General features: G+C 70.1%; 83 protein-coding genes, 2 tRNA genes, 2 rRNA genes and 1 pseudogene (2 of these 88 cut by a window edge). 23 read left to right on the top strand and 65 right to left on the bottom strand.

The genetic code is table 11. The features are described from left to right. The 18 genes from Pla133_RS19345 to Pla133_RS19430 form a co-directional block, all read right to left on the bottom strand. Positions 1-2,417 (bottom strand): 23S ribosomal RNA (locus Pla133_RS19345) (it extends 556 nt beyond the left edge of the window). A gap of 176 nt (positions 2,418-2,593) precedes the next feature. Beyond that, positions 2,594-2,669, bottom strand: a tRNA-Ala gene (locus Pla133_RS19350). A 78-nt stretch (positions 2,670-2,747) separates the two neighbouring features. After that, positions 2,748-2,824: transfer RNA gene (locus tag Pla133_RS19355), tRNA-Ile, on the bottom strand. A 169-nt stretch (positions 2,825-2,993) separates the two neighbouring features. Further along, a 16S ribosomal RNA gene (locus tag Pla133_RS19360) occupies positions 2,994-4,529 on the bottom strand. Together the 16S and 23S rRNA genes with 2 tRNA genes alongside form the textbook arrangement of a ribosomal RNA operon. Before the next feature lie 711 nt (positions 4,530-5,240). Beyond that, complete coding sequence (locus Pla133_RS19365; protein ID WP_419191739.1) at positions 5,241-6,374, bottom strand: L,D-transpeptidase family protein; 1,134 nt, start codon at positions 6,372-6,374, stop codon at positions 5,241-5,243. A gap of 644 nt (positions 6,375-7,018) precedes the next feature. Then, positions 7,019-8,050, bottom strand: a complete 1,032-nt coding sequence (locus tag Pla133_RS19370) for a Gfo/Idh/MocA family protein (protein ID WP_145068276.1) — start codon at positions 8,048-8,050, stop codon at positions 7,019-7,021. Continuing rightward, positions 8,047-8,961: an acyl-ACP--UDP-N-acetylglucosamine O-acyltransferase gene (gene lpxA, locus Pla133_RS19375; protein WP_145068278.1), complete on the bottom strand. Its 915-nt coding sequence runs from the start codon at positions 8,959-8,961 to the stop codon at positions 8,047-8,049. The genes Pla133_RS19370 and lpxA overlap by 4 nt, the downstream gene beginning before the upstream one ends. Positions 8,962-8,973: 12 nt before the next feature. Further along, positions 8,974-10,263, bottom strand: a complete 1,290-nt coding sequence (gene lpxC / locus Pla133_RS19380; protein WP_145068281.1) for a UDP-3-O-acyl-N-acetylglucosamine deacetylase — start codon at positions 10,261-10,263, stop codon at positions 8,974-8,976. Next, positions 10,260-11,297, bottom strand: coding sequence for a UDP-3-O-(3-hydroxymyristoyl)glucosamine N-acyltransferase (gene lpxD, locus Pla133_RS19385; RefSeq protein ID WP_145068283.1), 1,038 nt, complete (start codon positions 11,295-11,297; stop codon positions 10,260-10,262). The genes lpxC and lpxD overlap by 4 nt, the downstream gene beginning before the upstream one ends. A 197-nt stretch (positions 11,298-11,494) precedes the next feature. Then, positions 11,495-14,074: a BamA/OMP85 family outer membrane protein gene (locus Pla133_RS19390; protein ID WP_145068285.1), complete on the bottom strand. Its 2,580-nt coding sequence runs from the start codon at positions 14,072-14,074 to the stop codon at positions 11,495-11,497. A 117-nt stretch (positions 14,075-14,191) separates the two neighbouring features. Next, positions 14,192-15,565 (bottom strand): replicative DNA helicase, encoded by a 1,374-nt coding sequence (gene dnaB / locus Pla133_RS19395; protein ID WP_419195405.1) that lies wholly within the window; start codon positions 15,563-15,565, stop codon positions 14,192-14,194. A gap of 357 nt (positions 15,566-15,922) precedes the next feature. After that, the gene (gene rplI, locus Pla133_RS19400; RefSeq protein ID WP_145068289.1) at positions 15,923-16,384 is read right to left on the bottom strand and encodes a 50S ribosomal protein L9; all 462 of its coding nucleotides are present in this window, start codon (positions 16,382-16,384) and stop codon (positions 15,923-15,925) included. A gap of 15 nt (positions 16,385-16,399) precedes the next feature. After that, a complete protein-coding gene (gene rpsR, locus Pla133_RS19405; protein ID WP_145068291.1) occupies positions 16,400-16,609 on the bottom strand; it encodes a 30S ribosomal protein S18 in 210 nt (69 codons plus the stop codon). Continuing rightward, on the bottom strand, positions 16,606-17,235 hold the full coding sequence (gene rpsF / locus Pla133_RS19410) for a 30S ribosomal protein S6 (RefSeq protein ID WP_145068293.1): 630 nt from the start codon (positions 17,233-17,235) through the stop codon (positions 16,606-16,608). The genes rpsR and rpsF overlap by 4 nt, the downstream gene beginning before the upstream one ends. A 32-nt stretch (positions 17,236-17,267) precedes the next feature. After that, positions 17,268-17,909 carry an aminoacyl-tRNA hydrolase gene (gene pth / locus Pla133_RS19415; RefSeq protein WP_145068295.1) on the bottom strand — a complete coding sequence of 214 codons (642 nt, stop codon included), beginning with the start codon at positions 17,907-17,909 and terminating at the stop codon, positions 17,268-17,270. A gap of 247 nt (positions 17,910-18,156) precedes the next feature. Then, positions 18,157-18,780: a 50S ribosomal protein L25 gene (locus tag Pla133_RS19420; RefSeq protein ID WP_145068297.1), complete on the bottom strand. Its 624-nt coding sequence runs from the start codon at positions 18,778-18,780 to the stop codon at positions 18,157-18,159. A 116-nt stretch (positions 18,781-18,896) separates the two neighbouring features. Further along, on the bottom strand, positions 18,897-19,865 hold the full coding sequence (locus Pla133_RS19425; protein WP_145068299.1) for a ribose-phosphate diphosphokinase: 969 nt from the start codon (positions 19,863-19,865) through the stop codon (positions 18,897-18,899). A 459-nt stretch (positions 19,866-20,324) separates the two neighbouring features. Next, the gene (locus Pla133_RS19430) at positions 20,325-21,626 is read right to left on the bottom strand and encodes an NTP transferase domain-containing protein (protein ID WP_145068301.1); all 1,302 of its coding nucleotides are present in this window, start codon (positions 21,624-21,626) and stop codon (positions 20,325-20,327) included. A 532-nt stretch (positions 21,627-22,158) separates the two neighbouring features. Between Pla133_RS19430 and Pla133_RS19435 the strand changes: the two genes are divergently transcribed. Beyond that, positions 22,159-23,658, top strand: coding sequence for a hypothetical protein (locus Pla133_RS19435; RefSeq protein WP_145068303.1), 1,500 nt, complete (start codon positions 22,159-22,161; stop codon positions 23,656-23,658). A gap of 303 nt (positions 23,659-23,961) precedes the next feature. Here the strand turns inward: Pla133_RS19435 and Pla133_RS19440 are convergent, their stop codons facing one another. Further along, a complete protein-coding gene (locus tag Pla133_RS19440) occupies positions 23,962-24,408 on the bottom strand; it encodes an ACT domain-containing protein (protein WP_145068305.1) in 447 nt (148 codons plus the stop codon). 66 nt (positions 24,409-24,474) lie between these two features. Between Pla133_RS19440 and Pla133_RS26570 the strand changes: the two genes are divergently transcribed. Together Pla133_RS26570 and asd are read left to right on the top strand one after the other, a co-directional pair. Beyond that, on the top strand, positions 24,475-25,257 hold the full coding sequence (locus Pla133_RS26570) for a hypothetical protein (RefSeq protein WP_419191740.1): 783 nt from the start codon (positions 24,475-24,477) through the stop codon (positions 25,255-25,257). Positions 25,258-25,358: 101 nt separating this feature from the next. After that, entirely contained in the window at positions 25,359-26,174 is an 816-nt protein-coding gene (gene asd, locus Pla133_RS19450) for an archaetidylserine decarboxylase (protein WP_145068307.1), read from the top strand. Between the two features lie 96 nt (positions 26,175-26,270). On the opposite strand, the gene Pla133_RS19455 is transcribed toward asd, so the two are convergent. Continuing rightward, entirely contained in the window at positions 26,271-28,178 is a 1,908-nt protein-coding gene (locus tag Pla133_RS19455) for a hypothetical protein (protein ID WP_145068309.1), read from the bottom strand. A 402-nt stretch (positions 28,179-28,580) separates the two neighbouring features. On the opposite strand from Pla133_RS19455, the gene Pla133_RS19460 reads away from it, so the two are divergent. Further along, positions 28,581-29,195 carry a carboxymuconolactone decarboxylase family protein gene (locus Pla133_RS19460; protein WP_419191741.1) on the top strand — a complete coding sequence of 205 codons (615 nt, stop codon included), beginning with the start codon at positions 28,581-28,583 and terminating at the stop codon, positions 29,193-29,195. Between the two features lie 56 nt (positions 29,196-29,251). On the opposite strand, the gene Pla133_RS19465 is transcribed toward Pla133_RS19460, so the two are convergent. Both Pla133_RS19465 and Pla133_RS19470 read right to left on the bottom strand, forming a co-directional pair. Continuing rightward, the gene (locus Pla133_RS19465) at positions 29,252-32,566 is read right to left on the bottom strand and encodes a serine/threonine-protein kinase (protein ID WP_145068313.1); all 3,315 of its coding nucleotides are present in this window, start codon (positions 32,564-32,566) and stop codon (positions 29,252-29,254) included. 166 nt (positions 32,567-32,732) lie between these two features. Then, positions 32,733-34,745, bottom strand: a complete 2,013-nt coding sequence (locus Pla133_RS19470; RefSeq protein ID WP_145068315.1) for a sigma 54-interacting transcriptional regulator — start codon at positions 34,743-34,745, stop codon at positions 32,733-32,735. Positions 34,746-34,889: 144 nt separating this feature from the next. On the opposite strand from Pla133_RS19470, the gene amrB reads away from it, so the two are divergent. From amrB to Pla133_RS19490, 4 genes are all read left to right on the top strand, one after another. Beyond that, the gene (gene amrB / locus Pla133_RS19475) at positions 34,890-36,134 is read left to right on the top strand and encodes an AmmeMemoRadiSam system protein B (RefSeq protein WP_419191742.1); all 1,245 of its coding nucleotides are present in this window, start codon (positions 34,890-34,892) and stop codon (positions 36,132-36,134) included. Between the two features lie 58 nt (positions 36,135-36,192). Further along, on the top strand, positions 36,193-36,576 hold the full coding sequence (locus Pla133_RS19480; RefSeq protein ID WP_145068319.1) for a DUF1565 domain-containing protein: 384 nt from the start codon (positions 36,193-36,195) through the stop codon (positions 36,574-36,576). A 106-nt stretch (positions 36,577-36,682) separates the two neighbouring features. Beyond that, positions 36,683-37,942 (top strand): hypothetical protein, encoded by a 1,260-nt coding sequence (locus Pla133_RS19485; RefSeq protein WP_145068321.1) that lies wholly within the window; start codon positions 36,683-36,685, stop codon positions 37,940-37,942. Between the two features lie 43 nt (positions 37,943-37,985). Continuing rightward, the gene (locus Pla133_RS19490; RefSeq protein WP_145068323.1) at positions 37,986-38,744 is read left to right on the top strand and encodes a hypothetical protein; all 759 of its coding nucleotides are present in this window, start codon (positions 37,986-37,988) and stop codon (positions 38,742-38,744) included. 23 nt (positions 38,745-38,767) lie between these two features. Here the strand turns inward: Pla133_RS19490 and Pla133_RS19495 are convergent, their stop codons facing one another. Beyond that, a complete protein-coding gene (locus Pla133_RS19495; protein WP_145068325.1) occupies positions 38,768-39,589 on the bottom strand; it encodes an enoyl-CoA hydratase-related protein in 822 nt (273 codons plus the stop codon). 206 nt (positions 39,590-39,795) lie between these two features. Continuing rightward, entirely contained in the window at positions 39,796-41,400 is a 1,605-nt protein-coding gene (locus tag Pla133_RS19500) for a sigma-54 interaction domain-containing protein (RefSeq protein ID WP_145068327.1), read from the bottom strand. A 147-nt stretch (positions 41,401-41,547) separates the two neighbouring features. Between Pla133_RS19500 and Pla133_RS19505 the strand changes: the two genes are divergently transcribed. Then, on the top strand, positions 41,548-42,657 hold the full coding sequence (locus Pla133_RS19505) for a lactonase family protein (RefSeq protein WP_419191743.1): 1,110 nt from the start codon (positions 41,548-41,550) through the stop codon (positions 42,655-42,657). A gap of 55 nt (positions 42,658-42,712) precedes the next feature. On the opposite strand, the gene Pla133_RS19510 is transcribed toward Pla133_RS19505, so the two are convergent. From Pla133_RS19510 to Pla133_RS19520, 3 genes are read right to left on the bottom strand one after another with little or no spacing between them, the layout of a single operon-like run. Continuing rightward, entirely contained in the window at positions 42,713-43,807 is a 1,095-nt protein-coding gene (locus Pla133_RS19510) for a glycosyltransferase family 9 protein (RefSeq protein WP_419191744.1), read from the bottom strand. Further along, positions 43,804-44,826, bottom strand: coding sequence for a glycosyltransferase family 9 protein (locus Pla133_RS19515; protein WP_145068334.1), 1,023 nt, complete (start codon positions 44,824-44,826; stop codon positions 43,804-43,806). Before Pla133_RS19515 ends, Pla133_RS19510 begins: the two co-directional genes overlap by 4 nt. Next, on the bottom strand, positions 44,823-45,668 hold the full coding sequence (locus Pla133_RS19520) for a lipopolysaccharide kinase InaA family protein (protein ID WP_145068336.1): 846 nt from the start codon (positions 45,666-45,668) through the stop codon (positions 44,823-44,825). Before Pla133_RS19520 ends, Pla133_RS19515 begins: the two co-directional genes overlap by 4 nt. 382 nt (positions 45,669-46,050) lie before the next feature. Between Pla133_RS19520 and Pla133_RS19525 the strand changes: the two genes are divergently transcribed. Both Pla133_RS19525 and Pla133_RS19530 read left to right on the top strand, forming a co-directional pair. Further along, on the top strand, positions 46,051-47,337 hold the full coding sequence (locus tag Pla133_RS19525) for a Glu/Leu/Phe/Val family dehydrogenase (protein ID WP_145068338.1): 1,287 nt from the start codon (positions 46,051-46,053) through the stop codon (positions 47,335-47,337). 8 nt (positions 47,338-47,345) lie between these two features. After that, the gene (locus Pla133_RS19530; RefSeq protein WP_145068340.1) at positions 47,346-48,659 is read left to right on the top strand and encodes a Glu/Leu/Phe/Val family dehydrogenase; all 1,314 of its coding nucleotides are present in this window, start codon (positions 47,346-47,348) and stop codon (positions 48,657-48,659) included. A 218-nt stretch (positions 48,660-48,877) separates the two neighbouring features. Here Pla133_RS19530 and Pla133_RS19535 read toward each other — a convergent pair whose 3' ends face one another. The 24 genes and pseudogenes from Pla133_RS19535 to Pla133_RS19640 all read right to left on the bottom strand — a co-directional run bounded on the left by Pla133_RS19535 (position 48,878) and on the right by Pla133_RS19640 (position 79,285). After that, on the bottom strand, positions 48,878-50,326 hold the full coding sequence (locus Pla133_RS19535; protein WP_419195406.1) for an alpha/beta fold hydrolase: 1,449 nt from the start codon (positions 50,324-50,326) through the stop codon (positions 48,878-48,880). Between the two features lie 385 nt (positions 50,327-50,711). Continuing rightward, positions 50,712-53,426: an FG-GAP repeat domain-containing protein gene (locus Pla133_RS19540; RefSeq protein WP_419191745.1), complete on the bottom strand. Its 2,715-nt coding sequence runs from the start codon at positions 53,424-53,426 to the stop codon at positions 50,712-50,714. Positions 53,427-53,639: 213 nt separating this feature from the next. Continuing rightward, complete coding sequence (locus tag Pla133_RS19545) at positions 53,640-54,479, bottom strand: sulfite exporter TauE/SafE family protein (RefSeq protein WP_145068347.1); 840 nt, start codon at positions 54,477-54,479, stop codon at positions 53,640-53,642. After that, complete coding sequence (locus Pla133_RS19550) at positions 54,476-54,991, bottom strand: adenylyltransferase/cytidyltransferase family protein (protein ID WP_145068349.1); 516 nt, start codon at positions 54,989-54,991, stop codon at positions 54,476-54,478. Before Pla133_RS19550 ends, Pla133_RS19545 begins: the two co-directional genes overlap by 4 nt. Next, a complete protein-coding gene (locus Pla133_RS19555) occupies positions 54,988-56,013 on the bottom strand; it encodes a bifunctional heptose 7-phosphate kinase/heptose 1-phosphate adenyltransferase (RefSeq protein ID WP_145068351.1) in 1,026 nt (341 codons plus the stop codon). The genes Pla133_RS19550 and Pla133_RS19555 overlap by 4 nt, the downstream gene beginning before the upstream one ends. A 185-nt stretch (positions 56,014-56,198) precedes the next feature. Beyond that, on the bottom strand, positions 56,199-57,863 hold the full coding sequence (locus Pla133_RS19560) for a B12-binding domain-containing radical SAM protein (RefSeq protein WP_145068353.1): 1,665 nt from the start codon (positions 57,861-57,863) through the stop codon (positions 56,199-56,201). A gap of 258 nt (positions 57,864-58,121) precedes the next feature. Next, a complete protein-coding gene (locus tag Pla133_RS26575; RefSeq protein ID WP_419192483.1) occupies positions 58,122-58,772 on the bottom strand; it encodes a hypothetical protein in 651 nt (216 codons plus the stop codon). Between the two features lie 390 nt (positions 58,773-59,162). After that, positions 59,163-59,687: pseudogene (locus Pla133_RS26580) on the bottom strand (eCIS core domain-containing protein); the annotation flags it as partial. Between the two features lie 108 nt (positions 59,688-59,795). After that, complete coding sequence (locus Pla133_RS26585) at positions 59,796-60,215, bottom strand: hypothetical protein (protein ID WP_419191746.1); 420 nt, start codon at positions 60,213-60,215, stop codon at positions 59,796-59,798. Between the two features lie 311 nt (positions 60,216-60,526). After that, positions 60,527-60,799 (bottom strand): PAAR domain-containing protein, encoded by a 273-nt coding sequence (locus tag Pla133_RS19575; RefSeq protein WP_419192457.1) that lies wholly within the window; start codon positions 60,797-60,799, stop codon positions 60,527-60,529. A gap of 142 nt (positions 60,800-60,941) precedes the next feature. Next, entirely contained in the window at positions 60,942-64,301 is a 3,360-nt protein-coding gene (locus Pla133_RS19580; protein ID WP_145068359.1) for a hypothetical protein, read from the bottom strand. A gap of 9 nt (positions 64,302-64,310) precedes the next feature. Next, positions 64,311-65,978: a hypothetical protein gene (locus tag Pla133_RS19585; RefSeq protein ID WP_145068361.1), complete on the bottom strand. Its 1,668-nt coding sequence runs from the start codon at positions 65,976-65,978 to the stop codon at positions 64,311-64,313. After that, complete coding sequence (locus Pla133_RS19590) at positions 65,975-66,892, bottom strand: hypothetical protein (protein WP_145068363.1); 918 nt, start codon at positions 66,890-66,892, stop codon at positions 65,975-65,977. Before Pla133_RS19590 ends, Pla133_RS19585 begins: the two co-directional genes overlap by 4 nt. Beyond that, complete coding sequence (locus Pla133_RS19595) at positions 66,885-68,594, bottom strand: hypothetical protein (protein WP_145068365.1); 1,710 nt, start codon at positions 68,592-68,594, stop codon at positions 66,885-66,887. Before Pla133_RS19595 ends, Pla133_RS19590 begins: the two co-directional genes overlap by 8 nt. Next, positions 68,591-71,473: a baseplate J/gp47 family protein gene (locus Pla133_RS19600; protein ID WP_145068367.1), complete on the bottom strand. Its 2,883-nt coding sequence runs from the start codon at positions 71,471-71,473 to the stop codon at positions 68,591-68,593. The genes Pla133_RS19595 and Pla133_RS19600 overlap by 4 nt, the downstream gene beginning before the upstream one ends. Next, on the bottom strand, positions 71,473-71,934 hold the full coding sequence (locus tag Pla133_RS19605; protein ID WP_145068369.1) for a GPW/gp25 family protein: 462 nt from the start codon (positions 71,932-71,934) through the stop codon (positions 71,473-71,475). The genes Pla133_RS19600 and Pla133_RS19605 overlap by 1 nt, the downstream gene beginning before the upstream one ends. A gap of 12 nt (positions 71,935-71,946) precedes the next feature. Further along, positions 71,947-73,749 (bottom strand): phage baseplate assembly protein V, encoded by a 1,803-nt coding sequence (locus tag Pla133_RS19610; protein ID WP_145068371.1) that lies wholly within the window; start codon positions 73,747-73,749, stop codon positions 71,947-71,949. Then, entirely contained in the window at positions 73,746-74,414 is a 669-nt protein-coding gene (locus tag Pla133_RS19615) for a CIS tube protein (RefSeq protein WP_145068373.1), read from the bottom strand. The genes Pla133_RS19610 and Pla133_RS19615 overlap by 4 nt, the downstream gene beginning before the upstream one ends. 3 nt (positions 74,415-74,417) lie before the next feature. Then, complete coding sequence (locus Pla133_RS26590; RefSeq protein WP_419191747.1) at positions 74,418-74,591, bottom strand: hypothetical protein; 174 nt, start codon at positions 74,589-74,591, stop codon at positions 74,418-74,420. A 29-nt stretch (positions 74,592-74,620) separates the two neighbouring features. Continuing rightward, complete coding sequence (locus Pla133_RS19620; RefSeq protein ID WP_419191748.1) at positions 74,621-75,094, bottom strand: phage tail protein; 474 nt, start codon at positions 75,092-75,094, stop codon at positions 74,621-74,623. 55 nt (positions 75,095-75,149) lie between these two features. Then, a complete protein-coding gene (locus Pla133_RS19625) occupies positions 75,150-75,593 on the bottom strand; it encodes a phage tail protein (protein ID WP_145068377.1) in 444 nt (147 codons plus the stop codon). 39 nt (positions 75,594-75,632) lie between these two features. Next, a complete protein-coding gene (locus Pla133_RS19630) occupies positions 75,633-77,885 on the bottom strand; it encodes a phage tail sheath family protein (RefSeq protein ID WP_145068379.1) in 2,253 nt (750 codons plus the stop codon). Between the two features lie 3 nt (positions 77,886-77,888). Continuing rightward, positions 77,889-78,683, bottom strand: a complete 795-nt coding sequence (locus Pla133_RS19635; protein WP_145068381.1) for a hypothetical protein — start codon at positions 78,681-78,683, stop codon at positions 77,889-77,891. Next, entirely contained in the window at positions 78,680-79,285 is a 606-nt protein-coding gene (locus Pla133_RS19640) for a Pvc16 family protein (RefSeq protein ID WP_145068383.1), read from the bottom strand. The genes Pla133_RS19635 and Pla133_RS19640 overlap by 4 nt, the downstream gene beginning before the upstream one ends. 547 nt (positions 79,286-79,832) lie before the next feature. Here Pla133_RS19640 and Pla133_RS19645 point away from each other — a divergent pair. The 4 genes from Pla133_RS19645 (at position 79,833) to Pla133_RS19665 (ending at position 84,741) form a co-directional block, all read left to right on the top strand. Beyond that, positions 79,833-80,519: a hypothetical protein gene (locus Pla133_RS19645; RefSeq protein WP_145068385.1), complete on the top strand. Its 687-nt coding sequence runs from the start codon at positions 79,833-79,835 to the stop codon at positions 80,517-80,519. Between the two features lie 132 nt (positions 80,520-80,651). After that, a complete protein-coding gene (locus Pla133_RS19655; protein ID WP_419191749.1) occupies positions 80,652-82,625 on the top strand; it encodes an ATP-binding protein in 1,974 nt (657 codons plus the stop codon). Positions 82,626-82,764: 139 nt separating this feature from the next. Then, positions 82,765-83,340, top strand: coding sequence for a hypothetical protein (locus Pla133_RS19660; protein WP_145068391.1), 576 nt, complete (start codon positions 82,765-82,767; stop codon positions 83,338-83,340). Between the two features lie 117 nt (positions 83,341-83,457). Then, positions 83,458-84,741: a hypothetical protein gene (locus Pla133_RS19665; RefSeq protein WP_145068394.1), complete on the top strand. Its 1,284-nt coding sequence runs from the start codon at positions 83,458-83,460 to the stop codon at positions 84,739-84,741. Between the two features lie 75 nt (positions 84,742-84,816). Here Pla133_RS19665 and Pla133_RS19670 read toward each other — a convergent pair whose 3' ends face one another. From Pla133_RS19670 to Pla133_RS19705, 8 genes are all read right to left on the bottom strand, one after another. After that, a complete protein-coding gene (locus Pla133_RS19670; protein WP_145068396.1) occupies positions 84,817-85,464 on the bottom strand; it encodes a hypothetical protein in 648 nt (215 codons plus the stop codon). 68 nt (positions 85,465-85,532) lie between these two features. Further along, complete coding sequence (gene rfaE1, locus Pla133_RS19675) at positions 85,533-87,017, bottom strand: D-glycero-beta-D-manno-heptose-7-phosphate kinase (protein ID WP_145068398.1); 1,485 nt, start codon at positions 87,015-87,017, stop codon at positions 85,533-85,535. A 13-nt stretch (positions 87,018-87,030) separates the two neighbouring features. After that, positions 87,031-88,005 carry a lysophospholipid acyltransferase family protein gene (locus Pla133_RS19680; RefSeq protein WP_145068400.1) on the bottom strand — a complete coding sequence of 325 codons (975 nt, stop codon included), beginning with the start codon at positions 88,003-88,005 and terminating at the stop codon, positions 87,031-87,033. Then, complete coding sequence (gene lpxK, locus Pla133_RS19685) at positions 87,998-89,155, bottom strand: tetraacyldisaccharide 4'-kinase (protein WP_145068402.1); 1,158 nt, start codon at positions 89,153-89,155, stop codon at positions 87,998-88,000. Before lpxK ends, Pla133_RS19680 begins: the two co-directional genes overlap by 8 nt. Next, positions 89,152-90,573, bottom strand: coding sequence for a sulfatase (locus Pla133_RS19690; RefSeq protein WP_145068404.1), 1,422 nt, complete (start codon positions 90,571-90,573; stop codon positions 89,152-89,154). The genes lpxK and Pla133_RS19690 overlap by 4 nt, the downstream gene beginning before the upstream one ends. 126 nt (positions 90,574-90,699) lie before the next feature. Beyond that, positions 90,700-90,927, bottom strand: a complete 228-nt coding sequence (locus tag Pla133_RS19695; RefSeq protein WP_145068406.1) for a DNA-directed RNA polymerase subunit omega — start codon at positions 90,925-90,927, stop codon at positions 90,700-90,702. Between the two features lie 118 nt (positions 90,928-91,045). Then, positions 91,046-92,038, bottom strand: a complete 993-nt coding sequence (locus Pla133_RS19700) for an HAD family hydrolase (protein WP_145068408.1) — start codon at positions 92,036-92,038, stop codon at positions 91,046-91,048. 192 nt (positions 92,039-92,230) lie between these two features. After that, a complete protein-coding gene (locus Pla133_RS19705) occupies positions 92,231-92,752 on the bottom strand; it encodes a hypothetical protein (protein ID WP_145068410.1) in 522 nt (173 codons plus the stop codon). A 301-nt stretch (positions 92,753-93,053) separates the two neighbouring features. Here Pla133_RS19705 and Pla133_RS19710 point away from each other — a divergent pair, with 301 nt between their 5' ends. Further along, positions 93,054-95,039 carry a peptidylprolyl isomerase gene (locus Pla133_RS19710; protein WP_419191750.1) on the top strand — a complete coding sequence of 662 codons (1,986 nt, stop codon included), beginning with the start codon at positions 93,054-93,056 and terminating at the stop codon, positions 95,037-95,039. Between the two features lie 25 nt (positions 95,040-95,064). Here the strand turns inward: Pla133_RS19710 and Pla133_RS19715 are convergent, their stop codons facing one another. The 4 genes from Pla133_RS19715 to Pla133_RS19730 form a co-directional block, all read right to left on the bottom strand. Further along, positions 95,065-96,957 (bottom strand): glycosyltransferase family 39 protein, encoded by a 1,893-nt coding sequence (locus Pla133_RS19715; protein ID WP_419191751.1) that lies wholly within the window; start codon positions 96,955-96,957, stop codon positions 95,065-95,067. Next, the gene (locus Pla133_RS19720; RefSeq protein WP_419191752.1) at positions 96,954-98,024 is read right to left on the bottom strand and encodes a glycosyltransferase; all 1,071 of its coding nucleotides are present in this window, start codon (positions 98,022-98,024) and stop codon (positions 96,954-96,956) included. The genes Pla133_RS19715 and Pla133_RS19720 overlap by 4 nt, the downstream gene beginning before the upstream one ends. Next, positions 98,008-99,108: a radical SAM protein gene (locus Pla133_RS19725; protein WP_145068419.1), complete on the bottom strand. Its 1,101-nt coding sequence runs from the start codon at positions 99,106-99,108 to the stop codon at positions 98,008-98,010. The genes Pla133_RS19720 and Pla133_RS19725 overlap by 17 nt, the downstream gene beginning before the upstream one ends. 145 nt (positions 99,109-99,253) lie before the next feature. Further along, entirely contained in the window at positions 99,254-100,342 is a 1,089-nt protein-coding gene (locus tag Pla133_RS19730) for a glycosyltransferase family 9 protein (RefSeq protein WP_145068421.1), read from the bottom strand. Positions 100,343-100,464: 122 nt separating this feature from the next. Here Pla133_RS19730 and Pla133_RS19735 point away from each other — a divergent pair, with 122 nt between their 5' ends. Next, positions 100,465-101,190 carry a polyprenol monophosphomannose synthase gene (locus tag Pla133_RS19735; RefSeq protein ID WP_145068423.1) on the top strand — a complete coding sequence of 242 codons (726 nt, stop codon included), beginning with the start codon at positions 100,465-100,467 and terminating at the stop codon, positions 101,188-101,190. 149 nt (positions 101,191-101,339) lie between these two features. Then, positions 101,340-102,671, top strand: a complete 1,332-nt coding sequence (locus Pla133_RS19740) for a DUF1565 domain-containing protein (protein WP_145068425.1) — start codon at positions 101,340-101,342, stop codon at positions 102,669-102,671. Positions 102,672-102,866: 195 nt separating this feature from the next. Here Pla133_RS19740 and Pla133_RS19745 read toward each other — a convergent pair whose 3' ends face one another. Then, positions 102,867-104,957: an aldehyde ferredoxin oxidoreductase N-terminal domain-containing protein gene (locus tag Pla133_RS19745; protein ID WP_145068427.1), complete on the bottom strand. Its 2,091-nt coding sequence runs from the start codon at positions 104,955-104,957 to the stop codon at positions 102,867-102,869. 238 nt (positions 104,958-105,195) lie between these two features. On the opposite strand from Pla133_RS19745, the gene Pla133_RS19750 reads away from it, so the two are divergent. After that, entirely contained in the window at positions 105,196-106,173 is a 978-nt protein-coding gene (locus Pla133_RS19750; RefSeq protein WP_145068429.1) for a site-2 protease family protein, read from the top strand. Between the two features lie 218 nt (positions 106,174-106,391). On the opposite strand, the gene Pla133_RS19755 is transcribed toward Pla133_RS19750, so the two are convergent. Continuing rightward, positions 106,392-107,576 (bottom strand): patatin-like phospholipase family protein, encoded by a 1,185-nt coding sequence (locus tag Pla133_RS19755; RefSeq protein ID WP_145068431.1) that lies wholly within the window; start codon positions 107,574-107,576, stop codon positions 106,392-106,394. A gap of 265 nt (positions 107,577-107,841) precedes the next feature. Here Pla133_RS19755 and Pla133_RS19760 point away from each other — a divergent pair, with 265 nt between their 5' ends. From Pla133_RS19760 to Pla133_RS19775, 4 genes are all read left to right on the top strand, one after another. After that, positions 107,842-109,158 carry a thiolase family protein gene (locus Pla133_RS19760; protein ID WP_419191753.1) on the top strand — a complete coding sequence of 439 codons (1,317 nt, stop codon included), beginning with the start codon at positions 107,842-107,844 and terminating at the stop codon, positions 109,156-109,158. A 21-nt stretch (positions 109,159-109,179) separates the two neighbouring features. Continuing rightward, positions 109,180-111,408 (top strand): 3-hydroxyacyl-CoA dehydrogenase NAD-binding domain-containing protein, encoded by a 2,229-nt coding sequence (locus Pla133_RS19765; RefSeq protein ID WP_145068437.1) that lies wholly within the window; start codon positions 109,180-109,182, stop codon positions 111,406-111,408. A 219-nt stretch (positions 111,409-111,627) separates the two neighbouring features. Further along, positions 111,628-113,646 carry a transketolase gene (tkt, locus tag Pla133_RS19770; RefSeq protein WP_145068440.1) on the top strand — a complete coding sequence of 673 codons (2,019 nt, stop codon included), beginning with the start codon at positions 111,628-111,630 and terminating at the stop codon, positions 113,644-113,646. A gap of 355 nt (positions 113,647-114,001) precedes the next feature. Continuing rightward, positions 114,002-115,343 carry the beginning of a tetratricopeptide repeat protein gene (locus Pla133_RS19775; RefSeq protein WP_145068442.1) on the top strand. Its footprint extends 1,682 nt past the window's final position, so the window shows 1,342 of its 3,024 coding nt (coding positions 1-1,342); the start codon lies at positions 114,002-114,004; its stop codon lies off the right edge, out of view.

Genomic DNA, 115,343 nt, shown 5'->3' on the forward strand with positions numbered 1-115,343 from the left:
TACCCTTGCGCTCTTTGCGTGATTGCTAACCACGCTGAGTGTACCATCGCGCTCCTCCGTTACTCTTTCGGAGGAGACCGCCCCAGCCAAACTACCCACCTGACACTGTTCGCGACCCAGATTCATGGTATCGCGTTAGAGACCTATCATGCAGAGAGTGGTATTTCACTAATGACTCCACCAGGCCCAAGAGCCCAGCTTCAACGTCTCCCACCTATGCTACGCACTACATGACAAGCCCCAATATCAGGCTGCAGTAAAGGTTCACGGGGTCTTTCCGTCTTGGCGCGGGAACGTGGCATCTTCACCACGGCTACAATTTCGCCGAGTCTGCTGTCGAGACAGTGTCCCAGTCATTACGCCTTTCGTGCGGGTCGGAACTTACCCGACAAGGAACTTCGCTACCTTAGGACCGTCATAGTTACGGCCGCCATTCACCGGGGCTTCGATTCAGAGCTTCGCCGAAGCTAACCCCTCCTCTTAACCTACCGGCATTGGGCAGGCGTCAGTCTGTATACAGCGTCTTTAAGACTTAGCACAGACCTGTGTTTTTAGTAAACAGTTGCCAGGACCATTTCTCTGCGGCCCCCTAGCGCTTCATCCGCGAAGGACTACACGCCGGGGGGCAACCCTTATCCCTAAGTTACGGGTTAATTTTGCCGAGTTCCTTGACAGCAGTTCTCTCGAGCGCCTTAGGATTCTCACCCCACCCACCTGTGTCGGTTTTGGTACGGACACCAGAGTCACTCCCTAGAGGTTTTTCTTGGCGGTCAGTCCAGTAACTTCGCTCTTATGAGCTCGGCATCACCTCTGGGATTCCGCATGCGGATTTGCCTACATGCCACCCTCGGGCTTACACGCACATGTCTGACAGTGCGATTACTTTTCCTCCCGCGTCACCCCATTGGTCAAACGCGATCTGGTGGTACAGGAATATTAACCTGTAATCCATCGGCTACGCCTTTCGGCCTCGCCTTAGGGTCCGACTAACCCTGGGCGGATTTACCGTGCCCAGGAACCCTTGGGTTTACGGCGAGCAGGATTCTCACCTGCTTTATCGCTACTTATTCCGGCATAATCACTTCCTGCACGTCCAGGTGTCGTTACCGTCACCCTTCACTCATGCGGAACGCTCCCCTACCCCTGCATGAAGCACACGTCTTCACACAAGCCACGGCTTCGGTTGAGTGCTTGAGTCCCGTTCATTTTCGGCGCAAAGCCTCTCGACCAGTGAGCTATTACGCACTCTTTAAATGATGGCTGCTTCTAAGCCAACATCCTGGATGTCTTCGAGACTTCACTTCCTTTACTACACTTAGCACTCATTGGGGACCTTAGCCGGTGGTCTGGGTTGTTTCCCTCTCGTCCACGGACCTTATCGCCCATAGACTGACTCCCTGGATACGGTCAATGGTATTCGGAGTTTGATTGAGTAGGGTACCTCGAAAGGCCCCTATCCCATTCAGTAGCTCTACCCCCATTGACTATTACCAGAGGCTAGCCCGAAAGCTATTTCGGGGAGAACCAGCTATCTGCGAGTTTGATTAGCCTTTCACTCCAATCCACAGGTCATCGGAACAGTTTTCAACCTATACCCGTTCGGCCCTCCACGGACTGTTACATCCGCTTCAGCCTGCCCATGGATAGATCACTCGCTTTCGGGTCTACTCCGCTCGACTCATGTCGCGCTATTCACACTCGGTTTCCCTTCGGCTCCGGACCTGAGGCCCTTAACCTTGCCGAACAGAGTAACTCGCCGGATCATTATGCAAAAGGCACGCCGTCAGCCATTGCCCCGAGGGGCCATAGGCCTTCGACCGCTTGTAAGTACATGGTTTCAGGTACTATTTCACTCCCCTAACAGGGGTACTTTTCACCTTTCGCTCACGCTACTATTGCGCTATCGGTCGTTCAGACGTACTTAGCCTTACGGGGTGGTCCCCGCTGATTCACACCAGGTTTCACGTGTCTGGCGCTACTCGGGATCTTCACGAGAGGCTATTCGTTTTCGGTTACGGGGCTGTCACCCTCTGCGGCCGGCCTTCCCATGCCGTTCTCCTAACGAATAACTTTGTAACTCTCTTGGGCTGTTGCGCTCGCCCTGTGAATCCCACGACCCCGATGAAGCAACGATCGCACTCTTGACACTTCATCGGTTTAGGCTCTTCCCCGTTCGCTCGCCGCTACTGAGGGAGTCGAGGTTTCTTTCCTTTCCTGCAGGTACTTAGATGTTTCAGTTCCCTGCGTTCCCGTCGCTTACGCGACACCAGAGGACTAGCTCTGGTCGGTTTCCCGATCTCGGACATCTCCGGGTCAAAGCCTGCTTAGCGGCTCACCGAAGCTTATCGCAGCTTAGCCACGTCCTTCGTCGGCGCTGAACGCCTAGGCATCCGCCATGTACTCTTCGTAGCTTATCCACGCTCTTGTTTACTCGTGGTTCTGCCACGCGCCACCTCACCTTGTTTTCAAAGAACCGTCCAGGCGAAATCCCACTCGGGGGTCGCTTGGACGTGACTCACCACTCGCCGATCTTGGATCGAACACTCGAGACAGCCCAGTTCAGGAGGCCGAGCCGGTCTCTTCGCCGCCGGTATGGTGGAGGCGAAGGGATTCGAACCCATGACCGCCTGGTTGCAAACCAGGTGCTCTACCAACTGAGCTACGCCCCCGGTCAGCGACAGCCAAAAGGCAGCCTCCAGCTCGGGACGACCAGGCGGTTCAACATCCATCGGAAGCGGCCACCGGGGTGGTGGGCCTGACTGGACTTGAACCAGTGACCTCCCGCTTATCAGGCGGACGCTCTAACCAACTGAGCTACAGGCCCGAGGTGGTAGACGACGCTAGCGTCGCTTCTGGCGTGGACAGCAGTTGCTGCCCACAAGCGACGCTTGCCTACACTCCGGGCGAGTGGTGTGGAAGGGGTGACCTCGATCCCGCGCGAACAATCCTATGCTCATCTCCCACCTAAGTGGAAGATCTAACTTTTCCGTTAGAAAGGAGGTGATCCAGCCGCAGGTTCCCCTACGGCTACCTTGTTACGACTTAGTCCCAGTCACGAGGCTTGCTTTCGGCGTCGCCCTCCCGAGGGTTAGGCATAACGACTTCGAGCACTCCTCGCTTCCGTGGCTTGACGGGCAGTGTGTACAAGGCTCAGGAACATATTCACCGCGTCATGGCTGATACGCGATTACTAGCGATTCCGGCTTCATGCAGGCGAATTGCAGCCTGCAATCCGAACTGGGGCCTGCTTTCTGGGATTGCCTCCACCTTGCGGTCTCGGTACCCTCTGTACAGGCCATTGTAGCACGTGTGTAGCCCTGGCCATAAGGGCCATGATGACTTGACGTCGTCCCCACCTTCCTCCGCCTTGACAGCGGCAGTCTCGCTAGAGTCCCCAGCATTACCTGTTGGCAACTAACGATAGGGGTTGCGCTCGTTACGGGACTTAACCCAACATCTCACGACACGAGCTGACGACAGCCATGCAACACCTGTGCATGTTCCTGCTCCCGAAGGAGCCGTTACTCCGCTTTCACGAAGCTAATCCATGCATGTCAAGGCCAGGTAAGGTTCTTCGCGTTGCTTCGAATTAAACCACATGCTCCACCGCTTGTGTGAGCCCCCGTCAATTCCTTTGAGTTTTACCCTTGCGAGCGTACTCCCCAGGCGGGGCACTTAACACATTAGCTCCGGCAGGGAAAACCATAGGTGTTCCCCCTACCTAGTGCCCATCGTTTACGGCTAGGACTACCGGGGTATCTAATCCCGTTCGCTACCCTAGCTTTCGCACCTCAGCGTCAGTGATGGTCCAGTGAGCCGCTTTCGCCACCGGTGTTCCTCCAGATATCTACGCATTTCACCGCTCCACCTGGAGTTCCACTCACCCCAACCATCCTCGAGCCCGCCAGTATCCGATGCAGTTCCACGGTTGAGCCGTGGCATTTCACATCGGACTTAACGGGCCGCCTACGTGCGCTTTATGCCCAGTGATTCCGAACAACGTTTGCACCCTCCGTCTTACCGCGGCTGCTGGCACGGAGTTAGCCGGTGCTTCCTCTCGCTTTGGTCAGGCTCCGAAGAGCTGTTCCTATAGCGTGACAGTAGTTTACAACCCGAGGGCCTTCATCCTACACGCGGTGTCGCTCCGTCAGGCTTTCGCCCATTGCGGAAGATTCTCGACTGCAGCCTCCCGTAGGAGTCTGGGCAGTGTCTCAGTCCCAGTGTGACGGATCATCCTCTCAGACCCGCTAGCCATCATCGCCTTGGTAGGCCATTACCCCACCAACAAGCTAATAGCCCGCAATCCCCTCCCTGAGCAGCGGACCGTTTACTAGCGCAGAGATGCCTCCGCGCCAGACCATCCGGCATTACCCACCGTTTCCAGTGGCTATTCCAGTCTCAGGGGTAGGTTGATTACGTGTTACTCACCCGTTCGCCGCTTTACTCACCCGAAGGCTTTCACGCGCGACTTGCATGCCTAATCCACACCGCCAACGTTCGTTCTGAGCCAGGATCAAACCCTTCAAGAAGGTTTCGTTCTGACTTTTTGGAGTGGGTCGCCAGTCATCGGTCGGCATTTCTGCCGCCTCTGCTGATCGACCCTCTTATTGCTCGCTTAGGATCGAGGTCACCTTGTTTTCAAAGAACCGGTCGGCGCACTTCTCTCTCGAGATGCATCGACCGTTGTGGGGTCCCGGGCGACGGTGGCGTGAGCCACTGTGGCCTTCCTGACTTGGCCTCGCTCGGCACCCCGTGGGGGCCGTTCGGAGCCTGGTGGGCCGCGCTGGTGAGCGCTGCGCCGCGTGTCAGGGAGGGGAGATAGTAGGGATCGCGGCCGGTGGGTCAACCTCGTGGAGGGGAAAAAGGGGCAGGCTCTGATCAGATTCCATAAAGCGCTGCCCGCGCTTGGCTTAGATCGTGGCGTTACTCGCCCATTCGCGGGCTGGATGCCCGAGACGTCCTTTCGGGGGGGCACTCCGGGGGTACTCCGGAGGCCTCGTTCTCCCCTTCCGCCATCAGCCGGGCGCCAACCGGGGGACGACAGGCTTGGGTCGGGTTGCAGTGGGAGAGCTTCTGGGCGATTGCCTCGCGCCGGTAAAGGCATGCAGAGCAGACGTTTATAATGGCCGCGTGGGTGCTGCCGGAGGCCGGATTCCGGCTCGGAATGGCCCCCGAACGCCGGAGGGGCGAGTCGCGCCCACGCGCGACCCGCCCCTCGATGGCCACATTCTGGGGCGACCTCAGGGTCGGACCAGGATCTCCGCCCCCATGGGGAGGATCTCGAACAGGAGCTCGACTCGGTCGTTGACCATGCGCACGCACCCCTCGCTGGAGGCGGTCCCGATGCTCTGTGGTTCCCAGGTCCCGTGGAAGCCGTAGCTGGTGTCGTCGGCCTCTCCGGGGACTCGCCAGCCGATCCAGCGGGTACCGAGGGGGTTCTTGGGATCGCCGTAAGGGACCGGCTCCTGCCCGCGGCGCCACCACGGCGGTTCGGGGATCTTCTGCCCCGCCTCGAAGGTGCCGAGGATCGTCTCCGCCCCCTCGCGCCCGACCCCCACATGAAAGGACTCCACGACCTCGTTGCCGATGAAGTAGAGCATCCATCGCGCGCCCACATCGACCAAGACGCTGACGGGTTCGACGGGGATTCGCAGGGTCTGCCCCTCGCGCAGGTAGTCGTCGAACTCCATGCCGTTCGAGCGCGCGATGAGGCCCGTCGAGAGGTGCAGGTCGGGATGATCTGCGAGCACGCGCTTGCGGATAGCGACGAGGCTGTCGCCCTGACGCACTTGAACGTCGATCGACTCCCAGTCGCCTTGCGGATCCCAGCGGTGTCGTCGCTCCGCGGCGTGCAGCGTGTTCGACCATTCGGTCAGAGACTGCACAGAAGGGTCCCATTCGGCATCTAGCTCCATTTGGAGCACCCGCCCGATGAGCACGCTCGCCTCGCCGTAACGCCCAGCATCGAGTGCGTGCTCCGCCGCGGCCGCGTGCAGTCGCATGTCCATCGCACGCTCGAGGGGTGACACGTCAGCCGCGTCGGGCAACGGGAAGGCGACGGCTCCGAGCGAGGCCGCGACGAGCTGCTTCATACGCGACGGTACGGCGCCACTCTCGGCGATGGCCAGCGCGCGTTGCTCCGCAGCTGCTCGCTCGCCGCCGAGCGCTTCCGTGAAAGCGCGCACCGCGTTGGCACTTGCCGCATCGAGCTGACTCGAGGCGAGCTGCAGCGCCCGCTGGTCGGCGCCGTGTGCCAGGGCTGCTGCGACCTCCACTTCCCGCGATGCTGCCTCGGCCGCTTCGACCGAGGCGCGCGAGAAGGGGCTGCTCTCGACCTGGTCGAGTCGCGGGGCCGCCCCCTCCCTGGCCCTCATCTGGCCACCGGTCCCCGACCCCTCAGAGCGCGGTGGGCGCCCGTCGGCTGGCGCTGGCCCAGGAGCCGCGCGCGTCGGTCTCGCGCGATTGCCGCCCGGGTCCTCGACCCCCACGACGGCCGCTTGGGCTCCCGCGCCGAGCCCTTCGGGACCGGCAGCCTGGGTGGAGGGGAAGAGCTTCAGGAACGCCCAGACGGCGGCTCCCGACAGGATCAGGACGACCAGAATGCGCATGAGGTGCGGCTTGGGTCGGAGTTCGCCCTCCGCGAGGTCGCGGGCCGCCGATCCTCGCGGACGGGCGGCGTTGGCCCTAGGGGCCCCTGGGCGGTCGAGAACAGTGAGAGAGATGGAAGAACCCGGCCGTGCCGTGTCGGCTCGGCCCTGAACCTCTCGGTTCAGGTGGGCCCGACACCGCGCGGGGTTGCCGCGCTAGTCGAGGTGGGCCCAGATCGCGCACATTAGGAACAGGGGCTTCGACCGATACACCTGCGCGGCCAGGTGGGCTTCCGGCCTCAATCTAGCCCCCCTCTCCGGGGGAGAGAAGCTGCAGAGGCCCTCGATCCCTGCGTCGAGCGTCGATTCGTCCTAAACCGCCCGAGGAGCCGGGTTCGCAACCGATCCGCACCTTGGGCGCGGATGCGGCGCTACCACTCCTGGCTGCGGATGCGGTCGGTGATGCGCTCTGCGAGCTCGAGGGCCCGACGACCGTCGCGACCGTCGACCTCGTGCTCGGTGCCGTCCCGTACCGCACGCAGGAATGCGTCGAGTTCCGCCTGGAGCGGCTGCTGCTCGCCCGCCAGCTCCAGCTCCTCCATCTCGAGCAACCCCTGCTCCACCACGTCGATACGGCCGGCCATGGCACCCTCCGCGAGCGCCGCGAGGCTGGCTCGGTCCGAGGACCAGTTGGGGCCCTTGCGAACCACCAGGCCGTAGTTCTTGGTGAAGTCGAGGCTCACGTAGCTATCCGGGCCGAACATCCGGTAGCGCCGCATGGGTGAGAGGGACACGCGACTCGCCGTGAGGCTGGCCCGCGCACCGTTCTCGAAGATCAGCCGGACGGAGGCGATGTCCTCGTGCTCGGTCAGGATCCGCCCCCCGGTGGCGTCGAAGTCGACCACCTGGGATCCGACGGCGTCGAGGACCAGGTCGAGGTCGTGGATCATCAGGTCGTGCACCACCCCCACCTCGCTGCTGCGCAGGCTGAAGGCCGTCAGGCGGTGCGACTCGATGAAACGCGGCGCCAAGCCCATTTCGCGCACCCGCCGCAACCCGGGCTGGAAGCGCTCCACGTGCCCGACCGCCACTGCCGCACCCGAGCGCTCGGCCGCCGCCAGAATCGCGTCGGCGCTGGCCAGGGACTCGGCCAGGGGCTTCTCGACCAGACAGGGGATCCCCCGCTCGAGCAGCGGCACGGCCACCGCGGCATGGGCGGGTGTCGAGACCACGACGCTCGCGGCGTCCAGGTCCCCGGGTAGTTCCGAGATGTCGGCTGCCGCCACACATCCCAACTCCCGGGCCAGGGCCTCGGCCCGCTTCACATCGAGATCGACGATCGCAACCAGCTCCGCTCCCGGATGGGCGGCATAGATCCGGCTGTGGAACGTGCCGAGATGTCCACCGCCGACGACCGCAACCCGCAGGGGTCGCCCCTCCCACGCGAACTCGGGATGACTCAATCGCCCAGCCCCGCCGTCGTTTCGCCGAGGATCCGAGCCCGGCCGAGGCGGCTGAACTCATCCCGCAGCGTCTCCCGGTAGCGGCCCCTCTGCGAGGTCGCCGTGAGCCTGAGCGCTTCGACCAGCCGCAGCACCTGCGGGTCGTCGGACATGTCGGCCAGGCGATCGAGTGCCTCCCCGCGGGTCCCGGTGGCCCTGTAGATGTCCTTGAAGGCCTCGCGCAGGGCTCGCACGTTGGCCTCGTCGATGCCCGCGCGCTGCAGCCCGATGCTGTTGACGCCCCGCACGCGACTCGGGTGGCCCTCGACGATCATGAAGGGCGGGATGTCGTGGATCATGCGGGTCATTCCGCCCACGTAGGAGTAGGCGCCGATGGTCACGAAGTGGTGCGCCGCTGCAGCTCCGGAGATGTTGGCGCGCAGCTCCACCTTGACGTGTCCGGCGAGCAGCGAGTTGTTGCCCATGATCACGTGGTCGTCGAGGTCGCAGTCGTGGGCCACGTGGCAGCAGGCCATCAGCAGGCAGTCGGAGCCGATGCGCGTGTAGCCGCCACCCTTGACCGTGCCGCGGTTGATCGTGACGAACTCGCGAATCGTGTTGCGGTCGCCGATGTGCAGGCAGGTCGCCTCTCCACGGTAGGAGAAGTCCTGCGGCGCGGTCCCCAGGGATGCCTGACCGAAGATCACGTTGTGATCGCCGATCACGGTCACGCCGCTGATGTTGACCTTGGGCCCGATGATGTTGTCCACACCGATCGTCGCCAGCCCCTCGATCGCGACCTGGGGTCCGATCTCGGTTCGATCGCCGATCCGGGTCCCGGGCGCAATCACGCAGTAGGGGCCGATCTTGACCTCCTCGCCGAGCTCCACCCCCTCGCCGAGGATCGCCGTTTCGTGGACTTGGGTACTCATGGGTGTGCGCGCTCAGGCGTCGATCATGGTGAAGGTCAGAACGGCCTCGGAGACCGTCTTGCCAGCCACCGAAGCGGTTCCGCGCACCTGGGCGATCTCGCCCTTCATGCGCGTCGTCTCGACCTCCAGCCGCAGTTGGTCTCCGGGTACGACCCGCCCGCGGAGCTTGACCTTGTCGATAGCCCACAGGGCTGCGAGTTTGCCGGTGTTCTCCATCTTGCGGAGGATCAGAACGCCGGCCAGTTGGGCCATGGCCTCCAGCTGCAGGACCCCGGGCATGATCGGCGCATCGGGGAAGTGACCTACGAAGAAGGGCTCGTTGATGGACACGTTCTTGATGGCTACCGCCCGGCTGTAGCCGTCGATCTCCAACACTCGATCGATCAGCAGGAAGGGATAGCGATGCGGCAGCATCTTCATCACCTCGCTGATGTCGAGCCCAGACTCGCGCGTGATGAAGCCGCCCGTCTCGAGCTTCTGCATCCGGTCTTGGAGGCGGCGAACCAGCTCGGCGTTGAGAGCGTGTCCGGATCGCGTGGCGATCACGTGGGCATGCAGCTCCGCACCCAAGAGGTGTAGGTCCCCCAAGAGGTCGAGCAGCTTGTGCCGCACCGGCTCGTCGGCCACCCGCATGGTCGCCTCCGGATCACCGAGCACCACGGTGTTCTCGCGCGTAGCGCCCTTGCCCAGCCCGGCTGCCTGCAGTGCCTCGACCTCGCTGGCCAGGCAGAAGGTCCGAGCGGGCGCGATGTCGCGCACGAAGCTCTCGGCGTCGACGCGACAGGTGATCGAGCCGCCGCTGACCCCGGGCTCGTTGAACGAGGCCACGTACTGGAGGGTCAGGCTCGGCTCGTCGGAGGGCAGGGCCACCAGGGTCGCGTCGCCCTCGCGAACGTAGATCGGCTCGTCCAGCCGGAAGACCCGGGCCGGACTGCGTTGCTCGGCGAAGCCGGCGCGCTGCAACAACTCCACGAAGGGCAGGCTGGAGCCGTCCATGCCCGGCATCTCCTGACCCGACAACTCGACGACGAGGTTGTCCACCTGCAGGCCGGAACAGGCCGCCAACAGGTGCTCGACCGTGTCGACCTGCGCGGAACCGCGCTGAAGTCGCGTGCGCCGCTCCTTGGGCGAGCGGTAGGCGATATGGGCCGGAATGGGCGGAGCGTCGGAGAGGTCGGTGCGGATGAACTCGACCCCCGTCCCGGGCGGTGCCGGGAGCACCCGGGCATCGATCCGCTCGCCCGAGTGGAGCCCGATGCCCGAGAACTCGACAGCCGTCTTGAGGGTGCGTTGGAGCCTCATTCGCCCGCCTCCTGACGGTCCAAACGAGCTTCGAGCATTCGCATTCGCTCCATCAGGCGGTCCACTCGGCCGGGAACGCCCAACCGGCGCATGCTCTCGGTACGCGGCCGCGCGGGCGTTCCGGCGTAGTCGCCGGGGACCAGGAGGTCGCCGAAGACGCCGGCCCCGCCGCCTACGCGCACGCCCGAGGCGATCTCCACATGCCCACCAATGCCCGCCTGGCCGGCGACGATCACCATGTCTCCCAACCTGGTCGAGCCCGCGATCCCCGACTGGGAGACGAGCAGCACCGAGCGCCCCAGCTCGACGTTGTGGGCCACCTGCACAAGGTTGTCGATCTTCGACCCCTGGCCGATGCGGGTCTGACCGAAGCGCGCCCGGTCGATCGTCGTGTTCGCGCCGATCTCGACGTCGTCCTCGACGGCGACCGTACCGACCTGCGGCACCTTGACCCAGCCCTGGGCCGTGGGATCGAACCCGAAGCCATCGGAACCGATCACTGCTCCCGCATGGATCAGGCAGCGATCGCCGACCGTCGTGCCCGCGTAGAGGGTCACATTGGGCTCGACCACCGTGTCGTGTCCCAGGCTGCAATCGACCCCGACGAAGACCTGGGCCCGCAGCACGGTGCGGGCGCCTACCGTGGCCCCGGCTTCGACCACGCACCCCGGACCGACAGTCGCGGTGGGGTCGATGGTCGCCGAGGGATCGACGGTCGCAGCCGGGTGAATCCCCGGCACAGGCGCCGGCCGAGGCTCGACGAAGGCTTGGATCACGGCCGTGAAGGCCCGGCCGGGGTCGTCCACCCGCAGCAAGTTGAGATCGGCGCGATCGACCTGAAGCGACCGGCCGACCAGCACGGCCGCCGCCCGCGTGGACTCGAGTCCGGCCGCATACTTCGGGTGCCCCAAGAAGCTGACCTGGTCCGGCCCGGCCGTCGCCAGGGATGCGGGACCGGTGACGACGAGGGTGCCGTCGCCGTGGAGGTCGGCGCCGCAGAGCTCGGCGATCTCGGAGAGGGAGCGGGCGGACATGGGTTGGAAGGGCGGGCCTGGAGGATGGCAGCCACCGGACCGAGCCGCGTCAGGATAGGGCAGCCCGCCGCGGCGATCTAGCGCCCGAGGTCAGGCAACACGGGCCTGGCAGGCGGCTCAGGGGCGGCGAGCCGGGCAAGGCTCGAGGCCCCCGCCCGGTCGAGGCAACCCGGCCAGGTCTGCTCGACCCAGCCCGGTCAGATGAAGAAGTTGAGCGAGAAGACCCGCTCCAGGTCCTCGTCCTGCGCGCGCACCGGGAACCCGAAGCTGAGCGTGATGGGGATCGGCACCAGGACCCCGAAGGTGAAGCCCGCCGACACTCGCAGCTCGTTGGGATCGAGCTGGAACTCGTCCGGGTCGAGGATCGCCGCGTCGACGAAGGTGCCGATACGAAGCACGTCACGCTCCTCGAGGGTGCCGGGGATCGGTTGACGCACCAGCGGGTAGTAGACGTCGAGGCTGCCGGCCACGTAAGTCTCGCCACCGATCGAGAAGCCGTCGTCGATCGGGCCGACGCCCCGCAGGGCAAAGCCGCGCATCAGCGACGACCCGCCCAGGAAGAAGCGCTGACTGAATGGCACGTTGTCGGTGTCGCCGTAGGTCTGCGCGACCCCCGCCCGCGTGCGCACCCGGTAACCCCAGGTCGACTCGATCGGATCGAATCGCCCGTACTTCTCGAACAGCCCCGTGAGCTCCGACCAATCACCGTCGCTGCCCCACAGGTTGCTGTAGACCTTCAGGTTGCCCTGGGTCAGGAAGCCGAAGTCCGGCTGCAACGCGCGGTTCGAACGACCGTAGCGCATGCCGAGGGTGACCGCGTTGTAGGTGTTGTGACCCTGCTCGTCGCCCAAGAGGTCCGGCACGCCCAGCGGGTCGGTGATCGACGGCTCGCCGCCCGTGGCCAGGTCATCGATCAGCACCTCGTCCGCGCTGAAGCCGATCGACACCCGGGTGTCCTGGGTCAGCGCGCGGGTGAGGTCCAAGGACCAGTAGTCATGCCGCTCCGTGTGACTGGAGTAGGACCGCAGGCGCCGGCCGAGACTCGCGCTGAGACCGATGCGGTCGTAGTGCCGCGCGAAGAGGTCCGGCTCGGTGAACGAGATCTGGTAGGTCGATTCCTCGGTACCCGGACTGGCGAACAGGTTGAAGGTCTGCCCCGCACCGCGCAGGGCCCTGCCCGAGTAGATGTCCGAGAAGGGGCTGTTCCAGGAGGGCGGCCGGCTGATGTCGAAGTTGTTGAACGACAACCCGATGCTCGCGGCGCCGCCGCTGTCGGCGCCGTACTGGATCCCGAAGTCCACCTGGATCAGGTCACCTTCCTCGACGATGAACTCGAGATCCTTGTAGTTGGGCTCCTCGGTGGCGACGAACTGGTAGATCGGCTCCGGATGGTTCGCGATGTTGAAGCGCGTCGAGAAGTACCCCGTCGAGCGAATGCGCTGCAGGGACCGGTCGATCTCGACCAGATCGGCCACATCGCCCGGCTGGATCGAGATGCGTGAGCGCAGCACGCGATCGCGGGTGGACGCGTTTCCGGTCAGCCGCACTTCGCGGATGAACTGCTCGCGACCCTGGGCCAAGCGGTAGACCACGTCCACCGTGCTGGTCTCGAGGTCGTAGTTGAGTTCCGGAGGCAGGAAGCGCCAGCGGTCGCCCAGGGGCATGGTCCGATGGGCCACGTGCCCATCGCGCCCATAGCGGTCGCGGAGCGCGCGCTGGTCGATGTCGATCAGCAGTTGGCTGTAGGTCGCCCCCGTCTTCAGCTCACAGAGCTCGAGCAGCTCGTCCTCGGGGATCAGCAGCTCGGTCGGAACCGTCCGCAGGCGCGTGCCGGTCGGGTCGAGTTGCTCGTCGTAACCTTCGATGCGGACGGACCCGACCGTGAACTGCGCCCCTTCGTCGACGCGCAAGTGGATCGTCACCCAGTCGCGCCCCTCGTTGAACTCCAGTTGTTCGAGCTGCACCACCGCATCCAGGTAGCCCTCTCGACGGTAGGCCTCACGGATGGCGATCAGGTCGGCCTCTAGCACGTTGCGATCGAAGGCCTTGCCGAACAGGCCGAAGAAGACCGGAGCACGCAACTGGGGCCGGGCCTCGGCCCGCAGACCCTCGCGCCAGAAAAGGAAACCCCGGTCGGGCAGCGATTCGTTGCCGTGGATGACGAGGTCCTCGACGCAGACCAGGGGCCCCTCATCGATCTCGAAGACGACGTCGATACGCCCCTCCCCCAGGTCTCGCTCGACGGCCCGGACGACGGCGAAGTGGTAGCCCTCGCGCGTGTAGGCCTCCTCCAGGGCGCGCTGTACCCGCGGGATCTCGAATTGGTAGAGCTCGCCCCCCTCGGCCAGGTCGGCCCACTCGAGCAGGTCGCGGGTGTCCACGCGCTCGTTGCCCTCGAAGCGCGGGGTGAAGTCGAAGGGCACCTCGGTCACGTCGATCCGCAGGCGCACGCCGTTCTCGAGCTCCTGCCGACTGACCTCGGCACGCACGCCGAAGGTTCGCCAGAGCACCTCGATGCCACGGGCGATCATCGACTCGTCGTAGGGCGCGCCGACCTTCTGGGCGAAGGCGGCTCGAATCTGATCGGCGGAGACTCGGCGGTGCCCGTAGACGTCGATCGCTACCACCGCGGGCACGACCTGGGGCTGCGCTGCCGCTTGCCCCTGGAGTCCGTCGGAGGGCGGAACCTGCACGGCGACGGCCATGGCCGGAGTACCCAAGAGGCCCAGGCACGCCAGGGCCCGTGCCGCGCCGCGATCGAGTCGGAGGAACCTCATGGACGAGTCGGGGCCAGCGCGGACATGCGTGAATCGAACGCCCGGGGCGCCCCCACCAGGCCCGGCTGCACGATGCGAGCCGGAACCGATTGCACTTCGAAAGTCGACGTCACGCGCTCAGAGCACCACCTGCTCGATGCCGGAGGGGGCCCGGTTCTCGAAACGCATGTGTTGTGGGAAGAACTGCAGGCGCACGTCACCCGTAGGGCCGTTGCGCTGCTTGGCCACGATCACCTCGGCCACGCCGGCATTCTCGTCGGTGCGGTACTTGGCGTAGTACTCGGGGCGATAGAGCATCATCACCACGTCGGCGTCCTGCTCGATCGATCCCGATTCGCGCAGGTCGGCCAGCTGCGGTCGCGGGGGATCGCGACTCTCGACGGCGCGCGAGAGCTGCGCCAACGCGATGACCGGGATCTCCAGTTCGCGCGACAGCTCCTTGAGGGACCGCGAGATGTTGCTGATCTCCTGCTGCCGGCTCTCCGAGCGCGGGAAGCTGAGCAGTTGGAGGTAGTCGACCACGACCAGGTCGAGGCCCTCGCGGGCCTTCAGTCGACGCGCGCGGCTGCGCACGGACATCATCGAGATGCCGGGGCTGTCGTCGATGTGGATGCGCGCGCGTTGCAGCTCGTCGGCAGCGGTCGTGAGCAGCGGGCGCTGATCCGCGGGAATCCGCCCGCGCCGCAACAGATGCGCCGGCACCCGCGCTCGCGAGCAGAGCATCCGCGTCACCAGCGACTGGCGCCCCATCTCGAGGCTGTACATGAGCACCGTCGGAGGCCGGTCCATCCAAGCCGGCTGCGACATGGCCGCGTTCTCGAGCAGGTTCAGCGCGAAGGCCGTCTTGCCCATCGACGGTCGCGCCGCGACGATCAAGAGCTCGCCCTTGTTGAGCCCCGAGAGCATCTCGTCCAGCTCGTAGTAGCCTGTGGTCAGGCCGGTCAGCTCGCCGTCGCCGGACATGGCGTCCAGGCGCCGGAAGGTCTCGGTGATCGTGTCGCGGATCGAGATCGCCTGGCCGCCCTCGCGCGCGCTGGCGATGCGGAAGATGCGGTGCTCGCTGGAGTCGACCAGGGACTGCACCGATTCCCCGTCGGGGCGGGTCTGATAGGCCTCCGCGACGATGTCGGTGCACTCGCCGATCAACTCGCGCAGCATCGACGTCTCCGAGACGATGCGCTGGTGGTGCACGAGCAGGGCGGCGCTGGTCACCCCGGAGCCGAGCTCGACCAGGGCCTCGGCGCCACCGACAGTCGCGAAATCGCCGGCCGCACGCAGAGCCTCTCCCAAGGTCACGTAGTCGATCGGCAGGCCCTGCTCTCCGAGACGCACGAGCGCGTCGAAGATCTTGCCGTGACGGCGGTCGTAGAAGTCACGACCGGACAGGTCCTCGGCCACCTCGGGCACGCGCTCGGGGTCGAGCAGCAATGCTCCGAGCAAGGCGCGCTCGGCGTCGAGGTTGTGGGGCGGCGTCTTTCCGCTGGAGTCCATCTCGGTCATCGCTGCAGCCCACCGGGGCGGCGCATGATAGCCGCCGCGCGGTGGCAGCCGCACCCTTCCGATGGCGGACGTGGAACTGCCCCCCGCCTTCGGCACGGAGGCCGGGGCCCGGTAGCTCGACGATCGCCGACAACGACTTCGGCCTCGAAGACGCTGACGAGTACGTCCTCGAATGGCACGGACCCGAACGCAGCCGAGCCCGCACCTGAAGCCAGGTGCGGGCTCGGCCCGCGGGGCAGTCGAGCTGCCGATCGGTTCGGAACGCGGAGCCTGTCAGGGCTCGCGTACGCGCTCGAGCGTTCCATGACCCGCCGAGCGAATCAGGCGTTGCCGGAGCGCATCTACCGGTCAGGCATCACCCAGAGCAGTGATGGCCACCGTCACGTTGGCCGTGCGGTCGCCGTGCACATGCACTTCGACGATGTGCTCGCCGACGCTCTTGAGCGGGGATTCCAGTCGGATCCGACGCTCGTCGATGGCGTGCCCGGAGGCTTCCAGGAGGTCCGCGATCAGCGCCGCACTCACCGAGCCGTAGAGGGTCCCGGTATCGTCGGCCCGCTGAGCCGTCTCGACCCGCAGGCCACCCATCTCGTTGACGACGGCCTCGATCTTCGCGGCGCGCTGCGCCTCTTCAGCGTCCAAGCGCTGGCGGCGACGCTCGAGTGCACGCACGTTCTCAGGCGTGGCCTGAATCGCGTAGCCGTGCGGGAGCAGGTAGTTGCGGGCGTAGCCAGGAGCGACCTTGACCACGTCACCGACCTTGCCGAGGTTGCGGACGTTCTCCCGCAGAAGGATTTCAACGTTCTTCACTTCAGATGCCTCCGATCAGCCGACGAACGGCAGCAGACTCAAGTGGCGAGCGCGCTTGAGAGCCTGCTTGAGCTCCCGTTGACGCTTGGTCGTGAGACCCGTACGGCGACGGCTGAGGATCTGCCCCTGGGGGCCGATGCACTTGGCCAACAGCTCGAGGTTCTTGTAGTCGAGGGTGTCCGTCTTGTGGACGATCACCGTCGGCTTGCGGGGTGCGCGCTTCATTGGGACTTCTCCTTGTCGGACGAGACCGCCGCGGGCTCGGCGCCACCGCCGGCTTCCTTGTCACCGCCGGCTTCCTTGTCACCGCCGGCTTCCTTGTCACCGCCGGACTCCTTGGCCTCCGCAGTCTTCTTGCGACTCGAGGTTACCGTGCGGGTCCTCCCGCCGTCGTCGTCATCGTCGTCGTCCAACGACAGGTCGTCATCGTCGTCGTCGCTGTCGTCGTTGTCCGAATCGACGCCCTGGATCGGGCGGTAGGAGCCGGAATCGTCGGCCGGGGGCGGGGGCACGATGAAGTCCTCGGAGCTCTCGACCTGGGCAGCTTCGGCCTCGGTCTCGGGCAACGCGGGGACGCTGGTGATCAGGTAGCGCAGCACGTGGTCATTGATCTCGAGATCGCGCCGCAGCTCCGGGTGGTTCTGACCGTCCAACTCGAAGAAGGTCAACAGGAACGTCGCCCGGCGGCGTCCCTTGATCGGGTAGGCCAGGGCGCGCTCGTCCCACCGCCGAGCGGTGTGGATGGTTGCGCCGTGCTTCTCGAGCGCGGCGGTGACGACGGCCTTCGCGGAGGGCCAGCCCTCACGCACGAGGTCGTTGTCGATCAGGAACATGCCTTCGTAGAGACTCATGATTGCACCTCGTGGGTGATGTAGAGGGGGGTTCAGCTCCCCTGGGACCAGCGGCTGTGGAACCGCGTCATGCACCCCTCGATGTCTCCGCCGCGTAGCCACTCGAGAGCGGCTTCGCCGGCTTCGGCGATCGAGATGTCGATCTCGACCCGCTCCTGCGGATCGAACTTCGAAAGCACATGACGCGCCGCATCGGCAGACGTCCGGCCGATTCCGACCCTGAGGCGAGGGAAGGCGTTCGTACCGAGAACGTCGATGATGGAGCGCATGCCGTTGTGACCGCCGTGGCCCCCACCGGCCCTCAGGCGCAGGCCACCCAGCGGCAGGTCCATGTCGTCGTAGACGACCATGGCTTCCTGCGGCTCGGCGCCGGCCCAGGCCAGCAGCGGTGCGACGACCTCTCCCGATCGATTCATGAAGGTCAGCGGTTGCACCAGGCAGGCGTCCGGATCGAACGACAGCGCAGCACGCATCCGCGGGCCTCGATAACCCGTTCGGGCCCCGGGGGATTGGGACCCGACCGACGGGAGCGCCCCGGATCGCTCCAGGGCACGGCTCGACTCAAAGACCAGACCCTCGTGCAGCGCCAGCCGTTCGATGACCTCGAATCCGACGTTGTGGCGAGTTCCCACGTATTCGGGTCCGGGGTTACCCAGTCCGATCAGGATCCTCATGGATGCTGCGTGGTTCCTCGTGGAGCACTGCTCCTACGCCGATTCGGGGTCGCGACCGGCGACCACGAGGGCTCCGCGACGGAGCGACGGCTCCGTGACGGGGGCGAAGAGAATAGAGGCGGGGGCGCCGTCGCGCAAGCGACGGGCGCCCCCGATCCCGTGCGGTCGCCCCGGATCGGGGGACCGCTCGAACTCGGGTGGGCCGCGTGCCGGTCCCGCTCGGGCCTAGGCGCCGCCCACCCTGGGCTCAGTCGTCGCTGGGCTTGGGCTTCTCCCCGACCTTCGGAACGCTGGCCGCGTCCTCGTCCTCCTCGGCGCCCTCGGCGTCGGCTTCCTCGCCCTCGGCACCGACCACCACCGCGATCTCCTGATCGGGGTCGCTGGCCAGGCTGACGCCCTCCGGCAGCTTCAGATCGCGGGCGAAGAGGAAGTGCTCGATCTCGAGCAGGTCGGCGCGCACCTCGAGCACGTCGGGCAGCAGCGAGGGGATCGAGCGCACCATGATCGTCGAGTGGGTCACGTTGAGCACCCCACCGCGGAACTGGTTGACGAAGGTGACGTCGATCTCGGCCTCCATCTCGACCCCGCGGGTGACCCGCTGGAGTTCGACGTGGATCAGGTTCTCGCCCAGCGAGTCCCACTGGATCTCCCGCACGACGGCGGTCTCGTTGGTGCCGCCCGCGACCTCGATGTCGAACATGCGCTCGTGGTGGCGACGCGCGGCCTGGAATTCGTCGAGGCTGACCGACAGGTCGGCGTTGGGCTTGCCCCCGCCCTGGACGCTGATCGGCAGCAGTCCTTGCTGACGGAGTTGGCGACAGTGGCGGCTGCCGAGTCGCTCGCGGACTTGGCCTTTGAGAGTGTTGCTCATCTTGTGTTCCCCGGATGGTTCATGACGACAGGGAGGGTCGGTCGACTGCCCCACTGCGGGGCGGCCGGTGTTCGTGCGGTCGAGGCTCGAGCAGTTGGCGCGCAGTCGGTCGGAAGTCAGTCCCCGAAGAGCTCGCTCACCGACTTGCTCTCATGGATGTTGAGCAGCGCGCGGCCGATCAACGGCGCCACGGAGACGACGCGCAGCTTCGCCGGCTGGCCCTCGACGCGCTGCGGGATCGTGTCGGTGACCAACACGTGGTCGGCTGCGCAGGCCGTCAGCCGTTCGACGGCAGGGCCGCAGAAGACCGCGTGCGTCACGCAGATCACCACTTGCTTGGCACCGTGCTTCTTGAGGATGTCCGCCGCGCCGGAGATCGAGCCGCCGGTCGAGATCATGTCGTCGACGATGATCACGTTGCGCCCCTTGACGTCGCCGATCACGTGCTCCACCGCGACCTCGGCGCCGGAGATGCGACGCTTGTCGACGATCGCGAGATCGGCGTCCAGGACCTTGGCGTAGGACCGCGCCATCTTGATCCCACCCACGTCCGGCGTGACCACGACCGGGTTCTCGATGCCGAGCTTGATGATCTCCTCGATCATCACCGGCTTGGCGTAGAGGTGATCGACGGGCACGTCGTAGAAGCCCTGGATCTGGGCCGCGTGCATGTCCACGGTCAGCACCCGGTCGGCGCCCGAGCGGGTCAGGGTGTTGGCCACGACCTTCGCGCTGATCGGCACGCGCCCCTCGTCCTTGCGATCCTTGCGCGCGTAGCCGTAGTACGGCATCACCGCGGTGATCCGCCCGGCCGACGCACGTCGCAGGCAGTCGATCAGCAGCAGCAGCTCGATCCAGTTCTCGTTGACCGGCGGGCAGGTCGGCTGCAGCACGAAGCAATCGGTGCCGCGCACGTCGTCGTCGATCTTGATGTCGATCTCGCCGTCCGGGAAACGCCCCACGTGCGCGTCGCAGAGGGGCACGTTCATCTCCGTCGAGATCGCCTCCGCCAGGGCGCGGTGGGCGTTGCCGGCGATCAACTGGATCTTCTTGCGAGTCGCGAACACGGGCTCGGAGGGGGGCATCCGGTGGGCGGGTTGGGGGGGGGACGAGCGGAGACGGTATCGAGAAGCAGCGCCTCGATGGGCGATCAGCCGGTGAACAAGTGTCCCGGATCAGAAATTGGGCGGGGCACCCCGCTGAGGTCCGGTCGTCGGCGGCTAGTGCGTCCAACTCGACAGCTGACGGTGCCATGCAGACTGAGCCCCCGCGGGCGGAGCTTCACGCCCCGCTGAGGACGGGTCGGCCTCGTAAGGTGACGTCGGCGGGCGAGAGGCGGCCGAGGGCCGCCGTCTGGGCGTGCTGGCCTCGGACCCTGGCGATCGATGCGGGCGAGGTGCGTCGATGGCGCCCATCCGCCACGACGCTCGCAACGACGCGCAGCGGCGACCGGGGAGTGCTACAGACCGGCCCGCCGCGCCCGGCCGAGACCCGCCCAGGTGCAGGAGCGAGCGCCAGGGGCCAGCCGATCGCGAGCGCTGGACTCACAGGTCCTCGCCCCCCTCGCGTCGACGGATCGGGCGGGCCGGGACCCCGACCCAGACTTCGCCGTCGGGGATCTGCGAGCCCCGCGTCACGATCGCCCCGCCCCCGGTCGTGGCCCCACGCCCCACCGTCGAGGGCGCGATCAGGACGCTGCCGCTGCCGACGAAGGCGTCCGGGCCGATCTCCGTGTGGTGCTTCGCCTTGCCATCGTAGTTGGCGACGATCGTCCCGGCACCGATGTTGGTCCCTGCGCCGATATTCACGTCCCCGAGGTACGACAGGTGCTTGGCCTTGACCCCACGACCAAGGGTGGCCTTCTTGGTCTCGGTGAAATTGCCCACCTCGGCGCCGTCCTCGAGGGTCGAGCCCACCCGCAGGTGGCTGAACGGCCCGACCTCACAGTCGGCGCCGATCACGACTCCGCTGCGAATGACCGTGCAGGGCAGGATGTGGGTCCCGGCGCCGATGGTCACGCCGTGGTCGATGTAGGTCGTGGCCGGGTCCTCGATCAGGACTCCGGCGGCCAGGTGCTGCTCGAGGATCCGCTCCTGGACGATCGCCCGCGCCTCGCCCAACTGCGCCAGGGTGTTGACCCCCCGCGCCTCGCCGAGGTCGGCCAGGGGCACCGCGCGGACCTGGGCGCCGTCGGCGACCAACATCGCGATCAGATCCGTCAGGTAGTACTCGCCCTGGGCGTTGTCGTTGCGAAGGGCCGCCAGTCGTTCGGGCAGACCCTCGGCCGGCAGGGCGTAGACCCCCACGTTGACCTCGCGCAGGGCCCGCTGCTCGGACGATGCGTCGCGCTCCTCGACGATGCCGACGACCTGCTCAGGGTGGGCGGGGTCACGGAGGATCCGACCATAGCCGGTGGGGTCCTCCAGTTCGGCCACCAGCAAGCTGGCGCCGCCCTCGGGGCGAGCCTCGACCAACGCCACCAGGGTCTCGGGGCGCAGGGCCGGCATATCGCCGTAGAGCACGACCACGGCACCGCCCCCCCCAGCCAAATGCTCCGAGCAGCATTGGAGGGCGTGGCCCGTCCCCAGTTGCGGCTCCTGGCGCACGATCGCCTGGGTCGTTCCACCAGCCCCCTCGTGTGCCGCCGCCGAGGCCTCCACGGCCTCCGAGCGGTCGCCCAACACAATTAAGGTCTTCCCGGGTGCCAGCGCCGCCGCTTGATCGAGCACCCAATGGAGCATCGGTCGACCGCACAGGGGGTGTAAGACCTTCGCCAAGGGGCTTCGCATGCGCGTGCCCTTGCCGGCGGCAAGGATCGCGACCGCATGGGTCGGGGACGGCGTCATGGCGGAGCTGGGTCGGAGAGGGTCAGGGCGGGGGAGTTCGAGCGCCGGCACTCGGCCAGAAGCGACCTCGATGCACCCAAGCCGCTCAGTTCAAACCACTTAGGAGCCCGCGGCCGAGGGCGCGGGCCACCTGGGGCGGCCCCTGTCGGGCTTCGGAGGGGCAGTTCTAGGCAGTCCTACAGAAACCGTCAAGCCGTGGAGCGCCCTGGCGGCGCCGTCGGAGCGAACGGACGGAACCTACCCTCCGATCCGCCCGTCCAGATTCCGATCCGCCTCTCCCGACGCACTCGCGGCGGGCGGCGGACGTCGCACTCTCCCCCTCCGACAAGAGAATTCCCACATCGCTCTCCCCGACGGGAACTGGTGCGGTAGCCTTCAGTGGATCGCCGCACCTGCCCCTCGGGAGACCATCGTGGTCTCCGGAGACCGGGGTCGTCCTTCCGGCCGAGGGCACGTCGACACGGAACTTCTTCGTGTGGCACACCCCGCGGTGCGGCGACAACATCCGAAACCTTCAGGAGGTTCTCAGGGAATGAACTATCGCTCCACTCTCATGGCGGCCAGTGCCGCCGTGGCTCTTACCGGTCTGGCGAACGCCCAGGCTGGCAACGACCACAACTGGAACTCGCTTCGCAGCGGGCCCCCGGTCCTCGTCTTTGGACCGGGCTTCTTCGACGTCAACGCCAGCGGTGCCGACATCGGTATCGGTGACGCGATGCGCGCCTGCTACTCGGTGGACATCACCCAGGGCGGCCGCAACGAAACCAACGGCGGCAACTGGGAACTGACCTGGGCGTACTACACCCAGGCCTGGGGTGGCAACAACACCATCCCCGGTGTCGACCTCGGCCCGATGCTCTTCAACTCGCAGGTCTCCGACGACCTGGGTGACGACAGCTGCTTCTCGGGCTTCTTCGCCCAAGCCGGCAACCTGTCCGAGAGCTTCGGCGGCTTCATCCTTCCCGGCGTCATCGCCGGTACGGCTGGCTCCTCGCTGAACCAGGGCTTCTTCTGGCAGATCGCCTTCCAGTTCACCGGTTCCCCGCTGCCCCAGGGTCCCAACACCCTCGGTGCGGACCCGGTCGCTGGCGCCTTCTTCCCCGGCACCCCGCTCCTGGCCCACTTCCTCTTCGAGGTTCAGGGCCCGGTCAACGCCGGTGACTTCAACAAGCAGTACTTCATCGGTTCGACCTCCGAGCTCAACGGCATCAACCCCGCTGGCACCGGTGGCTCGACCAACGGCAACGTCCTCTCGGGCCTCAACCTGTTCGGCGTCAACGCCGACCAGAGCGGCACCGTGGCGGGCTCGCGCTGGACCGCCTTCGACGAGATCAACAACACCCTCACCGGTGGCACGATCTTCCTCAACCAGCCCGGTGACACGGAGTGGTTCGGCGGCGTCGCTTTCAGCACCCCCAACCTCAGCGGTATCAACAACGCCAACACTGGCGGTGGTAACGCTGACTGGACCGTGACTGGCGGCAACCTGTCGACCATCGACTTCCGCATCCTGGACCGCCTCTCGGGCTCCCAGACCACTGCGGCGGCCGCCTCGGTCTTCGACCCCTTCATCGTGTTCAACCAGGCGTTCATTCTGCTCTCGAGCACCCCGAGTGCTCTTGGCCAGCAGAATGCCCTGTCCTGGGATGACCTCGGTGGCGTGGTTCCGCCGAAGTTCGGTACCTACATTCTGCCCCCGCAGAACACGGTCCGTGAAGGCGCTCAGACGATCGCCATCAACTTCGACGCTTCGACCTCGGCGTTCCTTGGTGCCGGTATCGGCCTCCTCGGTGCGTTCACCAACAACATCTCGCCGATCGACGGCTCGGTCACCTCGCTGTTCGACTACGGCATCAGTAGCGGCATCTCTGGCTCCAGCCAGCTGCCCGCGGCCATTCCGCTTGCGACGGCCGCGCCCGGCGCCGGCGGCGCTCGCCTCGGCATCCACGGTCTCGGCCTTCAGGTCTCGGCTCTCGTCGGCTCGCTCGACGTGACCGAGCTCACCAACGCCAAGACCGCGGTGCTTCAGTGAGCCTCTGAGTCGGAGACTCCTGGGCCAAGGTCCGGGAGTCGATGACTCGAGCCTTTGAGCCAAAGCGACCCCTCCCGCGCTTCGTCGCGGGGGGGGCCGCTCCCGTTCGGGGGCGGCGCTCGACGCGAGAGCGACGCGGGCTAGTGTCCTGGATCAGAAATTCGGCGTCACTTCCCGGGCTCCGATCGCCGCTGGCGTCGCCAGCGCCTCCTCCGAGTATCGCAGCGGATACGCGTCGTCGGCGCGCCTAGCCAGCATCGATCGGACCTCCGGGCAGTGACGCCGAATTTCTGATCCAGGACACTAGGGCTGGGGCGGACCGAAGAGCGCGCCGAGCACTTGGACGGCCTTGGCGCGGTGCCTCTCCCCCAGGAACAGGTGATCGCGGCTGAACCCGCAGACTGCCCCCAGCGGCACCCCCGCCTCGGCCAGGGCGCCGGTCACCAGGGCCAGGAAGCCCACCACCTCCCAGCCCATCGAGTATTCGAATCGGATCCAGACCAGGGGTCGCTCGCTGCGCCCCGCCGGATGCCGCTCGAGGATCCGATCGCAGGCGTCCGCGACCGCCAGGATGGTCGTCTCGCCCCCCTCCCGGACGATCTGGGCCGGCCCCTCCCCCCTCAGCTCCTCGAGGTCTTCCGGCAGCGGTGGTCCTTGGAAGCCGACCAGGGCGAAGGCACTGGGCTCGATGGCCCAATGCATGGAAGCCCTGGCCTCGGCGAGACTACGGGCGATTTCAGGGGGAACCATGGGATCGACAGGCTGTTGGACCCACGAGAATAGCGGCCTCCGCCCCCCCCAAGCATCCGAGCACCGATGTCCGACCTCAAGCCCATCCTCGCCGGCGCCTTCGCCGGCGGCATCACCTTCCTGGCCCTCGAATTCGCCGTCGGCGGAGCCAACGCCAGCTCCTCCACCGGCGTCGCCCAGGACACTGCCCTGCCGCGGGTCGCGAGCGCCGCCATCAACGAGGGCGACATGGACGCGCTGGAAGCCGACAACGTCGAGCTCGCCATGAGCGTCGCGTCGCTCCAGGCCCAGGTCGACAGGCTCCGCCAGGAGTTTGCGAGCATCGAGTCCCGGCGACCGGTCGGCCTGACCCCGGTCGCCCTGGCCGACTCCGAGATGGAGCTGGCCTCGGCCAAGGCGGTCGACTTGGGCACGGAGGGCAAGGAGCTAGTGCTGCAGGTGCTGGAAGAACAACGCCTCCAGGAGGAGGCCGATCGCGAAGCCGAGCGCTATGAGCGCACCCTGGACCGCGCCGCCAGCACGGCCGATCGGCTGGCTGAGGAACTCGGGCTGAGCGGGGCCGACCGGGACACCCTGGCGACGATCCTGACCGACGAGGCCGAGCTGCGGATGTCGGTCATGGAGGAGATGGGTGAAGTCGACTGGGCCGACAGCGAGGCCCGCGACACCATGCGCGACCGCATGGGCGAAGTGCGCGAGACCACGCGCAGCGCGATCGAGCTGCGGCTCGGAGCCGGCGTGTCCGAGGCCTGGATGAACCAGGGTGGACGCGGAGGCTTCGGCGGTTTCGGCGGCGGCGGATTCGGGGGCTTTGGCGGCGGTCGCGGTGGTCGCGGCGGCGGCTTCTGATCCGATCGACGAACGACCGAGCCTGACGGCTCCCTTCGGGAGGGCGGAGGCGATCGGGCCGAGTGCGGTTTCCGCCCTCGGCCCGATTAGCATTCGCCGCCATGACCACGCCCCTGCGCACCCTCGGGTCACACGCCGTCGGATGGCTCGCCGACCGTCGCCTTCCGAAGCGCCTGCGCGCTCCGGCGCACCGGATCTTCGCGGCCCTTGCCAAGGCCGACCTAGAGGAGACCCGCCCACCGCTCGACGGCTACGCCAGCGTGGCGGCCTTCTTCGTGCGGCGGCTCGTGGACGGAGCCCGACCGATCGTCGCGGACCCGATGTTCCTGCCCTCGCCGGCCGACGGAAGGGTCCAGTCGATCGAGCCGATCGAGAACGACACGATCCTCCAGGCCAAGGGCCAGCCCTACTCGGTGTCCGAGCTCCTGGCTGGGGTCGAGGGCGATTGCGGGGCGGACGGACCGGTGGAGCTCAATGGCGGGCTGGCGCTCACCGTCTACCTCTCCCCCCGCGACTACCATCGAGTGCACTGCCCAGAGGCAGGCGAACTCGAGCGGGTGCGCTGGGTCGACGGCGCGCGCTTCTCGGTCGCGCCGAAGGTGCTCCTGGCCCGACCACGGGTCTTCGTCCGCAACGAACGCGCCGTACTACGACTTCGCTCGAGCCGCGGCACCTACTTCCTGGTGCTCGTCGGTGCCCTCAACGTGGGCCGCATCCGCGTGATGGGCGTCGAGCCCGGCCAGGAATACCCGACTCGCCGCGATCCCCACTTCGCTCGCGGAGAGGAACTCGGGCGCTTCGAGCTCGGCTCGACGGTGATCCTGCTGTTCCCGCCCGGGATGGCGCAGGCGCTTCCGCAGCTTGGCCCCGAGGATCCCGTTCGCATGGGCGAAGCCCTGGCTCGGCTCTCCAAGTGAGCCCCCCCCCAGGGCCCGGCCCACCTGATTCGCGCGATCCCGCCTTCGCCCCGCAGCCGTGCCCTATCCAGAGGGCACGACTGCGCGGCCGGCTAATCAGTTGTCCCCTGCCGTCGTGAACTCGGTCGAGCGGATCACGCCGTTGGCCCAAGCCTGGTAGCACACATCGCGGTGGTAGAGCCGAGTCTGGACCTCGATGTCCTCGAACTCCTGCTCCAGCGCACGCATCGAGGCCCCGTTCATCTGGATCAACAGGTAGCCCAACTCGGTGCGCCACGGCTGGCTGACCTCGTCTCCGCGCAGCTCCACGACCGCGTTGTAGACCGCCGACACGCAGTTCAGCATGCGGTAGTAGTAGGTCTCGCGGATCGAGCGCCCGAGCTCGGTCACGGTGTCGCTCCGCTGTCCATCCCTGAAGTAGGCCGCGAACGTCTTGGCCACGTCGTCGCCGCGGGCGTCGAGGTAGCTCTTCAAGAGGTTCATGGAGTGGTCCTTGGCCAGGGTGACGAAGTCCTCCCCCTGATCGACGCGGGCCCTCATCGCCTCCGCTGCCGCCAGCGCTCCCTCGAAGTCCGGCTCGGAGCCTTGGCTCTCGGGGAGGATCGAAGGGAAGAAGGCCATGGTCTGGATCGCGCGCCAGGACTCGATCAGGAAGCGGTTGCGCGAGTAGTACTCGCGCAGCACCTCTTCCGACTGCCAGCCCTCTTCCTGGGTGCGCTCGAAGCCACGAATCAAGCGCTGCATCCCGCGGTAGTAGGGCAGGTTCGGGAAGCCCAGGATGCTCATGTTGAGGAAGCGCGCACCGAGCAGGGTGCCCGACGCCTGGACGTACTCCGCACTCCAGTGCGCCCAATCCGCCCGATCGTCGGCATAGGTGCCGCTGCGCTCGAGCTCGGCGCGCAGGACGCGATACGGCAGGTACTCGCGGAGCACCTCGATCAGCGCCGAACTCCGGTAGTTCTCCTCGATCAGCGGCCACAACTCGTCGATCGCGATGTAGGTCACGCCGTCGGCGGCTTCCCAGGGCGCCATGCCCTCGGGGAGGTCGCCCGTGGCGACGCCCATGGCCGCATTGGGCGGCAGCTCGTGGTCGAAGATCGACCAGGTCCGCTTCGCAATGTCCTCTCGCGAGGCATCCATTCGCAGCAGCGCGAGCTGCTCGAGGGTCAGCATCAGGCCCTTCAGATCGAGGTCCTCGGCCGACTCGCCTCCACTGACTCGACTCCACACGTCGTCGAGGTTGGCGAGCAGCGCCTCGACCGCCTTCGACGGCTCGCCCGCGGGCAGGTTCGCGAGGAAGCTGGCGGAGAGTTGATTCAGCTCGCGCGCACTCGTCAGTCCGACGAGCACCGCATCGCCGCTCGCGTCATAGAAGCGACGGGCCACCGGACCGGGCATCCCATTGCGCAGGCCCATGACGTAGTCGCCCACCTCGACGTCGATCCCGTGCTGCTCGCACCACAACTCGAAGCGGAATTGCTTGAGATCGTCGGACAGGACCCTCGGCTCGACTCCGCGCGAGGCCGCGAACCCGCGCCCGATCTCGACCGCGGAGAGGGCCTCGACCAGCGGGTTGAGCAGGCGCGTGACCGCAGCCTGGTGCAGCTCGTCGCGGGTAATCTCGCCCCCCTCGAAGCTGATCACGACGTCCGCCTCGAGATCGACGCCGGAGAGGTCGACCTCCCAGCGATCGGCCATCCGGACCATCTTGTCGCCGTGGGCCGCATCGACCCAGTCGACCTCCGCCAGGGCCTCGACCTTGTCCGAGATCATGGGCGAGATCGTCACCTGCTGGCCCTGCTGGTTGGTCAGCGTCGACGACTTGCCCGAACCGCTCGAGGGCGGCGACTGCTTGGGCGGGTGCGCCAGGGGCTTCGGATTGGTGGACTGGCCAGCGGGCTGCTGCTGGGCCTGTTCCGGCGGAGCCTCGTTGAGCTTGCGGACCACCACGAACGCCACGGCGGCGAGGGCGGTGAAGACGAGGACGGCGACGATTTGCTTCATGCGGAGGGCGGGAACGCCCGAATGGGAGCTCCGCGGGGGCGGGGGGCGGGCCGGATCGACTCTCCGTCGGCCGGTTGGAGCCGAGCAGGCTCGGCTGTCCCCGGCGCGCCGTCAAGGGTCGCGCGGGAAGCCGGGCGACGGTCTCGGCAGGCCGAGCGTGGATCCGGAGCGGTGAACTGCGATGGATGGGGCTGCGTTCCTTGATCGCCGCGCGGGCGCTCGGAGCTTGACCGGACAGCGGCTCGAATCGGGCTCGGACGCCGACTGGCGCCGCGCTCGGCACCCCAGCAGCGCCGATTCGACGGATTCGATCGCGAGCGGGCCGGGTCCAGCACCGCCCGGCCCTGGTTTCGACGGACGGGACCGACGCCGGGATCCCCGGCGCGGGTACCCTCCGCCGCCGTGGACCCGACGGTGGAAAGAGAGCTGATAGAGCTGACGGTCTTCGCCGTGCTGGGCCGCTGGGACGACCTGGCCGCGCTGCGAGGACGCCCGGGAGTACGGCCCGACCGGCGCTGGCGTGAGGCTCTCCTTCAGACCCATCTGTTCGCCGGCTTCCCGCGCATCGTGGAGGCCTTCGGCGTGCTGGGGCGCGCGGGAGGCCTGGGCCAGCCGGATCCGGACGAGACCCTCGCCGAGCCGGACCTCCCCGAACGCGGCCGCGCGCTCTTCGACCGCATCTACGGCAGCCGCGCCGACCGCGTGCGCGCAGAGCTGCAGGGCCACCACGCCGACTTCGCGGCCTGGGTCGAGGGGCACGCCTACGGCCGGGTCCTGACTCGGCCCGGCCTCCCGGCCGCCCAGCGCGAGCTCCTGGCCGTGGCAGCCCTCACGGCCCTGGGCCAGGATCGACAGCTCGCCAGCCACGCCCGGGGCGCCGTGGCCTGCGGAGCCGACCCGGAGGAAGTCCACGGGGTGGTCGAAGCCGTGGCTCCACACGTCGACCCGCACGACCTGGAGCGGGCCCGCAAGGTCGTGGCCCGCTTCGCCCCCCTGGACGGCAGGCAGCAGCCCTGACCCCGACGGCGCCGGGCGGGATCCTCGAGCGATCGCAGCGCCGGCGTGGCCCGCAATCAGCGCAGGGGGCCCTCGACCTCCAGCGATCGGACCACCACGGGGTCCAAGACCCGCAACTCCACCCGCGGACGCTCGCTCAGCTCCCGCGGCGAGCGGTCCGCGCGCAGCACTAGCCCCCCATCGAGGTAGACCCGCAGGACCCCGCGTAGGCGATCCCACTCGGCGCGCAGGCGATGGGTCGCACCTGCCCGCAGGCCCCGCTCCCGCGCCTCGACGTTGCCCGCAGCGAGTCGCGCGACCAACTCGGGCTCGCCCTGGGTCCCCAGCGCCCATCCGCTGTGGCTGGCCCCCTCCCCCCCGGCCCAACCGACCACGAACCCGCCGCAACACAGGACCATTGCGCGGGGATCCCGACCGGCCGGGAAGTCCAGCTCGAGCTCCACGGACCAGGGGCCCGCCGCGGGATCGAAGGGCGGCGCCAGTTCCAGGCTGAGTCCCGCCCCACCAGCCAGCTCCTCCCAACCGAGCGAGGAGCGCGCGGCCGGGGCACCGGTCGCATCGCGGCTCCAGGCACCTCCGAGAACCAAGGAGGCGCGTCCGGCGTCACCGAGGATGACCACCCGGCCCCTGGTGCCCAGCACCCCCTCGACGCGCGCGTCCGGATAGCGACCTGCCAACTCGGAGACGCGGTCCGTGCCGCTGCGCAGCTCCCGCGCCAGGGCTTCGCGATCGCGTCGCAGGACATTCGAGCGAATGCCCACGGCCGCGTCCTCGATGCGCTCCTCCAGCAGGAAGTCGATCAGGGCGGCGGCGCCGGCCAAGTCGCGCTCGTCGAGGTCGGCGTCGAGGCGGCCGAGCAACTCGTCGGATGCAGCTTGAGTCTGCTTGCTGGCCACGAGCTGGGCCAGTCGCTCGACGACGGCAGCCGCGGCATCCGGCAGTGGACCGCTGAAGAGCACCCGCTCGGCGTCATCCCGCTCGCCCTCGGCAGCGAAGAGCAGGGCCAGGCCCAACCGGTCCTGGGCTGCGAGGTGTCCTGGATCACTGCCGGGCGCAAAACCGCACAGCCCGAGCAGATCGCCCAGCTCGAGCGTCCGCAGATCGAAGGCGTAGGAACGCTCGCCACCGCGCCCGACCGAGCGCAAACGGAAGCCGTCCTCGAGGGGATCGATGCCGGCCTCGAGCTCGCCGCTGACCCCGATGTTGCGCGACCGCAGCTCGATCGTGTCGCCACGCCGGGCGCGAACGGTCTCGGCAGCGCGCCGCAGGATCCCGGCTAGACGCTCGGCCAGGTCGCGCTCCACCCGCACCGCCGCGACGAGCTCGTCGGGAACACGCGGATCGAGTTCGCGCTCGAAGTTGCGCCAGAGTTCGGCGGCCCGCTCGTAGCGCCGCCGCGCGAGCAGGGCTGGCGCGACAACGTCCGCGCGCAGGCGCAGGCCCTCGTCGGCTGCCTCGAGCAGGGCCTGCAGGCTCGCCTCCGCGAGGCTCGACTGCGCCTCCGTGCGCGCCTGCTCGAGGGCGGCGGCCGACCCCTGGGGGAACTCGGCGCGATCGAGGCCGCGGCGCGTGAGCTCAGCGTCCACGGCCGGGCCCAGGTCCAAGAGCTCGTCGGGCAGGCCCCCCTGCCGCCGCGCCTGGCGCTCGCGGTCCATTGCGAGCGTCCCGATGAAGTCGACCAAGGCGCGGAACTTCGGAGCCCAACGCCCCTCGATCGAGACGCGCTCGGTGGCGAGGCGCACGCGGGTCTCGAGGGTCGCTGCTTCGAGTTCCTCCAACGGCAAGCCGGCCGGGTCGAGTCCTGCCCGCGCCGCGAGTGCGGCCGCGTCCAAGTGGGTCTCGGCCAGGGCGCTGCTCCAGGAACCGGCCTCGACCAATCGGGCGAGCCCGGGCAGCAGCACGTCGTCCCGATAGCGCCGCACCGCGTGGGTGTAGGCTTCGACGCCGTCGGCCAGGGCGCGGTCGACCTCGTCCAGTCGCTCGACGCGCCAGTCCAGCAGTCGACCCCGGGCGCTGTTGGGGAGCTCTTCGACCCGGAAACCGGTGCGCTGGCGCACCACCACTTCCAGACCGGATAGCTCGAGCAAGTCTCGGGCGGCCTTGTAGCCGCTCGATCCCAGGGCTTCGTCGATGGCCTCGCCCCGCGTACGCCCGACGCGGTCGATCTCGTCCTCGATGCGGCGCAGGAGCGTCGCGCGAGTCGGGAGCCAGACCTCGTCCGACGTCTCCTGACGCAGTCCTTCGACCTCGCGCCAGGCGCCGGCCAGGCGACTCGACTCGCCCGCCGACTGGGCCAGGATCTCGTCCAGGAGCGCGCGCTCGTCGGCGATCGTCGGGCGGTCCGTCGCCAGCCCGTCGGTCGTCGACAGGGGATCGAAGAAGACCAGGGACGAGCCGGCCAGGGCCAACACACCGGCGACGGCGATGATCCAACCGTTGCGACCGAAGCGACCGGGCCGGCGCTCGAGCGGGTCGAGTCCGGAGACCGACACCAGCGGCGCGCGGCGCTCGCGCAGGCGCTCCAGGTCTTCGGTCAGCTCGCGCGCGTCGGCGTAGCGACCGTCGGCCTCGCGCACCAGGCACTTGCGCACGACCAGGGCCAGGCCGCGGCCCAGGTGCGGTGCCAGCTGTTGCGGATCGGGGATGCGCGCGTGCAGTACCGCCGAGAGCACCTCGGCCATGCTCTCGCCGGTGAAGGGCGGACGCCCGCAGAGGGCGTGGAAGAGCGTCGCGCCGAAGGCCCAAATGTCCGAGCGCGCGTCGACCGCACTGGGGTCGATGGCCTGCTCCGGGCTGATGTAGTGGGGCGTGCCCAGGGTGCCGCCCTGGGCCGTGAGCTGTGGATCGTCTTCCGCGAAGGCCAGGCCCAGGTCCGCGAGCAGCGCGCGCACGACCCCGCCCCGCGGCCCGCGCTCGAGCAGGATGTTGGCCGGCTTGACGTCGCGGTGCACGACCCCCGCGTCGCCCAGGCAGACCAGTGCCTCGGCCAGGGGCTGGAACAGGCGCAGGGCCTCGCGCTCCGAGAGGGGCCCCTCGCTGCGAATCCGATCGGCCAGGGTCGGGCCGTCGACGTACTCCATCGCGAACCACCAGCGACCGTTGACCTCCCCCATGTCGATCGCGCCGATCAGGTGCGGGTGGTGCAGGCGGGCCAGGGTGCGCGCCTCGCGCTTCAGGCGGCCGACGATGCGCGGCTTGCCGGAGAGCTCCTCGTGCAGCACCTTCACCGCCACGCGGCGGTCGACCGCGAGCTGCACGCCTCGGAAGACGATCCCTGTGCTCCCACGACCGAGCACCGCCTCGAGGCGGTAGCCGGGGATCTGGGGCCAATCGGCGCCGGAGCGCTGGAGCTGGTGGACCTGGGCGGACATGGGCTGGGGGTACCCCTGGTCCCCTTCGGTCCACCGACAGTGCCCGATCGAGCACAAGCGGGGCCAAAAGGGGGGCCGCTCGACCCTAGTCGCCGGTACCGGCCCGATCGACGCGAATTCCGGGGCCCGCTAGCCCGAATCTCGAGCCCGCCCCGCCCTGCTGGCCTCAGGAGTCGCCGTCGGAGGCCAAGCCGTACTTGTCGAGCTTGCGCTGGAGTGCGAAGCGGCTGATGCCGAGTTCCGCCGCGGCGCGGCTCTTGTTGCCGGCGTGGCGCTCCAGGGCTCCGAGGATCGCCCGCCGCTCGAAGGAGGCCACGGCGGCCCGCAGGTCGCCGTCCACGGCGGGCAACTCCGCCTCGGGCGCGCTGGCCCCGAGGGCGCCGGCGATCTGCGGCGACAGTTGCTCGAGCCGCACGGCCCCGTCGGCCAGGACCACCAGGCGGCGCATCTCGTTCTCGAGCTCGCGCACGTTCCCGGGCCAGTCGTAGGAGGTCAGGGCCGCGAGCACTTCATGGGGCAGGATCGGCACGTCGCGACTCATCTCGCGCGCCGCCCGGGCCAGGAGCTCGCGCGCCAGAAGCGGCACGTCCTCGCGCCGATCGCGCAGGCCAGGGAGGTTCATGCCGAGGACGTTGACGCGGTAGTAGAGGTCCTCGCGGAACTCGCCCTCCTTGACCATCTGCTCGAGGTCGCGGTGGCTGGCCGCGACCAGACGCACGTCGACGGTCACCCGTCGATCGCTGCCGAGGGGGCGCAGCTCGCCGTCCTGCAACACGCGCAGCAGCTTCTTCTGCATCTCCGGCGACATGTCGCCGATCTCGTCCAGGAACAGCGTGCCCCCGTCGGCCTGCTCGATCAGCCCCTTCTTGGCCCGATCGGCGCCGGTGAAGGCCCCGCGCGAATGGCCGAAGAGCTCCGATTCCAGCAGGGAATCGGGCAATGCCGCGCAGTTCTCGCTGATGAAGGGTTTCTGGGAGCGGGAGCCGTTCTTGTGGATCGCGCGCGCGATCAGCTCCTTGCCGGTGCCACTCTCGCCGTGGATCAAGACCGGTAACTCGCACTCCACGACGCGGTCGAGCTGGTCGAAGACCTTCTTCATCGCGTCGCTGGCTCCGACGATCTCACCGTAGTCGTGGCGACCGCGCTCGCGCCCCAGAGCCAAGCGCACCACCGCGAGTTGCTCGTCGCGGTCGCGCACCTTGCGTCCGAGTTGGGAGTTCAAGGCCTCGATCTGCGAGCAAGAGTCGGCCAGGCGGCGGTTGCGCTCCATCAGCTCCTGGACCAGGCGCGCGTTGCGGATCGCCAGGGCCGCTTGGTTGGCGAGGAGCGTGGCCTGCTCCACCTCGGGCTCGCCGAAGGCGCCGCGCTGGAGGCGGTTGTCCACGTAGAGGGCGCCGACGGTGCGGTGCCCGTCGTCGATCGGCACGCACAGCACCGAGCGCAGGCGTAGGTCCTCGACGCTGGCCATGCCGTCGAAGCGCTCGTCGCGCCCGGCGTCGACCGAAAGCACCGCCTTGCCCTCCGCCAGAACCCGCCGGGCGATGCCGGTGGACAGGCGCGAGGCCGGCACCGGGATGTCCGCGCCGTCGAAGGAGCGGGCGACCTTCACGTCGACTCCGCTGGCTCCGTCGTCGGCGGCCTCCCCGCGGTTGCCGGAGGCCCGTGCCCCCTTGCGATCTTCGGCCAGGAGCAGGAAGCCCCGTTCGGCGTCGACCAGGCCCACCGCCGAGTCGACGATCAGGCGCAAGAGGCGCGGCAGGTCGGTCTCGCGCAGGAGTGCGCCGGAGACCTCGGCGAAGACCCGCAGGCGATCGGGTGCCCCGGCGCTGCCGCCCACCTGGGTCCTCAGGGCCTGCTCACCACCCGGAATCGACCGCGTCGGCACCGGGACGGCTTCCAGGCTGATCGTGGCCGCACCCACCACCAGCTCGTCACCCAGGCCCAGGAAGGCCCTGCGGGTCACCTCGCCGTTGACCACCAGGCCGTTGGCCGAGCCCAGGTCCACCACCCAGCCGCCCTCGCCCTCGGGCTCGAAACGGCAGTGGTGCCGGGAGACCCGTCCACCGGACAGTTGGATCTCGTTGTCGACGGCTCGGCCGATCCGCACGGGCTCGGACTTCACCGGCACCACCGTGCGGTGGCCGTCTTCGTCGACGATGAGCTTCAGAGGGGGCTCCATGGGGGTGGGCGGTTCGAAACCGCACTCCACATCAACTAGGGCCGGTCACTGTGCGGTAACCGCACAGAGTCGAAGCTTATCCCCCCGTGGTGGCCCCCAGGGCCTAGATTTGTTCTCGGCCAAGCCCAGCTCCGCCCCGCCCCCTTGCTCCCCCACCTCCGTGCCCTCGCCGTGACCCACCGGGCCGCGGACCCCACCTTGGGTGTGGTCCTGTCGGATCCCCTCGGGGTGAGCCCCGCCAGCGGGGGCCGCGGCCTCGAGCTGAGTCCGCGCGAATGGGCCGTGATTCGGCGTTTCGACGGCCGCGCGACCCTCGACGAGGTCAGCCGGGCGGCCTCCCGGGAACTCGGCGAGGACCTCGTGAGCGGCGAGGCGCGCGCACTGGGAGAACGCCTGAGCCAGCTCCTGCTGCTGCGCGACGCCCGCTTCGAGCGCGAGTTCGACAACTCGTTCGCCGCCTTCCGCAGCCTCGAGGCCCGCGCGGCCCGCGGCACCGGCGGCGAGTACGAGGCCGACGCCTTCGACCTGCGGGTCCGCATCGGCGGGTTGGTGGCCGACGACTGGGACATGCCGCCCCTGCCCCAGGCCCAGGGGCTGATCACCCCCTCGGCGCCGATCTCGCGGGCCGGGCCGCTGTACTCGCGCGCCTACGCCTCGATCCGACACTGCCGCGCCCACATCGCGCGCATCGTCGTGCTGGGGTCGGTCGGCGCGCCCCTCGAGCCGCTGCTGCTGCCCCTCTCCAAGCCGTTCGACACGCCCCTGGGCCGGGTCGAGCCGGACCGCGAGGCCCTCGCCGCCCTGGGGCACCTGCCCGGTCGCGAGCAACTCGCCCACCGCGACCACCTCGCCCTGGAGCGGCAGATGCTGTTCCTGCGCGTGCTGTTCCCCGACACACCCGTGGTCCCGACCCTGGTCAGCACGCCGCGGTTGGACGAGCTGGGAGAGGTCGACGACGGCGGCGCCCTCGAGCGTGCCCTCGACGGCCTGCGCGCGGTGCGCGCCCTGCCCGGACGGACCCTGATCGTGGCGGCCGCGGACCTGTGGCACGCCGGGCGCGCGCCGACCGCCCTGGCCCTCGGCCAAGAGCTCCCGCGGGCGCGGGCGACGATGCTGGGCGGCGACCTGGGTCGGCAGGTCACCGATCGCGACCGCGAAGCGATCGACGCGGCGACGCGCATCGACCACGAGATCTTCCTGGCCGCCGCCGACCAGGACGGCGACCCGACCCGCCTGGCCCTCGCCGCGGCGCCCTACCTTCTCCTGCGCCTGCTCGAGGGCTCGAGCTCGGTGCTCGACGGCTCGGACCTGAAGGGCTCGACCCTCGGCTACCAGCAGATGCCCGCCAGCGGCGAGATCGCCACGGCGGCCGCGATCGTCTTCCACTGATCCTCACCCCGAGGACCGCGTCGATTCGATCGCGGCCACTGGGAACTACGATCGCGCCATGCCTCGCCGCTTCCTCGCCATCGCCATGGCCGCCGTCCTGGCGCCCTTCGCAGGTGCGGACGTGTACGTCGACCTGGTCCACGTTAGCGACGCCACCGGGGACGGAACCCCGGGCGCGCCCTGGGCCTCGATCACCCACGCCGTGACCCAGGTCGCCCCGCCCGAGACCATCGTCCTCGCGCCGGGCGACTACCGCCAAGGCACCGGTGAGAGCTTCCCGATCGACCTGGTCGCCGGGATCTCGCTGGTCGCCAGCGGCAACCCCGAGAACACGCGCCTGATCGAACCGACGATCACGGGTGCGGGCGCGCCCGACGTGCTGCTAGTGTCCTGGATCGGAAATTCGGCGTCACTGCCCGGAGGTCCGATCGATGCTGGCTAGGCGCGCCGACGACGCGTATCCGCTGCGATACTCGGAGGAGGCGCTGGCGACGCCAGCGCCGATCGGAGCCAGGGAAGTGACGCCGAATTTCTGATCCAGGACACTAGTGCGCGGCGGCAGCGTGGCCCAGGCCCGCACACTGGTGCGCGGGCTGGCGCTGGTGCGGGGCAAGAACGGGCTTTCGATCGTCGATGAGGGCGAGGGACTGGACTTCGCCGTCGACGTGGACGACGTGGTCTTCGACTCCGTCGGCAACGTGGGACTGGTCGCGGTCGTGGACCAAGGGGCCTTCCTGTCCCTGGACCTGCGTGGACTCTCGACGCGGCTGGTCGGTCGCGCGGCGCGCCTGCGCGCGACCCAGGGGACGATCGCGGCTTCGGCACGTGCTTGCGACCTCAGCGGCATCCATACGGGCCTCGAGCTGCGCGCCCTGGGCAGCCCGGGGGCGAGTGCCATCGGCCTCGACCTCTCGGGGGTCGAGCTGCTCGGCGCGGCCACCAACGGGCTGCGCTGCGAGGTGACCGACGGCAACCTGATCGCGACCGTCATCAAGGACTGCCTCTTGGCGGGCAACGGCCCCTGCCTGGGCCCCACGCCCCTGCCGACGTCTGGTGCGATCCTCGATCTCGGCCCCGCTGTGGGTCAGATCTTCCACGACATCGAGCGCACCATCTTCTACGCCAACGGCACGGGCTGCACGGGCAACCTCGACCTCTCGAGCTACCGGCCGAACGACTACCTGCTGGACTCGAACCTCTACGGCTTCGACGGCTTGCCCGGCGGGTTGGTCACCGCGGACCCGGGCTTCGTCGACCCATCGCTCAGCACGCTCGCCCCCCACCTTCTGCCAGGCTCGGTCGCCATCGACCTGTCGAGCGCGGCCGCCTCGACCTACGTCTGGGGCGATATCGACTGCGACTTCCCGATCCAGGACGGGGCTTCGGCCTTCTTCGAGCCCGGGCTGGACGGCGGCGCGGCGTGCTTCCCGGGGACGGTGGACGCGGGGCTCGATGAACGTCGCCCTCATTCCCTACACGTCCAGCCGGCCCTGCGACTGGGCCAGACCCCGAAGCTGCGCGCCCTGGGCCCGCCGCAAGCCGCGCCGATCCGCGCCTGGTTCCTGTTCGGTGCGCCACCCGGTGCGCCCTCCCAGTGTCCCGCGGGACCGGAGTTGCCACCCGGGTTCGTCGTCCTCGGCGCGGTCGACCTCGCGCCCTCCACGGGCCTGGCCGAGTTGGTGGTCGCCGTGCCCGACGACCCCGACCTGCTCGGCGTCGAGGTCGGTCTGCAGGCCCTCTTCGTGGATCCATCGAACCTGACGGTCCACTGGTCCCGCGCGCTGCGCGAGCGCATCGTGCGCCCCTGACCGCAGCCGAAGGATCGAAGCGCCCCCGCGTAGAGTCATACCGATGGACACGACCGACGACGTCCCGCGCAGACCGCCGCCACCGGATGGGGACCCGGGGCGGGTCACGTCGGGCGGCCCGGTCAAGAGCGAGCGCCTGCGCGCGCGGCCGATCCCCCAGTCCCACCAGCGCCGCTCCGCCCGTCCCCTGAATGTCCTGGCCGGCCGCACGCCCGGTCCCGTCCGCGTTCGTCGCGCGGGTCGCATGCGTCGATTGGTCGCGGCCCTCGCCATCGCCACGGTTCTGTCGGCCTCTCTCCTGGCCCGGCACCTGGACCTGGCCTGGACGCTGCTCCTGATCGGGGCCGGGCTCGGAGCCCTGGCCACGATCGTGCCCTTCACCGTCGTTCCCGCCGTGGAGCGACGCCAGGACGAGCCGGACGGCGCCCTAGTGCGAGTCGGCTTGGACGTGGCGCCGATGGCCCTGGCTCTGGTGCCCGGGCTGATCCTGCTGCCGTCCCTGCGCCAGTCGCTCCTGGCCCTGCCGGCCCTCGGCTTCGCGATCGCGGCCGCCGGCCTGTGGAGGCGAGCGAGTTGGGCAACCTGGACCTGGCGCGGATGCTGCGGCGCGCTGATGGGCTGGAGCGCCCTGTTCGGATTGCGCGCAATGCCCGGGATCGTCGGTCCGGCCGATGCGGGAGATTGGTTCGGATCGGCCGGATCGCTCCTGGAAGCGTTGTCCGTGGCCGCCATCGGTTGGTGGGTGGCTTCGCGACTCGAGACGGCACTGGCCCACGCGGACGTGCAGAGCGTCAGTCGCTGAGTCCCAGCCGAGCTGCGCCGGGCTCAAGCGCCCTTGAAGTCGGGCTTGCGCTTCTCCGCGAAGGCCGCGAGGGCCTCGAGGCGGTCCTGGGTCGGCAGGGTCTTCTCGTAGCAGCGCGCCTCGACCTCGAGACCCTGCTCCGCGGGCAGTTCGCTGCCCACGTCGATCGCTTCCTTGGCCGCGCGCACGGCGACCGGGCCGTTGGCGGCGATCGAGCCGGCGACCTCACGCGCGACTTCCATCAACTGACCCGGCTCGGCCACGCGATTGACCAGGCCCATGGCGGCGGCCTCGGCCGCGTCGATGCGCCGGCCCGTCAGGATCAGGTCCTTGGCCCGCGACTTGCCGACCAGGCGCGGCAGGCGCTGGGTGCCGCCGGCGCCGGGGATGATCGCCAGGCTGACCTCGGTCAGACCGAACGTGGCCGTGCTGGCCGCCACGCGCAGATCGCAGGCGAGCAGCAGCTCGGTACCCCCGCCGAAGGCGAAGCCGTTGACCACCGCGATAGTCGGCTGGGGCAGGGACGCCACGTCGTCCATCGTGCGGCGAATGTTGCGCACGAAGTCCGGCACGCGCTCCGCGGGCATGGTCTTGCGCTCCTTCAGATCGGCGCCGGCGCAGAAGGCCTTCTCGCCCGCGCCGGTGATCAGGATGCAACGCACCGACAAGTCCTCGCGCAGCTCCTCGCACAGGGTCCGCAGACGCCGCAGCGTCGGGAAGGAGAGGCAGTTCATCACGTCCGGCCGCTCGATGGTCAGCCACACGAGATCGCCTTCGCGCACCACGGAGACGAGTTCGGGCTGGTCGGGAACGTCGGAGGGGAATTCGTCGGCGACGGGAGGCATGGCGGAGGGTCTGGCAGTCGGGTTGGGGGAGCGGGGACCCAGAGCCTAGGCGCCCGGCCGAAGTCAGACCAGCTGCCGGAGCTAGGGTTCGGCTGATTCCACCGTCGCCAAGCGGGGACGGGCTCGCCACCTTCTCGGTCGGTCGCGGAACTCCATCGGGCCGCCCGTCGGAGCCGTGCGGCGCCGAGACCCTCGACCGCTGCGATCTAGCGTCCTGGATCAGCAGGTCCGGTCGGACCCTGCGCTGATCCGCCCGCGGCCAGGCCCAGCCGCCGGAGCCGTGAAGCGAGGGTGTTCGAGTTGGTCCCGAGCAACTCGGCGGCGCCGCCAGGGCCGGCGACCTTGCCTCCACTGAACCGCAGCGCGCGCAGCAAGTTGTCGCGCTCCAGGGCCTGCAGTTGGTCACTGGTCCACACGCCCGCCTCGCCCACGGGGACCGATGCGGGTGGGCGCGGCGCGCCGGAGTCCAACGCGACGAATTCCAGGTCCCCCGCATCGGTATCGATCAGCTCGCGCAGGATGCGGTGGCGCAGCTCGCGCACGTTGCCGGGCCAGGCGTGGGCAACCAACCGAGCCGCGCCGGCCTCGCCGATCGGCGCCCCGGGTCGGCCGAGCTCCGCTGCCAACTGGGTCACGAAGCGCGCGGCGAGCACCGGCACATCCTGTGGACGCTCCCGCAGGGCAGGGATCTCGATCGGGTAGACGCACAGGCGCCAGTAGAGGTCCTCGCGGAAGTTGCCCCGGCTGACCTCCCGCTCCAGGTCGCGGTTGGTGGCGGCCACGATCCGCACGTCGACTAGGCGGGAGACGCTCTCACCCACGCGCTCCACGCGCGATTCCTGCAGCGCACGCAGGAGCTTGGCCTGCAAGTCGATCGGCAGCTCGCCGACCTCGTCCAGGAACAGCGTCCCGCCATCGGCGGCCTCGAAGTGACCGATTCGATCGCGCGCCGCGCCGGTGAAGGAGCCCTTGGCGTGGCCGAAGAACTCGGACTCGAACAGCTCGCGGGGAATGCTGGCGCAATTGACGCGGACGAGCGGGCCCGCGCTTCGATGGCTCGCGCGGTGCAGCTCCTCGGCCAGCACTTCCTTGCCCACGCCGGACTCGCCGGTCAGGAGCACCGTCGCGTCGGTGCCGGCCACTCGACGCAGCCGCGCGAGGACCGGCGCCAATCCGGGCGTGGCGCGGTCGGCGGCGACCGGCGGCGTTCCGCGCGCGTCGTCGCCGCCCCCTGCGGACTGCATGGCAACGCTCACCACCGCGACCGCCACCCGATCGGCCAGCACACGCAACCAACCAGGCCCCTCGCGCGCGATCGTCGACCAGGTGAACAGCTCCACTCCACCGACCCAACGACCCTTCGCGATCATCGGCGCGCTGGCGTAGCCGCGCAGTCCCTGGGCGCGCGCCCAGTCCAGCTCGCCCCGGTCGTGGACGTCCTCGCCCAGGGCGCGCAACACGGCCTCCCCCCGCGCGCCTCCCCGCAGGCGACCGTCGAACGCGGGTGCGTGGGTCTCGACCGCCGGGACCAACTCACCGGCTGCGGCGATGAGCGTCAGTGGCGAGGTCGCCCCGACTCCGGCGTCGCGCGGGGCTTGCCACACACGAACCAAAGCGATGTTGGGCGCATCGCCGAGCCGCTCCGCCAAGAGGTTCGCCATCGCCGAGGGCTCGACCTGCGTCAACTCGAGCAGCAGTGGCAGAACGTGGGTGAAGTCGTGGGGACGTGCTGAGCGTCCGCGCAGTCCGAGCGAGGCTCGTGCGGATGCACGAAGACCGGTCATGCGTTCGAACGAAGTCGGTCGTTTCACGTGCTCGAGATCTCCATGGCTTGCGCTCCTGCGGCCCCCGGTCGCCGTTCACTCGACTTGGCACGCCCCTTGCGAAGTGCTCGGAGTCGACGTCTTGCGCTCGACTCGCCCCCCCAGGCAACCAAGTCCTTCGAGGCACACAGCCCCATGCAACTCAACGTTTTCGACAACCTGCGCTCCTCCGTCCTCGTCGTCGCGGCGATCGCCGCGGGCGGCGTCGCGACCGCCCAGTCCACGGTCGCTCCGGGTGCGATCTACACCATGACCAACGCCACCGACGGCAACGCGATCGCGATCTTCGATCGCGGCCTCGACGGTGCCGCCAGCTACGTCGGACTCGTGCCGACCGGTGGAACCGGAACGGGGGCGGGCCTCGGCAACCAGGGTGGGGTGATCCTGGCGCAGAGCGATCGCTTCCTGCTCACGGTCAACGCCGGCTCGGACACGATCAGTGTCTTCCGCGTCGACGAGTACGGCCTGGCCCTGACGAGCGTGACGCCCTCGGGTGGCGACCTGCCGGTCAGCCTGACCCAGCACGACGGGTTGGTGTACGCACTCAACGCGGGCAGCGACTCGATCGCCGGCTTTCGTCTGACCTTCGACGGCAGCCTCGTCCCGATCCCGGGGTCCGTGACCGGCCTCTCGGCCCTGGACGCCGCCGCCGCGCAGATCGGCTTCGCGCCGGACGGCGACTTCCTCTACGTGACCCACCGCGCGAACAACCTGATCGACCGCTTCGCCGTGGGTCCCCAGGGACTCGCGCGCCGGGTCGTGCCGATGACTTCGAATGGCGCCACGCCCTTCGGTTTCGCCTTCGGTCAACGTGACCAACTGTTCGTCTCCGAAGCCGCCGGCGGTGCCGATTCGGCCTCGACCGTGAGCACCTACCGACTGGGCGAGTTCGGCCAGCTGCAGACGGTGACGGGCTCGGCCCCCACCACCCAGACGGCGGCCTGCTGGGTCGTGGCCAGCCCCGACGGCCGCACGATCTACACCTCCAACACCGGCAGCGACTCGATCTCGAGCTTCCGCGTGGGCTTCGAGGGTGAGCTGCGCCTGCTCGACCCCCAGGCCGCCAACACCGCGGCGGGCCCCCTGGACATGGCCCTGACCCTCGACGGGAAGTTCTTCTACGTCATCGACGCGGCCGCAGGGGTGCTCGGCGACTACGTGGTCAACGACGACGCCTCGCTGACGGGCATCCCCGGCGGCAGCCCGGTCCTGCCCGCGAGCGTCAGCGGCCTGGCCGTGCGCTGAGGTGAACCGGCCCGCGCGGGGGCCGCGCCCGTCCTTCGTGGGCGGGCGCGGTCCCCTAGCCGATCAGGCACTGCGCGGCGGCGGCGACCTCTCGAGGATCGATGAGCGCGGTGCAGAGGCGATGGTCGGAACCCGAGCGCGGGCAGAGCTCCAGGTGACACGGAGCGCAGTCGACCTCCCGGCGCAGGTGCACGCTCGGCGGACCGGGACAGGCCGTGTGGCGCGGGTCGGTCGGACCGAAGAGCACGACCGTCGACGCACCGGCCGCGCGGGCCACGTGGCGCGGCCCCGCGTCGGTCGAGAGCACCACGCAGGCGCGAGCGCACAGAGCCAGGAGCTCGGGCAGGTCCGCGGCGCGCTCACCCCAAGCGCACAGGGGCGGGCGCGCGCGGCGGGTCAGGCCGGACGCCACCGCTTCCAAGGCAGCCTCCTCGCCGGGCCCTGCGACCAGGACCAGGGGCAGGTCGGGATCGAGGGCAGCGAGCGCGGCGATCCAGGCCTCCTCGGTCCAGGCCTTGGCGCTCCCCGGTCGGCCGCCGACGTTCGCGACGACCGGGCGTTCGCCGGGCTCGATCCCGGCCGCGGCCAGGCGCAGCGCGACCGACTCCGACACGGTCGCCGTCGAACGCAAGCGGGGCACGGGATCAGCGGTGGACACGCCGAGCAGCGACACCAACTCGATCGACGAGGTCGTCACCGATCGCGGCAGCCATCTGGGCCAGGCCCCGCGCACGCCGAGCCCCAGGGGCACGGCCCCCAGCTCACGCGCGGGCGCGATCGCGTCGGTCAGCAGCAGCCCACGGCCGTCGCGCGCCCAACCCACGCGCCGCGGGATCCCGGCCCGCAGGGCGGTCCAGGCCGAGCGGAACGACCCGGTCAGGAGCAGGGCCACGTCGTGGCCGCGCCAATCGGCCGCGCGCTCGCCGCCGCGGCCTGGGTGCGGGATGCGCCGGGCGCCGGGTAGCCAGCCGTCGAGCAGGGGCAAGAGGTGCGCGGGCGCGGCCAGGGAGAGACCCCGGCCGTCGTCCCCCCCGCGCCGCGCAGCCAGGGCGCGCAGGGCCGGCTCGACCGCGACCAGGTCCCCGAGCCACGAGGGCAGCCGCACCAGGATCGTCCCGCCCGCGTCCGGGCTCCCGGCGATCCCGTTCAAAGCGACGCCCGGGCGAGTAGGCCCTCGGCGGCGGACAGGACGCGTTCCACCGGCAACTCGGTCATGCAGCGGTGGTGCCCGAGGGGGCAGCGGCGCTCGAGGCAGGGCGAGCACTCGAGGCCCTCGACGCGGACGACCTCGCACCACTCGAGGGAGGTGGCGGTCAGCTCCGGCGAGTTCGGCCCCATCACGCTGACGCAGGGCACGTCGAAGGCGGCGGCGAACCAGCGCGGCCCGGAGTCCCCCACGAGCAGCAGCTCGGCGCGGCGGATCCAGGCCGCGAGGTTGGCCAGGCCGCGCGCGGACTCCGCGGGCTGGACGGCATCGTGGCGGCAGGCGTCGAGCACGGCCTGGACCAACTCCGACTCCGAGGGCGCGCCCGTCACCAGGGCCCGCAGGCCGTGGCGTTCGTGGAGCGCGTCGAGGGCCTGGGCGAAGCGCTCCGCCGGCCACAGCTTCGCGGCACCGAAGGCGGCGCCGGGGCAGCAGACGACGAAGGGCTCGTCCGGCCCCAGACCGATCTCCTCCAACGCCGCCGCCGCCGTCGCCGCGCGCTCGGCGGAGATCGCAAGGCGCGGGTGCAGGTCGTCGGCCGCGATCCCCATGAGGCCGGCCACGTCGCGCAAGAGGTGCGCGGTGGGAATCGGAAAGCGACGGCCCAGGCGCGTGGGCGGCACGAGGGCATGGGTCAACAGGGGCCGGCGTCCGCCCAGGGCCGCCCCGGCCCGGATGCCGATCCCCGCGCGCCAGGCACGGAGGGCCGCGCCGAATGAGTTGCTCAGCAAGAGCGCACAGTCGGCCCCGAGCCCACGCAGCAGCTCGACCTCGGTGGACGATGTGACCGGAACCAGACAACCCTCCCAGGGTCCGGACTCGAGCACCGGCGCGAGGTGCCCGCGCAGCACGATCGAGACCTTCGAGAAGCGCGGATCGGCCAGGGCCGCCGCCAGGATCGGCGTGGCCATGACCAGGTCCCCGACCCAGTTGGGTGCGCGGATGACCAGGTGCCGGGCGGTCATCGCTCGACTCCCTGGACCGGCCGCCCGTGGTGGCGCGGGCGATGGGCCATGAGGCGTCGGGCCTTGGCCTGGACCTCGCGGACCCAACGCCGCCGCTCGGAGCGGGGCACGCTGCCGCGCACCCGCTCGAGCCAGGTCCCGAGGAACCTCAGGCGCTCTGCGGCCGAGACCGCCGGCGGCGCGGAACCCAGGAGCGCCGCCAGGTCTTTCACCAGCCAGCGCCGCCGCGGCTCGCGCTCGTGGCGGGCTCGGCCCAGATCCAACAGCACGATTCGGTCCCTGCGGTCCAGGACGAAGTGACCCAGGTAGAGGTCGCGGTGGTACCAGCCCACGCCGTGCAGGTCGGCCACGAGTTGCCCCAGCCGCTGGAGCAGGTCCCGGCGCCGCCCCGTGTCGGCCTCGGCCAGGGCCAGGTCGAGGCTGGTGACGATCTCCACCGCTTCGAGCAGGACGGCGCTGCGGAGGCCGCGCCCCGGGTGCGGCGGCAGCCAACGGGGGGCTGGCCCCTCTTCCAGCAGCAGCAGCGGAGCCGGGACCGGAAAGTTGGCGGCACCCAGCGCGGCCAGGGCGTCGAACTCCCGCGCCGCCGGGGTGCGGGTCGGCCGACCGCGCAGGCGCTCGAACCACCAATCGACCGGGTCACCCCCGGCGAACTCCTTGAGCACCGCGCTCGTGGAGGAACCACCGAGGTCGAAATCCAGGGCGTCGGTGCGCCGGCCGGGTACCTGGCGCAGGGGCTCGCGACGGGCGGCGGCGAAGAGGCTCCACCAGGCATCGAAGTCGCCCTCTAGCGGCGCTCGCGGGTCGGCCGCCGAGCGACCCGGTCCGAGGCGCCGAACCATTGCATCGGTGACACGCACGACCGCGCCGGGACGCGCCACAGGATCAGCCGCTGTTCGCACGGATGCGATGCCAACCGCACGCCGGCCCTCGGTCAAGCTCCGCCCCCCGGACCTCGCGACGACTTTTCTCGGGCAATTGGTTCCACCGCCCCGCCGATCGGGCTCGAATAGGCGGTTGATCCCTTACCGATCGAAGGCGCGACGGACGCCGCCGCGCCACGACCCCAGGGACAGCTTCACCGACGGCCCGCCCGCTCCCCCACAGGCGGCTCGCCGTCCCCCCTCCCCCCCGTCCCGGCCGGACCCGCCACGCGGGCCAGACCGAGATCCCAGAACCCTCCAGGACCGACACTCGCTCCGCGCGACGGAGTGAGAGACGAATATGTCCACCGGATCCGCCGTTGCTTCGCAGGCCTCCCAGCAGGACGAGTTCAACCCGTTCCTCGCCATGGCGGAGCGGTTCGATGTGGCCGCTGACCACCTCGGCCTCGAGCCTGGTGTTCGTGAGGTCTTGCGCGCCCCCGACCGCGAGCTGATCGTTTCGATCCCGGTCGTGATGGACAGCGGTCAGGTCCGCGTCTTCAAGGGCTACCGCGTCCAGCACAACTACCTGCGCGGCCCCGCCAAGGGAGGCATCCGCTTCGCGCCCGACGTGCACCTCGACGAGGTTCGCGCCCTGGCTGCCTGGATGACCTGGAAGTGCTCCGTGGTCAACGTGCCCTTCGGCGGCGCCAAGGGCGGCGTCGTGGTCAACCCGCGCGAGCTCTCGATGGGCGAGCTCGAGCGCCTGACCCGCCGCTACACCACCGCGATCATGGACATCCTCGGTCCCGATCGCGACGTGCCGGCGCCGGACATGAACACCAACGAGCAGACGATGGCGTGGATCATGGATACCTACTCCATGCACGTGCGTCGCTCGACCACCGCCATCGTGACCGGCAAGCCGCTCAGCCTGGGCGGGAGCCTCGGTCGCACGGAGGCTACCGGGCGCGGTGTGATGATCACCTGCCGCGAGGCCCTGCGAACCCTCGGCATGCGGCCGGAGAACACCCGCGCGGTGGTCCAGGGCTCGGGCAACGTAGGCGGCATCGGCGCGCTGCTGCTGCACCGCGAGGGCTACAAGGTCATCTCGATCTCCGACATCTCCGGCGCGATCGTCAACGACAAGGGCCTCGACCTGCCCGCGGTGCTGACCTGGATCCGCGAGCACGGCACCCTCGAGAAGTTCCCCGAGGCCGATCACATCGAGGGTACGGCGGCCCTCGAGTTGGACTGCGACCTCCTGGTGCCCTGCGCCACGGAGAACCAGATCACCTCGCGCAACGTGGACGACGTCAAGGCCAAGCTGATCGTCGAGGGCGCCAACGGCCCGACCACGGCGGCCGCCGACAAGCGACTGGAGGAGCGCGGCGTCCTGGTGGTGCCCGACATCCTGGCCAACGCCGGGGGTGTGACGGTCTCCTACTTCGAGTGGGTCCAGGACCGCATGGGCTACTTCTGGACCGAGGAGATCGTCAACTCGCGTCTGGAGCAGGCCATGGTCAGCGCCTTCAACGACGTCGACCGCGTGCGGCGCCGCTACGACGTATCGATGCGAATCGCCAGCTACATCGTGGCGATCGAGCGCGTGGCCGAGGTCTACAAGCTGCGCGGCATTCTGGGTTGATTCCCCCCATGCTCGACTTCGACAAGGGCCTGGGCAGCGAGAACGACCTGCTGCCGTCGACGCCTCCCCTCGACGAGGAGACGCCGTTCGCGACGATGATGAGCCTCTTCGACGAGGCCGCCCGTCGTCTCGGTATCAACCCGGACGCCTACGAGATCCTGCGCAAGCCCGACCGCGAGGTGGCCTGCGCTGTGCCGGTCAAGCTCGACAACGGCTCGATCGCGGTCTTCGACGGCTACCGCGTGCTCCACAACCAGGGCCTCGGCCCGTTCATGGGTCCGATCCGCCTCACGCCGACGCTCAAGATCGACGATCTACGCGCCCTGGCCGCCTGGATGACCTGGAAGTCCGCCGTGCTCAACGTGCCCTTCGGGGGCGCCGCCGGTGGCATCCGGATCAACACCAAGCGCCGCTCCGTCAAGGAGCTCGAGCACGCCGTGCGCCGCTACACCGCGTCGATGCTCGACTACATCGGGCCGGACCGGGACATCTGGACGCCCGACATCGCCGCCGAAGAGGGCGTGATGGCCTGGGTCATGGACACGGTCTCCTCCCACCACCGCTACACCGAGAACGCGGTCGTGACCGGCAAGCCCAAGGTCCTCTCCGGGACCCGCGGCGCCAAGCGCGCCGTGGCGCGGGGCCTGCGCACGATCCTGCGCCTGGCGATCGCCGAGGTGGACGCCGACTTCGACAAGCGGCCGCGGATCATCATCCAGGGCGCCGGCAAGGTCGGTGGCAACCTGGCCCAACTGCTGCACGAAGCGGGCTTCCGCGTCTGCGGCATCTCCGACGTGCAGATCGCGATCTACAACGAAGACGGGCTGAACGTCCCCGAGGTCCTCAGTTGGCGCCTGTCCCACGGCAGCCTCGTCGACTGCCCGGTCGAGGGCGAGCGCATCTCCAACGAAGAGCTCCTGGCGCGGCCCTGCGACGTGCTGATCCCCTGCGCCGTGGCCAACGCGATCAACTCGCGCAACGCCAACTCGGTCCAGGCCAAGCTGATCATCGAGGGCGCCCACGGCCCCGTCTCCGCCCGCGCCGACCGCATCCTGCACGAGCGCGGCGTCCCGGTCGTGCCCGACATCCTCGCCAACGCCGGCAGCGTCGTCTCGAACTACTTCGAGTGGGTCCAGAACCGCCAGGGCTACTCCTGGATCGAGGACCTGGTCGTCAAGCGCCAACGCCGCTTCATGACCGAAGCCTGGCGCAACGTGGTCGAGTACAAGGGCACCTACGGCGTCCGCATGCGGATGGCGGCGCACATGCTGGCGGTGCAGCGAGTGTCCGCCGCCGATGCGTTGCGCGGCGTCTACGCCTGATCCTCCGGCGCTGGCGCGCCTGCGGCACAGGCGTAGACTCCACGCAACGATACCTCTGGGCTCGACGCCTGACGGCGTCGAAGCACGCGCGGCGTCTACGCCTGACGGCGTCGAAGCATGCGCGGGGTCCACGCCTGATCCTCCGGCGCTGACGCGCCTGCGGCACTGGCGTGGACTCCACGCAACGAGGCCACTGGGCTCGAGGACGATGGCCCCAGTCAGTCGCCGTCGTCCCCTTGCAGGTCGAGGAAGAACCAGCCGCCGATCCAGTCGAGGACCTCGATTGGTGCCAGGCCGAGCCGAAGACCGACGCCGATCAGGTGCAGCTCCGCCTCGACGTCCCATGGCGAGTAGGGGACATCCGTGAGCTCCGGTCTCAGCGCGTGCTTGTCGGCGAGCCCGACCAGTTCGAAGTCGACCATGCTCCACGTCAGCGAGCTCGCGTCGCGCGCGGAAGCCCAACGCGCCCGGTAGGCGATGGGCACGAGCACGAAGGCGTTACCGACCCAGGTGTAGCTGCTCTCCCCGGCTCGCCCCCAGAGCAGGCCGAGGCCCATGCTCGACTCCTCCCACCCGCCCAGCGGGGATGCGCCGGGTTTTCGGGCCCCACCGGCGGGGTTCGCCAGTGCGTTCATGCCGTAGCGGTCCGCCTCCGAGGTTCCCCCAAGGCCGATGCCCGCGAACGCCGTCGCCCGCGCGCCGACGAAGAGGCCGGGTCCGACGGCGACAGACGAGGGAAACATGTCGAGGGTGTCATCCAGTCGGTTCCCGAAGTAGCGGGTCAGGGGATTCGACTCGCTGCGCGGGGCCGGGACTTCCCGGGTCGAGTATCGGTCCGAATCGGGCCAATGGCCGAGCTGCGCGCGGTCGGCCACCATCCGAATCGACTCCGCGACCGCGAGGGGCTGGGTGACCACCTGCATGTGGCCCTCTCCAGCGTGGACGATCTCGCGCACCCGATCCCCGAGGGCCGGCACGAGCACCTGACTGTGACGCGCCGGAACGACCGTCTCGTCCTCGCCGCCGTACAGGACGACAGCCGGCGGTAGAGGGCCGAGCCCCTCGTCCCACATCGCCTTGAGGGCCTCGAACATCGCCCGCTCGTCCCGGACCATGGCTCGAATCTGCGACGTGCGCGCGAAGCGCCAGGCCGCTCGGCTGGCGCTGTAGCCGGCGTACCCGACGTCACTGGCTGGCGCGAAAGCTCCGCACAGGTCGAAGGCGGCCACCGCCGGGTTGATCAGCGGCAAGGGGAGCAGCTCGCTGATGAACCACCCGACACCAGGCACCGTGTAGGCGGCCGGGACCCAGTCCTGGAGCTTCGCGTCCGGTGCGGCCTCGGAGCCCACGAGCACGATTCCGGCCACCTGGTCGGGATGCTCGCGGGCATACAGCAGGGCCAGTCCACCGCCCCACGAGTGGCCCACGAGTACCGGATTCGACATGCCTCGCGAGCGAATGACCCTGCCCAGCAACTCCAGCTGAGCCTCCACCGAGGAGTCGTCGAAACGAGGCGACTGGCCGTGGCCTGGCCGGTCGAAGGCAACCCATCGGAAGCGGTCGGCGGGCAGCAACTCCTGGACGCGGACGAAGTCGTCGATCGACCCCGGGTTGCCGTGCACGAAGACGACTTCCGTGGGGCCTCCTCCGCCGTGGGACCAGCTCACGGTTCGGCCGTCGAGTTCGGTCAGCTCGCCCCGGCCCGGGAAGCGCAGATCGATCAGCGCGGTCTGGGTACTGCCACAGCTCGTGAGCGCGAGGGCGGCAACCAGGACCAGAGCAAGAAGGACTCCTCCTGCTCCCGGCCAAGCCCGCGACCTCGGGGATGCCGCGCCTGCTTCGACCTGCCGCGCCCCGGTCCATGCGCTCCACTGCATCCTCCGAACCTCCTGCGGCCGATCGTACGCCCCTCCGAGGGGGGGCCGATCGATCGAATTCGCAGTCTGCGGCGAGGTCCGCAGGCTGGCCCCGTGCGCTCGCCGGTGAATCGCGCGACGGGACGCGGGAGCCAATGCACTCCCGCGTCCGTGACTGCCGAACGAGCCGGGAGCCCTACTCGCCGGCCGTGGAGACCACCAGGCGCTGGTCGATGCCGTAGTGGATGGCGACGATCTCGTCGACGCCGTCGCCGTCCAGGTCGCCGAGGGTCAGGTCGGTGATCTGTCCACCGAACTGCGCGCGAACGGGGTCGCGCAGCGCCAGGGAGGTCGCGCCGCCGCTGCCGCTCGCCAGGGTCACGATGCCCTGGGAGCCGAGGGCCACCGCGTCGGCGTAGTCGCTCCTGCCGAGCTCGCCCAAGAGCAGCCGCTCGGTCGTCGGCGAGGTCAGGCTGAACTGGCTCTCGGCGGCGCTCGCAATCGACCCGTTCTGCGGTTCGTAGTAGCGGACGAACATCGCACCCTGACTGGCCAGCAGGACCTCGTTGGCCAGGCCGTCGAGGTCGAGGTCGCTGCGGGGTGCCGCCCCCACGGCGCGACCGCCGACGGAGACCGCGATCGAGTTGGCCTCGAAGAGACTGATCGCGCCGACCAACAGTCCGTCGGCACCGGGCAGGTCGGACGACGTCGCCAGGACTTCGTCTAGCCCGTCACCGTCGACGTCCGAGACCGCCATTCCCGCGGGTGACGTGAAGACCTCCAGGTTCGCGAACTGCGTGACGGGGAGCAGGAAGAGCTGGTTGCTCGAGATCAGGTCGTCGTCATCGTTGGAGAACAGGTTGACGTAGAGCCTGTAGCTCCCGGACACGTCACGGACCGAGACCACCGCGATGTCGAGGGACTCCGGAGAGCCGCCGAAGAACTGCCCCACCGCCAGGGCGTAGGGCCGGCCCACGATGGTCGCGCCGAAGACCGACATACGCTCGTAGACCCCGCTCACGTTGCGGTAGACGACCAGCTTCGAGCTGCTCGGCGACTGGTCGGGGGCGATCACGATCTCGTCCACGCCGTTGCCGTCCAGGTCGAACACGTCCCAAACCTGGCTGGCTTGGTCCACGAAGGCGAGGGTGCCGGCCCCGAAGGTCCGATCGCCGTTGCCGTGGTGGATCCAGACCTCTCCGCTGAGGGAGTTGCGAACCAGGGCATCGAGGGCCCCGTCGCCGTCCACGTCCGTCAGGCGCACGCTGTCCGCGGGCCCGGCGAGGGGGAAGTCCAGGGGCGTGGCGAAACCGCTCCCGGCGATCCACTGCACCACCGTCGCTTCGCCCGACGAGCCGGAGGCCGCGTAGAAGTCGAGGTCCCCGTCGGCGTCGCCGTCGAGCAACTCGAGCGCCACGGCCGGGCTGCCCAAGGGGATCGGCCGCGGCGGCGAGAAGGAGCTGGGGAAGTGGCTGTTGAAGTTGTGCTCGACGAAGTAGGCGTCGGTGAAGAGGTCGGCGCCGGAGACCGCGAGGATCAGGTCCAGGTCGCCGTCCCCCTCCACGTCCCCGGCGCGGATGGCACCCACCGGCCGAGGCGCCGAGAGGGTGTGGTCGAAGGTGAAGGCGCCGGTCCCGTCGCCCACCAGGATCGTGTACGAGTAGGGCCCGACCTGGGCGTCGCCCTTGGCCACGGCCAGGGACATGTCGCCGTTCTGGAGCAGGTCGATGGCGGTCAGGCCGGTCTCGATGCCGCCACCGCTGAGGGCCACGGAGTTCAACAGCCCCCCGACCCCCGAGGTGGTCCCCTTCATGATGCGGAGCTCGCCGAGGCCGTTGGCCAGGGCGTAGTCCACGATCCCGTCGCTGTCGAAGTCGGCGATCGCGAACCCGAAGCCGTCGTCGAGGAAGGCGTTGTTGCCGAAGGGCACCGCGACCGGGGGCAGGGTGTTGAAGACCGCCGCTCCCTCGTTGCGGTGCACGACCAGCTCGGGCGGGCTGAACGAGAAGGCGACCACGTCCAGGTCCCCGTCGTTGTCGAAGTCGACCACCTGCGCGTCGCGCAGCCCGGTCCCCGCGGGCAGGGAGGCCGCGTACAACCCCGGCAGGAACGCGTTCACGTTGTCGTAGACCAGGATCTCGGATCCGCCGACGTCGAAGGTGACCAGGTCCGGCTCACCGTCCGAGGTGAGGTCACCGACCCGGATGCGCTCGGCGTTGATGAAGCCCACCAGCTCCGATGGCCCGAAGCCACCGTCGCCAGTGCCCAGTCGCTTCGACGGCAGCTGGATCGCGGCCGCGTCCGTGGGAGTCGCAACGACGTCGATCGTGCCGTCGCCATCGATGTCGGTGAAGAACGCGTCCTCGATCGTCGAGGTCCCGCTGCCCAGTCCCATCCCGTACGCGACGGACCCCACCGCGGCGCGCGAGCGGGGCGCGGGGCCGAACCGCAGTTCGAGCGCGTCCGTGAGCCGGAAGAAGCCCGGCGCCAGAATGCTGAACGTGGCCGCCTGGGCCGTGACGGTGATGCCGCTCAGGCCTTGGGGCAGGACCGCAGTCGCGAGCAGGCCCTCGGCGTCGAGAGCGCCACCGACGGTGAAGCCCTCCACGAAGAGCGGCGCACCGGGGTAGAGGATCCCCTGCAGCGCCGGCGAGAAGACCGGCTGTTGGGCGATCGACCAGGCGACCAGACCCAGGTTCGACGGTCCGGCGTTGCGGACCGTCAGCGAGAAGGGCTCGCCGACGACGGTCGTGCCCTGCAACGAGAGACGTGGGAAGAAGGACTCGTCGGAGCCTGCGACGGCGGCGTCGAGGGCCACAGCGGAGGCGGACTGTTGCGCCGTTGCGACTGGGAGTTGCTGCGCAAGCAGGAGGGGCGCGAGGCCACAGGCGAGAAGACTGCGTTCGAGCATGGAGATCGGAATGAGTGGGGATTGCGGAGATTGGTGGGGCCAATCGTCGCCGAGCAAGATCCGTTCCAACCCCGCTCCACGAGCCCTGGAGGTCCTCGGTCGATCTCCACGGTCCAATCCGGAAACGGCTCTTGCCGCCAGCGTTCGCTGTCGGGACGCCACCGCTCGGGAGCCTCCGGGAGCCATAGCGCGTCCCAGCCGGCGCGAGGGGGGCTAGGCCGTCCGTCTCGACCGGCGCAACTGGATCGTGAACAGGACCGCCACGAGCCACAGCACCAGGCCGAGGATCACCTGCCCCACGAGGTCCAGCCCGTCGCGGTGTACCAGGCGCGCGCCGACCACTCCGCCGAGGGCCGCCCCTGGAGCCAGCCAGGCGACGCAGGCCCACGACACGCGTCCGTCGCGCGCGTGCAGCCAGAGGGAGCGCGCGGCGGTCACGACGATCACGGCCAGGGAGCAGGCCCGTGCCTCGGCGAAGCCCGCGCCGGGCAGGAGCAGGTAGACGGTCGGCACCATCACCAGGCCGCCCCCGATGCCGAGCACCGGCGAGGCCGTGCCGCCGAGCAGACCGGCGATCAGGGCGATCGCGTAGCCGATCGGAGCGATGGCTCCACTGCCCTCGGCGACCGAGGCTCCGTTGGAGCAAGCGTCCACCACCACGCGCGTCCCGGCCAGGGCCAGCACGACGACGAAGACCTGGCGCAGGCGGCGCTCGTCCAAGCGGCGTGCGACGTGGATGCCGATCTGCGCGCCGAGCAGCGCACCCGCGGCCATCGCCGCAGCGACGCCCCACAGGATCCGCCCATCGGGGTTGGCCATCTCGGTGGCCGTGGAGAGGAGCGCGTTGACCAGCACCACGCCCAGGGCCGTCGCCACCGCGCGCCGCAGGGCGAAGCCGTACACGATGGCGAGCAGCGGCCCGGTGAACAGCCCGCCGCCGATGCCCGCCATCGAGCCGAGCACGGCGATCGCCGCCGCCGCCGGAGTCAGCCAGAGCTTGGAGGGTCCGCCCGCAGGATCGTGCAGCGCGGCGTCGCGCTCGCCCTCGCTCAAGCGCCGCCCTCGGCCAGGCGCGCCACGATCTCGGTCGTCGCGTGGTCCTTGGGGTCGCCGCAGATGGCAATGGCGATGCCGAGCTCCGCGTCCACGTGGCGTTCGGGGACGGTCTCCGCGGTGTAGTCGGTGCCCTTGGCGTGGACGTCCGGCCGCAGGGCGCGCAGGGTGGCTTCGAGGGTATCGTCCTCGAAGGGCAGCACCAGGTCGACGCAGACCAGGGACGCGAGCAACTCGGCGCGCTCGGTCCAGGGCGTCAACGGCCGGCCGGCGCCCTTCAACCGGCGCACGGATTCGTCGGAGTTGAGCGCGACCACCAGGCGCTCGCCCTGGGCGCGCGCGGCGCAGAGGTAGCGCAGGTGCCCGACGTGCAACAGCTCGAAGCAGCCGTTGGCGAGCACGACGCGCTCCCCCGCGGCGCGCCAGTGCGCCACGCGCGCGCGGGCCGCTTGCAGGTCGACGACGCGCTCGCGCGCGCCGGGCACGGCAGCCGGATCGAGTTCGGCGCTCATTCGCGGATCAACTCCGGCCGGGCGTCGATCGCCTGTGGGGCGCCGACCAGGGCGGCTGACAGGGCCCGCGCGTCGCAGACCGCGGTGCCGCGCTCCATCACCACCAGGCCCGCGGCCGCGTTGGCCAGGGCCATGGCCCAGGGCGCGTCGCGGCCGGCGGCCAGCGCCAGGGCGAAGGTCGCGGCGGCGGTGTCCCCCGCGCCGCTGACGTCGACCACGTCGTCGCTGCCGGCCGCCGCCACGGTCCAGGCCTCGCCAGCCTTACCGAACAGGGCCATGCCGCGATTGCCCAGGGTCGCCAAGAGCCAGCGCGCCCCCGAGCGAGCGAGCACGTCGCGCCCCGCGCGGGCCAGGCGTCCGGGATCGGCCAGGGCCTCCGGGGTACAGCCGTGGAAGCCGGCCAGCTCGTCGAGGTTGGGAGTCAGCGCGGTGGGCCCGGCGACCAGGTCCGGGCGCCGGCGCGGATCGACCACCACCGGCACACCGCGCGCGGCCAGGCGCCCGGCCAGGTCGAGGGTCGCCGGGCCCAGTCCGCCGTAGCCGTAGTCCGAGACGATCAGGGCGTCGAGACCGGCGCTGGCGCGCTCGAGGATCCCCGCCAGCCGCGTCAGGGCCTCGGGCGGAGGAGCGGCGTCGGGCTCGCGGTCGATCCGCAGGACCTGCTGGGGCATGCGGTGGGCCTCGCCGGCGAGCACGCGCGTCTTGGTCGGGGTCGTGTGTCCGGCGGCGGCCACGACGCCCTGGATGTCGACGCCGATGGCGCCGAGTTGCTCTTGCAGCGCGCGGCCGTAGAGGTCGTCGCCAACCACGCCGAACAGGGCGCAGCGGGCGCCGAGGGCCACGACGTTGCGCGCCACGTTGGCCGCGCCGCCGGGGCGCAGCTCTTCGCAACGGTGGCGCAGGACCATCACCGGCGCCTCCCGCGAAAGCCGCGCCGGCGCGGCCTCGATGTAGTGGTCGACGATCCCGTCGCCGAGCACGCCCACGCGCAGACCGCGCAGATCGGGGAGGTCTTGGCTCATCGGTCGCAGATTCTAGGACGGTGCGGGTGCCCCGTGAGGCGTTCGTACGTTGCCAGGCACAAAACCGCCGCCCAACGCCGTGCGGCCCCGGCGCCTTTGGCGCCGGGGCCGCACGGCGTTAGGCGGCGGTTTTGTGCCTGGCACCGTACGAACGGGCACCGTACGAACGCCTCACGGGCGCGTCGTCAGCAGACCTCGTTGGCGGCGGCGGCCAGGGCCAGCTCCCGCAGGCGCTCGGGGACGGGCTTGGCGGCGGCGGTGAGCCACTCGATGCCGTGCTCCTCCGCCAGGAAGAAGTCGGAGCGCACGCCCATGAACGCGTTGTAGCGGATGGCGTAGTGCAGCTCCTGGGCGGCGGTAGCGGCCTTGGAGTGCTCGGAGTCGACCTCGCGCACGCTGGGTTTGAAGGCCTCCCACTGACGCGCGTCCAGCGCGAGGACCCGCTCGACCAGGGGCGCGTAGCGCGCGGCGGCGGGATTGCCCGCCATGCGGCTGTTCACGAACCAGGGCATGCAGGTCGCGAGCTTGTCGATGAACAGGTTCTCGTCCGCGCCGAAGTCCAGGGCCGAGGAGCTGGTGAAGTCGGTCAGGCTCGCCACCTTGTCGGCGTCGATGTAGCCGCCCTCCAAGCTCAGGCGATAGCTCTCGGTACCCGGGAAGGGGAAGAACAGCGAGGTGCGAAAGCGCCCGATGCCCGACGCCGCGAGCAGCTCGACCGTGGCCCAGCGCTCCTCGCGCGTCTCCCCCGGCAGGCCGGTCATCACGAAGCCGCTCGTGTGCAGGCCGAAGCCCTCGGCGCTCTTGATCGTCTCCAGGATGTCCGCGTCGGACATGTTGCGCTTGAGCACTTCCTTGCGCACGCGCACCGCGCCGGCCTCGATGCCGAGCTTGAGGATGCGGCAACCGGCCTTGGCCAGAGCCTGCGCCACGCGCGGATCGAGCTGCTTGACGTGGCTGTTGACCACGAAGGGGACGTCGAAGCCCGCCGCCACGTAGGCCTCGCAGAAGGCGATGGCGTGGTCGGGGTTCTGGGTGAACAGGTCGTCGTCGAGGATGAAGGTGCCCACGTCCGGGTACTGCTCGAGCACCCAGCGGATCTCCTCCACCATCAGCCCCGGCGGGCGGAAGCGGAAGAAGTTCAGCCGCGGCACCGGTCGCCCGAGCTCGGCCCGGTAGCGATCGATGATCTTGTGGTTCAGGCAGTAGGTACAGCGGTAGGGACAACCGCGCGACGTCATCAGCCCGAACCAACCGTGCTTCTGAGCCGTGATGCGAGCCGTGTCGAACAGCCCGTAGTCGGGCATCGGCAGGGTCTCGAGGTCGGGGAACTCGCCCACCGGGTTGTGGACCCAGGCCTCGGGCTCGGGCGCCCCGCCGGTCGGGCGCACGCCGCCCTTCCAGGAAAGGAAGTTGCGCACGTCGTCGGGGGACTCCCCCGCCTCCACGCGCCGCGCCAGCTCGACCAGGCTGTCCTCGCACTCCCCCACGCCCACGTGGTCCCAGACTCCGTCGGCCATGACCTCGGCCGGCACCATCGAAGGGTGGATGCCGCCGACGACCAGGGGCGGGAGCAGGACGCTCTGCGCCGCCGCGCGCTCGCGCAACAGGCGCGCCAGGCGCAGGCCCTCCGCGTACTGCTGGGTCAGGCAGGAGAAGCCGATCAGGCCCGGCTGCCAGTCGCAGACCAGATCCCAGAGCTCGTCGTCCGACGGCACCGGCGGCAGGTTCTCGTTCAGGTTCACCAGCCGCGTCTCGTGCCCGGCCGCCTTCAAGCTGGCCGAAAGGGACGCCAGGCCGTGGTTGAACCCCATCTGGGTGTAGAGGTTCGGGTAGACGAAGAGGACGCGCATTGGGTGATCCGACGCTGCGGCCGGGGCAGCAGTCTACGCCCCTCGGCGGCGCGGGTCAGGGCCCAGGCTCCGCAGCAGCGAAGTTCAGCCCCCGCGCCTGCTCTCGCAGTTCGGTCGGACGACGCGGCACTCGACCGAGCTCGGGGCCCTCGCCCCCGGCCTTCGCGAGTCCGGCGCCGGTCGTCCCGGGCGTGAAGCGTCCCCTCGCGGGCTCCCGCGAGAGCCGACCCTCAGGCCGCTCGATCCGGCCCGTGGCGGTCAAGTGTAGAAGTGGCGCTGGCCCTTCATGTGGTGCGCCGCCTCGATCTCTTCGTCGGACTCGTACTGGAGGTCGTCCGAGTCGTCGTCGGAGAGGTAGGGGAAGAGGGCTTGATCCGCGGCGGGCAGTTGGCCGAACTGGAGCCGGCCCTCCCTTACGGCGCGCAGACGCCCCACCTGTTGGCGTCCCTCCTTTGCCGACGAGACGAACTTGAAGTAGGTGGGGATCGCCTCGAGATCGATCTTGCCTGCCTCGACCATGCGCAGGTCCGCGCGGAAGATCCAAGGCGCGCCCTTCTTCCGCCACTGCTCGGCCAGGCCCACGATGGCCTCCATCATGATCGCCGTACTGCGCTGGTCGAGGGTGGCAAGGCCATGGGCCGTGCCCTCCAGCAGTCGCCTCGCTACGGACCGGTCGTCTTCGGCGCCCTTGACCGCTTTGAACAGACCGCTGTACGGAGGCGGTTTGCTGCCCAGCCCGTGAACCAGCGGCGCGCCTCGGTTGTGTCGCGCGCGAAGATTGTGAGCGGGATCGCCGATCTGCATGTCCGTCCGCTGATCTTCGCTCCAGTTGCGATACTCGTTCCTGACCGAATCGCCGTATTTGTAGGGTCGGTCGTGGCCGTAGAAGTAGTTGGCGCCGTAGAGCACGGCGCCCAATCCCGCGCCGATTCCCGCGCCGACCGTGGCGCCAACCGCCGTCGCCCCCCCCACGAGCGCGCCCCCCGCTACCAGTCCAACGAACTTCACGGCCGACCACGGGAAGCGTTGAATGGGAGTTCCCGAGTAGTCGGTAGACGGTCTCTCGCTCGCGGCCCAGTCCGCCGCGATCGCCCTGCAGTGCGACAGAGCCTCTCGCTTCGACTGGCTCGCGCCGGGACCGGGCACCGAGCACTCGAGCTCGCGCCCGGATGGGAGTGACGAGCTGGGCTGACTCGCGAGTCGCGCCCCGAGCGCATCGGCTTCCCGCTCGAGGCCCGGGTCGTCGTTGATCGGCACGCCGTTGACCCGGCCGTTCGGGCGGACTCGCCCTCGAGCCTGCTGGACGAAGTGAGCCGCTTCGTGACCGATGAGCGCCCTGCCCCCCGGTGTGTGCGGGCGGTACATGCCCGGTGCGAAGTGCAGGTTCGCGCCGCGCGTAAAGGCCAGCGCCCCCATCGCGGGGGCCGCGGGGGAGTTCGGATAGACGCGGATCTGAGACAGGTCGTGCCCCAAGGTCTGCTCCATGCGCTGCAGAAGCGGGCCCGGCAGACCGGTTCGATTCGCCCGTTGCCGGGGATCGTCCATCCCGCGCAGGCCGCGTCGCACGGCCTCTCCCGCGGCGCCCTCGGACCGGGGCCCGGCGCCGTCCGGCGCGCTCCCCTGTCGATCCGCCCGCGCGCCATTCGATCGGCGCTGCGCCGGCGCCGCGAGTGGAGTCTCGACCAGGCCCCACCCCGGACGAGTTGGTGGGGATTCGACGGGCGATCCGATCGTGGACCGCCCCACCCTGGCCGCGGCATGGCGCGGTACGGCGACCACCGCGCGCGTCCTGGCCGTGTCCTCTCGACGACTCACTCGTTCCATCGGTGGATTGCGGTTGCTCAAGGATCGCCGTTCAAGTCGTTGATGCGATGGGTGAGAGGAGTCCCCGACCGCGCCCGGGGGCGCGCTCCTGGTGCACAGTTCGCCGGCTCATCGCCGCTCCGGGATCGCCATCTGTTCGCGCACCGCGTCCAGGGAACGTTGGGTCCGCTCCAGGGCCTCCGACAGCTTGTGGAGCCTCTGCAGCGTCAGCAGCACGCCGAGTAGGGCGAGGACGATCAACGGCAGGACAAGGATGTTGTTCAAGAGCGACTGGGCCATGGTGTCGTACCAGGCCTCCGTCGTTCCGGTCGTTGACACCCAGCGGCGTTCACTGGTCGCGTCACCCGGGAACCACTGACCGAGGCGGTAGACCTCGGCCCACAGGTTCTGCTTCTGGTAGTCGAGGGGCTCCTGGTCCGGGTCGGGCGCCAGTTGCTGCGCGAGCACCGCCAGAGGGTCCCCGGCGAGGTCCGGCGGCGGGGCGCTGGCGCTGGTAGCACCTCCGCCGGCACCCGCATTGGCGCTCACGGCCGGAGGCGCGCCAGCGGTGCTGGGTTCCGTGCTCCCCTGCGCCACTGCCGGGGCACCTGCAGGTGCTGGGGCTTTCGCAGCCGCCGGTGCAGACGTCTCCGCGGGAGCACTCGCAGCCGCGGGGGCAGACGTCTCCGCCGGGGCCGCATCCGCCTTGCCGAGGCCGAGGAGAGAGCATCCCGACAGGACGGTGCCGATCAAGAGCAGAGCGGCCAAGACCCTCCCATACCCTCGCGACCGATCCCGTGCGTCCGTCGAAATGGAGTGGGTCGGCATCGTCTCGCTCGGCATCGTCTCGCTCGACATCATCAGCCCCCGATCATCACGGTCGGCAAACCCGCGACGACGGTTCCGCCGTGGGCGCAGGTATCGCCCATGCGCGCGGCCGGTCGGCCGCTGATCAGGACGCTGGTCGAGCCCATGGCGATCGTGTCCGGCGGACCGGTGCACACGAGCAGATCCCCCACGACCGAGGCGGGCATGCCGCCGATCAGGACGGTGGGGACGCCGGGACCCGTGATCGGACCGCCCACATGGGGGATCGGGGGCAATCCCGGGGTGACCATCGGGCACACGTGCATGTCTGTCACTCGAGCGGCGGGGGGCACGGTCGGCTCCTCCAGTTGCAGGCCAAGGGGCACTTCGGTCCGCCCCCACCGTAGGGACTGCCGCTCGCAGGACCACATGCACTCCCCCCGCACCCTGCTAGCACCTGCTTGCAGCTCACGGGTGGCGACCCCCGACAATCGAGACGTCGAGCAGCCCGACCCACGACAAGCTCACGAGACCGAGGGGGAGCGAACTGCGCTCCAGCAGTTGGTCCAATTCGCGGCGTCCGAGCTGCGTCCGCCGCGCGGAGCCACTCCGCGGTCCGATGCGCCCACTGCGCAGGATGAAGTACTGCTCGATCGCCCCCGGCCCGTGGCTCGCCATGCCCGGGATGACGTTGGCCAGACTCGCCAGGAGCGCGCGCGCCACCCGCTCGACGGCCAACGCCTGGGCCGGTAGCGGCGCCTCGATCGTTCTGGCAAGGGGCCGGCCAGCCTCGGCTTCCAACGGGATCCCGGCCAGGAGCAGGGTCATCGGATCGGCATGCCAACCCTCGGGCCGCTCCAGGTTGCAGACCGAAGCGAGCAGCCACTGGCGATGCAGTTGCCGCAGGGATTCCCGATCGGGCGTCTCCAACTGTTCGAAGAGGTCCGCGCAGGCCCCGGGCAGGAAAGCGACCAACAACGCCAGTCCCGCCGCGCGGCTCGGAGTCCAACCGTCCGGATCAGCCATCGACCCTGGCTCCGCGGACCAACGCTCGACCGTCAGCGCTCGAGACCCGCTGCCATCGAGTTCGCGATCGCTCACGCGCGCGGCACCCGACCACAGGGGCTCGAGCACCGTCACCTGGTCGTGCTCCGCGGTGCCGCTGGGCGCCGGCGCGGTCGAGATCGCCGTCCGCAGTCGACCCAGCTCGGCGGGGGTCGGCGGACGCCCCTCGCCGATCCAGGAGGCCTGGTCCCGATCGAACCAGTCGGGCAGGCTCGCGCCCGATTCGATTCGCTGGCGCAGTGCCTGGGCCAATCGCGCCGCCGCGCGCGCGCGCTGGGCCGGGTCGCCGAGCGCACCGGGAGCGGGAAGGGCCAACTCGAACAGCAGCGCCAGTTCGAGGTCGTTCGATCGCGCGCTCGAGCCACCACCGACCCGCGCTGCGGGCAGGTGTCGAGTCCCACGGATCGCCCGCTCGAGCTCATCGCCGGTTCGAGCTCCGCCCGGCGGGAACGGCAGCCGCAGGGTCGCCCACAACTCGGTGGGCTCCGGCGCACGCCGCTCTCGAACCCAAGCTGTCTCGGCGGCGCCGCGATCGATCCACTCGGGCCACGGTGCGCCGAGTTGATCGAGGCGGGCGATAGCGGCGGCGACCCTGCGACCCAGGCTCGCGCGCGTCTGCGCCGCCGTCACCGACTCAGGGCGGGGCGCGAGTTCCTCCCGCACCAGCGGCGGGCACGCCCCGCTCGCTCCGTCGCTCGATCCCTCGATCCGCCAGACGATTGCCCCGCCGCCCGAGCTCCCGTTGGTCAAAGCCCCATCGACGAAGGCCACCAGAGCGTCGATCAGGCCTTCGACGGTGTTGGATTCGACCTCCTCGGACTCCGCTCGGCTCTCGAACGTGGTCGCGGCCCAGTCGCCGGATCCGACGCGGATCAAGCCAGCGAGGTCCGCCGCACTCGGCGCGCGGCCGGCTCGGATCCAGCCTGCGCGCTCGGCGTCGGGGCTGAGCCAATGCGGCCGAGCTCGACTCCCGGTGCGGATGGTCGAGAGCGCTTGCGCGACGTGGGGACCGCTCACCTTCGCGAGCGGGGCCGAGCCGGCTTCGGCGTTCGCACATGCCTCGACGAGTGCAGCGGCCAGGGCTGCGATCAGAGTGCGGTCGGGACTCGGATCGGCCGGGCCCCCTGCAACCGTTGCGCCGTCGTCGACCGTCCCCGCGCCGGCGGCGGTCGCGGGCGCGGCTCCATCCGATTCGCGGCTCGCGGCCAGTCGCTGCGACGGCACCTTCGCCCCGCCAAGATGGGGTTGCGTCCCACGTGCGATTGGAGCCGCAGCCGCTCCCATGACCGCGGCTCCCGACAACCCGCCCCCCCCGCCGCCCGGCAAGCGCAGGACGGCGAGGATTTCCGCGAGCTGCGGCGCGGTCCTGCCTCGCACCCACGTCGCTCGGGCCGCGGCGGGATCCAGGATCGGCGGCCAGGGTGTGTTCGATGAAGCTAGCTCGGCAATCCAACCCGCCAAGCGCCGCCCGATGGCCTGCGTGGCGCGATCGACGCCGTGCGCCAGCGGCGACGAGCACCCGTCGAGGTAGGCCGCGATCAACAGCACGATCGCTCCGGCCCGACCACTGCGTGTCTCGATCAGCGCGGAGATGTTCGTGCGGACAGCGCCGGGTTCTCTTCCCGGCCAGCGCTGCATGAGAGCCTCGGTCAGCACGCTCGTTCCATGGCGCCGCGGGGCTCCCGTCGGCTCGTGGACGGCATCCGATTCCCTCAGGGCCTCGAGTTCCCCCAGGGCTGCGCCAACCGACGGCTCGCTCAGTCCGGCAGGGACCGCCGCCAGCAGTTCGAGCAGGGCCGTGACTCGCGCCGCACCGCGCCGATCGCTCCCAGGTCGCTGCTCGGAGGCGCGCCGCTCGCCGAGGAACCAGGGAGGACCGGCGAACGCCCCGAGCACGCCGCGGATCCAAGTCGGCGCCGCCTCACCCGCGGCCCGCTGCTCGCCCGTGACGACGATTCGCGAGCACGTGGCGCGCAGCCAGTCCTCGAGCGGATCCTCGGCGAGCCTCTTCGGAGCGGCTGCCGCCCGCGTCGGCCGTGGCCGCTGGCCGGCCGCGAACCAGGGCTCGGCGCCGAGGGCCGCCCAGAGTGCTCGGTTCCAGGAGGCTCGCGAATCGGCTCCCAGCGGGGCTCGCTCGAATCGCGCATCGGCATCGTTCGATTCCGACTTCGCCACCAATGCGGTTGCCACCCGCGCAACGGCCGCCGCATCGGATCGACGGACCTCGCCCGCGACGATCCTTGCCTCGGCCGGATGGGCCGTCGACGAGGGCTCCGCCGGCAGCGGAATCGCCGACGAGTGGAACGTCGGCCCCTGCGGCGCCGGCGTGAGGTCAGCCGGCGTCCCACCCGGCGCTGGGACGGCCGTCGGCGATGAAGCTGCGTGCGGGACATCCGTCGGCCTTGCGACCGCCGGCGAGGGCCCAGTCGCCGGCGGGGCCGCTTCGAACTCCAGCTCGCTCATGGCTCGCTCACCGTCGCGCTCGAGCGAGGCCTGGGCCGCGATCAAGATCTTCTGGGCCCACAGCCACCCCGCGGCCTCGTCGTCGAGTCCGGCCAGGTCGAAGTCCAGCTCGACCCGCAGGCGACCGATCACCGCCCCTCGCAGCTGCGACGCCTGCCCGGCGAGCAGGGAATCGAGTTTCGCGCCCAATCCGCTGCGCGCGATGCGCTCCAGTCGGGTTCGCAGCTCGAAGGCCTCGGGCCCCGCGCCCTCGACCTTCAAGTGCAGCCGCTCGACCCGGCCCTTGGCGCCCGTCGGCATGGTCGGGCCTCAGCCTTGGAAGAGCCAACGCAGGAAGGGCACGTGCTGCGGCTCGGGTTGCAGGCCGGATGCCCGCGACCGCGCTCGCGCTGTCACCGCGCGTGCGAACCCCAGGACCACGGTCGAGTCGTGCTCCGTGACGATGGTCAGCGGTTCGTCGAAGGAGGCCAGCAGGATGAACTCCAGACCCTCGCAGGCCTCGTCGTCGGCGATCGACACGGGCCGACTGGCGACCTTGACGCGCGCACCGCCGGGGCCCACTTGCTTGGCGAGAGCACCGAAGACCTGGGCCACCGTGAAGCCGACCAACTCGCACAGGGCCACGAGCCCTTGGCGCTTGGGGTCTACCCGTTCGACCTCGCTGCAGTCGCAGAAGGTGAACGGATCGTTGAGCGGCTCGATCAGGCTCGGGGCCGGCCGCGCCGCGTCCAGCCCACTGCCCGGCATCGGCGCGGTCGAGTCGGCGCCCCGCGGCCCCGGCTCGGCGGCTCGGGGCGCCTCGCGCGAGCAGCGCAGCGGATCCAGGGGCCACAGGGACGCGATGCGCTGGGGCCGGTCCAGACGCAGCTCGCGCATCCACGCCCGCGTGCCGGCGTCGCACTGCAGCGGCGACAGGGTCCAGGCCATCGGCCGCTCCCGCTCGCTCTGCGCCGGATCGCGATCGCGGGGCAGGAAGGGTCGCAGCCGCTGTAGCCCGCGCAGGAGCGCATGTACGCGGTCTGCGGCGACTTCGCGCACGAAGCGCGGTGAGTAGCCCAGGAGTTCCAGACGCGACAGACCGAGCGCGAAGCCGGCGCGCCAGCGCCCGTCCCAGCGCCACGCCCGCAGCTCGTCGCGGTACAGCCACCCCAGGGGCACCCCGACCTCGACCGACTCGCAGTTGCTTGCGTTCCTCGGCCATTGAAAATCCGAATCGAAGCCGCGCAGCTCGATGTACTGCTGGGCCCGCGCCCGCTGCCAGAGGCTGTAGACGATGTCGTTGAGGGCGGCCATGGTCAGCACGTCTCGGGCGGAGGGTCGCCCGTAGCTCAGCTCGTCGGACAGGTCCAGGGCGCTCAAACGCCTGCGGGTGTCGTTGCGGAAGGGCTCCGACTGCTCGCGACTCATCTCCGCGTGGATCCGGGCCTTGAGCTCGTCGAATTGCTTGCGGAGGCGGCTCCCGTCACCGGCGCGCAGGTCCGCGAGGGATTCCAGCGGCAGGCAGCGGCTGGCGTCCGGCGTTCGGCTGACCACGCGACCGCGCACCATCTGGACCTCGAACGAGTCCTCCCGCCGCGTCGCTCCGCTGATCGGGTCCGTGACGTCGTAGGAGCGGTAGAACAAGACAGGGGTCAGGTTCTCGGTCGGCGAGCCGGGGTCGGCGACGTGCGGGTGCTTCGCGTCCGCCTCGCGCGGATCGAGCAGTCCGGAACAGACCGGCACTCGCTGGGGCTTGTCGACTCGAATCAGACGTCCCAGGGGATCGATGGCAGCCCCCGCTCCCAGCTCCCACTCGCGTGTCTGGGGGATCAGTCGGCCGGTGAGGCCGAAGAGGATGCCCTGCCCGTGGAACTGGCGCGCCTGGAAGCGGGCCAGGTCCTGGCTCGCATCGGCCATCTGATTCAGCGCGGCCGCTGTGACGACCTGCCCCGGTTCGAAACGCGGAAGCCAGGGCCGCTGTTCCCTTGTCGTGCTCATGACCCCTGTCCTCCCTCGCTCGGCAGACGTCCGGCGTCGAGCTGGTCGTCGCCTCCGGTGTGGAGCGCTTCATCCGCGGTCACTCGCGTTCGCACGAGGGCCAGGACCTCCGTGCGACTGGCCCCACTCGGCAGCACGGTCTCGATCAACTCGGGCCAGAAGCTCGCCGACACGCGATGCAGGTCGATCCACAGGTGCGCCGGGGCGTTGCGCTCGATCCACTCGCGCGCGTCCCTCGAGCCGTCATGGGTGCGAAAGGTCGACACCGGGGGGAGCAGTAGCGTCGCGCGCCAGGCGATTCCGTCGTCCGTCAGGAAGTCAACTCGGTCGTCGCACAGGATGCGCGGCTCCGCCTCCTCGTCGTCGTCGCCCGCAGGCTGGCAGCCGGGATCCGGAGCTCCCTTGGACGGCTCGACCGCGTCCGGGCGGTGGGCGCAGTACTCCAGCAGCACGGGACACTCGTCCGGCGAGCGCGGGTCCAGCCTGAAGGCCGTGCAGAACAGCTCGAGGAACCCGCGCGCCGTGCCCCGCGTTCGCATCAGGCGAGGCAGGGCACGCAGCGCCCGGGACTTGGCCTCGAGCAGCGCGCGGCACTCGCTCGGATCCTCCGTGAGGCGCCAAACAGATTCCGGTTCGAAGCTGAAGTCGAACCAGGCGGCGACCTCGTCCAGGACCTCGCTCTGCCGCTCGATCCGCTCGGCCTCGGTGCCGCCCCAGGTGCCCGGTGGCGTGACCTGAGTTGCCGCCGGCGAGAGCCAAGCGGGGAGCTCGTCGAGGGCCAGGACGAATTGCCGGCAGACCACGTTCAAGGGCCGGAAGTAGGTGCGGATCTGCTCGAAGGAGTAGGCATCGCGACGGTAGACCGCCGGCAGCGCCTCCTCGAGCGGCGTGTAGAGAGGTCCGGTTTCAAGCATCGAAGTCCTCCAACGAGGGTCGGATCACGTCCAGCCCGCTCAGGTCAGCGCGCTCCAGGTCGGGCACTTCGAAGGGCAGCAGTCGATGGCCGCTGCTCGGTGCCTGCCCGCGATCGACTTGCACGCGCAGGAAAGCCACGCGCTCGACGCGGTCGATGTCGAGCAGCAGCTCCTCGATCTGGCGCAGATCCACGGCAGCGCCGGGGGACCAACCGGTGGCGTAGCTGCCCGGCGCGGCGTGGTCGCGCGGCTGGCCGCTCGCGAGGTAGCCGAGCAGGCACTCCTGGGCCTTGCGGCGCAGCACTTCGGTCGGTGCGCCCGCGCGCGCTTCGAGGGTGCCGGAGATCCGCACCACCACCGGGCGCACCAGGCCGAAGTGCAACTCGAGGCCGAGGGGACGAAGCGTCTGGCGACCACCCTGCTCGAGCGCAGCGAAGTCGCGGTGGCCCCAATAGCCACGCGGCGTGCCCTGCTCGAAGGCCTCCCGCGCTGCCGTGAGGAGTTCGTCGTCGCTCCATCCTGGGCAGGACTCGACCAGGAGACTGAGCGCTCCGGGGCGCAGCGAGTCGTCGCCGCCAGCGGCGCGCCCGTCCCAGCGCTGGCCTGCGATCGCGCCCGGGACCGCCCACAGGCGACCCGGTCGCGCGGGGAGGCGACCGCCGTCCATCGGAATCGCGTAGGGCGCGGCACCCGCCGCTGCCAGGCGCGTGAAGTGCTGGTGCAATGTGGTCAGGTGGTCGTCGCCGGTGAACGGGTCCGCCGAGGAGACCTGGGAAGGATGCGGCGGCCAGACGCGGGCTTGGCCCTGTTCGTCCTCGAACCAGCCCGGATCGACGTCCAGATCGAGGCGCGCGAGCAGCGTCGCCAGCTCGGAGTCGCCGGGAACGAGCCCATGGACGGCGGTCGCCTCGACGTCCCAGCCCTGGTCCGTGGCCTGGCGTACTCGACGCGAGCGACGCTGCTCCGTCGCGAGCCGCACCGCGGCTTCCAAGCGCTCGCGGACGGGTCCAACGCCGGCCGCGCCGAGGCCCCGCTCGAGGGCGCCGCGCAGGATCGCGAAGCTGTCGTGCAGCAGCCAGCGCCTGGTGCGGCGCTCGATCACCTCGAGCAACGCGTCCCGATCGGATCCCGGGGAGATCCGCCCGAACTCCGCCGCCGCCAGTCGATGGCCGAGGAAGTGGATGGCCTCCGGGCCTGTGACGTCGGCCATGGACTCGACCGGCTCGCCCGGCAGGGGCCTGGGCGCGGTCGGATCCGAGCGCTTGGGTCGCAGGATGGAGCCCAACAGACCGGTCAAGCGCTGGCCGGCATCCGCGGCGGCTGGCGGCGCGTCCCAGGGCTCTCGCGGCTCGGGCAGAACGGCCTCGGTCAGGTCGGCGAATCGATCCAGCAGGGTCTGGGCCAACACCAGCCGAGTGCCGACGTCGGCCTCCATCGGCACGCTGGCGGTCCACTCGAGGTCCTGGGGCACGGCGCCGTCGACGAATCCATCGACGCGGTAGAAGAGGTCCGCAACGCCCCACAGGCCGGCCTCCAACAGAGTGATGCCGGGGTCGTGGAAGTTGTGGTCGGTCCAGGTCGTCGCCGTGCGCTGGATGAACCCGAGGGCCGACTCGCGCAGCTCTTCGAAGGTGACTTCCTCGACGGCGGCGAGGCGATGGTCGATCAGCGGCGCGGTGCGCCAGGCATTCAGCTCGTTCACGAGTCGACCTCCACGTCGTGGTTCTTGGCGGTGGTCAGGATGCGATCGGCCGGGGCGCGGGCGACGGAGCGGCCCACGAAGGGCTCGCCAAAGGCCAGGCTGGTGACGCGTTCGACTCCCGCTACCCGGCGCACCGCCGCCTCCAGCTCACTCAGGCCCACCGGACGAGCGAACTCGCGTGCCCCGCCGCGCGGCCGACCGGCCGGCGAGAGCCGCGCGGCCAAGGCCTGGTCGACCCGCTCGCGCATCACCGCGGGTTGGCGTCCGGCCTCGATCGTGATCCGCACCCGGACGCGAACCTCCACGAACTCGGGATCGCGGACCTCGATTCGAACCCCCGGCGCCGAGCGGTCGGCGAGGAAGCGACTCACGTCTTCGACCAGGGATCCCGAAGCCAGGGGCAGGGGGCCCGGCAGGTCGGGCACCACCAGCAGGCGCGGCCCGCGTGGGAAGGGCTGACCGACGGCGCCCGGCGCGGGTCGCAGGCAGCGCACGTGCCGCAGCATCGGGAACCGATCCAGGACCATCCACTCGATGTCGCGCGCCGAACCCGCGCGGTTGCGATGCCGCGTGACGCGCCCGGCTCGCCTCACGTTGGCCATCGAAGACTCCGGACCACAGCCGTCGCGACTGGGCTCCAGCAGCTCCGCACCCGTGAGGCCCGGAAGCCCGTGCTCGGGGATCAGGCGCGAGCCCATGGGCAACTCCTGCTCCGGCGATTGATCGTCCGGCCCCTCGGGCAGGTACTCCAACTCGGCCGCGTCGCAGGTCATGCGCGCCAGCCACAACCCGTCGCTGGGCCGTCGCACGCGAACGCGCAGCCAGGTCCGCGGCTCGCGATCCCCCATGGTGAAGGGTTCGACGCGGGTGGGCGGCAGCCAGTCCTGTGGCGAGCGCCAGCGCACGATGCCCGCCTGGGTCAGGCCTCGCGTCTCGTCCTGCACTTCGAGGTCGCTCCAGCCGTTGCCGTTCCAGTATTCGAAGGACACCTCGCCGTTGGTCCGCACGCTCTGGGCGCTCACCGTCGCAACGTCCAGGAACATGCTGACCGAGGTCCCCGAGCGGGCGCCGCGAAAGCCCAGGTACAGCTCCCCGCCCCAGTCCCGGCGGCCGAAGTCGAAGGGACGAAAGCGCCGCACTCCGTCGACGCCGACCTCGAAGCTGGAGCGCATCTCCGCCTTCGTCATCGGGCAGGTGTCGGCCACCGAGACCCACAGGGAGACCAGCCCTTCGCGGATCGACTCGGAGCGAAAGACGACCGACGCCCTGGCCACCAGTGGACTGGGCGGGCGCGGGGGCGGCACGGGCTCGTCGTCGCCCCCCAGACCCAGCAGATTCAAGAGGCTGCGCCACAGGGAAGGTCGAGAGCGCTCGACCATCTCGCGCACGAAGCGCTCCTGGTCGCGCAGGTAGGTGGCCCAACCGAAATCGCCGCGATGCAGGCGGACTTGCAGCCAGTGACCCCGACGCGCGCCCACCGTCGCCTCCTCGGAGAAGGGCATGCCGCTCTCGCGCAGGTGGATGCGTAGCTGGCCGCCGAAGGAGTCCAGGTCTCCACCCTCGCGCGGTGCTGTGGGCAGGGGCCGGATCCAGGCCATCCGGGCCGGAGCCTGCCACTGGCCTTGTCGCCGTCGCCGCCAGGTCACCTGCGGTTGTGCCGGGACGTCGAGCTCGTCGACGAGGGGCACGATCGGGTGCCGGCGCAGGTCCCCGCTCGCGGTGCGGAAGCAGAGCGAGAGCTCGGCCAAGGGCAGACCGAAGATGGCACCGCAGGCCAAATGGAGCGTGTTCCCGCTCGAGGCCGGATCGCCGAAGGGTGCGAAGGGCGCGCTCAGGTCCAGGGGCTGACCGTTCAGGAGCCCATCCGTCAGCTCCAAGCTGCCGGGGTCCGCCTGGGGGTCGCGATCGACGAAGGAGCGCGGCCCCTCGAAGACCAGCGAAATCTCGGCGAAGGCCATGAACGCGCAGGCTCCTAGGTCCTGGCCTGCACCAACGTCCCCGGACGTCGGCTTGCGCAGCCGCAGGGCCGCAACCAGCCCCCGATCGATGCGTTCGGCCTCGGCACTCGGCAGCCCTCCGGACTCGAACTCGGCCGGCTCGAGGTCCAGGTCGAGGTCCAAGATCACCTCGACGTCGGTGCCGTGCTCGCGAAACTCCGACGCGACCAGGGGCACGTAGCCGGCCTTGGTGGTCCCCTGCCACTCGAGGGCGCTGAGGCCCTCCATGAACTGTTCGACCGATGGACCGACCCGTTCGAATGTCACGCGCAGACGAGTTCCGCTTCGAGCGGCCTCGAGCAGCGGGCTGACGATGAACAGCGAGCGCGCCACGCCGTACAGCGCGGCGTCCTCGGCCCGGCCGAAGGGGAAGCAGGGCTCCCGCAGCTCACCCTTCTCGAGCGACCGTTGCAGCACCAGATCGCGACCGTCCGCCAGGCGTTGGTAGCTCGTCACCGCACCGAGCTCGATGCCGGTGACCGTGGTCCCCTGCCGCAGCCGATAGCGTCGCAGGGGTGTGCGGTCTTCCTCGTTGGCGACGAACACCGTGCCGTCCTTCACGCGCACGGGTGGCTGGGCCGCGACCTTGGCCAGGCGCGCGTAGGCGCGATCGGGTTGCGGCGGGCGGCGGGCAATCCCCAGCCGGTCGACGAAGTAGCGCTCGCGGAGTTGCTCGGGGAGGGTGTTGAAGCGCCCGACGGCCTGGGCCAGGCGACCGCCGATGGCTTCGAGCACGGCCGCCGACGGCTCACTCGAGTCGGCCAAGAGATCCGCCACCCAGTTGCCCTCGCCCGGAGGCGTGGGCAGGTCCGAGGCGACCTGTCGGAGCTGCGCGACGATCTCCAGCTCCCCGCGCCTGTCCGCCCGGAAGGCCGCGCCCATCACTGCCCGCCCGGCTGGTCGACGTAGAAGGGGAAGATGAAGCTCTGCCGCATGCGGTGGGTGTCGACGAAGAAGCTGATCTTCACGTCGAGTCGCCCGATCTCGCCCTGGTGCGAGCCGACGTCGACCTCGACCCCGCGGATGCGACGCTCCCAGACAATCAGCGCCTGCCGCACAGCGCGCCCGAGGTCGGCCATCGATTGAGGAGTGATCGGCGCGAAGACGTAGCGCTGTACCTCGGATCCGAACTCTGGGTTCATCACCCGCTCACCCATCGCCGTCTCGAGGATCAGCCGAATCGACTGCTGGATGTCCTCGAGCTTCTCGGCCATGTTCACGCGCACCCGCCCACCGCCTCCGTCACGGTCCGTGCGCCACGTGACCGGAAAGGCCCAGCCGCGGCCGAGGTAGGCGTCCTCGAAAGAGCGCCCTGCGGGTTCTTGTGTGGGATCGAGCTCCATGGGCGCACGCGCTCAGTTCAACTGGATCATGGGTGCCTTGGCCGTGACCATGGCGTCGCCACTGAGCGACACCTGGGCCCCCTTGACCTCGGCCTTGGCGCTGCCCTCGAGACTCGCGGTCGCGTTGCCCTTGAGCGACACGTTCGAGTCGGCGCTGGCCGAAACCTCGTTGGCCGTGATTTCGACGCTGCCGCCCGAGGCCGACAGCTTGATCGACTTGCCCGACGCCGCCGTCAGGGCGATGCCCCCCGAGTCCATGGTCAGTTGGTTGCCCGTCTTGTCCTCCAGACGGATCTGCTCCGAGCCCGAGGTGTCGTCCAGGTGCAGCACCTGCCCCGCCGCCGTCTGCACCAGCACGCCGGGTCCGTCGTCACCGTCATCGAAGGTGATCGCGTGGCCCGAGCGGCTGACGATCGTGCGGCGGTCGTTCTTCTCGGCGTCGTACTGCTCGGGAGGTGCGTCCACTCCGTTCCACAGGCTGCCCACCACTACCGGGTGGCGCGGGTCACCGTCGAGGAACTGCACCAGCACCTCGTCGTCCGGCTCGGGCACGAAGACGAAGCCGCGCCCGCCGCCACTCGAGGGCGTCGCCAGCCGTGCCCAGACCGGGGGCTCCTCGGCGTCCATCCACGGAAAGCGGATCTGGACCCGGCACTGCGAGCGCTCGTTGTCCTCGAAGGACTCCACCGTGGCGATCACGATCGAATCGATGGGCGGCATGACCCTTGCGCTGCCGGCGCGCGCCTCGGGGGTCGGCGTGGGCGGAGTGCCCAGGCCAACTTGCGTCTCGAAGCCCTGCACCGTGAATCGGTGACTCACGCGGGTGATGTAGTGGGGTCCGTCGAAGCTGCTGCCGAGCCCCTTGATCTCCAGGATCGAGTCGATGCGGAGCTGGGCGTCGCCCGCGCAGGAGGCGCTGCCGTGGTAGCTGTCGGTCGCACCCCGATCGACCAGCGCCTGGGTCCAGGCCTCGAGCTCGGCCTGATCCATGGCGACGCACTCCGCCACGCGGCGCTTGCGGGCGCCGTCGAGTTTTTCGGTGGCCAGCAGCTTGGTGCGCGAGGGCCGCGAGCCGGCCGGGCCCCGGGCAGCGCTCGCGGCCGTCGTGACCGACAGGGGCTGCTTGGACTCGGGGTCCCAGGCGGTCCCCTCGCAGTCTCCAAAAGCGCTCGAGATGTCCTGGGCAAGCTCGAACTCGACCAGGTTGTCGCCCCAGAGCAGCGTCGCCGCGGGACTCCCCGTCGCTGCCGGCTTGAAGTTCAGCGTGCTGCCGCGCACGTAGGCCTGCACACCCAGCGCCGCCGCCCGCGCCAAAACGAAGGTCCAGTCGCTGACGCGATGCTGCACGAGGAAGGGATTCACGAAGGCAGACGAACCGTCGGCCTTCAGCCCGACCTCGCTGCAGATGCTGTCCACCGCCGTCTGATCCGATTGATCGGCCCAGACCCGATAGCGAGCGCTGCCCAGCAGGCCGATCCCGCGACAACGGCAGCGCAGCTCGAGTCGAGGCAGGTCGCCGCGGCGCACCTGGACCACCGCGGCGACCACGATGCCGTCGAAGACCTCGTCCAGCTTGCTGTCGTAGCCGAGCCGAATCTTGATCGCGCGGCCCGCCTCGAGCTTGGCCGTGGGTGCGTCGCCGGCCGGATCGGCCTCGGGATCCCAGTTACGCAGCACCACCGATGCGCGCGCCAGCCGGCCGACCTCTTCGCACACCTCGATGCGGATCACGTCCTCGGCGGTGGCCTGGTCGATTTCGGCGCCATCGATCGCGATGGCGAACTCCGCAATGCTCTCGGACGTATCCGCGCTCACACCAGCTCCAAAAGCGGAAGGCTCAGGACCCTACCGGGCTCCAGGGAGCGAGGATTTGCCAGTCCATTGGCAAAGGCCAACTGACGCCAGTAGGCCACGTGGCCGTAGCTCTCGAAAGCGATTCGATCGAGCCGATCACCGGCTTGAACGACCCACACACGGTCGACGTCGGGCGAGCTCTTCTTCTCCTCCGCGATGCGAGCCTTGCGGCTCACCACCTGCTCGAACTCGGCGCTGATCTTGGCGCGCAGGGGCACGCCCTGCTTGTCAAACAGAACGAAGTTGGCGCTGGCTGACTTGAGCACGCCCTGGAAGGTGAAGCCCCCCCACATGACCTTGCAGTGCGGTGGGATGTGCTGCCGACCCCGGAAGCGCAAGAGGCCCAGGAAGCGCTCGACACGCTCCAAGACCGTCTTCGGCATGCCCTCCGGAGCGTCGTTGACGCCGGTCCCGTCGAACATGAAGGCGATCTTCAACTGGTCGTTGTTGCCGTGGTCGTATTTGGTCTTCGGTCGACTGGTGTGCGGGGTGGGCGTCGCGACGTAGTCGTTCGAACGCGTCCAGGTGTAGTCGGTGGGGTTGAAGTCCGCGACGAACGTCGTGTCCTTGAGCGGTGAGCCCGAGAAGCCGCTGTCCGGATAGCCCTCGATGGTGAGTTTGACCATGGCTTACTCGCGCCAGTGCTGCGCCAGCCGCTCCAGGACCGCCTCGGCGACCCGCTCCACGAGTTCTTCGAGTTCCTCCGGCCGCAGGGAGCCCAGCCCTGACGGAACGGGCCCCTGAGCCTGGTGCTCCGGGTGCTGCGAAAGTGCGACTTCACTGACGATCTCGTTGATGAACATGCTGTGCTCCCACCGGGTCGGCCCGGCCTTCAACCCCGGCCGCTCGCGCCGCCACCCACCACGATGCCCCGGTGGGCGAACTCGACCGTCTCGAAGGCCACCTGGCCGCGGGCCGCGTCGAGCTTGGGCCCCTCCCACTTGAGCGGGTAGGCCCTGCTGGCCGTCCAGGACCGCAGCACGTCGGGCCGAGCACCGCGGCTCTTCAACTGCACGATGATGTCCGCCGGCTTCACCGTGGACGTCTCGACGAACTCCCGAATCCAGTCCCACAGGGCGGAGGCATCGTCCAACCCACGCTTGAGGATCAACGGCGCGGAGGTCGCGTGGGTCGGGAGCTTGTGCACGAAGTGGTTGCTGCCGCCCTCCTTGTACTCCTCGCTTCCGATCTCCACGTTCAGTCCACTGCACTCGCTGAAGGACCCGAGTTCGTGCCCCTTGGCGCTGACTTCAAAGCACATCCCCAAGAAGGGGAAGTCCTTGCCTTCACCATCGGCTCTGGTCATGGGGGGTCTACCTCTGGCTCCTGCCCTGGCCCGTCGAGGCGGGCAGAGTCCCGGGCTAGCCGTTCTTGATCGTGACGCCCTCGTGGCACAGCTCGATCGACTCGATCGCGATCTCGTTGCCCTTGCCATTCAAGCTGGGCCCTTCGACCTTGACCGGCCAGGCGCGCAGCAGCGCCCAGGAGACCGTCTCGTCGCCGCTCTCATTGAGCAACGTGATCGTGACCGCACGCTGTTCGTGGGTGCCGAGCTGGTTCTTCTCCCACCAACTGAAGAAGTCGTTGTCCTTGGCCAGGATCCCGCGCTTGAGCGTGACGTTGCTGTACTTCATCAGCCCGGGGATCTTGCGGGTGGTGAGGGAGCCGTCCGCCCCACCTCGGTACTCGATCATGTCCGTCTCGACGTTGAGGCCCGCGACCTCCGAGAAGTTGGCGATCGACCCTCCCCAGTCCACGGAGAAGCGGATGCTGGCGAGGGGGTAGGCGAGTGTTGCGTCTGCCATTTGGTTCGGGCTCCTTGCCGCCAGGGGCGGCTAGCGGTCTCAGGTGGACTGGGTCTGGACGAGTTGGCTGACGGTGAACACGACGAACTCGGCCGGGCGCACGGGGGCGATGGCGATTTCAACTTTGAGCAGCCCGTTGTAGACGTCGGTCATCGTCATCGTCTGCGGCACGCCGCACTGCACGCGGAAGGCCTCGTCGGGCGTCGAGCCCATCAGGCCGCCGTCGCGCCAGAGCTGGCGCAGGAAGCCCTCGGCCGCGTTCACGAGCTTGTTCCAGGTCGCCTGGTCGTTCGACTCGAACACGGCCCACATGGTCTGCTGCTTGAGGGTGCGCTCGACGTACAGGAACAGCCGGCGCACGTTGACGTAGCGCCACATCACGTTCTTCGTTGACGTGCGCGCGCCCCAGATCAGCATGCCCTGCCCCGGGAAGCTGCGGATCAGGTTGACCCCCGCCGGATTCAGGCTCTCGCTCTCGTCCTCGGTGAAGTCGAGCTGCATGCCCACCGGCCCGAGCACGGGGATGTTCGCCGGCGACTTCCACACGCCGACCATGTTGTCCGAGCGGTTGTAGGCACCCAGGATGTGGCCCGACGGCGGCACGTACACGGTCTTCTCGTCCGAGCTCGCGTCCAGGTTGGGCGAGCGGAACCAGGGCGCATAGATCGCGGCGTGGGTGCTGCGGAAGCGATCGGCGAAGGTCGCCAGGGCGGTGGCGCGCTTGTTCAGGTCGCCCAGCTCCTTGGCCTCGGCCATGGGCGGCGGGTCGATCACGGCCATGCAACGGTTGTTGAAGGCGTAGTCGATAGCGGCCTGGTAGATCGGCTGGTAGGTCGAGGCCGGGGTGCTGTTGCCGTCCAGGTAGGCATCCGGGCAGGCGATCAGCGAGACATCCGGCACGCCCTTGAGCAGCGGGAAGTACTTGGTGTACTCGGTCGAAGCCGGGACTTGGTCGCTGCCAGCGTTGAGCACCGTCGCTCCCCCGGGCGCCTTGGGCGAGACCGGCTCCGCGCCCTCTACCGGCGTGTCACTGAAGGCCACGGCCTTGCCCTGGTCGACGAATTTGGACAGCCGCACCCGGTTCGAGATGCCGTTGACGACGTCTTCCTTGAGGAAGTAGCTCGGATCGCCGGGGTCGGTGCTGAGCCCCTGGTAGGCCTCGAGGACCTTGAACGACGTGGCATCCCCCGGGTTGCGCGGGGGCACCGGCTCGACGATCTCGAGATCGAAGGTCAGCCGGAAGGCGTCACTCTGCAAGTGCAAGGGGGCTTGCAGCTCGCCGGCGGGCATCGATCCGAGCACCGTCCCATCGGTGACCACGAAGCCCACACCGTCGGGATCCGAGAAGAAGAAGGCCTGCACCTCCGGATCCGGGTCCCAGGCGCCGCTCAGGGTCTTCTTGCCAGCGGGCGTGTCGACGTTCTCGAACTGGACCCGCGTCTTGGAGTTCCAGCCGGCGATCTCCTCCGCACCGAAGGGCTTGCCAGTGTCCGTGTTGGTCAGCACCGACGCCTTGACGCTGGTGTCCGGCAGGTAGCTCACGGGAATCAGGACCGTATCGCCCTTCGCGTTCTGGGCCTCGATCGTGCCACTGCCGGCCTTGGTCTGACCATCCTTGAAGACGAATGCCCCTTCACCGTCGACGCCGCTGGTCCACTCGCCCACCTCTTCCCCCAGGGTCAACTTGGCGCCCTTGGAGAGGCCCGTGGCCGAGGGGATCGGCGCCTGCGAGATCGGCTTGAGGCGACCCCGTCCGACGTTGACGAAGTCGGCAGCGCTAGGCAGCGCGAGGGTCACGGGCACCGGAGTCAGGGGGAAGGCGGACCGAGCGGCCGTCTTCGAGGCCCGCAGGCGCAGCTTGTTGGCCCAGGTGCCACCCGAAATTGCATCCACGCGCAGGGCGATCGTGGCCGGCTTCAGATCGTCCGGCGAAGACTCGTCGAACGGATCGAGCAGGCGCTCGTAGTCCACGACGTTCTCGATCGAGGCGATCGACCAGAAAGCCGCGTCTCCGCTGTTGACCCGGCATACGTAGCACTCGCTCCCGCCGTTGAGGAAGAACGCGTAGACGCTGTCGGTGATGTAGGCGTGGGGGAACACGGCCTTGTTCTTGGGCCGCCCGCCGAAGACGGCGTAGAACTCGTTGAGGCTCTTGATCCGCCGCGGCTTGAGGGACTCACCCTGGTGAGTGAATCCGAAGAAGCAGGGCACGCCAGTCGGCACACCGCTGAGCGGCATCGGGGTCGACTGGTCCTCGAAGACGTAGACGCCGGGAGCTGAGAGGGTCTGCATGGTTCACTCGGAAGCGCGGAGGTTGCGTGGGGTCACGAGCCGGTGGCGCGTGACCGGCGTCGAGTAGCTCATCATTCGGTCGACGACGCGCATCCCGTCGACAACCACCTGAAACGGGTAGTAGCGCGCATCCCAGACGCGCGCTGGACAGGAGCGGTAGATGGCGGCCTGCGCGAGGTCGGAGTCGACACAGGGCCAATCGGCCTCGATCAACTCGACCGCCGGCGCCCCCTCCTTGCCGCGCACCTCGACCACCGCGCCGCGCAGGGGGCGACCCTGCTCGTCGGCCAGGACGATCTCGAGGGTGCTCGCGACCGGCTCGAGACGCACGACGTGCTCGGCCTTGCCGCCGGATCCGAGCTTCGCAACGGTGAGTCGCGCGACGAGGGGGCTCGCGCCTGCGCGCTCGGGTGTCGATGTCGCTCGCTCGCAGCGGTGCAGCTCACCGCAGCTCGCTGCACGAAGCGCTCGTGGATCGATCTCGGTCGGCGCGACCGGCGCTGGCACCGCCGTCGGCGCTTCGGCGCCGGACTGCGCGCCACCGACGAGGAACGAGGACGAGACTCGGGCACGGACCCGGGCGTCGACCAGACGGACGTCCACGCTGGTCTCCTCCGGTTGGTCACCGAGCAGCCCCTCCGCGGCCATCAGCAGGGCGTGCCCGCGCCGATAGGCGATGGTCCAACCGCTCCAGGTGGGCTCGACGACGTCGATCTCGATCGGTCCCAAGAGCTCGCCGGTGACCGCGTGCTCGACCCGCACCGCCGCCACCAGGGTGGTACCGATCACACCGGTCATGACCCCGCTCCGGCCGCTGCAGGCCCCATCTGTGCGGGCGCGCTCGCACGCGCCGTTCGCACGCCCGGTGCCTCGCCGTCGAGGTATCCGGGCACCTGGACCGACCGGACCTGATAGTAGAGGCACAGTCGTGCTCCGCCCTGGCGTCCCCGCCACAGGGGCTCGGTCCGCTCGGGGTCGGGGGTCTCGAGACTGACGTCAAGACCTCCCAACTGCAGTCCACTGGCGCCGGCGGCCCGCTGATCGACGGCGGTCAGGTAGTCGCGGGGCTCGATCACCGGCACGGTGTGAAAGGCTCGCAGAACGCCACCCAGAGCCGACTCCAGGCTCTCCTGGGACTTCGACTGATAGGACACCGCGTAGTGCAGGTGCAGCAGGAGCTGCGTCGGTGAACCCTTGGCGCCCGGGTTACGGCGGTAGGGTCCCTGCGGATCGGGTTCGACCCGATAGAGCTGCAGGACCAAGGTCTCGGCGTTCGCCTCCGAATCCGCTTCGGAGAACTCGCCCAGGCGCACCCAATCCTCGGGCCGCACGTCCGGCTGGGGTGGCGGAACGTGCGCACTGATGAAGCGCTGGAGCGTGCGGGAGGCGAGCAGGAGCATGGTCGGGCCTTCTCGCGCGGACCATAGCCCGTGCCGCCGACAGCACTCCACATGCACTCTCCAGTCGGGAGCGACGGACGAGCCGTCTACGGGCGGGCGGCCCCGACCCAGCGTGGCCGGTCGGAGTCGGCCGCTCGACCAATTCCAAAGTCAGACGTCCGGCTCCCGCGGTCACCCGAACCAAGAGGCCCTAGGGCTGCGAGCTTGGCGTCGGGGCGCTTGTTCTCGGTGTCGCGACCCTTGGCCGGAGGCAACGAAAGGCTCGGGAAGAAGGCAGAGCGGTCGCCCTGACGCGATTCGCGCGCGATCGCGCGCCCTACACGCGCCCACACCAGAACGCGATCGGATTCCCGAGCGAACAGCCGACTTCAACCTCGTGATGCGTCGCCTCGACTGCGATGGGATTGCGAGCAACTCGGCCAGTCGCACTCGAGATCGCAATGCCTGTGCAGATCGACTGAGTGCAGGTACCCTCGCTCACCGCCTGAAGTCATTGAGCGCCGCCGACAAATGATCGCCCTGCGATCGCATCGATGGAGGAAGAGGAATGCAAGAGCTTCGACTCTGGCTGAAAGAGCTCCCGGAAGAGGTCTCCGAGACCGTCGAGCAGGGCGTGAAGATGCTCGCTCGCGCGAGGGACTATGCACGCGGCACGAACCACGACGAGTGGGACTTCGCGGTCGAGATCGAGCGACTGCGCGCCATCGGCTTGACCGAGTGCGAGCTGCGCTGGTTGATCTGCAAGGGCCTGGTCGCGACGGCCCTGGAGACTTCCGAATCCGGCCAGGTCGACCGAAGCTTCGAACACTCGGGTGGCATTCGCCTGGGCGATCGAAGCTGCTTCGTGGTCACCGAGTTCGGCTCCAGCTTGGTCGAAGCTCACGCGCGCGCTCCCCAGTTGGTCGATGTCCCCCTCGTGAGTGCCGCTCGGTCGCGCGCCGCGAAACCCGAATGGAACCCGTCCAGCCGACTGCTCCAGCTCGACGGACGAGTGATCAAGCACTTCCGCGTGCCGGCGAAGAACCAGGAACGGATCCTGAGCTGTTTCGCCGAGGAGGGTTGGCCCGAGCACATCCTCGATCCCCTTCCGCCCCTGCCCTCGATCGAGCCCAAGCGTCGCCTTCAATCGGCGATCATGTGCCTCAATCGCAATCAGCGGCTGCCCCTGCTGCGCTTTCGCGGCGACGGCAACGGAACGGGCCTGTTGTGGGAGTTGCGTCGGGCGGCGAGCTGAACTCGGAAGACCTCTGAGTTCGGCACAGCGGCATTCGGAGCACGGATGCCTGCGAGGCGGCGGATTCTGGCACTCGGTCGCGATCTGCTCGGGGCTGACAGCGAAGAACACTGGCAAGTAAGAACGACCTCCGTGGATTCCACCGGTAGCCCGAACGACAGCTGGCAGGACGCCAACCGGCGCCACCTGGGGCAACTGCTCAGCGCCACCTTCCTGGCGGTGGAGTCGGCCAGCCAGGGGGGTGCTGCCACCGAGGCCAGCCGGGAGCGGCACGAGCAGGCCCTCGCCGCCGCCGAGGACACCGCCGCCAGCATGGCCTCGCCGCCCCATGCGGACGTGCTCGGCGAGGTCTTCGACCTCTCCCCGTTCGAATTGTCGGTGGTCCTCCTGTGCGCCGGCTGGGAGCTCGATCGCGGCAAGCTGAGCCCTTGGCTGGGGACCGGTGTCGGGCCGACCCTGGGCAACGCGATGGCGCTGTTGCCCGACGCCCATTGGTCGGCCAGCACCCCTGCGTCTCCGCTGCGAGCCTTTCGGCTGATCGATGTCGACGCCTCCGGTTCCCTGATCAACTCGGCGATCCGCATCGCCGAGCCTGTGCTGCACTTTCTCAAGGGCGCACCCTCGGCGTCGATCGAGATCACGCGCCTGTCGACCCCGGCCCCGACCCCGGCCCCGACCCCGACCCCGACCCCGCTCCCGATTCCCGACCATGCCGGCGAGGTCGTCGCCCGCCTGCTCCGGCGCCCGTCCGGACCGGGTCCCGTGCAGCTGGTGGGCGACAACTGGCTGACCCTCGCGGCCGGATCGACCATCGGTCAGGCGATGGGCATCCCCGTGCGGCTGTTCCGTGCCGCCGACCTGCCCACGCGACGCGAGGAACTCGACGAGCTGCGCGTGTTGCTCGCGCGCGACGTGAGCCTGGGAGCGCTCGTGCCTCTGTTCCTCGTGGATCGGGCGGCGGGCCGCGGAGGTCTGGACGCCGTGGCCCACTGCATCGATCCTCGCCTGCCGATCGCCCTGATCGCCTCACCCGAGCCGATCCGAATCGACCTCCCCGGCCTGCGCGCCGTGAGCCTGCCCCCGCGCAGCCATCAAGACCGGTTGGAGCACTGGCGCCAGTGCCTAGGAGCCAGGGCCGACGACCTGGAGCCGCTGCTCGACCGATTGGTGGTCCAGTTCCGGCTCGACCCCCAACAGGTCGAGACGGCCTGTGACGCCTGGTTCGACGCCAGCGACGAAGAGCTACCGCCTGAGCCCGCCGAGCTCTGGCAGGCCTGTATCGAGGTCGCCACGCCCCAACTCGACGGCCTGGCGGAGCGCGTCCCGGCCCGCGACGGGTTCCGCGATCTCGTCCTGCCGCCCGCCCAGCGCGAGGTGCTCGACTCGATCGTCGCTCAGTCGCGACAGCGCGCGGTGGTGGACGTCCGCTGGGGCATGCAGCCGCCGGACAGCCGCGGCGGCGGCATCGCGGTGCTGTTCTCGGGCCCGAGCGGCACGGGCAAGACCCTGGCCGCCGAGGGCCTGGCCTGGGAGCTCCGACTGCCGCTCTTCCGGGTCGATCTCTCGAGCGTCGTGAGCAAGTACATCGGCGAGACGGAGAAGCACCTCTCCAAGCTCTTCGACGCGGCCGAGGCGGGCGGCTCGGTGCTGCTCTTCGACGAGGCCGACGCCCTGTTCGGCAAGCGCAGCGAGGTCTCCTCGGCCCACGACCGCTACGCGAACATCGAGGTCAGCTACCTGCTGCAACGGCTCGAGTCCTACTCCGGCCTCGCGATCCTGACCACGAACCACCGCAGCAACATCGACGAGGCCTTCCTGCGACGGGTGCGCTTCGTGGTCGCCTTCCCGACCCCCGGTGTGCGCCAGCGACTCGCCCTCTGGCAGCGAGTCTTCCCCGACCGCGTTCCGATCGCCGACCTCGACCACGACCGCCTGGCGGAGATCGAATTGACGGGCGGATCGATCCGCAACGCCGCCCTTGTCGCGGCGAGCCTGGCTGCGGAAGCTCAGTGCGCGGTGGGCATGCCCCAGGTGTTGCGAGCCGTCCGACTCGAGCTGGCCAAGCAGGGCAAGCACCTCGCCATCCACAGCGACGAAGCGCGTTGATGCGAAACGCCCGACGCGCTGGGATTGCTAGTGGACTGCATCTTTCCACCGGTGGAGCATCCAGCCGCAATACCGTGACCCGCGCGATCGTCGATCGCGGTTGAACCGATTCCCGCGCGAGCGAAGAGGACCGAGAACCATGTCCAACACGAGCACCCCCCAAGCGTCCCCCGCCGTGGCCGGTCCGGTCTCGGTCCTCGAAGCTACCCGCGACGCCGCCATCGCGGACGCCGAGCTGGAGTTCGAGAAGGCCAAGGTCGACCACGACAAGGCCCTCGCCACCCTCGAGCAGAACGTCGAGGGTGCCCAGAAGACCCTGACCGCCGCCAAGGCTGCCGTGGACTCGGCCAAGCAAGCCCTCGACAACGCGGCACCGAAGCTCGACGCGGCGACGAAGGACGACGCCCAGGCCCAGAAGGACGTGATCGAGGCCCAGAAGGTGCTCGACGCCGCCACCGCCAAGGCGGCCAAGAAGAAGAAGAACCTGGAAGACGCCCAGGCCCTCTTCGACGGTGCGCCCGCGGCCCTGCAGGCGGCCAAGCAGGCGCTGCGCGACGCCGAGGGCGCGGCCACCATCGCCGCGTCCCAAGCCAACGCCGATCGCAAGAAGGCCGACATCAACCTCGCCACCGCCTACGACGCCAAGGAAGACGCCCTGGCCCAGGCCAAGACCGACTACGACAAGGCCGTCGACCGCCCCGGCCGTTCGACCTGAAGGGACGTCGAGGGGTCTGGTTCAGACGGACTGGCGCGTCGGGGTCGGATGCCTCGGCGCCCGATCGACGCGACACCAATCCGGCCGCAGCCGGGTTCCCACGGGCGAGCCGATTCATTGAAGAACGGGACCAAGAGTTTCCTCTCCACCCTGGCCAGCGTGCTCTTCGTAGCGGCGCTCGCGACGGTCTGGCTGAGTGCCATGGCCGATCGCCCCCAGGTGCCCGCGGCCTCCGACGGGCCCCAGCCGATCCTGGTCCCGGCCTCGGTCGAGCTGCACGCGGTCCAGGTCGGCGACGCGGGCAACCTGCGCGCGACGGGCAGGGTCACCGCGCGCTACGACGCCTCACTGCGCGCGCAGCTCCAGGGCCAGTCGCGTTGGATCTTCTTCCCCGACTCCGCGGGTACTTCCCCCGGGGTGACCTCCGATAGTCAGTGGTGGGAGTCGTCGGATGGGAGCACAGCCCAGGATCCGAGTCCCGATGAGTTCGAGACCTCGGAGGACTGGACCGAGGTCTGGAGCTGGACCTTCGAGGTCGAGTACCCATCGCCGCGCGATCGGCGGGTCTACCCCTTCGATCGCATCGACGCCCTTCGACTGCAGGCGATCGGCGGCCAGTTGGACGTCCGCTTCGCAGAGGTCCCCGAGATCCAAGCCACGCCGCCCCTCGGCTGGCGCTTCGGCGAGCCCCGCTTCGAGCCGTCGATCGAGGGGGAAGCCCCCGCCTCGTCGAACCTGCTGATCCCCCTGCAGCGCGTCGCCTGGACGCCGATGCTGCGCGAGCTCGTCCCGCTCGTCGCCGTGCTCGCCCTGCTCTTCGCCCTGATCCTGGCCGGCAGCGGCAAGGGCGCCCAACGCCCTGGCGCCGGCGCGGCCATCGCGTGCGGCGCGGCCCTGCTGCTGATCGTCGTCGTGTCCCACGCGGTCCTGCGGCTGCAGCTCGGTTCCGCCCCGATCGTCTACATCGAGTCCTTCCACGCGATCGCCTACCTCGCGATCCTCGCCGTCGTGCTCGGCGGCGTGACCGGCGGCAAGGTCCTGTCGGAGCTGCACGTCCTCTACTGGCCCCTGATCAGCGCCACGGCCCTCTTGGCCGCCATGGCCTTACTCACCGGTTGGCAGGTGCCGGCGAGTTCCGCCCTGATCCCCTTGATCGTGGCCGGAGTGCTCTGCCTCCTGGCCCTGTTGTTCCTGGGTCCCGGCAAGCGCGGCCAGACAGCCCCTGGCACCGACACTCCCCTGGGCGTCCTGCACCACCTGACCCCCACCGGCGGCACCCGCTGCGGCGCCGACTCCGACTACGCGACCCGCGACCCGCAGCAGGTCACCTGCCGAACCTGCAACAAGCTGCTCTACGAGGGCACCGACGACCCGCGCCCGCTCGACACCTGGATGGAGTGATCGACCGCGCGCGGCGCGACGACGAACCGGCTCGGCTTCGCGCCCCGGCGGGTCCCGTCGGGCCTGACGCCAGGATCAGACTCGGCCGGCGCTCGGCTCTCGCCACCACCACCAGCGCGAGCCGCGTGGCATCAGCCAGCCGAGGGCTGTGTAGACCCAGACGACAATCGCCCCGTAGATGGTGGACCCGCGAAGCTCGGTCGGCTCGCCTGCCAGTGCGAATCCGATCACGAGCAGACCCTCGGAAACCGCCGCGAGCCAGAGGAGCGGGCGGGCGGCCCGCTTGGCCGAATCCGCGGACCAAATCGGCAGGAAGTAGGCGAGGCCCGTGGCGATCATCACCACCTGCAGCAGCGCGTGGAGCCCCGCGGGGGCTTCGGCCGGGACGATCGAGGCCAGCACCAGCACGACCGGAAAGACCCCATTCGGCGAGCTCGCCGCGGACGACTCGAGCCGACCTTCCATCCGCGACAGCCACTCCCGGCGGGTGAAGACCAGCACCAGAGCAAACGTCCCGACGAGGACCGCCCCGACGTGCGGCTCGAGGTGCTGGGCCGAATCACCGCGGTCGGCCGCGACCAAGGAGAAGGCCACCGCGAGCCAGGCGATGTAGACCAGCGCGACCCCATGCACGAGGCGCAGCGCGAGGCGCCCGTCGGGTCCGGGACCCGGGTAGAGGGCCAAGTCTGCGGCCGCGGCTTGCTCGGAAATTTGCCCGTCCACACCGCGAGGCTAGTGACTCCCCTCGATCGATGGGATCCGAGCCAGGGCGATCTTCGTCGCGCGGGCTCTCAGTGCCCCGCCGCTTCCCCACTCTTCGCCCGCTCCAGGATGCTCGTCGTCGAGCGCCCCGCGAGCAGCGGCGCGAGGTGCACCTGGCCGCCGTGCTGTTCGACCCACTCGCGGCCGACGACGCCCTTGTCGGCCCAGTCCTCGCCCTTGACCAGGGCGTGGGGCGTGATGCGCTCGATGATCTCTTTGGGCGTGTCCTCGCCGAACGCCACCACGGCGTCGACCATCTCGAGGGCGGAGAGGACCTCCAGGCGGTCGGCGATCTTGTTGACGGGGCGGGTTTCGCCCTTCAGGCGGCGCACCGAGTCGTCGTCGTTGACGCCGACGATCAAGCGGTCGCCCTTGGAGCGGGCAAAGCGCAGGTACTGCACGTGGCCGGCGTGCAGGACGTCGAAGCAGCCGTTGGTGAAGGCGATGGTCTTGCCCTCGGCGCGCCATTCGGCGATCACGGCGGCGACCTCGCCGGGCTCGAGGATCTTGCCGCGCGAGGGGGACGACTCGCCCAGGGCCGCGCGCACCTCGTTGCGGGTGACCGACGCGGCGCCGCGGCGGCCGACGACGATGCCGGCGGCGTGGTTGGCGAGCAGCACCGCTTCACCCAGGCTCCAGCCGGCGGCCAGGCCCAGGGCCAGGTGGGAGATGACCGTGTCGCCGGCGCCGGTGACGTCGAACACGGCGCGGGCCAGGGTCGGGATGCGGCCGGCCTGGCCGTCCTGGTCGACGAAGAAGATGCCGTCGCCGCCGAGGGTGATGACCGACATGTCGAGCTGGGCGATGCGCTGCAGCTCGGCGGCGGCCTCCGGCACGGCCTCGAGGGACGACAGCTTGCGGCCCAGGGCCTGCTCGGCCTCCTTGCGGTTGGGCGTCAGCAGGGTCGCGCCCTTGTAGCGCGCGTAGTCCGAGCCCTTGGGGTCGACCAACACCGGCTTGCCGGCGGCGCGGCAGGCGGCGATGGCGGCCTCGATCACGGGCGCGGTCAGGACGCCCTTGCCGTAGTCGGAGAGGATCACGGCGTCGGCGCGGCCGATGCGCGCCTCGAGCTGGGACAACAGCTCCGCCTCGACGCGACCTTCGACCGGCGCCGAGCTCTCCCAGTCCACGCGCAGCATCTGCTGCACGCCCGAGACCAGGCGCGTCTTGATCGTCGTCGGCCGGCCAGGGTCCACGACGCAGCCGGTGGCGTCGATGCCGATGGCGCTGAACAGCTCCACGCAGTGGCGCCCGAGGCCGTCGTCCCCCACCACCCCGAGGATCTCGACCTGGGCCTCCATCGCGCGCAAGTTGGCGGCCACGTTGCCGGCGCCGCCCAACCGATCGTCCTCGTGCCCGACCGCCAGGATCGGGATCGCGGCCTCGGGCGAGATGCGCGTGACCTCGCCGGTCACGTAGCGGTCGAGGATCAGGTCGCCGACGATCAGCACGCGCGGCGTGCCGAGGGAGTCCAGTCGGGTGACCAGTTGGGATGAAGTGGGCGTCGGAGCCATGGGGGGGAGCCGATCAGGCCGGCGGGGCGTCGCGATAGCGGTCGTGGAGCCAGAAGTACTGCTCGGGAGCGGCGAGGATCTTACGCTCGAGCTCTGAGTTGATCCGGGCCGAGATGGCCTCCGGGCGCTGACCGGCCACGTCCTCGGGGCGCAGGATCGGGCCCAGCTCGAGGCGATAGTGCAAGGGCCGCTCGGGAATGCGATAGCAGGCCGCGAAGACCACCGGCGCGCCCAGACGGCGCAAGAGCACCCCCACCGAGCGATCGCAGCGGGCCGGCCGCCCGAAGAAGGGCGCGAGCACCGGCTTCACCCGCGCGCGCTGGTCCAGGAGCATGCCCAGGATGTCGCCGCCCTCGACGATCGCCGGCGCCTGCGCCATGGCCCCGCGGCGCGGCAGGATGTGGACCCCGCGCTCCAGGCGCGAGCGGTAGATGTAGCGTGAGATGAAGCGGTTCTTGACCGGCTTGGCGATGCCCCAGAAGTCGCCCAGGCCCAGGGCCTGGACGCCCATGATGGCCACCTCCCAGTTGCCCAGGTGGCAGCCGACGATGACCGCGCCGGACTCGCCGCCGAGGGCTTCGCGCGCGCCCTCGAACCAGACCAGGTCGAAGTGCTCCAGCACGTGCCCGCGCTCGACCCGCAGCAGGAAGCGCTGGCTCTCGAGCACGACCCGGAAGAAGTGCCGGTAGGACTCGCGCACGCGGCGCTCGAGCTCGTCCTCGGACAGCTCGCCCAGGGCCGTGGTCAGGAACTCGCGCGCGGCGCGGGTGTGACGCTTGTCGAAACGGTGTGCCAGGGCGGCGACGGCGCTGACGGCCAGGTCGCACAGCTTCCACGGCAGGCGCGACAGCACCGCAATCGCCGCCCGGAACAGGAGGTAGACGAGGAACGCCCCGACGCTGTCGTCGGGACCGTGGGCGTCTTCGAAGGCCGCCGCACCCGCCGCGGCGTCCGCGTCGGCGGGCTCGGTCTCGCTGACCTCAACCATGCAACCCCTCGTGCAGCGACTGGCGCTGGAGTCGGGCGCGCCCGGGCCGGATGGCCTCGAGTACGGCCTCGAAGGCGGCCTCGCCACTTTGCGGCTCGAACTCGATCTCCACCGCCAGGGCCCCGGGCAGCAGGGTCTCGAGCTTGACCGCGTCCTTCGAAGTCGTGACCACCGGCACCGGCGGCGCCTCGGGATCGAGCTTGTCCGCAGCGCCCAGACCGATCAGGTCCGCGGCGGTGTAGGCGTGGTGATCGACGAAGCGACGGTGCTCCCGCACCCGCGCGCCGAGGCGCTCGATGGTCTGCTCGAAGGCGTCGGGGTTGCCGATCGCGCTGACCAGGTCGACCTGACGACCGGCGAGGCGCGACAGGGGCCAGAAGCCACCGGCTCCATCGCGCAGGCCCGTGACGCGGTGGCTGCTGGTCACCAGCGGGACGCCCGGCGCGAACTCGGCCAACTCCGCCACCAGGGCGCGCAGGCGCTCCTGCTCGACCTGGTCGCAGCGGGTGACGACGATCGCGTCCGCGCGCGCCAGGGCCGAGGGCGACTCGCGCAACAGGCCCCGCGGCAGGAGTGCGCGCACGGCCTCGCCGCCCGCGGGCGGCAGGCCCCAGGGCCGCGTGGCGTCGACCAGCACGATGTCGCGCTCGCGGTGCAGGCGGCGGTGCTGGAAGCCGTCGTCCATCAGGATCACGTCGACGCCGGCGCGTTCGAGCTCGCGACCCCCGGCCACGCGATCGGCGTTCTGGACCATGGGCACGCCGGGGAGTGTACGGGCGAGCAGGCGCGCCTCGTCACCGCGGGGGGCGCCCGGCGTCGACGCTGCGCCCAGGGACCGATCCAGCGCCTGCGAGCCGTAACCGCGGGACAGGACCCCCGGCCGCCAACCCCGCGCCGCGAACCAGCGCGCGAGCCAGATCACCAGGGGCGTCTTGCCGGTGCCGCCCGCGGTCAGGTTGCCGACGCAGACCACGGGCACGTCCAGCCGGCTGATCGGCAAGAGGCGCAGGTCGTAGAGCCGCGAGCGCGCGCCGGACACCGCGCCGAACAGGGCCGCGGGAACGCGCAGCAACTCGACGCTGCCGCCGCGCCGCGCGAGCAGCTCCTCCGGGCGCCGACGGCCGCGATCGCTTCGGTGACCGGCGCTCATCGCTCCACCGGTCCGTCGTCCACGGGCAGGCGCTCGGCGCCGTCGAGTCCGCCCAGGGGCGAGGCCACAAGTCCGCGCAACCGCGCCAAGCGCAGCCTGTCCGCGGGCAGGCGCCCCTCGTCCGCGAGGTCGTCGAGCTCATCGGGATCGCTGGCGAGGTTGACCAACGCGCCGCGCGGCGCGCCGCCCTCGTTCAGGTGATCGACGGTCCACTTGTCGAGGGTCTCGCCGTCGATGACGCCGAAGAGGTGGGCGCGCTTGGGCGCGGAGGCGCTGAGGACCGGCTCGAAGCGCGTGTGCAGGAACAGGTATCGACGCACCTCGATCGAACGACCGAAGAGCAGCGGCGCGAAGCTGTGGTGCGGGCCCAGGTGCTCGGGCCGCGCGGCCGCGCCGACGCCCAGCCAATCGAGCAGGCTGCGACCGAGGTCGACCTGGGAGACCGGCGCGGCTTCCCGTTCGCCGCGGCGCGCCTCACCCCAAGCCGCCGGCGCCTTGACCACGAGCGGCACGTGCACGAGGTCGTCGCGCAGATTCACCGTGTGGCCGATCCAGCCCCGTCGGCCGAGCTCCTCGCCGTGGTCCGCGGTGAACAGGATCAAGGCTTCGTCCCAGAGCCCGCGCTCTTCGAGCCCGGCGCGCAGCGTGGCCACCGCCCGGTCCGCGGCGGCCACTTCGCCCTGGTACAAGGCCTCGAGGTGAGCGATGTCGGCCTCCGTCAACGCGTCTTCACCGCCGACCAGGCGCCGACGCAGCTCGGCCAAGTCCTCCTGACCGGTCAGCGTCCCGTCGTACCGCGCGCCGAAGACGAGCCCCGCGTGGCGCTCGTAGCGGAAGTGCGGCTCGAACAAGAGCGCGAAGCCGAACAGGGGCGCGTCCGGCGCCGCCGCGCGCGCGTCGTCGATCTCCGACAACAGCCGTTCGGCCGCCAACTCGCCCGTGCTGCCCTCGTGGCCCAGGGCCAGGGCGTCGTCGAATTGGTCGAAGCCCTGGCCGAAGCCCAGGCGACCGGTGGCCACGAAGTTGGTCGTCACCCCCACCGTGCGCCAACCGGCCCGCTGCAAGACCTCGGGCACCGTCACGAGCTCCTGGTCGAGGGGCGCGAGCAGCTCCGTCGCCCCGTGGTCGAAGGGCCAGCGCCCGGTGAGCTGCGTCACCAGGCTGGGGATCGTCCAGGGCGCGGCCGAGTAGCAACGCTCGAACAAGAGCCCCTCGCGGGCGATGGCGTCGATGGCCGGTGACGGCTGCAGCGGCGAGCCGTCGGCCGCGATGCCGCGCACGCTGCTGCCGTAGCAGCCCAGGGCGTCGGCGCGCAGGGTGTCGACCTCGACCCACAGGGCGACGGAGGGGGGCGGCGCAATTGCAGCGCCCCCGCAGCCGGCGACGAGTGCCAGGGCTACGGGGGCGGCGAATCGCATTGGAACAGCAGTGCCTTCGTGCGCGCGGGCAGGCCGGGCCGTCTTGCGCGCGGGCAGGCCGGCGCTGGCCGAGCCGTGTCGGGAGCGGCGGGGAGTCGAACTCCCCACCGGCCCGGGACCCGCGGCTCAGATCAGCGGGCGCTCTTCCTCGGGGATGAGCTCGATCAAGCCGCGCTCCATCTCGAGGAAGGCGACCTTGATCGGGTTGCGCTCGCGCGTCTCGATCAGCGGTGCAGCGCCCTTGATCAGCTCACGGACGCGCTTCTGCAAAAGCGCGGTCTTGTGGAAGGAGCCCGAGACGGACTTCTGGAGTCGCTGGGGCAGGGTGCTGTCGTGGGAGATGGTTCCGGGCATCGGAGGCCTTATCTGAGGGTCTGGGGCGCTAGCGCGAACCGGTCAAGTTAGGCCCCCTGGGTGATCCCCGTCAAGGCCGGACGAGCGCAGGAACTGCCCTGTCGGCCGACTGCGGGAGTCAACGGCGGTCAGGCAGGTCCAGGGGCGAACCCGTGCCCAGACGCCGGATCGGCGGACTTGCCGCCAAGACCCGGGCCACGTGCTCGGCCTCCAGGCTCGACCGCTCCAGGGCAGCCTCCTGGCCCGCCGCGCCACCGAGCACCGCCGACCGAACCCGTACCTCGCGCAGGGCCTGCGGCGCCGTGGCCTCCAGGACCGCTTCGAGGCAGTCCGACGGCCAGCCATCCGCGGCGGCCGGGCCGTGGGTGATGACCAGGGCGTCGATCTCGAGCAGGTCCTCGAGGACCCGGCGTTCGGCCACTTCATCGGCCTCCCCGCCCAGGGCCTGACGGGGCGCAGTCGTCGCGGCAACCCCCACGGCGGCGAGGGCTCGAGCCAGGTCGCGGGCCACCAGCCCTGCGCCGCTTCCGGCGGGGCCCACCAGTGCCAGTCCGGAGGGCCGGTCGAGCTCGATCCACAGCTCGCGCAGCCGGCGCGGCCGCCGATCGAGGACCCGGGGCAGATCGACCAGTCGATCGATGGTCGCGTCGGACCCGGGGACCGAGGCGGGGTCCGCCCCAGTGCCCACGAAGTGCACGAAGGGCAGGCCGTTGGCCCAGGCGGCGGCACCGTCGCCGCGGGTGTCGCCGATCACGACAGCGGAGCGCGTGTCGAACTCGAGCAGCAGGTCCGCGACCATCATCGCCTTGTCGGAGCAGCCGGGACTGTCGAGGCAGCGGCCGGCGTCGACCTCCGCGGACAGTCCGAGACGCTCCATGCCGTCGGCGAGGAATCCCCGGCCGCAGAGACTGGCCAGGGCCAGGCGCGCGCCCGAATCGCGCAGCACAGCCAGGGTCTCGCCGGAGCCCGGCACGCGCACGTGGCGCCCACCGCCCCGCGGAGCGCTGATCAGCGTGCCGTCCAGATCGAAGATGACCAGGTCGAACGCCGGTCCCGCGGCCGCCAGGCCGTTCGGCGGAGACTGGCCGTCCTGCCCGGATTGAATCGTCAAGGGATGCACCAACCCGCTCGCACTCGCCGGACCCGATGGGGGCAGTCGCCCCCCGGCGCCTACGGTGCCGGCACCTGAGAGGAGCGATCCGGCCGGAGCTTCAACATTCGAGGGCCCGGAGTTCTAACGCTCGAAAGCCCGGAGTTCTAACGCTCGAAAGCCCGGAGCTTCAGCGCTCGAAGGCCCGGAGCTTCAGCGCTCGAAGGAAGAGTCCGCCCGGCGAAAGGCGGCGTGGCTCAGGGCGTCACGCAGATCGCTTACCGGTGACGGCCAGCCCAGCACGCGGTCCGCGCCGGCTCCGATCAAGTCCGCTTGATCGACCTGAAGGTCCCGGCCGGTGACGACCAGCGTCGAATCCTTGTACAGCGCACGCACCGCGCGGACCCGATCGAACTCGTCCGGACCGGCTCCACAGATCCAAACGACGTCCGGCGTCCCGCCGTGGTCCTCGAAAATCAGCTCCAGATCGGGGATCTCGGAGGCGAACAGCCGCGGCAGGGGTGCCACCAGATTGGGATCGCCACTGACCGCGACGAACAGGCATCGCCGTCGAACGACCCGCAGGGAGTGCACGCGCACGGGCTCCACCGGGAAGACCGGCGCCGCCGCGTCGAGACCGGACCCGGCCCGGGAAGAGTCCGACGGCGGGGTCTTGGGCGACTCGACCGGAGCGTCAAGAGGCGGTTGAGGCTGCAAGCTGTGGCTGGCTTCCATGTTCGAGGCAGGGTGTCCGCGGAGGGGACCTCGGTGGGAGGACCCTCGGAGAGGACGGAAGGGCCGACCTGACTGACCTAGGTCGTACCCGACCCTGGCACTACGTTTACTTGGTGGCGGTTTGGTCCAGATTCGTTCCCCTTTCTCCGCCACCAGGTCGAAATCGGGAAGGAACCGTCCCAAGCCCGGCCCTCGTGACGTGGGCATGACGCCACTCGGCGACGTCCCCGGACTCCCCAGCGCTCCTCAACATCCGGTCCGGCGGGCCGTAGGATCCGCCGGCCCACAGCACCCCACGGACATGAGCAGCACAAACTCCCCCTCGAACCGCGTCCATCGCACCCTCCTCGCCACCCTCGCCTTCGGCCTTCTCCTCGGCTCGGGGGCGCTCTGCGCCCCGGCGAGCGGGCAGGAGGGCTCAGCCGCTGCCGCGCCGGCCGCCGCGACCTCGAGGCTGGCCGATCGGCAGCACACCGAGGGCTCGCAGGATCCCGTGCTGCTGATCAACGGGGAGCCCATTTCCCAGGTCACCTTCGAGAACTGGATGCTCGACAACCGCGGGGAGACCTTCGCGTCGACCTTCGCCCTCGCCGTCGCCATCGAGTGGGCGGCGGAGCGGGCGGGGATCACGATCGACGACGCCTCCGTCAACGCGATCGTCCAGGCCGAGATCCAGGTCCGCGTCGACAACGTCTTCGGCGGTGACCGGGCCGGTTGGATCGCGGAGTTGGCCGTCAACGACCGGACCGAGGCGGGCTACGTGGCCCAGCAGATGCTCGACGTGCGGTCGCGCGAGCAGGCCCGGGCCCTGGCCAACATCGATCGGGTGGTGCCGGAAGCGAAGATCGTGCGCGATTGGGAGCTGCAGTACGGCCCACAGGGCACGCGCCTCGGTGTGCGCGGACTCAAGCGCGGGGTGCAACTCGTGTCGACTCGCACGGGCCTCACGGTCGGGGAACGCAACGCCATGGTCGAGGAGCGCACGCTCCAGGCCCGGACGGAACTCGAGGGCCTGCGAGCTCGCATCGCCGGCGGCGAGACCCTGGCCTTCCTGGCCAAGCAACTCAGCGACGACGAGGACACGGCGTCGCGCGGCGGTCTCTTCGACGGCCCCTTCGACCCGCTCGGTTGGCCGAACGCCACGACCGACGCGCTCCTGTCACTGCCGGTGGGCCCGGTCTCGGAGCCGCTGCAGGGGCGTGGTGGCCTGTGGCTGTTCGAGGTCGTCTCGCGCAGCGTGACCCCCCTCGAGTCCGTGCGGGAGCAGCTGCACCAAGCCCTGGTCTTGGCCGGACCGGAGAGTGACGAGATCAACGACGTGGTGGTCGCCCTGGCCGATTCGACGACGATCGAAGTCGGCGACGCCCTGGCCCAGGACGATTTCTCCGATCGCAGCGCCGCGGCCGTGTTGATCGACGGCGAAGCAGTCGACCTGCACAACTTCGCCCGCTGGCTGCGCCTGCAGAACGGCGAGACCGTCAGTCGGCGCTTCGCCGAAGAGCGACTGATCGAGCACCGCGCCGCCGAAGCCGGAATTGTCCTGACCGAGGCCGAGATCCAGGCCCAGATCCGTGAGGATCGCGAGCGCATCGTCAAGCTCGGCCACGACGGCAACGAGGACAAGTGGCTGCAGGTACTCGACCGCAGCGGCCGCACCGTCGAGAGCTGGACCCGCGGCGCCCGCGAGCGCGCGGAGATCACGGTCCTGGCCGAGAAGCTGTGGCTGAAGGATCGGGTGGTCACCGACCAGGAGGTCCGCGACTTGTGGGCCAACCGCTATGGCATCGACGGGATCTCGGTCGCCGCGCGCCTGATCGCGAAGTCCTTCGAGATGCCCGAGCGCCTCGAAGACGAACCTGAACGGACCTACAACATGCGGATTCTCGAGGCAGCGCGGCCCGACTACGACGAACTGGTCGAGCTGGGCCTGCGGGTGGAGGACGGCGAAGACTTCGGCGCGCTCGCCCGCCAGTACAGCGAGGACTCCGAGAGCGCCGCCCTGGGCGGCATGGTCCCCGGCGGCTTCGACATCACGGCCTGGCCCGAGATCGTGCGCACGGCCCTCGGCGGCCTGAGGCCCGGTGAGGTGACCCCGCCCGTGCTGGTCGAGAACACGCTCTACCTGTTCGAAGTCACCGAGTACGTGGAGACCACCCTCGATTCCGTGGCCGAAGCCCTGCGCGCCGAGCTGCTCGTGACGCCGCCCACCGGCGTCGCCCTGGCCGCCTTCCGCAACGAACTGACCCGCGACCTGAGCTACGAAATCCTGCCGGCGATGCGCCAGTAGCGCGCGAGCTCTCCCACTGGCCGGTTCACTGGCCCGTCAGCTCGGCGATGCGCGCCAGGACCTGCGGCGTGGGCTCGAGCAGTCGCAACTGCTCGAGTGCCTCGTCGACGTGCCCTTCCAGGTGCAGCGCGTTCGCAAAGCCGAAGCGCAGTGCCTCATCGGCGGGGTCGAATTCCAAGGCGTCGCTGAAGCGTCGGGCCGCCGCGGGACCGTTGCCGAGCTGAAGCTGGATCCAAGCGGCCAAGGCGTTGGCGCGAAAGCGCTCGCGCTGGTTCGTCTGGGGATGCTCGACCACCAAGCGCAGGCGACCCAGGGCTTTCTGGAGCAGGGACTGGGCCTGGGCGCGGTCGCCCTCGGGATCCTCGAGGGAGGCGAAGGCCCGCCGCGACTCGAGCTCCGCCAGCAGCGTCTCGACTCGCGAAGTGCCCGGGTAACGTCGAGCCAAGCCCGTCGCGATCGATTCGGCCCGCTCGAGCTCGCCGGCCTCGACCGAGTAGACGGCCAGGTTGAACTCGCGCTTGTCGAGGTCCTGTTGCAACTCGTGGGCGTCGAAGACCGGGATCAACGTCGCGGCTGCTCCGATCGCCACGGCCGCGAGCAGACGCTTGGGGTCACGGTCGGCCGCGAGGAACCGCGTGACGAGGTAGCCGGCGAAGGGCAAGAGCAGTGGCACCAACGGCAGGCGGGCGCGCATGCTCGTCACGGTCGCCACGATCGTGCCCAGATAGAGCAGGTACAGGATCGCGAGGGCCGCCCCACCGCCGCGGCGCGCCCCGCGGCCGCGCTCGAGGACGAACAGCAAGAGCCCCGCCAGACCCAGGCTGCCCCACAGGGCATAGCCCGGCACCAGGGGCGATAGCAGCGGCACGTACGTTGCCGCCCAGTCGAGCGAGTGGTTGTCCGGCACCTCGTAGGCGCCCAGGGTCAGGCGCAGCTTGTTCCAGAGGATGCGCGCGTGCAGCGACGGGTCAGCGGCGATGGAACGCAGCGTCTCGCCCAGCCAGAAGCTCGAGACCTCGCTCGGAGCGAGCTCGTGCCCCACCCGCCGCTCCGCCTCGTGGGCCCAGTCCGCGGCCTCGAACTGCGGGATCCCGCGCACCCAGTCGAACTCGGTGGCGCGTCCATAGGGGTTCTGGGCGTTGTTGCCGCCGTAGAGGTTGGTGCCGGCGCCGCTGGTGGTCAGGGCCAAGTCGCCGCCCACGACCCAGTTGCGCGTGGCCACCGGACCGAGGATCGCGAGCACGCCGACGGCCGTCGCCGCGGCCAAGGCCAGGGCGCGGCGCGCGCCGTCGCGACGCCAGACCGCCGCCGCCGGCCAAGCGACGAGGATCGGAAGGAGCAACACCATGTTGCCGCGCAGCAACGCCCCCAGCCCCGCGAGGCAACCCAGGCCGAGGGACCGCCGCAGGGCCGAGCGCCGCTCGACGGGCGGGGGCGCCAGGCCCAGGGCGAGCAGCGCTGCGAGCCCCAGGAGCAAGGGCAGGAACAGATTCGGCTTGAGCAGTAGCGCCGGCATGAACAGGCCGGCGCGGTGCACCGCGAAGCCGAGCCCCGCGAGCCAACCCGCCGCCGGCCCGAAGAGCCTGCGCGTCAGGCCGAAGACCCCCGCCGCCACGAGGGCGCCGGAGAGGGCCTGCACGACTCGCAGACCGTGGCGCTCGGGACCCAGGACGGTGTAGACCGAGGCGATCCAATAGGGATAGAGGGGTTCCTGGAAGAAGACCTCGTCGCCGATCCAGTCGCCGCCGGCGATCTCGAGCGCCCAAGTCTCGTAGGAGGCTTCGTCGATCACCGGACGGTCGGCGAGGGGGTAGTGGGCCTCGACCTGGACCAGGACCGCGAGTCGCAGGGCCAGCCCCACGACGAACACCACCAGGGCCCCGATCAGGGCTCCGCGACCGGGCTCGGGAGCGCTCACGAGCGCACCATCTCCCAGGAGTCGCTGACTTGCCCCGCCCGCTCTTCGCGGCTCCCCCGCGCGATGTCGGCCAACAGGCGCCGCAGCCCGCGGCCGGGGGGCGAGAGCCACAGCAGGGCGACGAAGAGCGCGCACGCGGAGCCGCTCGGCCCACCCCACCGGGCCCAGACGAGCGCCGGCAGGGCCACCGACAGGAGCGCGGCGAGCCACGGGGTCGCTCCCGGCAGCCAGCGATAGGCGAACCACTGCAGTCGATCGAGCAGGCCGCCGCGCAGGGGGTGGGCGGTGCGCCGAACCAGGTGGAAGTAGCCGGCGGCGCGGCGGCGCACCTGGGACTCGCGCGCGTCACCGGCCGCGACCTTGGGCTCGAGGAAGCGCGCCCCGTCCACCAGCACCACCCGGCGCCCCGCGGCGCGCACTTGCAGCATCAGGTCGATGTCGTCGGCCACGAAGCCCCGCGGCGGCAGCAGCGCCAGGTCGGCGCGCCAACACAGGGCCTGGCCATGCACGCTGAACACGCGGCCGAAGCGCGACTCGATGCGCCGCACCAGCGCAGTGATCCGGTCGTACCGATCCCCCGCCGGCAGCGCCTCGGCCCCGTCGGCGCCGACGCAGCGACCGTCGGCCGCCAGGTCGCGCACGAACTCCTGGGTGCCACTGGCCATGCCGACCCGCCCGTCGTCGAAGGCCCTCGCGAAGGCCGCTGGGGCGCCTTCGCGCAGCACGACATCGGCGTCGGTCAACAGGACCAGGTCCGCGCTGCCGGCGAGCTCCTCGAGCGCGGTCGAGACGGCGCTGGCCTTGCCCGCCGGTCCGCGGTTGGCGATGACTTCGATCGCTAGCCCCTCGCGCGCGAGCTTCGCCGCGCAGCTGCGGGCCAACTCGGCCGTGGCATCGCTCGATGCGTCGTCGACCACCAGCACGCGCGGCGCGACGCCTCGCGGCCACTCGAGCCACGCCAGGTTGGACAGCTTGCGCTCGATCACCGCCGCCTCGTTGCGGCAGGGAACGATCACCCCGAAGCGCGGCCCGCCGGCCGCCGGACCGGCCTCATCGACGCTCGGCACGACCAACCGTCATCTGCGCCAGGAGCTTGGGCCAGGCCCGCGCGTTGAACAACACGTTGTCGGCCTGGGCGCACTCCCAGGTGCACTCGCAGCGGGTGTCGATGATCTCGCGCCGCAGCTCCTTGGCCTCGTGGGCTCTCCACAGGGCCGCCAGGTCCCAGTCGAAGTCGTCGAGCTGCCCCATGGGCTTGCCGAGTACCTCGCAGGGGTGCACCTCGCCGCCCTCGAAGATCACCGCCGAAAGAGCGCCCGCGGTGCAGGGCAGGTGGCGCTTGGCGCCGCCCGCGGCGACCTGCTCCACGTGGTCGTACATCAGCCGATCGCGGGCCACCGCGACCTTGGCCAGGGGGAAGTCGAAGTAGGGCAGCTTGCCGGCGTCCATCAGGCGCCGCTTGGTCTCGACCACCTCGCGGTAGCGGGCCAGGTCGACCACCAACAGGCTCTCGTCGAGGGCCGTCTGCCGCGCCAGGTTGATCGTCACGTTGTCGGGGTGGAGCTCGTCGACCAGCTCCTCCAGGTGACCGGCCAGGGAGTCCTGGTTCTCCGCGGTGACCGTCACGATCACGCCCACGCCCAGGTTGGGCTCGTCCGCGGCGCGCTCCTTGAGGCGCTTGACCGCCGCCATCGACTTGGCGTGGCCGCCGTCGATCTGACGGATCGCGTCGTGCACCGCCGGGGGTCCGTCGAAGGACACCGAGACCGACAGGTAGGTCTGCGGGCAACGCTCGAGGATCGCGTCGATCGAGCCGTCCATGTGCTTGATCAGGCCGTTGGTCGGGATCGCCAGGTGGCGCAGGCCGTGGCGTCCGAAGGCGTCGGCCAGGTCCGGCAGGTCGCGCCGCAGGAACGGCTCACCGCCGCCGAAGCTGACCCACAGGAGCGGCCCCATGGTCGCGGCCGAGTCCGCCAGGCGCTGGATCTTCTCGAGCGACGGCCCCTGGATCCCCTCGGCCACTTCCTTCCAGTGGAAGCAGTGGCGGCAACGCAGGTTGCAGGCCCCCGTGACGAACAGGGTCAGGTGCAGGGGCGGACCGTCGCGGCGAAGCCCGCGCGCGACGAAGGGGAGGTAGCGGAGGGCGTTCACCGGCGGCCAATCTAACAGAAGGATGCCAGTGCCCCCGGGGCGGCGACGGCTGGCGCAGTACGCCTGGCAGCGGTGCCGGGACGGTCGGACGACCGATCGGCCCCCTTGCCCGGAGTTGGGGGAACGGAACGCCCGCCCGTCGCCCTCAGGCGTCGCTGCCGGGAGTCCGGGAGCGGGCGCGACTGGCGAGCAGTTCCAGGGCCGGGGGCGCGAGTCGCTCCACGGTCAGGGTCGAGGTGTCCGCATCGCGGGCGTAGGAGCAGTAGTCGGGTGCGGTGCTCCAGACCTTCGCCCCGCGGCCGTAGAGCTCGATCTCCGCCGCCGAGGTCGGGGCGAAGAAGGCCAGCACCGGCACCCGCCGCGCCACGGCCACGTGCAGGGCCAGGCTGTCGCTGGTGACCAGCAGGTCGAGCAGGTCGACGATCGCGGCGAAGTCCAAGAGGGCGTTGTCGGTGCCCGCGTCGACCCAGCGCAGGCCCTCGCCCAGGGCGACGCCGATGGCTGCGTTGCGCTCGCGCTCCTCGGGCCCCCCCAAGAGCACGAAGCCGAGCCCCTCGGGATGGGCGGCGTCCAGGGTCCGCGCCAGCTCGACGGTGCGCTCGACCGAGAGCTTCTTCGACTCCCAACGCCCACCGGAGCCCGTGTTCAGGCCGATCCACAGGCGGCTCGCGTCGATCCCGTGGCGCATGGCGAAGGTGCGGCCGGCGGCCTCGGCGGCGGCGCCCAGGGGCAGCTCGGGCTCGCCCATCTCGATGCCGAGCATGGCCGCGTAGATCGCGGCGTGGCTCTCGGTGTTCTCGAGCTTGAGCTGGTCGGCGCGCGCCTTGCCATGCACCGACAACAGGCCCATATCGAACCAGGGGCCTACGTCCGGCGTGTAGGCGCGCTCCCCGTCGGGTCGCAGCCAGGCGCCGGAGAGCACGCCGGGGCGGTCCTTCGGGTCGGCCACGACCGTGGCCAGGGCGCACAGGGGCAGCTCGTCGTCGAGGCTGATCACCCGCTCCCAGGCGCTGCCCAGCTCGACACCCAGGCGCCGGGCGCCATCGGCGTCGTCCGGACGCAGGCTGAGGGTCCGCGCCACCTGGGGGTGACCCTGGACCAGGTCCAGGGCAGCCGGAGCGGTGACCCAGGTGACCTCGGCCCCCGGGTAGCGAAGGTGGAGGCCGGGGAGAATCGACGTCGTGCGCAGCACGTCGCCCAGGGCGCCGGTCTTGAGGATCAGGATCGCTGTCATGGGGCCCGCGAAGCCTATCCCACCCGCGCCCGAGGGTCAGCGACCGTGGGCACGAACCTCGCGCGGACCCCGGGCTCGCCGTAGGCTTCCGGCGGCCACGGCCGTCCCCCCGCCTCCCCCCCATGCGCTCCCTCGTCGTCCTGCCCACGTACAACGAGGCGGAGAACGTGCTCCTGCTCGCGCGCGAGGTCCTGGCGGCCGCGGCGGAGATCGAGGTGCTGGTGGTTGACGACGCCAGCCCCGACGGGACCGGCGCCCTGGTGCGCGGCGAGATGGAGCGCGAGCCGCGCCTGCACCTGCTCGAGCGCGCCGGCAAGCTGGGCCTGGGCACGGCCTACCTGGCGGGTTTCGAGCACGGCTTGAAGCACGGCTACGACCGCGTCCTGACCATGGACTGCGACTTCAGCCACAAGCCCCAGTACCTGCCGCAACTGCTGGCCGGCATGGCCGATCACGACATGATGATCGGCTCGCGCTACGTGCCCGGCGGCGGTATCGAGAACTGGCCCATGCACCGCAAGTTCCTGTCGGGCTTCGCGAACGTCTACACGCGCGTGCTGCTGCGCCTGCCCGTGCGCGACTGCACCAGCGGCTACCGCTGCTACAGCCGCGAAGTGCTCGAACGGGTCGATCCCTTCGCCGTGCGCTCCAGCGGCTACTCCTTCCTGGAAGAGATGGTCTGGCGCGTGCAGCGCCACGGCTTCCGCATCGGCGAGACGCCGATCATCTTCGAGGACCGTGTGCGCGGTCAGTCGAAGATCAGCCAGGACGAGATCTACCGCGCGGCGTGGCACGTTCTCGCCACGGCGCTGCGCCCGTCGCCGGCGGGGCGTCGGGACGGGCGCTGAGGGGCAGGGCCGGCTCCGCGTGGCCTTGGCAAGACGGTCCGCAGGGATGGTCGGCCCCAGGGACGGTCGGCGAGGGGATTCCGAGCGCCCCCCCCCATTTCGGGCGTAACGTCAAGACCTATCGCGGCCAAGGCGCTGCGGAGGTCTCTATGAAACTCATCGCCCCGCTCGCGGCCCTCCTCACCCTGGCCGCCCCCTCGTTCGCCGACACCCTCTTCGTCGATGCCGTGACCGGCGACGACCAACAGGGCCTCGGCTCCCCCACGGCGCCCTTTGCCACGGTCACCAAGGCCGTGGCCGCCCTGGGAGCCCAGCCCGGTCCGCACACGATCCGCGTGGCGCCAGGGGTCTACAACGTCGCCCTGGGGGAGTCGTTCCCGATCCAACTGCCCAAGGACACGGAGTTGCAAGGAGCCGGCCACAGCCTCTGCACCATCAGCGGCGAGGGCGACGGCACCCTGTTGCGAATGGACCGTGGCGTGCTGATCACCGACTTCACCGTGCAGCGCGGCGACGTGGGCATCCTGTCGGCCGTACCCGGCTTCACGATCATGGGACCGGAGCGCCACGTGCGGCGCTGCGTCGTGCGCCAGTGCACGGTGGGCATCCGCATGACCGATGCGTTGCATACCGACTACGGCTTGGTGGTGACCAACTCGGTGATCACAGGCAACATCGTGGGGCTCGAAGCGGAGGTCACCGGCAACGACTTCCAGAGCTGCTCGCTGCTCGTCTACGGCTGCACGATCACCGACAACCTGCAGGGCCTGAACGCCAGCAAGCCTGGATTCGGTGCGGAGCTGTACCTGACCCTCTCCACCTCGATCCTGCGCGGCAACGGTGACGACTCGATCGCCGGTTGGGCCGGGGCGCCGACGGTGCAGGGTTGCGTGCTCGAGGACAGCTCGAGCTTCGTCGGCCAGGACGGAAACCAAGCCTTCGATCCGCAGCTGCCCGGCGGCTTCGACGACGACGCGCACCTGAAGGTGACATCACCCGCCGTGGACATGGGCGGACCCGCGGTAGCTTGGCCGCCCTCGGTGCAGTGGGTCGGGACGTCGGGCTGGGCCTGGGAGCCCGCCTTCGCCGCGACCCTCGACATCGACCTCGGTCCGCGCGTGTCGGAGCTCGACATCGACCCCGGCGCCGACGAGCGCCGTCCGCCGACCCTCTATCTATTGGGCAAGGGCAAGGTCGGCGGATCGATCCAGACCCGCATGCAGGCGGATGCCTTCGACCCCGCGGCGATCTACCTGGGACTGGACGTGCTGCCCGCGCCCCTGGGCGGCTTGGTCTGGCTCGCACCGCCGCAGTTCGCGATGGGTTCGGTGGTGTTGGATGCGGGCGGGCTCGGTGGCCTGACCTTGCCGATCCCGAACGACCCCGTGCTGATCGGACTCGACGTCTGGTTCCAGGGCTTCCGCATCGGGGCGACAGGCCTGGGCGGGACGACGCCGAAGAAGCTGCGGATCTTGCCCTGAGTGACGCGATGCCCGTCGGGGAGGCGTTCGTACGGTGCCAGGCACGAAACCGCCGCCTACGGGGATGACCATCGGCGCCTTCGGCGCCGATGGTCATCCCCGTAGGCGGCGGTTTCGTGCCTGGCACCGTACGAACGCCTCCCCGACGGGTGCGTGGCTCCACGGCGCCGCCCCCTTCGGTTCGGTCGACGCCGCTCAGCCGCCCGCGATGACCAGGACCAGGTCGACCTGGTCTCCGTCCGCGAGGCGATCGTTCAGACCCATTCGTCGCCCGCCACGCCACAGCCCCACCAGGGCCGAGCCTGGATCGCCCAGGTAGGAGCGCGCCGCGGGGCGTGCTTCGACGAGGGCTGCGAGCAGCTCGCGCGGGCTCGCGGGGAGGTCGAGCTGTAGCTCCAGGTCGCCGCCGATGGCGTCGCCCAGGGGACCGACCGCGCGTAGATGCAGGCTGCCCCGGGCCATGGGCCTCTCGGCGTCGACGCGCAGGCCGGAGCTCGGAGCCAGGTCGATCGCCGCGCGCTCGAGCACTCTCCATGGCTCGGCCAGGCGCGAGGTGCCCACCGCGCTCCACACCTCGTCCAGGGGCAGGCCGTCCGCCCCGATCCCCCTCGCTGCCCGATAGGCGTCGAGCAGGCCGGGACGATCGAGGCTCGCCGCGGCCGCGGCCGGGCGATCGCGGTCCGCCGGTGCGCCCCAGCGTCCATCGAGTTGCCTGCGAGCGAGGACGATCGCCGCCCCGCCGGCGAGCAAGCGCTGGCCGGAGGTGCCCTCGGTCGCCGGCCATGCGAGGGGCAGGATCCATTCGGCCAACGCGTCGGTGTCGCACACGCCGTCGGCCAAGAGCCCCGCGGTCGAGAAGGCGCAGAAACCCACGGCGTCGACGGCCGCGACCAGGGCCTCGTGCCAGGCGACGAGCTCGCCGGGCGTCGGATCGTCGCGACCGACCAGCGACGCGATGCGCTCAGGATCGGCCTCCTCCGCCAGGAAGGCGAAGGAGCGCATCGGATCGCTGCCGCCGCCGGAAACGCACTGCCCGAGCAGGGCCGCGTCGCCCGCGACACCCGCGCGCACGGCTTGGCCGCCGGCCATCGGGGACTCGGGCTCGAGACCGAGCTCGCGCGACAGGGCGGCCGCGCCCTGGGCCAGGCGCGCACCCTCGCCCTCGCAGCGGGCGGTCTCGCCAATCCAGGCCTCGAGCAGCGCCACATCCCCGCGCCCCGACGGCCCGGGGCGCAGGCCGCGCTCGGCCGCGCGGATCCAAAGGGCCAGGGCCGCGCCCATCTCCTTGGCGTCCACGCCCACGGCGTCGCAAGCTCCGAGCAGCCGCAGGGAGTCATCCAGATGTTCGAGGCCCAGGGCCGGCCCCACCGCCTGGGCCGCGCCGAAGTGGGCCCGTTGGGTTCCGCCGCCGCTGCGCTCGAAGGTCCAGCCGCAGGGCGTCGGGCAGCCGCGGCAGCCGTGGCGTCCGAGCCCGGCCGCGCGGGCCTCGGAGACCAACCGCGCCCCGGCCTCGGGGTCGAGCCGTGCGCCCTCGGGGCCCGAGATCAGCTCGCCCCGGGCGGCCAGGGCGTGCCACAGCTCCGTTGTTCCCGCGCCGGCACGCATGGCCAGACGCGGTGAGCGGCCGAGGGCCCGCAGGAGGTCCAGGGCGCGCGGATCCGCCGCCGGCGCGCCCGGTTCGGCGCGTACCGCCACCGCCGCCAGGCCGAGGGCGCCGAGGGCCGCCCCCAGGCCGCCGCGGCCCACGAAGCTGGGCTCGTCACCCCCCGAGGCCAGGCTGGCGAAGGGCACCTGGGCCGCACCCGCCGGACCGAGCCGCAGCACCGCGCAGGGCCCCAGGCGGGCGCGCAGGTGCGCGGCGACGTCGGCGGGCCGTGCGCCGCCCAGCTCCTCGGCCAGCTCCAGGCGGACGCCGCCCCCGGACTCGATCACGAGCACGAGGGGCTCGCCGCTGGGGTCGAGCTGGCCGCTGATGACCAGGGCATCCGCCACGGCGGCGAGGCGCGGGCCCAGGTCGCCGCCCACCTGGCCCTCGGCCAGGCGACCCGTCAGGGGCCCGCGCGAGGCGACGGTCGCCCGGGCTGCAGTGGGCAATCCGCGCGAGACCGCGTCCCCCGCCGCAATCACCAGGGGCGCCGGATTCCGCTCGGCGGCCTGGGCCAGGAGTGCCACCGCCAGGCCCGAGCCGCCGCAGGCACCTACGGCGTCCCAGGCCGGGTCGGGGTCCGACCAAGGCTCGAGCACGGAGCGGACCTGCGCCCCGGCGGCGCCCTGGACGAGCTCCACGCGTAGAACCCGCGGCCGCGCCGCTCGGAATTCCTGACTGCTTATTCCCAACCTCGATGCCTCACCGGCGATCCTTGTCCGTAGTCCGGGTCCACCCTACGTTCCCCTGCCCAGGCGCCGACAGGGCGCCGCCGGCGGAACCGCATCGGGGCGACGCGGCGACGACCGGGCTACGACCAGGTCCTCTCGGCCCCGCTGCAGCCCGCTCCACCGCAACCCTTCCCCGCAAATCACCAACGTGCTCGGCTCCATCAAGATCGGCCAAGTCTTCGGCATCACCATCCGGGTGAGCTGGCTGTTCGTGCCGTTGTTGATGTTCGTCTTCGCCGGCGCCGTGGCCTCGAGCTGGGTCGCCGTGGCCAGCGTGGTACTGCTGCTCGGCTCGGTCTTCCTGCACGAGCTCGGCCACAGCCTGGTGGCCCAGACCTTCGGCATCCGGGTGCTCGACATCACCTTCTGGCCCCTGGGCGGGATGGCTCGCATGAGCGAAATCCCGGAGAGCCCCCGCATCGAGGGCGCGGTCGCGTTCGCCGGCCCGGCGGTGAACTTCGTGCTGGTCCTGTTGGCCCTGCCCGTGTGGTTCCTGGTCTCCGCGCCCAGCTACGGCCCGACGGCGCCGACGCTGGTCGAGTCGTTCATCGTCGTCAACTTGATCCTGGGCGTCTTCAACCTCGTCCCCGCGTTCCCCATGGACGGGGGACGTCTCTTGCGCGCCCTGCTCGGGACCCGCGGCGACTGGGTCTGGGCCACCGAGCAGGCGGTGCGCTTCGGCCGCATCGTCGCGGTGGTCATGGCCATCGTCGGCCTGATGGCCTTCGGCAAGAGCCTGATCCTGCTGCCGTTCATCGCGATCTTCGTCTGGTTCGCCGGGGCCCAGGAGCTGGCCGCGGTGCGCCTGCGCCACGGCCGCTCGCCCTTCACCGGCCAACCGATCTTCGGTGGAGGCATGGGTCCCGACTTCGCCGCTGGCGATCCGCGCGGTGGCTTCAACCCTTTCGGGGCGCGCGAGCCCGAGCCGGTCCACGCTCGCCCCGCGCCGCGCTCCACGCCGCGGCCCGAGCCCCGCACCTTCGATCAGGACGGCGCCGGCCACGCCCGCCGCCCCGCCGGCTTCGACGGCGCGGACCTGAACGACATCGGCCGCGGCGGCTTCACCGAGGAAGCCGTGCGCCGCCTCGAGTCGTTCCGCGGCCGGCTGCGGCGCCGGTCCGACTGACTGGTGGTGCGGTGGGACGTACCGGAAGTACGGCGGAAGTACGGTGCTGCGATCATTTGTCCCAACTGGGCGTACGGTGCCGCGATCATTTGTCCCAACAGCCGCCAGCGATGTTGCGAACCGCAACATCGCTGGCGGCTGTTGGGACAAATGATCGCGGCACCGTACGTCCCAATTGATCGCGGCACCGTACGTCCCACCGCACGACCAGTACGCCCCTACAAGTTCCCCAACCGGATCGCACCGGTCGGGCAGTTCCTGGCGCAGGCGTGGTCGCGGGTGCACTCGTAGTTGGAGCGCTTCCTGACCGTCGCCTTCTCGCCGCGGGCCCAGAAGGCGTCGGTCTCGCAGACCATCTCGCACAGGCCGCAGCCGATGCAGAGGTCGCGCTCCACGCGCACCGAGACGTAGTCGCGCGGCGTGCTCGGGCAGGCGGTGCCCTCGGGTAGATCGAGCGAGACCAGGTCACGCGTCGCCGCGTGGGACGTGAGCGTCTTGATCGTCTCCTCCTCGCCGAGCTTGACGACCGAGTGCACGTCGTCGAAGTCGAAGCGCGAAAGGTGGCCGATCTTGGGCTGCACGAGGGCCACCTTGTAGTCCACGTGCATGTGGAGGTTCTGCTCGGCCACGACCTCCTCCGCGATCTCGAAGGCGCGGAACAGCGTCGAGACGGCGCGGCTCTTGTAGTTGGGCGTCTTCATCGTGGCCTTGACCGTCAGGTCCACCGCGATGATCACGTCGGGCGCGAGGGTGCGCGCAAAGCGCAGGGGGACGGGGTCGACGATGCCGCCGTCCATGTAGTTGAACTCGCCGTCGTTGAAGGGCTCGAAGATGCCGGGCAGGGCGCAGGAGGAGTACACCGCGTCCACCAGCGAGACCTCGGTGAAGCCGGGGCTGCCCCAGAACACGCTGCCGCCGGTCTCGAGCCGCACGGCGTTGCAGAAGTACGGCACGCCGAGCTGCTCGAAGCCGCCCTCGGGCAGGATCTCGCGCAGCCGCTCCCGGAAGGTGTCGCCGCGGTACATGCTCGGCGCGCGCATGCCCTTGAGCAGGAACTTCACGACGTTGAGCCGGAAGTAGTCCTCCTTCTTGATGCCCTCGACCAGCTTCTCCATGCGCTCGACCGAGTAGTTGGCCGCACCCATGGCTCCGATCAGCGAGCCGATCGAGGTCCCGACGATCGCGTCGACCTGGATCCCGAGGGTCCGTAGGGCCTTGAAGACCCCGATGTGGGCCATGCCACGCATGCCGCCACCGCCCAGGACCAGGACGACCCGAGGCCGGCGGCCGTCGCGGGGCGCGGCGGCGTCGACGGTGGATTGGGCCGGGGCGGCGGGCGAAGCGGTTACGGAGTCCGAGCCTTCGGGCGACGGGGTATCAGCGGTGTCTTGCGGTCGCAGCATCGAGGTGGGGAGCCGTCGGGCGCGGCCCCGCCGAAGTCCCTTCGGGTCGGTTGTCGGCGCGGCCTGTGGGCGTTGGGGCCAGTCGACCCGATTCCGGGACGCGAGGTCGATCAATCGTCGGTCAGGTTCGATGGAAAGAGTCGCACCGGTGGGTTCCAATCCGAAGCGTAGGTTTCGTTCCGAGTTCGATCGCCCGCGCGCCGGGCCCTGCGCCCCTCGGACAGCCCCCACCCCGCCGCGTCCCAGCCCGGAGCCCCATCACACCGTGGTCGCCTGCTCCCCGTCCCGCCGCATCGTCATCGCCGCCGGTCTGCGCCTGCCCCAGGCTCGAGCCGGAGGTGCATTCGCCAAGGAGGACGCCGGGCACTTAGGTGCCCGCGCCGCCCGCGAACTCCTGGCCCGCACCGCCATCCCCGGCGACCAGCTCGACGAGGTCATCGTCGGCTGCGTCGGGCCGCCCCACGACCAGGCCAACGTGGCGCGGGTGATCGCCCTGCGCGCCGGTGTGCCCCGGGGCGTGCCCGCGTACACCGTGGGCCGTAACTGCGCCAGCGGCATGCAGGCGGTGACCTCGGCCGTGACCCGCATCGAGGCCGGCATCGGCGACCTCTACCTGTGCGTCGGCGTCGAGGTGATGAGCGGCTACCCGCTGATCTTCAACCAGGCCGCGACCGACTTCTTCGCGCGCCTGGCCGGGGCGCGGACGTCGATGGCCAAGCTGGCCGCGATGGCCTCCTTCCGGCCCAAGATGCTCAGCCCCCGCATCGCGCTGATGGAGGGCCTGACGGACCCGACCAACGGGTTGATCATGGGCAAGACCGCCGAGAACCTCGCGCGCGACTTCGGCATCGGCCGCGAGGAGGCCGACCGCTACGCCGTGCGCAGCCACAAGCGTGCGGCCGCCGCCCGGGACAGCGGTCGCATGGCGCGCGAAATCGTGCCCCACCTGGGGCTGGGCTCGCGGCCGGGCAAGCTGGCCCTGACCGCCGACGACGGCACGCGCGACGACCAGAGCTTGGAGGCTCTGGGACGTCTGCGACCCTACTTCGAGAAGCCTGACGGCGTGGTTACCGTGGGCAACGCGTGCGGCATCACCGACGGCGCGACGGCTCTGGTCATCACCACCGAAGAGCGCGCACAGGAGCTGGGCCTCGAGCCCCTGGCCGTGATCCGCGGCTTCGCCTGGTCCGGCTGCGACCCTTCCCGCATGGGTCTGGGCCCGGTCCACGCCACCTCGCAACTGCTCGAGCGCACCGGCGTCAGCGTCGGCGACCTGGGCGCGGTGGAGATCAACGAGGCCTTCGCGGTGCAGGTCCTGGCCTGCGAGAAGGCCTTCGCCAGCCGCGAGTTCGCGGCCAAGCACCTGGGCCGCAGCGAGGCCCTGGGCGAGCTCGATCCGCGCCTTCTGAACCCCAACGGCGGCGCCATCGCCATCGGCCATCCGGTCGGTGCGACGGGTGCGCGGCTCTTGTTGACCTCGGCCCACGAACTGCACGTGCGGCACTGCGAGCTGACCCTCGCGACCCTCTGCATCGGCGGTGGCCAAGGCGGCGCCGTCCTCCTCGAGCGGCCCTCCGCCTGACCCCGCGACCACGATCAGACGATGCCCAGCCACACGATCGCGATCGACATCGACAACCTCCCCTGCCCCGCGGGAGCGCCCGAGCCCGGCTCGTGCGTGCGCGTGGAGCGCGAGGAGGACGGCGCCCTGGTGCGCCTGCGCCTGGATCCGCCCCACCGCGCCAACCCCGTCTTCGACGCGCCCCTTCTGCGTGACCTGGCGCGGGCCCTGGGCGACGTGGAGCGCGACCCCGCCGTGCGCGGACTGATCGTCTGCGGCCGCGAGCCCTTGGTGTTCTGCTACGGCGCCGACATCGACTCCATCTCGGAGCTCGAGTCGGTGGAGGAAGCCACGCGCATCGGCCGCGCGGGGCAGGAGATCTTCCAGCGCCTGCATCGCCTCTCGCGCAGCGGCGGCGGGCGCGTCACGACCGTGGCCGCGGTCGGCGGGCCGGTGCCCGGCGGCGCCTGCGAGGTCAGCCTGGCCTGCGACTACATCGTGCTGGCCGACGACCCAAGATCGCGCATCGGCCTGCCCGAGGTGATGCTCGGCATCCTGCCCGGTTGGGGCGGCTGCCAGCGCCTACCGCGGCGGCTCGGTGTGCCCAAGGCGTTGGGCGCGATCCTGACCGGCAAGCTCTACGGCGCGCGCCAGGCCAAGAAGCTCGGTCTGGTCGATCGACTGGCCCACCCGGTCTACCTCGATCGCATCGCGGCCGACGTGGCCACTGGACGCGAGCGCTTGCGGCGCCCGGAGCGTGGCTATTGGACCTGGCTGATCGACCGCAACCCGGCGGCCCTGGCGGTGATCAAGTCCCAGGCGCGCAAGGGCGTGATGGAGCAGACCAAGGGGCACTATCCGGCGCCCCTGCGCGCCCTCGAGATCGCGGCGGACGCGGTGCGCTCGCCCTTGCAGGAGGGCCTGCAGCGCGAGGCCGCGGCCCTGGGTCAGCTCGCCCTGAGTCCCCAGTCGCGGGCCCTGGTTCGCATCTTCCGTACCGGCGAGGCGGTCAAGCGCCGCGCGGCGGGCGCTGACGGTGAGAAGCCGGCTCGCTTCACCCGCGCGGCCGTGCTGGGCGCGGGGATCATGGGCGGCGGCATCGCCAGCCTGTTGGCCGAGAAGCGCATTCCCACGCGGCTCAAGGACCTGGCCCAACACCAACTCGACGAGGCCCAGAGTGCCCACGAGCAGCGCATCGCCAAGAAGCGCAAGCGCCGCAGCCTCGAGGCCTACCAGGCCGACGCCGCCATCGATCGCCTCGAGCTGACGCGCGAGGACCTGGGCTTCGCCTCCTGCGACTTCCTGATCGAGGCCATCGCCGAACGCCTGGACGTCAAGCGCGCGGTGCTCGGGCAGTTCGCCGAGTTCGTCGGCCCCGACACGGTCATCGCGACCAACACCTCGTCGCTCTCGGTCGACGCCATCGCCGACGGCCTGCCGCACCCCGAGCGGGTGATCGGCATGCACTTCTTCAACCCGGTGGCCAAGATGCCGCTGGTCGAGGTGATCCGCGGGGCCGCGACCAGTGACGCGGTGGTGCGCCGCGTGGTGCAGCTCGCCATCGACCTGGGCAAGACCCCGGTGGTCTGCGCCGACGCGCCGGGCTTCGTGGTCAACCGCCTGCTGGCGCCTTACCTCGACGAGGCCATGCGCCTGTTCGAGAGCGGCAGCGCCCCCGCCGAGCTGGATCGCCTGGCCCTGGGCTTCGGCCTGCCGATGGGCCCGTTCACCCTCTTGGACGAAGTCGGCCTCGACATCGGCGCCCACACCGTGGCGTCGCTCGAGGCAGCGTTTGGCGAGCGCATGGCGCCCTCGAAGGTGCTCGAGCCCCTGGTCGCGGCGGGGCACCTGGGCAAGAAGTCCGGGCGCGGCATCTTCCTGTACGGCAAGGGCGAGGACGGCGACGAGCTGAACCCGGCCCTGCGCCGTCCGGCCTCCGCGCCGGCGGTGTCCTCACTCTCGAGCGAGGATCGCGTGGACCGCATGGTCCTGCCGATGGTCAACGAGGCCGCGCGGATCCTGGCCGAAGGCGTGGTCGAGAGCGCCGCCGAGTTGGACCTGGCCACCGTCTACGGCATGGGCTTCGCGCCCTTCCGCGGCGGGGTGTTGGCCTACGCCGACGCCCGCGGCCTGGCCAACGTGGTCGAGCGGCTGCGGGAGCTGGCGGCTTCGCCCGAGGTGTCCAAGCGCGAGGGCGGCCGGGCGCGTTTCGAGCCCTGCGAGCCGCTGGTCGAGCTGGCGGCCTTGGGCGGGACCTTCTACGGGTCCTGAGCCCGCGGGCCGCGGTGTAGCCGTTCGTACGGTGCCAGGACGAAACCGCCGCCTAACCGACCTCGACCAGCCGCCGTTGGCGGCTGGTCGAGGTCGGTTAGGCGGCAGTTTTGTGCCTGGCACCGTACGAACGGCTACACCGCATGAATCGGGCGTGAGCGCGGTGGCGGGTCGGCGTATCCTCCGACCTCCCCCTCCCCCCGCGCCCGGACCCGAGCGATGCCTGCGACCCAAGCCATCGACGCCCTGTGCGTCAACACGCTCCGTACCCTCTCGATCGACGCCATCCAGCAGGCAGGCTCGGGCCACCCGGGGTTGCCCTTGGGTGCGGCGCCGATGGCCTACGTGCTGTGGCAGCGCTTTCTGCGCCACGACCCGCGTGATCCGGGCTGGCCCAATCGCGATCGCTTCGTGCTCTCGGCGGGACACGGGTCGGCGCTGCTGTACTCGCTGCTGCACCTGACCGGTTACGACCTGCCGCTGGACGAGATCAAGCGCTTCCGCCAGCTCGGCAGCCGCACGCCGGGGCACCCGGAGTTCGGGCACACGGTCGGCGTCGAGGCCACCACCGGGCCCCTGGGGCAGGGCTGCTCCAACGCGGTTGGCATGGCCATCGCCGAGCGCTTTCTGGCCCAGCGCTACAACCGCGGCGAGCACGTGGTCGTCGACCACCACACCTACGCCTTGGTGGGCGACGGCGACCTGATGGAGGGCATCGCCTCCGAGGCCGCGTCCCTGGCCGGTCACCTGGGCCTGGGCAAGCTGATCTGGCTCTACGACTCCAACGACATCAGCCTCGACGGCCCCACCAGCCTGTCGTTCACCGAGGACGTGCCGGCGCGCTTCCGCGCCTACGGTTGGCAGGTGCTCGAGGTCGCGGACGGCGACACGGACCTCGAGGCGATCGGCGCCGCCATCGACGCCGCCCGCGCGGACACGGCGCACCCCTCGCTGATCGTGGTCAAGACCACCATCGGCTACGGCTCGCCCAAGAAGGCCGGCACCGCGGGAGCTCACGGCTCGCCCCTGGGGGCCGAGGAGATCCTGGCCACCAAGCGCGCCCTCGGTTGGGAGTCGACGGAGCCCTTCTTCATCCCCGACGACGCCCGTGAGCACCTGCGTGCGGCCGTGGGGCGCGGGGCCCAGGAGCGCAGTGATTGGAGCGAGCGCTTCGAGCGCTGGGCCGCGGCCCATCCCAACCTGGCCGCCCAGTGGCAACTGGCCCAGTCGGAGCTGCTGCCGGAGGGCTGGGACCAGGACCTGCCCCAGTTCGAGGTCGGCACCAAGCCCGCCACGCGCGAGGCCGGCGGCGTGGTCCTGAACGCCCTGGCCGAGCGCCTGCCGTGGCTGCTGGGCGGCGACGCGGACCTCTCGGGCTCGACCAAGACCTCGATCAAGTCCTCCGGCGACTTCGACGGCCGCGACGGCGCCGAGCCCGGGCGCAACATCCGCTACGGGGTGCGCGAGCACGCCATGGCAGCGGCCGCCAACGGCATGGCCTACCACGGCGGCTGCCGCACGTTCACCGCGACGTTCTTCTGCTTCGCCGACTACATGCGGCCGGCGCTGCGCCTGGCGGCGATGAACGACCTGCCGGTGATCAACGTCTTCACCCACGACTCGATCGCCGTGGGCGAGGACGGACCGACCCACCAGCCGGTGGAGCACCTGATGAGCCTGCGGGTGATCCCGGGCCTGCACGTGGTGCGCCCGGCCGACGCCGACGAGACCCGCGAGGCCTGGCGCCACGCCCTCTTGCGCTCGGAGGGCCCCACGGCGATCGTGCTCACGCGCCAGGGCATCTTGGTCCGCGACCGCGCCGACCTGGCGCCTGCGTCGGGGCTCGAGCGCGGCGGCTACGTCCTGCGCCAGGCCTCGGCGGCGTCCGCAGCGGTGGTGCTGGTGGCCACCGGCTCGGAGGTCGAGCTGGCCCTGGACTCGGCCGCGGCCCTGGAAGCGGCGGGCCACCCCACGCGCGTGGTCTCCTTGCCCTGCTGGGAGGTCTTCGCCGACCAGGACCCGGCCTACCGCGCCGAGGTGCTCGGCGGCGGCGGCCTGCGGGTCTCGATCGAGGCCGGCTCGACCCTCGGCTGGGAACGCTGGATCGGCGAGGACGGTCTGGCCATCGGCATCGACCGCTTCGGCGCCTCGGCCCCGGGCGACGAGTTGATGGCCGAGTACGGCCTGACCCCGCCCCAGGTGGTCGAACGGGTCGAGCGCCACCTCGCGGCGCGCTGAGCGGGGATCTGGGCGTACGGTTGGGCGTACGGTGGCGGGACCATCTGGCCCAACGGCCGCCAACGGCGTTGCGATTCGCAACGCCGTTGGCGGCCGTTGGGCCAGATGGTCCCGCCACCGTACGCCCAACCGTACGCCCAGCCACCGTACGCCCAGATCGTCCCGCCACCCACCCCCGCACGAGGCTCTCGATCCTCCAGGCTCGCGGCCATCCTGCCGATGGTCCACGTCTCAGGGCCAACTCCGGGGGGGCGCCGCGCGTAGGGCGACGGTTCCCCCGCCGACGACCCGGGCGCCGCTGCCGGGTATCCTCTGCGCCCCAACCCGGCCCCCGCCCCCCCTCCCCATCAGCCCCATGACCGCCAACGCCCCCGCCGGCGCCGCCCCCAAGGAGGGCTCGAACCCCCTCGAGCTGGCCCTGGTCGCGCTCCTCGCGATCGCCTGCCTCCTGACGCCCTACCTGTTCTCGTCGCCCACGACCACGGGCGGCAGCGTGGGCAACGAACTGGTCTTCGACGGCCGCGAGCTCCTGACCCAGCACGAGGTCCTGAGCGCGATCCCCGAGGAGCCCGGGCGCCTGTTCGAGACGCTGACGACCTCCTGGTGGGGCGATGCCTACGCCGAGCAGAAGCTCTATCGCCCCGCGTCCAGCTTCGTCCTGGGCCTGGGTGGTGTGGTCTCGGGTGAACGCTACGACCCGGCCAATCCGGGCTCGGCGGCGGTTCCGTACAAGCTCTTCGCGGTCAGCCTGAAGGTCATCTGCGCGCTGTTGGTGGTCGAGTTGGGGGCGCTGCTGCTCGGCTCCCGACGTCGCGGATTCATCGCTGGCCTACTCTTCGCGACGCTGCCCGTGCACGGGGAGGCGATCTTCGACGTGGCCGGCACGGCGGAGCTCTTGTGCGCCGCCTTCTCCCTGGCGGCGTGGACCGCGTGGTTGAAAGCCGGCGACCGGCCGTTCGAGAAGCCCTTGGCATTGGGCGCGAGCCTGCTGCTGCTGTTCGGCGCGATCCACGCCAAGGAGAGCGCCTACGCCCTGCCGCTCTTGTTCTTCCTCGGCGACATCGGTCGCGTGCGCGAGGGCGGCTTCGGAGCGGGGGTCAAGCACGCCCTCTCCAAGCTGCCGGCCCTGGCGGCCTGCGCCGTGGTGATCGGAGTCTCCCTGGGCCTGCGGATGGCGGTGCTGGGCTCCATCGCGCCCGCTGCCGGCAGCCTTTCGCCGATCGACAACCCGCTGCTCGACACCGACCCGCTGACCCGCGCCATGAACGCGGTTCGCATCCTCGTCGGTGGTCTCGGCACGGCCGTGGGTCTGAACCCCTTCTCGGGCAACTGGGGTTTCAGCGCCGACTACTCGATGAGCCAGATCCCGGTGCTGGGCGCCTTCGCGCCGGCCAACCTGGGCGCGCTGGCGGTGCTGATCGCGATCCTCGGCGGGTCCGTGCTGCTGTTCAAGAAGTGCCGCACGCGAGCGTCCTTGGTGCTGTGCTACTTCGGCGCGCTGCTGATCGTGTCGAACCTGTTCGTGCCGATCGGGACGATCTTCGCCGAGCGCCTGCTGTTCTTCCCCACCGCGATCCTGGCCCTGTTCCTCGCGCCGTTCCTCGCCGGCCTGGGCTCCATCGGTGTGATCGTGGCCGTGGTCATCGCCCTGGGCAACGGCTACTGGACCTACAACCGCGCCGACGTCTGGCACGACA

This window comes from Engelhardtia mirabilis, from assembly GCF_007748095.1.
Lineage (GTDB): Bacteria > Planctomycetota > UBA1135 > UBA1135.

Excerpts from the sequence above, each read along its gene's own strand:
- Pla133_RS19735 (WP_145068423.1), top strand. The coding sequence starts at position 100,465 with ATGCGCTCCCTCGTCGTCCTGCCCACGTACAACGAGGCGGAGAACGTG.
- Pla133_RS19520 (WP_145068336.1), bottom strand. The coding sequence starts at position 45,668 with ATGGTTCGGCGCCTCGGACCGGGTCGCTCGGCGGCCGACCCGCGAGCG.
- Pla133_RS19575 (WP_419192457.1), bottom strand. The coding sequence starts at position 60,799 with ATGCACGTGTGCCCGATGGTCACCCCGGGATTGCCCCCGATCCCCCAT.
- rfaE1 (WP_145068398.1), bottom strand. The coding sequence starts at position 87,017 with ATGGCTCCGACGCCCACTTCATCCCAACTGGTCACCCGACTGGACTCC.
- Pla133_RS19625 (WP_145068377.1), bottom strand. The coding sequence starts at position 75,593 with ATGGCAGACGCAACACTCGCCTACCCCCTCGCCAGCATCCGCTTCTCC.
- asd (WP_145068307.1), top strand. The coding sequence starts at position 25,359 with ATGACCACGCCCCTGCGCACCCTCGGGTCACACGCCGTCGGATGGCTC.
- Pla133_RS19705 (WP_145068410.1), bottom strand. The coding sequence starts at position 92,752 with ATGGAAGCCAGCCACAGCTTGCAGCCTCAACCGCCTCTTGACGCTCCG.
- Pla133_RS19640 (WP_145068383.1), bottom strand. The coding sequence starts at position 79,285 with ATGCTCCTGCTCGCCTCCCGCACGCTCCAGCGCTTCATCAGTGCGCAC.
- Pla133_RS19660 (WP_145068391.1), top strand. The coding sequence starts at position 82,765 with ATGTCCAACACGAGCACCCCCCAAGCGTCCCCCGCCGTGGCCGGTCCG.
- Pla133_RS19550 (WP_145068349.1), bottom strand. The coding sequence starts at position 54,991 with ATGAGCGCCGAACTCGATCCGGCTGCCGTGCCCGGCGCGCGCGAGCGC.
- Pla133_RS19730 (WP_145068421.1), bottom strand. The coding sequence starts at position 100,342 with ATGACAGCGATCCTGATCCTCAAGACCGGCGCCCTGGGCGACGTGCTG.
- Pla133_RS19605 (WP_145068369.1), bottom strand. The coding sequence starts at position 71,934 with ATGGAGCTCGATCCCACACAAGAACCCGCAGGGCGCTCTTTCGAGGAC.
- Pla133_RS19680 (WP_145068400.1), bottom strand. The coding sequence starts at position 88,005 with ATGGTTGAGGTCAGCGAGACCGAGCCCGCCGACGCGGACGCCGCGGCG.
- Pla133_RS19695 (WP_145068406.1), bottom strand. The coding sequence starts at position 90,927 with ATGCCCGGAACCATCTCCCACGACAGCACCCTGCCCCAGCGACTCCAG.
- Pla133_RS19635 (WP_145068381.1), bottom strand. The coding sequence starts at position 78,683 with ATGACCGGTGTGATCGGTACCACCCTGGTGGCGGCGGTGCGGGTCGAG.
- Pla133_RS19495 (WP_145068325.1), bottom strand. The coding sequence starts at position 39,589 with ATGCCTCCCGTCGCCGACGAATTCCCCTCCGACGTTCCCGACCAGCCC.
- Pla133_RS19580 (WP_145068359.1), bottom strand. The coding sequence starts at position 64,301 with ATGCCGACGGGCGCCAAGGGCCGGGTCGAGCGGCTGCACTTGAAGGTC.
- Pla133_RS19465 (WP_145068313.1), bottom strand. The coding sequence starts at position 32,566 with ATGTCCGCCCAGGTCCACCAGCTCCAGCGCTCCGGCGCCGATTGGCCC.
- rpsR (WP_145068291.1), bottom strand. The coding sequence starts at position 16,609 with ATGAAGCGCGCACCCCGCAAGCCGACGGTGATCGTCCACAAGACGGAC.
- Pla133_RS19755 (WP_145068431.1), bottom strand. The coding sequence starts at position 107,576 with ATGCTGCGACCGCAAGACACCGCTGATACCCCGTCGCCCGAAGGCTCG.
- Pla133_RS19365 (WP_419191739.1), bottom strand. The coding sequence starts at position 6,374 with ATGAGGGCCAGGGAGGGGGCGGCCCCGCGACTCGACCAGGTCGAGAGC.
- Pla133_RS19435 (WP_145068303.1), top strand. The coding sequence starts at position 22,159 with ATGAACTATCGCTCCACTCTCATGGCGGCCAGTGCCGCCGTGGCTCTT.
- lpxD (WP_145068283.1), bottom strand. The coding sequence starts at position 11,297 with ATGTCCGCCCGCTCCCTCTCCGAGATCGCCGAGCTCTGCGGCGCCGAC.
- Pla133_RS19710 (WP_419191750.1), top strand. The coding sequence starts at position 93,054 with ATGAGCAGCACAAACTCCCCCTCGAACCGCGTCCATCGCACCCTCCTC.
- Pla133_RS19490 (WP_145068323.1), top strand. The coding sequence starts at position 37,986 with ATGGACACGACCGACGACGTCCCGCGCAGACCGCCGCCACCGGATGGG.
- Pla133_RS19690 (WP_145068404.1), bottom strand. The coding sequence starts at position 90,573 with ATGCGATTCGCCGCCCCCGTAGCCCTGGCACTCGTCGCCGGCTGCGGG.
- dnaB (WP_419195405.1), bottom strand. The coding sequence starts at position 15,565 with ATGGACTCCAGCGGAAAGACGCCGCCCCACAACCTCGACGCCGAGCGC.
- rpsF (WP_145068293.1), bottom strand. The coding sequence starts at position 17,235 with ATGAGTCTCTACGAAGGCATGTTCCTGATCGACAACGACCTCGTGCGT.
- Pla133_RS19630 (WP_145068379.1), bottom strand. The coding sequence starts at position 77,885 with ATGCAGACCCTCTCAGCTCCCGGCGTCTACGTCTTCGAGGACCAGTCG.
- lpxK (WP_145068402.1), bottom strand. The coding sequence starts at position 89,155 with ATGAGCGCCGGTCACCGAAGCGATCGCGGCCGTCGGCGCCCGGAGGAG.
- Pla133_RS19540 (WP_419191745.1), bottom strand. The coding sequence starts at position 53,426 with ATGCTCGAACGCAGTCTTCTCGCCTGTGGCCTCGCGCCCCTCCTGCTT.
- Pla133_RS26590 (WP_419191747.1), bottom strand. The coding sequence starts at position 74,591 with ATGTTCATCAACGAGATCGTCAGTGAAGTCGCACTTTCGCAGCACCCG.
- Pla133_RS19420 (WP_145068297.1), bottom strand. The coding sequence starts at position 18,780 with ATGAGCAACACTCTCAAAGGCCAAGTCCGCGAGCGACTCGGCAGCCGC.
- Pla133_RS19765 (WP_145068437.1), top strand. The coding sequence starts at position 109,180 with ATGCCCAGCCACACGATCGCGATCGACATCGACAACCTCCCCTGCCCC.
- Pla133_RS19455 (WP_145068309.1), bottom strand. The coding sequence starts at position 28,178 with ATGAAGCAAATCGTCGCCGTCCTCGTCTTCACCGCCCTCGCCGCCGTG.
- Pla133_RS19525 (WP_145068338.1), top strand. The coding sequence starts at position 46,051 with ATGTCCACCGGATCCGCCGTTGCTTCGCAGGCCTCCCAGCAGGACGAG.
- Pla133_RS19425 (WP_145068299.1), bottom strand. The coding sequence starts at position 19,865 with ATGCCCCCCTCCGAGCCCGTGTTCGCGACTCGCAAGAAGATCCAGTTG.
- Pla133_RS19645 (WP_145068385.1), top strand. The coding sequence starts at position 79,833 with ATGCAAGAGCTTCGACTCTGGCTGAAAGAGCTCCCGGAAGAGGTCTCC.
- Pla133_RS19585 (WP_145068361.1), bottom strand. The coding sequence starts at position 65,978 with ATGAGCACGACAAGGGAACAGCGGCCCTGGCTTCCGCGTTTCGAACCG.
- tkt (WP_145068440.1), top strand. The coding sequence starts at position 111,628 with ATGCCTGCGACCCAAGCCATCGACGCCCTGTGCGTCAACACGCTCCGT.
- Pla133_RS19560 (WP_145068353.1), bottom strand. The coding sequence starts at position 57,863 with ATGCGCGTCCTCTTCGTCTACCCGAACCTCTACACCCAGATGGGGTTC.
- Pla133_RS19620 (WP_419191748.1), bottom strand. The coding sequence starts at position 75,094 with ATGACCAGAGCCGATGGTGAAGGCAAGGACTTCCCCTTCTTGGGGATG.
- Pla133_RS19390 (WP_145068285.1), bottom strand. The coding sequence starts at position 14,074 with ATGAGGTTCCTCCGACTCGATCGCGGCGCGGCACGGGCCCTGGCGTGC.
- Pla133_RS26570 (WP_419191740.1), top strand. The coding sequence starts at position 24,475 with ATGTCCGACCTCAAGCCCATCCTCGCCGGCGCCTTCGCCGGCGGCATC.
- Pla133_RS19590 (WP_145068363.1), bottom strand. The coding sequence starts at position 66,892 with ATGCTTGAAACCGGACCTCTCTACACGCCGCTCGAGGAGGCGCTGCCG.
- Pla133_RS19555 (WP_145068351.1), bottom strand. The coding sequence starts at position 56,013 with ATGAGCCAAGACCTCCCCGATCTGCGCGGTCTGCGCGTGGGCGTGCTC.
- Pla133_RS19505 (WP_419191743.1), top strand. The coding sequence starts at position 41,548 with ATGCAACTCAACGTTTTCGACAACCTGCGCTCCTCCGTCCTCGTCGTC.
- lpxA (WP_145068278.1), bottom strand. The coding sequence starts at position 8,961 with ATGAGTACCCAAGTCCACGAAACGGCGATCCTCGGCGAGGGGGTGGAG.
- lpxC (WP_145068281.1), bottom strand. The coding sequence starts at position 10,263 with ATGAGGCTCCAACGCACCCTCAAGACGGCTGTCGAGTTCTCGGGCATC.
- Pla133_RS19530 (WP_145068340.1), top strand. The coding sequence starts at position 47,346 with ATGCTCGACTTCGACAAGGGCCTGGGCAGCGAGAACGACCTGCTGCCG.
- Pla133_RS19480 (WP_145068319.1), top strand. The coding sequence starts at position 36,193 with ATGCCTCGCCGCTTCCTCGCCATCGCCATGGCCGCCGTCCTGGCGCCC.
- Pla133_RS19600 (WP_145068367.1), bottom strand. The coding sequence starts at position 71,473 with ATGGGCGCGGCCTTCCGGGCGGACAGGCGCGGGGAGCTGGAGATCGTC.
- Pla133_RS19615 (WP_145068373.1), bottom strand. The coding sequence starts at position 74,414 with ATGGTCAAACTCACCATCGAGGGCTATCCGGACAGCGGCTTCTCGGGC.
- Pla133_RS19430 (WP_145068301.1), bottom strand. The coding sequence starts at position 21,626 with ATGACGCCGTCCCCGACCCATGCGGTCGCGATCCTTGCCGCCGGCAAG.
- Pla133_RS19440 (WP_145068305.1), bottom strand. The coding sequence starts at position 24,408 with ATGGTTCCCCCTGAAATCGCCCGTAGTCTCGCCGAGGCCAGGGCTTCC.
- pth (WP_145068295.1), bottom strand. The coding sequence starts at position 17,909 with ATGAGGATCCTGATCGGACTGGGTAACCCCGGACCCGAATACGTGGGA.
- Pla133_RS19470 (WP_145068315.1), bottom strand. The coding sequence starts at position 34,745 with ATGGAGCCCCCTCTGAAGCTCATCGTCGACGAAGACGGCCACCGCACG.
- Pla133_RS19740 (WP_145068425.1), top strand. The coding sequence starts at position 101,340 with ATGAAACTCATCGCCCCGCTCGCGGCCCTCCTCACCCTGGCCGCCCCC.
- Pla133_RS19515 (WP_145068334.1), bottom strand. The coding sequence starts at position 44,826 with ATGACCGCCCGGCACCTGGTCATCCGCGCACCCAACTGGGTCGGGGAC.